130 protein-coding genes, 1 other RNA gene and 2 pseudogenes (2 of these 133 running past the window's edge) are annotated in these 115,343 nt (G+C 24.3%); 115 read left to right on the top strand and 18 right to left on the bottom strand.

Features of this window, described 5'->3' with window-relative positions; all coding sequences use genetic code 11:
* The 6 genes in view from era to NBW53_RS05675 are tightly spaced (at most 47 nt apart) and all read right to left on the bottom strand, a layout consistent with a single transcriptional unit that may run on beyond the window.
* Positions 1-712, bottom strand: partial view of a GTPase Era gene (era, locus tag NBW53_RS05700; RefSeq protein ID WP_250277295.1) — the 5' portion only. It extends 194 nt beyond the left edge of the window; only the first 712 of its 906 coding nucleotides appear in the window; the start codon lies at positions 710-712; its stop codon lies beyond the left edge, outside the window.
* Positions 713-714: 2 nt separating this feature from the next.
* On the bottom strand, positions 715-1,248 hold the full coding sequence (locus tag NBW53_RS05695) for a GNAT family N-acetyltransferase (RefSeq protein WP_250277294.1): 534 nt from the start codon (positions 1,246-1,248) through the stop codon (positions 715-717).
* Positions 1,249-1,251: 3 nt separating this feature from the next.
* On the bottom strand, positions 1,252-1,713 hold the full coding sequence (ybeY, locus tag NBW53_RS05690; RefSeq protein ID WP_250277293.1) for an rRNA maturation RNase YbeY: 462 nt from the start codon (positions 1,711-1,713) through the stop codon (positions 1,252-1,254).
* 47 nt (positions 1,714-1,760) lie between these two features.
* Positions 1,761-2,747, bottom strand: coding sequence for a PhoH family protein (locus NBW53_RS05685; RefSeq protein WP_250277292.1), 987 nt, complete (start codon positions 2,745-2,747; stop codon positions 1,761-1,763).
* Positions 2,716-3,972, bottom strand: a complete 1,257-nt coding sequence (yqfD, locus tag NBW53_RS05680) for a sporulation protein YqfD (RefSeq protein WP_250277291.1) — start codon at positions 3,970-3,972, stop codon at positions 2,716-2,718. The genes NBW53_RS05685 and yqfD overlap by 32 nt, the downstream gene beginning before the upstream one ends.
* Before the next feature lie 12 nt (positions 3,973-3,984).
* The gene (locus tag NBW53_RS05675) at positions 3,985-4,278 is read right to left on the bottom strand and encodes a YabP/YqfC family sporulation protein (RefSeq protein ID WP_250277290.1); all 294 of its coding nucleotides are present in this window, start codon (positions 4,276-4,278) and stop codon (positions 3,985-3,987) included.
* Between the two features lie 128 nt (positions 4,279-4,406).
* On the opposite strand from NBW53_RS05675, the gene NBW53_RS05670 reads away from it, so the two are divergent.
* Positions 4,407-5,828, top strand: a complete 1,422-nt coding sequence (locus NBW53_RS05670; protein WP_250277289.1) for a sensor histidine kinase — start codon at positions 4,407-4,409, stop codon at positions 5,826-5,828.
* Positions 5,829-6,090: 262 nt separating this feature from the next.
* On the opposite strand, the gene rpsI is transcribed toward NBW53_RS05670, so the two are convergent.
* Positions 6,091-6,483 (bottom strand): 30S ribosomal protein S9, encoded by a 393-nt coding sequence (gene rpsI, locus NBW53_RS05665; protein WP_250277288.1) that lies wholly within the window; start codon positions 6,481-6,483, stop codon positions 6,091-6,093.
* Positions 6,484-6,503: 20 nt separating this feature from the next.
* Positions 6,504-6,941 (bottom strand): 50S ribosomal protein L13, encoded by a 438-nt coding sequence (gene rplM, locus NBW53_RS05660; RefSeq protein WP_250277287.1) that lies wholly within the window; start codon positions 6,939-6,941, stop codon positions 6,504-6,506.
* 625 nt (positions 6,942-7,566) lie between these two features.
* On the opposite strand from rplM, the gene proS reads away from it, so the two are divergent.
* The 4 genes and pseudogenes from proS (at position 7,567) to NBW53_RS05640 (ending at position 12,227) form a co-directional block, all read left to right on the top strand.
* Complete coding sequence (gene proS, locus NBW53_RS05655; protein ID WP_330651594.1) at positions 7,567-9,000, top strand: proline--tRNA ligase; 1,434 nt, start codon at positions 7,567-7,569, stop codon at positions 8,998-9,000.
* A gap of 350 nt (positions 9,001-9,350) precedes the next feature.
* The gene (greA, locus tag NBW53_RS05650) at positions 9,351-9,824 is read left to right on the top strand and encodes a transcription elongation factor GreA (RefSeq protein WP_250277286.1); all 474 of its coding nucleotides are present in this window, start codon (positions 9,351-9,353) and stop codon (positions 9,822-9,824) included.
* Between the two features lie 11 nt (positions 9,825-9,835).
* A pseudogene (lysS, locus tag NBW53_RS05645) lies at positions 9,836-11,323 on the top strand (lysine--tRNA ligase); the annotation flags it as partial.
* A 109-nt stretch (positions 11,324-11,432) separates the two neighbouring features.
* Positions 11,433-12,227, top strand: coding sequence for a peptidylprolyl isomerase (locus tag NBW53_RS05640; RefSeq protein WP_284345806.1), 795 nt, complete (start codon positions 11,433-11,435; stop codon positions 12,225-12,227).
* Positions 12,228-12,598: 371 nt separating this feature from the next.
* Here the strand turns inward: NBW53_RS05640 and NBW53_RS05635 are convergent, their stop codons facing one another.
* Complete coding sequence (locus NBW53_RS05635) at positions 12,599-13,573, bottom strand: acyltransferase family protein (RefSeq protein WP_250277284.1); 975 nt, start codon at positions 13,571-13,573, stop codon at positions 12,599-12,601.
* 245 nt (positions 13,574-13,818) lie between these two features.
* Here NBW53_RS05635 and NBW53_RS05630 point away from each other — a divergent pair, with 245 nt between their 5' ends.
* The 33 genes from NBW53_RS05630 to ssrA all read left to right on the top strand — a co-directional run bounded on the left by NBW53_RS05630 (position 13,819) and on the right by ssrA (position 49,346).
* The gene (locus NBW53_RS05630) at positions 13,819-14,529 is read left to right on the top strand and encodes a DUF459 domain-containing protein (protein WP_250277283.1); all 711 of its coding nucleotides are present in this window, start codon (positions 13,819-13,821) and stop codon (positions 14,527-14,529) included.
* Between the two features lie 139 nt (positions 14,530-14,668).
* Positions 14,669-15,250 carry a polysaccharide deacetylase family protein gene (locus NBW53_RS05625; RefSeq protein WP_250277282.1) on the top strand — a complete coding sequence of 194 codons (582 nt, stop codon included), beginning with the start codon at positions 14,669-14,671 and terminating at the stop codon, positions 15,248-15,250.
* Positions 15,251-15,382: 132 nt separating this feature from the next.
* Positions 15,383-16,342: a CAP domain-containing protein gene (locus tag NBW53_RS05620; protein ID WP_250277281.1), complete on the top strand. Its 960-nt coding sequence runs from the start codon at positions 15,383-15,385 to the stop codon at positions 16,340-16,342.
* 414 nt (positions 16,343-16,756) lie between these two features.
* The gene (locus tag NBW53_RS05615) at positions 16,757-17,017 is read left to right on the top strand and encodes a polysaccharide deacetylase family protein (RefSeq protein ID WP_250277280.1); all 261 of its coding nucleotides are present in this window, start codon (positions 16,757-16,759) and stop codon (positions 17,015-17,017) included.
* A gap of 742 nt (positions 17,018-17,759) precedes the next feature.
* On the top strand, positions 17,760-19,595 hold the full coding sequence (locus NBW53_RS05610) for a hypothetical protein (RefSeq protein WP_250277279.1): 1,836 nt from the start codon (positions 17,760-17,762) through the stop codon (positions 19,593-19,595).
* A 1,181-nt stretch (positions 19,596-20,776) separates the two neighbouring features.
* Positions 20,777-21,901: an MrcB family domain-containing protein gene (locus tag NBW53_RS05605; RefSeq protein ID WP_250277278.1), complete on the top strand. Its 1,125-nt coding sequence runs from the start codon at positions 20,777-20,779 to the stop codon at positions 21,899-21,901.
* A 251-nt stretch (positions 21,902-22,152) separates the two neighbouring features.
* Positions 22,153-23,907 carry a vWA domain-containing protein gene (locus NBW53_RS05600; protein WP_250277277.1) on the top strand — a complete coding sequence of 585 codons (1,755 nt, stop codon included), beginning with the start codon at positions 22,153-22,155 and terminating at the stop codon, positions 23,905-23,907.
* Positions 23,908-23,945: 38 nt separating this feature from the next.
* Complete coding sequence (locus NBW53_RS05595; RefSeq protein ID WP_250277276.1) at positions 23,946-26,123, top strand: transcriptional regulator; 2,178 nt, start codon at positions 23,946-23,948, stop codon at positions 26,121-26,123.
* Between the two features lie 51 nt (positions 26,124-26,174).
* Positions 26,175-26,606 (top strand): hypothetical protein, encoded by a 432-nt coding sequence (locus tag NBW53_RS05590; protein WP_250277275.1) that lies wholly within the window; start codon positions 26,175-26,177, stop codon positions 26,604-26,606.
* Between the two features lie 25 nt (positions 26,607-26,631).
* Positions 26,632-27,072: a membrane-associated protease 1 gene (locus NBW53_RS05585; RefSeq protein WP_250277274.1), complete on the top strand. Its 441-nt coding sequence runs from the start codon at positions 26,632-26,634 to the stop codon at positions 27,070-27,072.
* A gap of 90 nt (positions 27,073-27,162) precedes the next feature.
* Complete coding sequence (locus NBW53_RS05580; RefSeq protein ID WP_250277273.1) at positions 27,163-27,597, top strand: J domain-containing protein; 435 nt, start codon at positions 27,163-27,165, stop codon at positions 27,595-27,597.
* Positions 27,598-27,610: 13 nt separating this feature from the next.
* A complete protein-coding gene (locus tag NBW53_RS05575; protein WP_250277272.1) occupies positions 27,611-28,201 on the top strand; it encodes an FHA domain-containing protein in 591 nt (196 codons plus the stop codon).
* A 21-nt stretch (positions 28,202-28,222) separates the two neighbouring features.
* On the top strand, positions 28,223-28,738 hold the full coding sequence (locus NBW53_RS05570) for an FHA domain-containing protein (protein ID WP_250277271.1): 516 nt from the start codon (positions 28,223-28,225) through the stop codon (positions 28,736-28,738).
* A gap of 12 nt (positions 28,739-28,750) precedes the next feature.
* Complete coding sequence (locus tag NBW53_RS05565) at positions 28,751-29,593, top strand: PP2C family protein-serine/threonine phosphatase (RefSeq protein WP_250277270.1); 843 nt, start codon at positions 28,751-28,753, stop codon at positions 29,591-29,593.
* Between the two features lie 20 nt (positions 29,594-29,613).
* Complete coding sequence (locus tag NBW53_RS05560) at positions 29,614-31,473, top strand: PP2C family protein-serine/threonine phosphatase (RefSeq protein ID WP_250277269.1); 1,860 nt, start codon at positions 29,614-29,616, stop codon at positions 31,471-31,473.
* A 27-nt stretch (positions 31,474-31,500) separates the two neighbouring features.
* On the top strand, positions 31,501-31,950 hold the full coding sequence (locus tag NBW53_RS05555) for a hypothetical protein (protein ID WP_250277268.1): 450 nt from the start codon (positions 31,501-31,503) through the stop codon (positions 31,948-31,950).
* Between the two features lie 450 nt (positions 31,951-32,400).
* The gene (locus tag NBW53_RS05550; protein WP_250277267.1) at positions 32,401-33,792 is read left to right on the top strand and encodes a hypothetical protein; all 1,392 of its coding nucleotides are present in this window, start codon (positions 32,401-32,403) and stop codon (positions 33,790-33,792) included.
* An 11-nt stretch (positions 33,793-33,803) separates the two neighbouring features.
* A complete protein-coding gene (locus NBW53_RS05545; RefSeq protein WP_250277266.1) occupies positions 33,804-34,496 on the top strand; it encodes a hypothetical protein in 693 nt (230 codons plus the stop codon).
* Positions 34,497-34,509: 13 nt separating this feature from the next.
* On the top strand, positions 34,510-37,107 hold the full coding sequence (locus NBW53_RS05540; RefSeq protein WP_250277265.1) for an acetate and sugar kinases/Hsc70/actin family protein: 2,598 nt from the start codon (positions 34,510-34,512) through the stop codon (positions 37,105-37,107).
* Positions 37,108-37,128: 21 nt separating this feature from the next.
* Complete coding sequence (locus NBW53_RS05535; RefSeq protein ID WP_250277264.1) at positions 37,129-37,905, top strand: hypothetical protein; 777 nt, start codon at positions 37,129-37,131, stop codon at positions 37,903-37,905.
* Positions 37,906-37,964: 59 nt separating this feature from the next.
* A complete protein-coding gene (locus tag NBW53_RS05530) occupies positions 37,965-38,660 on the top strand; it encodes a response regulator transcription factor (RefSeq protein WP_250277263.1) in 696 nt (231 codons plus the stop codon).
* Between the two features lie 10 nt (positions 38,661-38,670).
* Entirely contained in the window at positions 38,671-40,353 is a 1,683-nt protein-coding gene (locus NBW53_RS05525; RefSeq protein WP_250277262.1) for a sensor histidine kinase, read from the top strand.
* Between the two features lie 167 nt (positions 40,354-40,520).
* Complete coding sequence (locus NBW53_RS05520) at positions 40,521-41,045, top strand: dihydrofolate reductase family protein (RefSeq protein ID WP_250277261.1); 525 nt, start codon at positions 40,521-40,523, stop codon at positions 41,043-41,045.
* A gap of 146 nt (positions 41,046-41,191) precedes the next feature.
* Positions 41,192-42,349, top strand: a complete 1,158-nt coding sequence (locus NBW53_RS05515; RefSeq protein WP_250277260.1) for an S-layer homology domain-containing protein — start codon at positions 41,192-41,194, stop codon at positions 42,347-42,349.
* Positions 42,350-42,380: 31 nt separating this feature from the next.
* Positions 42,381-43,583: a type II secretion system F family protein gene (locus NBW53_RS05510; RefSeq protein ID WP_250277259.1), complete on the top strand. Its 1,203-nt coding sequence runs from the start codon at positions 42,381-42,383 to the stop codon at positions 43,581-43,583.
* Positions 43,584-43,604: 21 nt separating this feature from the next.
* Entirely contained in the window at positions 43,605-44,651 is a 1,047-nt protein-coding gene (pilM, locus tag NBW53_RS05505) for a pilus assembly protein PilM (RefSeq protein ID WP_250277258.1), read from the top strand.
* A gap of 4 nt (positions 44,652-44,655) precedes the next feature.
* Positions 44,656-45,204 (top strand): hypothetical protein, encoded by a 549-nt coding sequence (locus NBW53_RS05500; protein ID WP_250277257.1) that lies wholly within the window; start codon positions 44,656-44,658, stop codon positions 45,202-45,204.
* Between the two features lie 9 nt (positions 45,205-45,213).
* Positions 45,214-45,846: a hypothetical protein gene (locus tag NBW53_RS05495; RefSeq protein WP_250277256.1), complete on the top strand. Its 633-nt coding sequence runs from the start codon at positions 45,214-45,216 to the stop codon at positions 45,844-45,846.
* 22 nt (positions 45,847-45,868) lie between these two features.
* Complete coding sequence (locus tag NBW53_RS05490; RefSeq protein ID WP_250277255.1) at positions 45,869-46,252, top strand: hypothetical protein; 384 nt, start codon at positions 45,869-45,871, stop codon at positions 46,250-46,252.
* Between the two features lie 18 nt (positions 46,253-46,270).
* Complete coding sequence (locus NBW53_RS05485) at positions 46,271-46,627, top strand: prepilin-type N-terminal cleavage/methylation domain-containing protein (protein WP_250277254.1); 357 nt, start codon at positions 46,271-46,273, stop codon at positions 46,625-46,627.
* A gap of 1 nt (position 46,628) precedes the next feature.
* Positions 46,629-47,159, top strand: coding sequence for a prepilin-type N-terminal cleavage/methylation domain-containing protein (locus NBW53_RS05480; protein ID WP_250277253.1), 531 nt, complete (start codon positions 46,629-46,631; stop codon positions 47,157-47,159).
* A 21-nt stretch (positions 47,160-47,180) separates the two neighbouring features.
* Positions 47,181-48,905: a GspE/PulE family protein gene (locus NBW53_RS05475; RefSeq protein WP_250277252.1), complete on the top strand. Its 1,725-nt coding sequence runs from the start codon at positions 47,181-47,183 to the stop codon at positions 48,903-48,905.
* Positions 48,906-48,990: 85 nt separating this feature from the next.
* Positions 48,991-49,346: a transfer-messenger RNA gene (gene ssrA, locus NBW53_RS05470) on the top strand.
* A 114-nt stretch (positions 49,347-49,460) separates the two neighbouring features.
* On the opposite strand, the gene NBW53_RS05465 is transcribed toward ssrA, so the two are convergent.
* The 3 genes from NBW53_RS05465 to NBW53_RS05455 all read right to left on the bottom strand — a co-directional run bounded on the left by NBW53_RS05465 (position 49,461) and on the right by NBW53_RS05455 (position 52,298).
* On the bottom strand, positions 49,461-50,534 hold the full coding sequence (locus NBW53_RS05465; RefSeq protein WP_250277251.1) for a tyrosine-type recombinase/integrase: 1,074 nt from the start codon (positions 50,532-50,534) through the stop codon (positions 49,461-49,463).
* Between the two features lie 368 nt (positions 50,535-50,902).
* A complete protein-coding gene (locus NBW53_RS05460; RefSeq protein ID WP_250277250.1) occupies positions 50,903-51,952 on the bottom strand; it encodes an ImmA/IrrE family metallo-endopeptidase in 1,050 nt (349 codons plus the stop codon).
* Positions 51,939-52,298, bottom strand: coding sequence for a helix-turn-helix domain-containing protein (locus NBW53_RS05455; RefSeq protein WP_250277249.1), 360 nt, complete (start codon positions 52,296-52,298; stop codon positions 51,939-51,941). Before NBW53_RS05455 ends, NBW53_RS05460 begins: the two co-directional genes overlap by 14 nt.
* Before the next feature lie 153 nt (positions 52,299-52,451).
* Here NBW53_RS05455 and NBW53_RS05450 point away from each other — a divergent pair, with 153 nt between their 5' ends.
* The 3 genes from NBW53_RS05450 to NBW53_RS05440 are packed head-to-tail and all read left to right on the top strand — an operon-like array spanning position 52,452 to position 53,626.
* Positions 52,452-52,652, top strand: coding sequence for a helix-turn-helix transcriptional regulator (locus NBW53_RS05450; protein ID WP_250277248.1), 201 nt, complete (start codon positions 52,452-52,454; stop codon positions 52,650-52,652).
* A 30-nt stretch (positions 52,653-52,682) separates the two neighbouring features.
* Positions 52,683-53,420: an ORF6C domain-containing protein gene (locus tag NBW53_RS05445; protein WP_250277247.1), complete on the top strand. Its 738-nt coding sequence runs from the start codon at positions 52,683-52,685 to the stop codon at positions 53,418-53,420.
* A 32-nt stretch (positions 53,421-53,452) separates the two neighbouring features.
* Positions 53,453-53,626, top strand: a complete 174-nt coding sequence (locus NBW53_RS05440; protein WP_250277246.1) for a hypothetical protein — start codon at positions 53,453-53,455, stop codon at positions 53,624-53,626.
* On the opposite strand, the gene NBW53_RS05435 is transcribed toward NBW53_RS05440, so the two are convergent.
* Positions 53,623-53,859, bottom strand: a complete 237-nt coding sequence (locus tag NBW53_RS05435) for a YozE family protein (RefSeq protein WP_250277245.1) — start codon at positions 53,857-53,859, stop codon at positions 53,623-53,625. The two genes, NBW53_RS05440 and NBW53_RS05435, sit on opposite strands and share 4 nt — an antisense overlap.
* A 132-nt stretch (positions 53,860-53,991) precedes the next feature.
* Here NBW53_RS05435 and NBW53_RS05430 point away from each other — a divergent pair, with 132 nt between their 5' ends.
* Together NBW53_RS05430 and NBW53_RS05425 are read left to right on the top strand one after the other, a co-directional pair.
* On the top strand, positions 53,992-54,756 hold the full coding sequence (locus NBW53_RS05430) for a phage antirepressor KilAC domain-containing protein (protein ID WP_250277244.1): 765 nt from the start codon (positions 53,992-53,994) through the stop codon (positions 54,754-54,756).
* A 57-nt stretch (positions 54,757-54,813) separates the two neighbouring features.
* Positions 54,814-55,107 carry a hypothetical protein gene (locus tag NBW53_RS05425; protein ID WP_250277243.1) on the top strand — a complete coding sequence of 98 codons (294 nt, stop codon included), beginning with the start codon at positions 54,814-54,816 and terminating at the stop codon, positions 55,105-55,107.
* A gap of 120 nt (positions 55,108-55,227) precedes the next feature.
* On the opposite strand, the gene NBW53_RS05420 is transcribed toward NBW53_RS05425, so the two are convergent.
* Positions 55,228-56,064: a 3'-5' exonuclease gene (locus NBW53_RS05420; RefSeq protein WP_250277242.1), complete on the bottom strand. Its 837-nt coding sequence runs from the start codon at positions 56,062-56,064 to the stop codon at positions 55,228-55,230.
* A gap of 110 nt (positions 56,065-56,174) precedes the next feature.
* Between NBW53_RS05420 and NBW53_RS05415 the strand changes: the two genes are divergently transcribed.
* Positions 56,175-56,471, top strand: a complete 297-nt coding sequence (locus tag NBW53_RS05415) for a hypothetical protein (protein ID WP_250277241.1) — start codon at positions 56,175-56,177, stop codon at positions 56,469-56,471.
* 55 nt (positions 56,472-56,526) lie between these two features.
* Here the strand turns inward: NBW53_RS05415 and NBW53_RS05410 are convergent, their stop codons facing one another.
* Positions 56,527-56,787 (bottom strand): hypothetical protein, encoded by a 261-nt coding sequence (locus NBW53_RS05410; RefSeq protein WP_250277240.1) that lies wholly within the window; start codon positions 56,785-56,787, stop codon positions 56,527-56,529.
* A gap of 129 nt (positions 56,788-56,916) precedes the next feature.
* Between NBW53_RS05410 and NBW53_RS05405 the strand changes: the two genes are divergently transcribed.
* The 30 genes from NBW53_RS05405 (at position 56,917) to NBW53_RS05260 (ending at position 77,498) form a co-directional block, all read left to right on the top strand.
* A complete protein-coding gene (locus NBW53_RS05405) occupies positions 56,917-57,099 on the top strand; it encodes a hypothetical protein (RefSeq protein ID WP_250277239.1) in 183 nt (60 codons plus the stop codon).
* A gap of 5 nt (positions 57,100-57,104) precedes the next feature.
* Positions 57,105-57,356, top strand: coding sequence for a hypothetical protein (locus NBW53_RS05400; RefSeq protein WP_250277238.1), 252 nt, complete (start codon positions 57,105-57,107; stop codon positions 57,354-57,356).
* Between the two features lie 49 nt (positions 57,357-57,405).
* Positions 57,406-57,558: a hypothetical protein gene (locus tag NBW53_RS05395; RefSeq protein WP_250277237.1), complete on the top strand. Its 153-nt coding sequence runs from the start codon at positions 57,406-57,408 to the stop codon at positions 57,556-57,558.
* A gap of 8 nt (positions 57,559-57,566) precedes the next feature.
* The gene (locus NBW53_RS05390) at positions 57,567-57,743 is read left to right on the top strand and encodes a hypothetical protein (protein ID WP_250277236.1); all 177 of its coding nucleotides are present in this window, start codon (positions 57,567-57,569) and stop codon (positions 57,741-57,743) included.
* A 14-nt stretch (positions 57,744-57,757) separates the two neighbouring features.
* Positions 57,758-57,928 (top strand): hypothetical protein, encoded by a 171-nt coding sequence (locus NBW53_RS05385; RefSeq protein ID WP_250277235.1) that lies wholly within the window; start codon positions 57,758-57,760, stop codon positions 57,926-57,928.
* Between the two features lie 116 nt (positions 57,929-58,044).
* Positions 58,045-58,269, top strand: a complete 225-nt coding sequence (locus NBW53_RS05380; RefSeq protein WP_250277234.1) for a hypothetical protein — start codon at positions 58,045-58,047, stop codon at positions 58,267-58,269.
* Positions 58,270-58,355: 86 nt separating this feature from the next.
* Positions 58,356-58,874, top strand: coding sequence for a siphovirus Gp157 family protein (locus tag NBW53_RS05375; protein WP_250277233.1), 519 nt, complete (start codon positions 58,356-58,358; stop codon positions 58,872-58,874).
* Positions 58,875-58,884: 10 nt separating this feature from the next.
* Positions 58,885-59,559, top strand: coding sequence for an AAA family ATPase (locus tag NBW53_RS05370; RefSeq protein ID WP_250277232.1), 675 nt, complete (start codon positions 58,885-58,887; stop codon positions 59,557-59,559).
* A 14-nt stretch (positions 59,560-59,573) separates the two neighbouring features.
* The gene (locus NBW53_RS05365; protein ID WP_250277231.1) at positions 59,574-60,152 is read left to right on the top strand and encodes a hypothetical protein; all 579 of its coding nucleotides are present in this window, start codon (positions 59,574-59,576) and stop codon (positions 60,150-60,152) included.
* A 47-nt stretch (positions 60,153-60,199) separates the two neighbouring features.
* Positions 60,200-60,772: a CHC2 zinc finger domain-containing protein gene (locus NBW53_RS05360; RefSeq protein WP_250277230.1), complete on the top strand. Its 573-nt coding sequence runs from the start codon at positions 60,200-60,202 to the stop codon at positions 60,770-60,772.
* Positions 60,741-62,618, top strand: a complete 1,878-nt coding sequence (locus NBW53_RS05355; RefSeq protein ID WP_250277229.1) for a DUF927 domain-containing protein — start codon at positions 60,741-60,743, stop codon at positions 62,616-62,618. The genes NBW53_RS05360 and NBW53_RS05355 overlap by 32 nt, the downstream gene beginning before the upstream one ends.
* 238 nt (positions 62,619-62,856) lie before the next feature.
* Positions 62,857-63,252, top strand: coding sequence for a Holliday junction resolvase RecU (locus NBW53_RS05350; RefSeq protein WP_250277228.1), 396 nt, complete (start codon positions 62,857-62,859; stop codon positions 63,250-63,252).
* 137 nt (positions 63,253-63,389) lie between these two features.
* Positions 63,390-64,616, top strand: coding sequence for a DEAD/DEAH box helicase (locus NBW53_RS05345; protein ID WP_250277227.1), 1,227 nt, complete (start codon positions 63,390-63,392; stop codon positions 64,614-64,616).
* A complete protein-coding gene (locus tag NBW53_RS05340; RefSeq protein WP_250277226.1) occupies positions 64,609-64,920 on the top strand; it encodes a hypothetical protein in 312 nt (103 codons plus the stop codon). Before NBW53_RS05345 ends, NBW53_RS05340 begins: the two co-directional genes overlap by 8 nt.
* The gene (locus tag NBW53_RS05335; protein ID WP_250277225.1) at positions 64,917-65,339 is read left to right on the top strand and encodes a DUF1492 domain-containing protein; all 423 of its coding nucleotides are present in this window, start codon (positions 64,917-64,919) and stop codon (positions 65,337-65,339) included. Before NBW53_RS05340 ends, NBW53_RS05335 begins: the two co-directional genes overlap by 4 nt.
* A gap of 172 nt (positions 65,340-65,511) precedes the next feature.
* Positions 65,512-65,925, top strand: a complete 414-nt coding sequence (locus NBW53_RS05330) for an HNH endonuclease (protein WP_250277224.1) — start codon at positions 65,512-65,514, stop codon at positions 65,923-65,925.
* Positions 65,926-66,073: 148 nt separating this feature from the next.
* Complete coding sequence (locus NBW53_RS05325) at positions 66,074-66,535, top strand: phage terminase small subunit P27 family (RefSeq protein WP_250277223.1); 462 nt, start codon at positions 66,074-66,076, stop codon at positions 66,533-66,535.
* Entirely contained in the window at positions 66,513-68,261 is a 1,749-nt protein-coding gene (locus NBW53_RS05320) for a terminase large subunit (protein WP_250277222.1), read from the top strand. The genes NBW53_RS05325 and NBW53_RS05320 overlap by 23 nt, the downstream gene beginning before the upstream one ends.
* A gap of 251 nt (positions 68,262-68,512) precedes the next feature.
* Positions 68,513-69,604 (top strand): phage portal protein, encoded by a 1,092-nt coding sequence (locus NBW53_RS05315; protein WP_250277221.1) that lies wholly within the window; start codon positions 68,513-68,515, stop codon positions 69,602-69,604.
* Complete coding sequence (locus NBW53_RS05310; RefSeq protein WP_250277220.1) at positions 69,591-70,349, top strand: head maturation protease, ClpP-related; 759 nt, start codon at positions 69,591-69,593, stop codon at positions 70,347-70,349. The genes NBW53_RS05315 and NBW53_RS05310 overlap by 14 nt, the downstream gene beginning before the upstream one ends.
* 10 nt (positions 70,350-70,359) lie before the next feature.
* Positions 70,360-71,514 carry a phage major capsid protein gene (locus NBW53_RS05305; protein WP_250277219.1) on the top strand — a complete coding sequence of 385 codons (1,155 nt, stop codon included), beginning with the start codon at positions 70,360-70,362 and terminating at the stop codon, positions 71,512-71,514.
* A gap of 19 nt (positions 71,515-71,533) precedes the next feature.
* Positions 71,534-71,806 (top strand): head-tail connector protein, encoded by a 273-nt coding sequence (locus NBW53_RS05300; RefSeq protein ID WP_250277218.1) that lies wholly within the window; start codon positions 71,534-71,536, stop codon positions 71,804-71,806.
* Position 71,807: 1 nt separating this feature from the next.
* Complete coding sequence (locus NBW53_RS05295; RefSeq protein ID WP_250277217.1) at positions 71,808-72,017, top strand: phage head completion protein; 210 nt, start codon at positions 71,808-71,810, stop codon at positions 72,015-72,017.
* A gap of 451 nt (positions 72,018-72,468) precedes the next feature.
* Positions 72,469-73,128, top strand: coding sequence for a phage tail sheath C-terminal domain-containing protein (locus NBW53_RS05290; RefSeq protein ID WP_250277216.1), 660 nt, complete (start codon positions 72,469-72,471; stop codon positions 73,126-73,128).
* Between the two features lie 16 nt (positions 73,129-73,144).
* A complete protein-coding gene (locus tag NBW53_RS05285) occupies positions 73,145-73,573 on the top strand; it encodes a phage tail tube protein (RefSeq protein ID WP_250277215.1) in 429 nt (142 codons plus the stop codon).
* 10 nt (positions 73,574-73,583) lie between these two features.
* On the top strand, positions 73,584-73,982 hold the full coding sequence (locus tag NBW53_RS05280) for a hypothetical protein (RefSeq protein WP_250277214.1): 399 nt from the start codon (positions 73,584-73,586) through the stop codon (positions 73,980-73,982).
* A gap of 23 nt (positions 73,983-74,005) precedes the next feature.
* A complete protein-coding gene (locus NBW53_RS05275) occupies positions 74,006-74,146 on the top strand; it encodes a hypothetical protein (RefSeq protein WP_250277213.1) in 141 nt (46 codons plus the stop codon).
* 423 nt (positions 74,147-74,569) lie between these two features.
* Entirely contained in the window at positions 74,570-76,468 is a 1,899-nt protein-coding gene (locus NBW53_RS05270; protein ID WP_250277212.1) for a hypothetical protein, read from the top strand.
* Positions 76,469-76,759: 291 nt separating this feature from the next.
* Positions 76,760-77,044 carry a hypothetical protein gene (locus NBW53_RS05265; RefSeq protein WP_250277211.1) on the top strand — a complete coding sequence of 95 codons (285 nt, stop codon included), beginning with the start codon at positions 76,760-76,762 and terminating at the stop codon, positions 77,042-77,044.
* A 31-nt stretch (positions 77,045-77,075) separates the two neighbouring features.
* Complete coding sequence (locus NBW53_RS05260) at positions 77,076-77,498, top strand: phage portal protein (RefSeq protein WP_250277210.1); 423 nt, start codon at positions 77,076-77,078, stop codon at positions 77,496-77,498.
* Here NBW53_RS05260 and NBW53_RS05255 read toward each other — a convergent pair.
* On the bottom strand, positions 77,488-77,655 hold the full coding sequence (locus NBW53_RS05255) for a hypothetical protein (protein ID WP_250277209.1): 168 nt from the start codon (positions 77,653-77,655) through the stop codon (positions 77,488-77,490). The genes NBW53_RS05260 and NBW53_RS05255 overlap by 11 nt on opposite strands.
* Between NBW53_RS05255 and NBW53_RS10205 the strand changes: the two genes are divergently transcribed.
* The 14 genes from NBW53_RS10205 (at position 77,588) to NBW53_RS05185 (ending at position 86,569) form a co-directional block, all read left to right on the top strand.
* Positions 77,588-78,487, top strand: coding sequence for an XkdQ/YqbQ family protein (locus NBW53_RS10205; RefSeq protein ID WP_456300776.1), 900 nt, complete (start codon positions 77,588-77,590; stop codon positions 78,485-78,487). The two genes, NBW53_RS05255 and NBW53_RS10205, sit on opposite strands and share 68 nt — an antisense overlap.
* Position 78,488: 1 nt before the next feature.
* Positions 78,489-78,767 (top strand): hypothetical protein, encoded by a 279-nt coding sequence (locus NBW53_RS05245; RefSeq protein ID WP_250277207.1) that lies wholly within the window; start codon positions 78,489-78,491, stop codon positions 78,765-78,767.
* A gap of 4 nt (positions 78,768-78,771) precedes the next feature.
* Positions 78,772-79,224, top strand: coding sequence for a DUF2634 domain-containing protein (locus NBW53_RS05240; RefSeq protein ID WP_250277206.1), 453 nt, complete (start codon positions 78,772-78,774; stop codon positions 79,222-79,224).
* A complete protein-coding gene (locus NBW53_RS05235; RefSeq protein WP_250277205.1) occupies positions 79,214-80,281 on the top strand; it encodes a baseplate J/gp47 family protein in 1,068 nt (355 codons plus the stop codon). Before NBW53_RS05240 ends, NBW53_RS05235 begins: the two co-directional genes overlap by 11 nt.
* Positions 80,274-80,810 carry a putative phage tail protein gene (locus tag NBW53_RS05230; protein ID WP_250277204.1) on the top strand — a complete coding sequence of 179 codons (537 nt, stop codon included), beginning with the start codon at positions 80,274-80,276 and terminating at the stop codon, positions 80,808-80,810. The genes NBW53_RS05235 and NBW53_RS05230 overlap by 8 nt, the downstream gene beginning before the upstream one ends.
* Before the next feature lie 11 nt (positions 80,811-80,821).
* Positions 80,822-81,442 carry a hypothetical protein gene (locus NBW53_RS05225; RefSeq protein ID WP_250277203.1) on the top strand — a complete coding sequence of 207 codons (621 nt, stop codon included), beginning with the start codon at positions 80,822-80,824 and terminating at the stop codon, positions 81,440-81,442.
* Positions 81,443-81,458: 16 nt separating this feature from the next.
* Entirely contained in the window at positions 81,459-81,740 is a 282-nt protein-coding gene (locus NBW53_RS05220; RefSeq protein ID WP_250277202.1) for a hypothetical protein, read from the top strand.
* Positions 81,741-81,742: 2 nt separating this feature from the next.
* A complete protein-coding gene (locus NBW53_RS05215; protein WP_250277201.1) occupies positions 81,743-81,886 on the top strand; it encodes a hypothetical protein in 144 nt (47 codons plus the stop codon).
* Between the two features lie 14 nt (positions 81,887-81,900).
* Positions 81,901-82,140 carry a phage holin gene (locus NBW53_RS05210; RefSeq protein ID WP_250277200.1) on the top strand — a complete coding sequence of 80 codons (240 nt, stop codon included), beginning with the start codon at positions 81,901-81,903 and terminating at the stop codon, positions 82,138-82,140.
* 99 nt (positions 82,141-82,239) lie between these two features.
* The gene (locus NBW53_RS10135; protein ID WP_334302897.1) at positions 82,240-82,317 is read left to right on the top strand and encodes a putative holin-like toxin; all 78 of its coding nucleotides are present in this window, start codon (positions 82,240-82,242) and stop codon (positions 82,315-82,317) included.
* A gap of 160 nt (positions 82,318-82,477) precedes the next feature.
* Positions 82,478-83,278: a M15 family metallopeptidase gene (locus tag NBW53_RS05200; protein WP_250277199.1), complete on the top strand. Its 801-nt coding sequence runs from the start codon at positions 82,478-82,480 to the stop codon at positions 83,276-83,278.
* An 8-nt stretch (positions 83,279-83,286) separates the two neighbouring features.
* Positions 83,287-83,772, top strand: a complete 486-nt coding sequence (locus tag NBW53_RS05195) for a phage holin family protein (protein WP_250277198.1) — start codon at positions 83,287-83,289, stop codon at positions 83,770-83,772.
* Positions 83,773-84,038: 266 nt separating this feature from the next.
* Positions 84,039-85,646 carry an SIR2 family protein gene (locus tag NBW53_RS05190; RefSeq protein WP_250277197.1) on the top strand — a complete coding sequence of 536 codons (1,608 nt, stop codon included), beginning with the start codon at positions 84,039-84,041 and terminating at the stop codon, positions 85,644-85,646.
* Between the two features lie 590 nt (positions 85,647-86,236).
* Entirely contained in the window at positions 86,237-86,569 is a 333-nt protein-coding gene (locus NBW53_RS05185; protein ID WP_250277196.1) for a hypothetical protein, read from the top strand.
* A gap of 295 nt (positions 86,570-86,864) precedes the next feature.
* Here the strand turns inward: NBW53_RS05185 and NBW53_RS05180 are convergent, their stop codons facing one another.
* Positions 86,865-87,290 (bottom strand): Fur family transcriptional regulator, encoded by a 426-nt coding sequence (locus tag NBW53_RS05180; RefSeq protein ID WP_250277195.1) that lies wholly within the window; start codon positions 87,288-87,290, stop codon positions 86,865-86,867.
* A gap of 151 nt (positions 87,291-87,441) precedes the next feature.
* Positions 87,442-89,025 carry a peptide chain release factor 3 gene (locus NBW53_RS05175; protein ID WP_250277194.1) on the bottom strand — a complete coding sequence of 528 codons (1,584 nt, stop codon included), beginning with the start codon at positions 89,023-89,025 and terminating at the stop codon, positions 87,442-87,444.
* A gap of 203 nt (positions 89,026-89,228) precedes the next feature.
* Between NBW53_RS05175 and NBW53_RS05170 the strand changes: the two genes are divergently transcribed.
* From NBW53_RS05170 to NBW53_RS05040, 27 genes and pseudogenes are all read left to right on the top strand, one after another.
* Positions 89,229-89,642, top strand: a complete 414-nt coding sequence (locus tag NBW53_RS05170) for a Fur family transcriptional regulator (protein ID WP_250277193.1) — start codon at positions 89,229-89,231, stop codon at positions 89,640-89,642.
* Positions 89,624-89,944, top strand: coding sequence for a hypothetical protein (locus NBW53_RS05165; protein WP_250277192.1), 321 nt, complete (start codon positions 89,624-89,626; stop codon positions 89,942-89,944). Before NBW53_RS05170 ends, NBW53_RS05165 begins: the two co-directional genes overlap by 19 nt.
* 59 nt (positions 89,945-90,003) lie before the next feature.
* Positions 90,004-91,482 carry a metal ABC transporter solute-binding protein, Zn/Mn family gene (locus NBW53_RS05160; protein ID WP_250277191.1) on the top strand — a complete coding sequence of 493 codons (1,479 nt, stop codon included), beginning with the start codon at positions 90,004-90,006 and terminating at the stop codon, positions 91,480-91,482.
* Position 91,483: 1 nt separating this feature from the next.
* Positions 91,484-92,197: a metal ABC transporter ATP-binding protein gene (locus tag NBW53_RS05155; RefSeq protein ID WP_250277190.1), complete on the top strand. Its 714-nt coding sequence runs from the start codon at positions 91,484-91,486 to the stop codon at positions 92,195-92,197.
* Positions 92,190-93,011, top strand: coding sequence for a metal ABC transporter permease (locus tag NBW53_RS05150; RefSeq protein ID WP_250277189.1), 822 nt, complete (start codon positions 92,190-92,192; stop codon positions 93,009-93,011). Before NBW53_RS05155 ends, NBW53_RS05150 begins: the two co-directional genes overlap by 8 nt.
* Positions 93,012-93,016: 5 nt before the next feature.
* Positions 93,017-93,727 carry a TIGR03943 family putative permease subunit gene (locus NBW53_RS05145; RefSeq protein ID WP_250277188.1) on the top strand — a complete coding sequence of 237 codons (711 nt, stop codon included), beginning with the start codon at positions 93,017-93,019 and terminating at the stop codon, positions 93,725-93,727.
* A gap of 171 nt (positions 93,728-93,898) precedes the next feature.
* Positions 93,899-94,255 (top strand): stage V sporulation protein AE, encoded by a 357-nt coding sequence (spoVAE, locus tag NBW53_RS05140; protein WP_250277187.1) that lies wholly within the window; start codon positions 93,899-93,901, stop codon positions 94,253-94,255.
* 218 nt (positions 94,256-94,473) lie between these two features.
* A complete protein-coding gene (locus NBW53_RS05135; protein WP_250277186.1) occupies positions 94,474-95,055 on the top strand; it encodes a hypothetical protein in 582 nt (193 codons plus the stop codon).
* A gap of 33 nt (positions 95,056-95,088) precedes the next feature.
* On the top strand, positions 95,089-96,516 hold the full coding sequence (locus NBW53_RS05130; protein ID WP_250277185.1) for a type VI secretion system Vgr family protein: 1,428 nt from the start codon (positions 95,089-95,091) through the stop codon (positions 96,514-96,516).
* 25 nt (positions 96,517-96,541) lie between these two features.
* Complete coding sequence (locus tag NBW53_RS05125) at positions 96,542-97,087, top strand: hypothetical protein (protein ID WP_250277184.1); 546 nt, start codon at positions 96,542-96,544, stop codon at positions 97,085-97,087.
* Positions 97,088-97,102: 15 nt separating this feature from the next.
* Entirely contained in the window at positions 97,103-97,618 is a 516-nt protein-coding gene (locus tag NBW53_RS05120; protein WP_250277183.1) for a hypothetical protein, read from the top strand.
* A 13-nt stretch (positions 97,619-97,631) separates the two neighbouring features.
* Entirely contained in the window at positions 97,632-98,129 is a 498-nt protein-coding gene (locus tag NBW53_RS05115) for a PAAR-like protein (protein WP_250277182.1), read from the top strand.
* A gap of 143 nt (positions 98,130-98,272) precedes the next feature.
* Entirely contained in the window at positions 98,273-99,133 is an 861-nt protein-coding gene (locus NBW53_RS05110) for a polymorphic toxin type 44 domain-containing protein (protein WP_250277181.1), read from the top strand.
* 736 nt (positions 99,134-99,869) lie between these two features.
* Positions 99,870-100,499 (top strand): hypothetical protein, encoded by a 630-nt coding sequence (locus tag NBW53_RS05105; protein ID WP_250277180.1) that lies wholly within the window; start codon positions 99,870-99,872, stop codon positions 100,497-100,499.
* A 13-nt stretch (positions 100,500-100,512) separates the two neighbouring features.
* Entirely contained in the window at positions 100,513-100,857 is a 345-nt protein-coding gene (locus NBW53_RS05100; RefSeq protein ID WP_250277179.1) for a hypothetical protein, read from the top strand.
* Between the two features lie 77 nt (positions 100,858-100,934).
* Positions 100,935-101,135 (top strand): hypothetical protein, encoded by a 201-nt coding sequence (locus tag NBW53_RS05095; RefSeq protein WP_250277178.1) that lies wholly within the window; start codon positions 100,935-100,937, stop codon positions 101,133-101,135.
* A 315-nt stretch (positions 101,136-101,450) separates the two neighbouring features.
* Positions 101,451-101,666, top strand: a complete 216-nt coding sequence (locus tag NBW53_RS05090; RefSeq protein ID WP_284345840.1) for a PAAR-like protein — start codon at positions 101,451-101,453, stop codon at positions 101,664-101,666.
* A gap of 187 nt (positions 101,667-101,853) precedes the next feature.
* The gene (locus NBW53_RS05085; RefSeq protein WP_250277177.1) at positions 101,854-102,906 is read left to right on the top strand and encodes a hypothetical protein; all 1,053 of its coding nucleotides are present in this window, start codon (positions 101,854-101,856) and stop codon (positions 102,904-102,906) included.
* A gap of 1,783 nt (positions 102,907-104,689) precedes the next feature.
* On the top strand, positions 104,690-109,078 hold the full coding sequence (locus NBW53_RS05080) for a DUF6531 domain-containing protein (protein ID WP_250277176.1): 4,389 nt from the start codon (positions 104,690-104,692) through the stop codon (positions 109,076-109,078).
* A 100-nt stretch (positions 109,079-109,178) separates the two neighbouring features.
* A complete protein-coding gene (locus NBW53_RS05075; RefSeq protein ID WP_250277175.1) occupies positions 109,179-109,643 on the top strand; it encodes an RHS repeat domain-containing protein in 465 nt (154 codons plus the stop codon).
* Between the two features lie 94 nt (positions 109,644-109,737).
* On the top strand, positions 109,738-111,153 hold the full coding sequence (locus NBW53_RS05070; protein ID WP_250277174.1) for an RHS repeat domain-containing protein: 1,416 nt from the start codon (positions 109,738-109,740) through the stop codon (positions 111,151-111,153).
* A 55-nt stretch (positions 111,154-111,208) separates the two neighbouring features.
* A pseudogene (locus tag NBW53_RS10130) lies at positions 111,209-111,292 on the top strand (RHS repeat-associated core domain-containing protein); the annotation flags it as partial.
* Positions 111,293-111,430: 138 nt separating this feature from the next.
* On the top strand, positions 111,431-111,766 hold the full coding sequence (locus tag NBW53_RS05060) for a hypothetical protein (RefSeq protein WP_250277173.1): 336 nt from the start codon (positions 111,431-111,433) through the stop codon (positions 111,764-111,766).
* Positions 111,767-111,784: 18 nt separating this feature from the next.
* Complete coding sequence (locus NBW53_RS05055; RefSeq protein WP_250277172.1) at positions 111,785-112,108, top strand: hypothetical protein; 324 nt, start codon at positions 111,785-111,787, stop codon at positions 112,106-112,108.
* A 153-nt stretch (positions 112,109-112,261) separates the two neighbouring features.
* On the top strand, positions 112,262-112,402 hold the full coding sequence (locus NBW53_RS05050; protein ID WP_250277171.1) for a hypothetical protein: 141 nt from the start codon (positions 112,262-112,264) through the stop codon (positions 112,400-112,402).
* Between the two features lie 179 nt (positions 112,403-112,581).
* Entirely contained in the window at positions 112,582-112,932 is a 351-nt protein-coding gene (locus NBW53_RS05045) for a hypothetical protein (RefSeq protein WP_250277170.1), read from the top strand.
* Between the two features lie 71 nt (positions 112,933-113,003).
* Positions 113,004-115,343, top strand: the 5' portion of a protein-coding gene (locus tag NBW53_RS05040; protein WP_250277169.1) for an S-layer homology domain-containing protein. The gene runs 789 nt beyond the window's last position; only the first 2,340 of its 3,129 coding nucleotides appear in the window; it begins with the start codon at positions 113,004-113,006; its stop codon lies off the right edge, out of view.

Raw genomic sequence — 115,343 nt, 5'->3', positions numbered from 1 at the left:
TTTCACAATAAATAGTAGCTTGTATGTCTATAATATCTTTATCTTTTCTAGGTTTCATAGAGCTAACTTCAACTGCTATACCGTGAGGTATTTCATCTTGCAAAAGTTTTAGAGCTTTTTCTCTAATTATTTCAGAGACAATTTGTCTTTCTGGTTGGTCTGTTATCATATCTGAAGGGAAAAATAAAGGACCTTGTGGTAGATATTTTTTTATACATTTTAAAAGTTCATCTTTATTTTTATTTTTTAATGCAGATATAGGAATAATCTCTGAAAAATTATATATAGATTTATAACTATCAATAACCGATAAAATTTGTTCTTTAGATACAGTGTCTATTTTATTTATTATTAAAAATACAGGGGTAGAAACATTTTCTAATCTTTTTATGATAGATAAATCTGATTCTTTAATCTTTTCAAATGGTTCTATAAGATACAATATTATATCTACTTCATTTAAAGTTGTTTCTGCAGATTTTACCATATAGTTACCCAATTTAGATTTAGGTTTATGTATACCAGGTGTATCTATAAATATTGCCTGAAAATCATCTTCTGTTAATATAGATTGTATTTTATTTCTAGTAGTTTGAGGTTTACTAGAAATAATTGCTATTTTTTCTCCTATAAGACTATTCATAAGTGTTGATTTACCAACATTTGGTCTACCTATTAAAGATATAAATCCAGAACGAAAATTATTATTCATATTTAAATCCTTTCTTTTAAAAATTCATCTTTTGTTATACAATATACATAATGAGGCATATCTAGATTATAATAATGTTTTAATATTGTTATTGTTTTTTTCATATTATTTTTTTTAGCTACATTTTGAGAAGATATATTATTATCTCTAATTATAGAATAAATTTTATCTAAATTTAAAATATCAAAACCATAAGTTTTTAAGGCTTTAGCACATTCTATTGCATAACCTTTTTTCCAATATTCTTTTTTTAGTAAATATCCTATTTCATCTACCATATTTCCATTTAAATTTTGTTTAGTAATACTGGCTTGTCCTATAAAAGTATTATCTTCTTTTAAAAATACACCTAAAAGACCATAACCTTCTTCTTTATATCTTTCTAATTGAGTGCTAAACCAAGTTTCACATTCTTCATCGGAAAATATATGTTCATAAGCATACATAACTTTTTCATCTTGTAAAAGAGTTTTTAAGTTATTAAAATCATTAGTACATAAAGGTTTTAATACTAATCTTTTAGTTTCTATTAACATAAATTATCTCCTTATGTTTAAATTATCTAAAATAATATCTTGCTTTTCAAACATAGTTTTTTCTTCATCTTTTGTCATATGGTCATAGCCTAAAAGATGTAACATACTATGGACTACTAAAAAACAAAGTTCACGTTGTATGGAGTGTCCATATTCTTTAGATTGAGAAATAGCTTTGTCAATACTTATTATTATATCTCCTAATGGAATAGAGTGCAATACATTATTGTCTATATTATCAAAGCTATCTAATAATGGAAATGATAAAACATCTGTTTCTTTTTCTATATTTCTATATAGGGTATTAATTTCTTTTATTTCTTCATTATTAACAATTGAAAGGCTTATCTCTACATTATGTGTAAAATTTTCTATATTAAGGCACTCTTCTATACATTTTTGTATCAAATCAAAAGTATTTTCATCTATAATATAATTTGTATTATTATCAAATAAAATATTCATAAAAACTCCTTTTATATTAAGTAAAGATTGAAAAATAAATCATTTACTTAGTTTTTATTCTTTTGTTTTTCTTTTATTTTTTCTTTCTCTTTTTCTAATTTTTCATAGGCGCCTATTATTTTTTGTACAAGAGGGTGTCTAACAACGTCCTTATTGCTAAACTTACATATACCAATATCTTCTATATCTTTTAAGATTTTTATTGCATCAATAAGACCGGATTTTTTACCTGTTGGTAAGTCTACTTGTGTTAAATCTCCAGTAATAATTGCCTTAGAGCCAAACCCAATACGAGTTAAAAACATTTTCATTTGTTCTGGCGTTGTATTTTGTGCTTCGTCTAGTATAATAAAAGCATTATCTAATGTTCTACCACGCATATAGGCTAGGGGAGCAACCTCAATAGCACCTTTTTCCATATTTTTTTGGAAATTTTCAACCCCCATTATATCGTATAAAGCATCATATAATGGTCTTAAATATGGGTCAACTTTTTGTTGTAAATCACCAGGTAAAAATCCAAGATGTTCGCCTGCTTCTATCGCTGGTCTAGTTAAAATAATACGATTTACTTCGTTATTTTTAAAAGCAGTAATTGCCATAGCCATTGCTAAATATGTTTTACCAGTACCAGCAGGACCTATTCCAAATACAATAGTATTTTTTCTAATAGTATCTACATAAGTTTTTTGACCAATAGTTTTTGGCTTTACAGGACGACCAGCAATATTAACACATATAAAATCATCATTTATTTTTTCTATATCATCAAAGTTTTCGTCTTCAACTTGAGCTATAAGGTAATTTATAGATTGTTCTGTTATTTCTTCACCACGATTTGCTATTGATATAAGAGATTTTAATACCTTTTCAGCCTTTTTTAAAGAATATTTACTACCAGATATTATTATATCTTCTCCTCTATTTACTATGTTTACGGCAAAACTACGTTCAATTTTTTTTATATTTACATCATATTGTCCAAAAATATTTAAAATTTGACTATTGGCTATTTGAATTTTCATTTGTTCCATTTTCTAAATTACTCCCTTCATTGTGGTAGCTAATACTTATAGGTGCTTTTTCACATATATCTTGTATTAATGTTAGTTTAGCAGTAGCTATTAATTGATTTTTTTCTTCTTTATAAGTAATTTCTTTGCTTAATATATCAGAAGAAAAATCAATTTCTTTTGTTATTTTTTCTAATATAAGTTTATTAGCATATAGTTTAGCTTCATCTATAGAATATGTTTTTTTCTTAGGTATATACTCTTTATATTGTGTTTTTTTAATAATAAAAGGTAAATAAAAATTTTCAGAAAGTTTTAATTGATTTCTAGATATAACTGTATCATAATATGTATAATTAATATTTTTATTAAACAAATTTAAAGAAAAGTTTTTATTAAATGCTAATAAATTATAGGTAGTTTTTTTCTGTCCAGTATGTTCTTTTACATAATATTCAAATGGGACATTAACAGTTATTTCTTTTTCAACTTTAGCTCTTATATCAGCATCAGAATAAGTATTATAAGTACCTTTTATTTCATCACCGTCTTTTAAAAAAATTTCACCAGATACTAAAATTTCTCCTTTTTGTACAACATCTTTAGCTTTTACAAGAGGTCGTCCTGTTCTTGTAACAATATTTGTTATAACACCAGTTTCTTTAGCTATTATATCACAAGGTTCATTATTTTCAATAGTATTTTGGGTTTGTATATTTTCAGATAATTTAATTGTAGCTTTAGTACCCATAATTTGTATATTAACCCAAGATATAGAACTAAAATTATTTTTAATATCAGCCTCTATTAGCTTTGTATTAATTTTTCTTTTATATGAACCTAAATGAAGACCTTTTTCTTCACAAAAATTTAAAATTTGATTATTGTCAATTTTATCATTACCAACGACTTGTATTGTCCATATAAAAGATGAAAAATAGTATAATAAAAATACAAAAAATATAGCACCGATTAAAAACATTTTTCTTTTTCTATTTTTAAATATATAAAAAGGCATACCATATTTTAATATGATTTTATATTTACAACCAGTTTTTTTAGATATAGGTTTTAAATTTTTAAAATCTTTTATAGATACCATACACATAATACCGTCATTAGTTTCTTCTATTTTAGATAAAATTATATTTTTATTTAAACATAAATTTAAAAATCTTTCAATAGAAAACCCTGTAACTTTTATAATAACATATCCTTTAAAGTAATTCCATATAAATTTAAACATTATTTCACCAACCTACATAAATTCAAATTGTGTTAAAGTACCTTTTATAAGTATTTTATTTTTATTAAGTTCTTTTAAAAAAAGATTTTTGCCGGTTACTTTAAAAACTCCACAATTTGTGTTTATTTTTATTATCTCATTTGAATATTGAGATATATTTTTAAAATTCTCAATCAATATTTTAGAGCGACCAACAATAGTTATAAGTGGTATATTTAAGATTATTTCATTAGGTAATTCGACATTGTTTGTTAAATAATTTTTAATAGATTTTATAAAAACAGGCTTATATTTGTTTTTTTTCATATAAATCTACCTCCTCTAGCAATAGATTATATGTTAAATTTACGTTAATTAGAATATAAATCTATTTTCAATAAAAATATTTTATAGTATAATGTATATAAATTTATACTATAAAAAGGATGATTTTTATGAATACATTATTTAAAAAACAATTTTTTATGCAATCTTTTGTTCTTATGATAAGTTTTGCATTGTTAGGGGCAGGGCTTACTAAAGCTTTTAGTTCATTTTTTGTAGAACAAAAAACAGAATTACTTGTAGAACAAAGTAAAAAAATATCAAAAACATTTAAGCAAGCATATTTTTTAAATGGAAGATATGGTTTACTAGCACTTCAAAGTGAAATAGAAATATTAGAAGAATATTTAAATTCTAGTTTTATTTTCGTAGATAATGAAGATGTTATTAAAATAATATCTAATGATATAGATAAAAAATGGAATAATGAAAAAATAGATTTAGACAAAATTTTAAATGAGCCTAAAAATAATTCATATTATGAAATAAGAGGGACTATGAATGGTATATTTGATGAAACTATGCTTAGTATAGCAAGACCAATGGTAATAAATGAAAACTATATAGGGACAATATTTATAAATACGCCTGTAACAGATTTATTTTTAACAGTTGAAAAATCATATCAAATAATAATATTATTTACCGTATTTGCTATAATAGGAGCGTTTATTTTAGTTTATCTTTTTTCAAAAAAAATTAGTCTTCCACTTATAGAAATAAATAAAGCAGCAAAAATAATGGCTAGTGGAGATTTTAAAAAGCGTATATATATAGATAGTAAAGATGAAATAGGGCAGTTAGCAACAGTGTTAAATGACATGGCTCAAAATTTAGATGAGCAAGAAAAAAGAAGACGAGAGTTTATATCAAATATATCTCATGATATACGTTCTCCTTTAACATCTATGAGAGGATTTTTACAAGCTATTATAGACGGAACTATACCAGAAGAAAAAAAAGAAAAATATATTAACATAGTTTTAGAAGAAACTGAAAGGTTAACAGTTCTTGCAAATAATATACTAGATATAAATAAACTAGAAGATATTGATACAAAAGAAAAAAATATTATTTTTGATATAAATGAGCTTATAAGAAAAATTATAATAAGTTTTGAAGCTAGAGTAGTTAATAAAAATTTAGATATAAAAATATCTTTTGGGGAAAAAGAAACATTTGTATTTGCAGATATTCAAAAAATACAGAGAGTAATTTACAATCTTATAGATAACGCTATAAAATTTACTGAGGATAATAAATCTATTTTTATATCTACAAATATTAAAAATAACAAAGTTTTTGTGTCTATAAAAGATGAAGGCTATGGTATATCTATTGAAGATCAAAAAAGAATATTTGATAGATTTTATAAAGCAGATTATTCTAGAGGTAAAGATAAAAAAGGAAGTGGTTTAGGGCTTTCTATTGTAAAAGATTTTATATTATCTCAAGGTGAAAGTATAGAGCTTAAAAGTGAACCTAACAAGGGAAGTGAGTTTATATTTACTTTGACAAAGGCAAATATATAAGTATTGAAATATTAGAAATTTTTCTATTTTAAGTTGTATTTAAAAATGATAATTGGTTGTTTGTCAAAATTAGCGATAATTTTTTTAAATTTATAAATTAGGTTTTTTAGTAGTAATTTTCTATCTTTTATTTATAAAATATTTTTTAATTGTTTATATTTTTTATATCACTAAAAATGGTAAACAACCAAATATTTATATATTCATATAAAAAACCTCAGAAAACTTATTTTCTGAGGTTTTAAACAATTGATAGTAAAAACTAACGTTTTGAGAACTGTGGAGCACGACGAGCTGCTTTTAAGCCGTATTTTTTTCTTTCTTTCATTCTTGGGTCCCTTGTTAAGAAACCAGCTTTTTTAAGAGAAGATCTTAAATCGCTATCTGCTTGAATTAACGCTCTAGAAATACCGTGTCTTATAGCACCTGCTTGACCAGTAGTACCTCCACCTTTAACATTAACTAAAACATCAAACTTAGTAGTAGTGCTAGTTAATTCTAATGGTTGTCTAATAATAAGCTTTAAAGTATCAAGACCAAAATACTCATCTATATCTCTTTTATTTATAGTTATTTTTCCGTTACCTGGAACTAAATAAACTCTAGCAACAGAGCTTTTTCTTCTACCAGTACCATAATATCTAGCTGCTGACATTTTTTACCCTCCTATACACCTTAAAAATTAAATTCTAATACTTCTGGTTTTTGTGCTTCATGATTATGTTCTGCACCAGAATATACGTGAAGTTTTTTAAACATTTTTCTACCAAGAGCATTTTTAGGTAACATACCTTTAACAGCAAGTTTAAATACTTCTTCTGGCTTTTTATCCATCATAGCTCTTAAAGTAGTTTCTTTAAAACCACCAACGTAATCAGAATGTTTTCTGTATAATTTTTGGTCTAATTTTTTACCAGTTACTTTAACTTTATCTGCATTGATAACAATAACAAAATCACCTGTATCTAAAAAAGGTGTATAAATAGGTTTATTTTTACCTCTTAAAACACTAGCAACCTCTGAAGCAAGACGTCCTAAAGTTTTATCTGTTGCATCAACAACATACCATTTTCTTTCTATTTCAGCTGTTTTAGCTATAAATGTTGTTCTCATTTATGGTTCCTCCTTGATATCTATTAATACATATATTCGAAACCCGGGGCTAACGGATCTGAAAGTGGCACTAAAACATAAATATTATATATCATATTGTAAAATATGTCAACATTTAATTTAATATATTATTTATTTAGGTTTTATATATAAATAAACTTTATTGATATGTAAAATAAAGCATTTTTTTTATAATTTTTAAAGGTAGAATATATTTATATAGGGGCTTAGTTCAATCTGGAAAAAGTCATATTTTTAGTTAAGGTTAATTTAAACTTTTTGAAAAACTTATTTTTTAATAAAGTATATACATTTTTTATATATCCTTTAACTTAATACCTTTATATATAATATTCTTGACATACAATTAATTTTAGTATATATTTTTATTAAATATTATAAAATTAATTAAAAGGGTATTTATATATAAATTTTTTAAAATTGTTAACAATTTTATTAATATAATGAATATATAGATTACCTTTATAATTTTTATATGCATATACGAATAAATAATAGTAAAAAATTAATGTTTTACTTAAAAAAGGGGGGTACTACTATATTTATCCCTTAATTTTTTGTTGAGTTTTTATTTTATAGGTTTATATTAAAGGAGAAAAATATTATGTGTAAAGAAAAACTTGTTAAAGAAATTACATCTATGGAAGATGATTTTGCTCAATGGTATACAGATATTGTTAAAAAGGCAGACCTTATAGATTATTCTTCTGTTAGAGGTTGTATGATACTAAGACCTTATGGTTTTGCTATATGGGAGCTTATACAAAAAGAGCTTGATAAAAAATTTAAAGAAACTGGACATGAAAATGTTTGCATGCCTATGTTTATACCAGAGAGTTTATTACAAAAAGAAAAAGACCATATAGAAGGATTTGCACCAGAAGTAGCTTGGGTTACATATGGTGGAGCGGAAAAATTAACAGAGCGTCTTTGTGTTAGACCTACATCTGAAACTTTATTTTGCGACCACTATGCAAACATTGTACAATCTTATAGAGATTTACCAATGTTATATAACCAGTGGTGTTCTGTTGTAAGATGGGAAAAAACAACAAGACCATTTTTAAGAAGCGTTGAGTTTTTATGGCAAGAGGGACATACAGTACATGCTACTGAAGAAGAAGCAAAAGAAGAAACATTAAGAATGTTAAATATATATGCTGATTTTTGTAAAGACTTTTTAGCTATGCCAGTTATTAAAGGACAAAAAACAGAAAAAGAAAAATTTGCAGGAGCTAAAGAAACATACACAATAGAATCACTTATGCATGATGGAAAAGCACTTCAATCTGGAACATCTCATAATTTTGGTGATGGTTTTGCTAAAGCTTTTAATATACAATTTACAGACAAAGAAAATAAATTACAATATGCACATCAAACATCTTGGGGTATTTCTACTCGCTTAATAGGAGGACTTATAATGGTTCATAGTGATAATAATGGACTTGTTCTTCCTCCTAATGTAGCTCCTATACAAATTGTTATACTACCTATAAATATGAAAAAAGATGGTGTTGTAGAAAAAGCTACAGAATTAAAAGAATTACTTTCTAAAAAATATAGAGTAAAAATAGATTTAACAGATAAATCGGCTGGTTGGAAATATAGCGAGTATGAAATGAAAGGGGTTCCTTTAAGACTAGAAATAGGGCCACGTGATATAGAAAATAACCAATGTGTTTTAGTTCGTAGAGATAATAGGGAAAAGGTTTTTGTAAAATTAGATGATTTACAAGATGCAGTTGATAATATGTTAAAAGATTTACAACAAGATTTATTTAATAAAGCTTTAAATCATAGAAATGAAAATACATTTATAGTAAAAACTTTAGAAGAATTTGAAAATCAACTTAAAGAAAAACAAGGGTTCATAAAAGCTATGTGGTGTGAAGATAGAGAATGTGAAGAAAAAATTAAAGAAATAACAGGTGCAAGTTCTCGTTGTATTCCATTTGAACAAGAAAATATTACAGACACTTGTGTTTGTTGTGGCAAACCAGCTAAAAAAATGGTTTATTGGGCAAAAGCATATTAATTAATAAAAATTAAAGCAAAAGGACAAAGTCAAAAAAATTATTTAAGACTTTGTCTTTTTACCTTAATATATGTAATAAAACGTAAATAATATTATGTATAAGAATAGATTAAGAAAAATAAGAAATATTATAAAAACTAATAAAACAGTGATATTTAACTATTAAAACAAAATTGAAATATAAATATGAAAAATTATATACTATTATAGTAAATAATAAATTAGTATATTTTTAAGTAAATAGTTAAATTTGTTAAAATTCTTGACAATATTTTTTAGTTGTTTTATAATCTTAAAGATATACTAGGTTATTATATATTTATATAAATTTATTAAGGGGTGTCATTTAGATGAATGAAGGAAAAAAAATAATTTTAACTCACGAAGGTCTTGAAAATTTAGAACAAGAATTGCAAGAGTTAAAGGTTGTACGTAGAAAAGATGTTGCAGCTAAAATTAAAGAAGCTAGAGGGCAAGGAGACCTTTCTGAAAATGCAGAATATGACGCTGCCAAAGAGGAACAAGCAGAGATAGAAGCTAGAATTATAACAATAGAAAATATGCTTAGAAATGCTGAAGTTATCGATTCGGCTAATGTTACAGATACAGTAAGTATTGGAAATACAATTAAATTATTTGATAATGAGTTTCAGGAAGAATTAGAATATACTATTGTTGGTTCTGCCGAGGCTGACCCATTTAATGGTAAAATATCAAATGAATCACCTATTGGGGCTAGTATTATAGGACATAAAGTTGGTGATACTGTTGAAGTTGACACACCAGATGGAGTAATTAGCTTTAAAATTTTAGAAATACATTAGGAGAGTTTTATATGGAAAATACAAATGAAAATCAAACAACAGAAAATACACAACAATTAAATGAACTTTTACAAATAAGACATGATAAATTAAAAGAGCTAAGAGAAAAAGGGAAAGACCCATTTGAAATTGTAAAAGCAGAAGTTAAGCACCATAGTAAAGAAATTAAAGATAATTTTGAAGAATTTGACCAAAAAGAAGTATACGTAGCTGGGCGTATAATGAGCAAGCGTATAATGGGTAAAGCATCTTTTTGTGATATACAAGACAGAGACGGAAGAATTCAAAGTTACGTTAGTAAAAATGAAATTGGTGAAGAAGAATATTTAGAGTTTAAAAAATTTGATATAGGTGATATTGTAGCTATAAAAGGTATTGTGTTTAAAACTCAAAAAGATGAAATATCTATTAAAGCACACAGTGTTACATTACTTTCTAAAAGTTTACAAATTTTACCAGAGAAATTTCATGGGCTTAAAGACCAAGACCTTAGATATCGTCAACGTTATGTAGATTTGATAGTTAATCCTGAAGTTAAAGATGCATTTTTTAAGCGTTCTCAAATTATAAAAAGTATTAGAAACTATTTAGATAATAAAAATTTCTTAGAAGTAGAAACACCTATTTTACAAAGTATTTATGGTGGAGCTCACGCTAGACCATTTATAACACATCATAATAGTTTAGATTTAGACTTATATATGCGTATAGCGTTAGAGCTACCTTTAAAACGTCTTATTGTTGGTGGTTTTGAAAATGTATATGAAATAGGCCGTGTATTTAGAAACGAAGGTATGAGTGTTAAGCATAATCCAGAATTTACATTAATGGAGCTTTATCAAGCTTATGCAGATTATAATGACATGATGGAACTAACAGAAGGTTTAATTAAAGCTGTTGCACAAGATGTTTTAGGTACTTTAAAAATAACATATCAAGGAACAGAAGTAGACTTATCTAAACCATTTGAAAAAATATCTATGATAGATGCTGTTAAAAAATATGCTAATGTAGATTTTAGAGAAATAAATACTATTGAAGAAGCTAGAGAAGTAGCTAAAAAACATAATATACAATTTGAAAAACATCATCAAAAAGGTGATATTTTAAGTCTTTTCTTTGATGAGTTTGTTGAGCACAACCTTATACAACCTACATTTTTAACAGAGCATCCAGTAGATATATCTCCTCTTTCTAAAAGAAAGCCAAATGACCCAGAATATACTGAGAGATTTGAATTATTTATTGTAGGTAGAGAATTTGCTAATGCTTATTCTGAGCTTAATGACCCTATTGACCAAAGAGAAAGATTTGAAGCACAAGAAAAACTTCGTTCAGAAGGTAATGATGAAGCTACTATGCTAGATGATGATTTCTTATTAGCTTTAGAATATGGTATGCCTCCAACAGGAGGTTTAGGTATGGGGATAGACCGACTTGTTATGTTACTTACTGATTCTCCTTCTATTAGAGATGTACTTTTATTCCCTACTATGAAACCATTAAGTAATTAAATATAAAATAAAGTTATATAGTTAATATTTATATATAAATATATTAGTTATTTTATTTAAATTTAATATATAATATAAATTGGAGGTATAATTTATGAAAAAGAATTTTTTATTAGCTTTATTAGTAGGTGCTATGATGTTTAATGTTGCTTGCAGTAAAGAAGATTCTACAACAACTACTGAACAAACTAGTATTGAATCTACTAATTCTACAGAAAATCAAAGCGAACAAAATGAAAATATATCTAAAGAATTGTTACAATTTTCTAATATAAAACAAGGAGAAGAAGTGGCTATTTTAAAAACTAATTATGGAGATATAAAAATAAGATTTTTTAAAGATAAAGCACCTAAAGCAGTAGAAAATTTTATAACACATGCTAAAGAAGGATACTATAATGGACTTATTTTCCATAGAGTTATTGATGGATTTATGATACAAGGTGGAGACCCTACTGGAACGGGAGCTGGTGGTGAAAGTATTTATGGTGAACCTTTTGAAGATGAAATAAATATACCAGATTTAAGACATTTTAATGGTGCTTTAAGTATGGCTAATAGTGGAGCTAATACAAATGGAAGTCAATTTTTTATTGTTCAAAACAATAGTTTAGATAGTTCTGTAAAAGAAGAATTAGAATATTTTATAAATAATCAAGAAGAAGTACAAAATAATATTAAAGTAAAAGATATATATCCTACAAATATTTGTGAAAAATATATAGAAGTTGGTGGAACTCCTTGGCTTGATGGACATCATACTGTATTTGGACAAGTTTATGAAGGTATGGATATAGTTGATAAAATAGCTAAAGTTAAAGTAGATGATAATGATAAACCTGTAGAAGATGTTATTATTGAAAGCATTGTTATTGAAGAATATAAATAGTTAAAAAAGGTGTATACTATTTTTAGTGATAGAAAAAATATTACTAGAAAAAAATAGTATACAACTTTTTTTATTATCTTTTATAAATTAAGCCTAAAAGTTCAAAAATATTTTACCAAACGAGTATTGGTAATATTTTTCTTAATAACCAAGAAATATGCTTAACTACTGTTTTATACAATCGTGAAGAGTATTTTATTATAATAGAGAATATTTTAACTTATAGTTTTTAGTTAAAATTTATTTTATTAGATTTTAATTAAATATACTTTATTTTTTAAATTTTTTAATTTTATTATAATTTTTTGAAATTTCTATTTATTTAAAGCAGTATTTATTATAGAGTTAATATTAGTTTTTAAATTATAAATTTATACATTAATAATTTTAGATATTATATACTTAATAAATTTAGAAGTAGTATTATTCACAATATCAAGCGATAATATATAAGTTATTAATATTGAGCTTACAATAGCAATAAATAAACTTAATAAATTATTTTGTAAATTATTAGTAATACCAAAAATAATTCCAACTAAAAATATATGCAAAAGATACACAGATAAAGTATTTTTTCCTATTTTACTAAGAAAATATTTTTTAGTAGGTATAATGTTTATTAAGCAAAATATCATTAAAAATCCTAAAATGTAAAGTAATGTTCGTAGCATTAAGCCTAAGTTTTGAGGATATCCTAGAGCTATAAAAGACCTATCTAACCATAAAAACTCTATTGGAAATAAATTTGAAATTGAAAAATAAATAGAAATAAAAAAAATAAATAAAATACATAATATAAAAGGTAATTTTGGTTTACTTTTTAAAGTATCAATTAAATTTTCATTAAAAAAATATCCAGCCAAAAAATAAGGAAAAAATGTAATAGTTCTTGATATAGACATAAAAGCATTAAATTCAAGAAATAGACCAGAAAAAATACCTAAAATAATAGACATTTTAAATACATTTTTTACTTTTAATAAATATGGCAGTATTAATTTCCATACAAACATACTATATAAATACCACATAGCCCAAGCTGGTATAAAAAAAGAATATACATCTTTAACTCCTAAAAGTACTAATGCAGTATTCCAAGGCAAAGTTATTAATAGAAAAGGGATTAAAAACTTTTCAAATGCACTATCTCGAGATTTTTCTAAATTTTTTGAAAAATACCCAGAAATAAAAATAAATGTAGGCATATGAAAAATATATATAAATGTATATATTATTTTGGCAATTTCAGACTCATGCTTTAGAAATTCTAGACTATGGCCTAATACTACTAAAAATATTAATATACCTTTCATATTATCAAATAAAAGATTACGCTCTTTCATAGTTAATCTATAACCTCCAAATTTAAAGTAGTTTTTATTAAGTTATAAAGTTTTAAATTAGCTATTTAAAATATTATATATAATAATATTATTATGAATATAAATTTATAATTTAATTATAATAATAAATAAAATAACATATAAATGTTACATTTGTGTTACAAAATTAAAATATTTATAATATTGACAAAATAAATATAATTAATATAAAATAATATATTATTAGTTGGAGAGTGATAAAAAATATGAAAATAAAACAAAAAATAAAGTTTATATCAAAAGAAATAATAGGTATTTTGGTAATATTTTTAAGTATATGTTTTAAATTTTATAAAATATGTTATCCTAGTGTACAAAAAATAGGTAACGGTAATATCAAAATTGCTTGTATTGGCGATAGTATTACTTATGGGCTAGGGGTAGAATTTAGAAGAAGATTTAGTACATATCCTGCTAGATTATATAAAAATTTAGGTAAAGATTATAAAGTTTTAAATTATGGAGCAAGTAGTCGTACTCTTTTAAGTAGTGGCAATCATCCATATAGCAAAACAAAGTTTATAAAAAAGTGTTTAAAAGAAAATCCTAATATTATAATAATTATGTTAGGTTCTAATGATTCAAAATTAATAAATTGGAATGCAAAAAAATATAAACAAGAGTATTTAAAATTAATAAAAAAATATCAATCTATAAATAAAAACTTTAAAATATATATTATGACACCACCTAGGGCATTTGCTAAAATAAAAAATGAAAGTAGTATAAGAAATTATATTATAAAAAATGAAATATGCCCAATAATAAAATCTATATCTAAAGAAACAAACGTTAAGCTAATAGATTTATATAATTTAACGAAAGATAAACCACAATGGTTTTTTGATGGAATACACCCAAATAAAAAAGGTAATATAGAAATAGCTAAATATATTTCTAATATAATAAAATATTAAAAATTTTAATATAAAAAAGTTAAATTTATAATTTATAAGAGATTAATAAATACCTTATAATATATAATACTAATTAATAACATAAATTTAATTTAAATGTAATAAAATTATATATAAATTAAAATATAAGGAGTTTATTATGAAAAAAATAAAGAAATTATTAAATTTAATTAAAGCTGCAAATATAAAATATTTTATAATATTATCTATTTTATGTTTGTCTCTTGTTTCAGTTTTTAGGCCAATTGTTCAAAATAATATTAGTAGCATAACAGTATCTTCACAACCAGAGCCTTCTAAAAAAAACTTACCTATATATTGCGTAAATACAGATGAAAAAAAAGTTGCTATAAGTTTTGATGCAGCTTGGGGAGCAGATGACACAGAAGAGTTACTAACTATTTTAAGAAACAATGATGTTAAAGCTACATTTTTTTTATGTGGATATTGGATAGATAAATTTCCAGAAGAAGTAAAAAGGATATATGAAGAAGGACATGAAATAGCTAATCATAGTAATACACACCCTCATGGTAGTAAAATAAGTTTAGAAGAAAATAAAAAAGAAATAATGGAAGTACATAATAAAGTAAAAGATTTATTAGGCTATGAAATGAATTTATATAGACCACCTTTTGGTGAATATAATGATACAGTTTTAAAAGCAGCTGAAGAGGTTGGATATCATACTATACAATGGGATATTGATAGTTTAGATTGAGAATTAGATATAATAAGACTTAAATTTAATAAAAATTTATTCATTATAAAGTAAATATAAAAACGTATGTTGACTAAATAATATATATATGATAATCTTATTATAAATTTGGCATAATAAGGAGATTTTTTTATGAAAAAATTTATTAAATTATTAGCTAGTAGCATTATATTAACTAATGTATCATTAAATAGTACTTATACATTTGCAAATCAATGTGTTAAAATAAGTGTAAATAATAGAATAGCAAATGTTAATGGTTATGATCAAATATTAAATACTGAACCATATATACAAAAATCTAGTTATAGTATGATGATACCATTAAGAGTTGTATTGTTAGGTTTAGGAATAGATGAAAATAATATAGAGTATAATGCAAAAGATAAAACAATAATAATCACTAATGGAGATAAAACAGTAAAATTTATCTCAGGGACTAATAAAATGATTATTAATGGCAAAGTTTTTGAAATGGTTATTAAAAGTTTAGAAACAGGTAAAAATAATCCAGTATACACGGAAATAAAAAATGGTAGTGCATTTATACCATTACGTTCTCTAGAGTTATGCTTTGGAATAAAAACAGAATGGGAAGGTAGTACTAAAACAGCTACATTAATAAATGAAAATAATATATCTAATTTACCAGTAAATAAAGAAAAAACTATACCTAAGGATTTACAAGTTAATGAAGATATAAATAGTAAATATGAAGAAGAAGTTGTAAGACTTGTTAATAATGAAAGAACAAAATTAGGACTTAATTCATTAAAAATTGATGAAAATTTAATAAGACTTTCAAGACAAAAATCAAAAGATATGGCTATAAATAATTACTTTGAACATACATCACCAGTATTAGGTTCACCAGCAGATGTTATGCGTGAGAATAATTTAACTTTTAATTGGATGGGAGAAAATATAGCAGCTGGGCAAACAACACCTAAAGAAGTAGTTGATAGCTGGATGAATTCAAAATCACATCGTGAAAACATATTAAACCCAGAAGCAAAATATATTGGGGTAGGGTTTTACGAAGATAAAAATTCTAGCTATAATTATTATTGGACACAGCAATTTATTGGTTAAAAAATTTTTAAGTTTATTGTTATTGTAGCTATTATTTTTTATGGTAATAATTAATGGTATCAAATAAATTTATTAAATTTAATTTTAACTTAACAACATATTTATTTCATTAATTTTAAATATAAAATTAATGAAATAAATATGTTGTTTTAGCATAGTAAATGTTTTATATTATGCAAATTAGCTATATGCTTTACTATTAAGTAAATAAATCACCATATTTAGTTATTTTGATATATTAAATATAATTATATAATATATTTATAAAAAGGACTAATTTATTTTTATATTATAATTTATTATTGGTATAAATAAACCATAATATTTATTTTATTGGATATTGATATTTCATAATTTAAAATAAATTTAAGGACTAAATACTATTCACGTATAGATAAGATATTAAGCTTTAATTTGTCATTATACTGGAAAGAATATGGGGTAGAACATGAGGTTAATCAAGTTTTAAATCATAAGCATTTAAATAATGGTTCAATAATGTTATTTCATAATGATGCTAAATATACACCAGATGCTTTAGATAGTATATTGAAGGGGCTTAAAGAAAAAGGCTATGAGGTTGTACCTGTTGGAGAATTAATACATAAAGAAAATTATTATATGGACCATGAAGGTAGGCAGTTTGTAAATGAAAATATAGAAACTAGTAATTAATAAATTAAAAGGCTTATTAAGGTTTGATTACTTTAGTAAGTCTTTTTAAAATATAATAAAAATTATGATAATTTTAATAAAATAGATGTAAAATATTAAAATGTATTAAAATTTAAATAATATATTAAATATCTATATAATTTTTCTTTATTTATATATTAATTTACAAAGTTAAACTTAATATTATTAAATTAATATATTACATCATTATATTGAAAATATTTTTATAGATGATATAATGTTTGTTATATAATATAAATAAGTATATCATTTTTTTAGATTATATAATTGTTAAATTTAAAGTGAAAGTTTATAATTGAGGTAATAAATATGAAATAATGAATGTTATAGATATCATTTTAAAAAATAAAAAATTTAATAGTAGAAATATTATGATTATGTCTAGGTTCATATAACAAAATATGTATTAGTTTTAAAGTTTAATGGAATTTTATACAGTGCAAAACTAATTAAGAGCAGGATGACAATAATTAAATAGCTCTAAATTAACCCTCAATGAATTCAACTTTGATAAAGTTTTGAAAAATATTATAGTTTGAATAAAAAATCTAGAAATAAATTAAAAAAGTATTTTATATAAATAAATGATTATTTATGAGAAGAAAGTAAAATCACTTAAGAAAATAAAATAATTAGAAAAAAGGAAAGAAATGAAAAATAACCAAAGGTAAATTAAATTGGTACAAATGTTGAAATCATTAAAATAGGAGGTTAATGAAAAATGGGATTAGATAATAAAGCAATAGAGACTTTAGCAGTTAATGCTGTAAAAAATAGTATTGTAACATCAGAATTACTTGATCAGTTTATTAATGATAATGATAAAGAACCTTCATGGGACGGGTTTATCTATATTTATGGGGATAAATCGAAACAAAAAAGTACTCTTAAAGGAAGAATGCCTGTTCAAGTGAAAGGAAAGGAATACAATAATCATTTCAAAGAGATTATTTCATTTTCAATGTCAACGGTGGATTTGAAAAATTATCTTAATGATGGAGGGTGTATACTTTTTGTTGTGTATATTGGAAATAATGGTTTGACCAATAAAATTTATTATGAGGAACTTACACCAATTAAATTAAGACTATTATTAGACGAAGCAAAGGAGCAAGATAGTAAAACGATACGTTTGAAAGAGTTTCCATCAGATAATAATGAAAAGACTACAATTTTCCTTAATTGCTTGATGAATTGCCAAAGACAAGCAAGCTTCAAAGATGGAAAATTACTTACTTTAGATGAATTACAAAAACAGGGTGCTTTAGAAAATATATTTATTCCAGTTTCAGTAGTAGGAGAAACTGACCTTCAAATGGCATTAATAAAAAATGAGGTTTATCTTTATACAGAAATTAAGGGTAGTTCAATACCTCATCCGATTGATATGGTTATAAAAAATGTTCATACTGAAGAGGTTATAGATAATTTTGTTTCAATAGAAGATAGAGTTTTTTATACAAATTACAAAGTTATTAAAAGTATAAACGAAGTAACTATTTTTTTTGGTGAAAGTTTTACAATAAAATTCAGCGAAAAAAATAAGTTTTGTAAAATTAACTATAATTCATCTAATAAAATGCGTATTTTAGCAAAAGACCTTGATTTTATGCTTACATGCTTGGATAAAGGATATTTCAAGGTTAATGATATTAAATTTCCAATTGATTCTGAAGCAATAGATTATACAAACTTTAATATTGCTAAAGAAACAGAGCGTCTTAGTTTTATAAAAGATGTTGTTAAAGTTCTTGATATGTTGGGTTGCTCAGAAGATATTGATATCAATGATATGGTTGGTAAAGATTGGAGAAATCTTAATTATTTAGTTAAAGCATTTTTATACAAAGAGTTAATAAAGGGACTTAAAGATGATTTATCGCCAATTATTAGCCTTGAAGTTGCTAAACTGAGGTTTATCATTTATATAAAAAAGTGTGAAGAAAAAGGAACATATGAAATATATGATTTTTTCAAAACAGATTTTTTGGTATTATTTGAAGATGAAAATAATAATGGTAAGAACCTTCCAATTTCACAGTTTATTATTTTTCATGAAAATGACTTCTTAACATTAAGTAATATGAATTTTGATGTGTTGCTTCCATCTTTTCAAAATGTGGAAAAGCATTATGAAACTTTTAATATAGCAAACTCTTTTTTGCTTGAATTATTAAATGCTTATGATAAGGCAAAAAGCTTGAGAAAGGAAAAAATTTTAAAAACTTGTAAAGACTTTAGTAATTGGATTGCACAAGCACCAGAAGATGAACTTGATTATAATATTAAAACTTTGAATATACTTCAAACTATCAAGAGATGGCGAAATTTTAATAATGATGAAATTAGGACTTTGTATGCAATGGTTGAAAATAATGATACACCAGAAGATTGTATTGTTGGAGCATATTTGCTTTTAGATCAACAACAGGCAGCTGAAATTCATTTTTCAAAGTTAACTATGAAAGAGCAGGAAAATTTCAAAAAATATCCAATATATCGTTATTGGAAAATTGATCACAATAAAAATATAGAAATGCAAAATATAGACAACTAATAGGTTTGATAAAAAATTCAAGGGGCTAGTATCTATTTTTTTATATACTTAGTATAGGAATAGTTTACGAACTAATTGGGAAGTTTCATAAATTATTGATAGAAATATTCTCATATAGGAATCTTCTTGTAATGTTTATGATACTTGAAGACTTATGATCTAAGTTTATATTGTCAGATAAGAAAAATCTTTTATATTAGAAAATATATCAATTATAAAATATTGTGTACTTGTGTGGAAGAAAATGTTGTAAAGTACGATACACTTGTTGGATTTAATTTAAAAAATTTTTATATCAAGATGGATAATCTTGAACTGTTAAAACTTTTAATTAAAATATATTTATTTAAAATTTAGAGTACTTTTATAAATTTTAAGTCCTATATTGACAGAATTAGACCATGAATGTAGATAATTTATAAATAAAAATATAGAAACTAATAATTAAAATGAAAAGACGTATTAAAGTTTAAATGCTTTAATAAGTTTTTTAAAATGTAATGAAAATAAGATGATAAATATATGATATAATAAAAGTAATAAAAATGTATTTTAGAGAAAGTGAACATAATCAATCACATATACATGCAATATATAATGAATATGTTGGTTATAATAGATTCAAATACGTTTAAAATTCTAGAAGGAAATTTACATAATAAAGAATTAAAAATAGTGTAGAATGGACTAAAATTAATCAAATAGAACTGATAAAAATATGGAATACACAAGAATTTAAAAAATTACCAACATTAGTATAAATATTTATATAAAGATGTGTTTATATTTTTAAAGAGATAATACTTATTGAATCTAAAGAAGATTTTATAATTATTACAAAATTTGAAAGTGGGAAAATAAAAAAATATAATTTAAAACTACTATATTAATTGAATAAGTATATTTAAATATTTAAAAATATAGTTGGTTTATTTGAATAAGTTAAAGTTAATGTTGCAGGATATAGAGTAAGTTTGAATTATTATATAGATTTATCTTCTGATGAAATATATGATAAAGATGTAAATGTTTAAATTTTATAAAATTTTATTAGTGTTTTTAGCTTTAATAAATCTTTTTAGATATAAAAATAATTTATTAAACCATATTATAGAAGATATATTTATATAAATTTTAATAATTTTATGATAAAAATATTTTGAAAGGAGAAAATTTATAAAATGGAGTTAACAAATTTAATTATAAAATTTTTAGAAAATTTCAAATATGTGAATAAAGAAAACTTTGCTAATAATGATACTATAAAATTAATAAGTAAAGAAATACCAAGCAATTTATATCATAAATTAGAAAATAAAAATTTACTTAAAATAGAAGGTTCAGGGGGTAAAGGACAACCAGCTGAAATTCCATGGATATGTATATTTAGTAAAAAAATAAGAGATGATAATGATAAAGTTATATCTGCTCAAAAAGGTATATATATAGGAATTCTTATTAAAGCAGACTTTACAGGAATGTATTTAAGTATTAATCAAGGATTTACATATTTTAAAAATAAGTATGGAACTAAAGAAGCTAAAAATAAAATAAGATTAGCTAGTGAAATAATTAGAAAAAATTTTTATTTAGATATAAAAACTGAACTGAAAGATATAAACTTAAATTGTAAGAATTATTTAGGAAAAGGGTATGAGTATGGAAATATACTTGCAAAATATTATGATATAAAAGATATTATTAATGATGAAATAATAATATATAATATAAATGAATATTTATTGTTATATGATAGATTAATAAGAGCGATAGGTTTAAGAGGTATAGAATCATTTTATGATGAATTATTTTTAAAAATAGATGGTTATACATTAAAAGATGAAAATCAAAAAGATATAGATAAATATTTAACTAAAAATATTAAACTAATTAAAAATGAATTAGATTGTAAAAAGAAAATTAAAAATATAATTAATAATAAAGGAGTAAAGGTTTATCCAAGAGATATAAAAGTGGCAGCTAATGCACTTATATTAGCAAACTATAAATGTGAAATTGAAAATACCCATACTACATTTATCAGAAAATCTAATAATATGAATTATACAGAAGCACATCATTTGATACCTATAAGTAAGCAAGAAGAATTTGATTATAGTTTGGATATTGAAGCTAATATAGTAAGTCTTTGTAGTAATTGTCATAACTGTCTTCATTATGGTTTAGATAAAGAAAAAGCTATTTTATTAAAAAAGTTATTTGAAAATAGAATTGATAGATTAAATAAAGTTGGACTAAATATAACTTTTGATGAATTAAAAGGTTATTATAATATAGAAATTTAAAAATTTTAGAAAGACTTAAAGCATATGCCTAACATAAATATAGAATTAAATTATTATAAATAAGTAATAAATTATATAGTAATATAAAAATCATAGTTTATTTGGAATTATAATGGATATAAAAAATTAAACAGGTATTGACAAATTAACCAAATTTTTATAATATATTGTTGTAAAGTATTTATTTAAATTAATTATTCATTGCACATTGAAAATTGAATAGTTATAAATATAAAATGGAGAGAATTCTTATGAATACTATGAAAAGTATTTTTTTAAAATTATTTTTTGTAATTATTATTATTTTTTTATGTTATAATACTATATTAGGTAAAAATTTAGATAATAAAAAAGAAATTATATTTTTAATAGATGCAAGTAATTCAATGAAAAGTTTTGATACACAAAATTTAGTTTCAGATGAAGTAAAAAAAATGTCTAACTTTTTAACTTTAGATTATAAAGTTGGAATAGTTGTATATAATACTCAAATAGTTGATTACGCAAATGTTAGTAATGACTTAGTATATTTTAATAGTATTTTAGATAGAGTAAAATATACGGGATATACCAATGCAGGAGATGCTCTTGATTATGCAATAAATATGTTTTCTAAAGATGCTAGTTTTAAAAATATTATTATGATTTCAGATGGTGAAATAGCATTAAAAAATCAAGATTTAACTAATCAATCTACTAAAAAGTTTAAACAGGCTATAGAACTTTCTAGAGAAAAAAATATACTTATAGATATAATAGCACTTGGAGAACTTACACAAGAAGGTAAAAAATCTAATATATTTGAAGCTACTAAATTAACTGGTGGAGAAATATTTAGGTGTAATAGTATCTTTAAATTAAATGAGGTGTCAAATAAAATTTTATTTGATAAATTTGGTATTAAGCAAAGTCAAATTGGTGTAGGAAATGCTTTAAATGGAGAAATTAATGTAAATTTACCTGTAATAAATTTAGATAAAGTTAAAATTTTATTATCATCTACAGATAATATTAGTGATATAAACGTAAATTGTAAATCTGAAAGTGCTAATGTTATAGTAGGTAAAAACTTTTCAATAGTTGAGGTTATTAATCCTTATGAAAATATAATTAATTTAAAATATAGTTCTAATGGAAATGTAAAAGCTTATTTATTACAAGAATATATTGTAGATATAAATGGAGAAATTACAAATTATCGTTATGAAGATAATACAGTTAAAGCTACATTAAATATATTTTTGAAAAATAAAAAAGGAAATATTTTAGATAATAGTTATTACAATAATAAAACAGCAAAATTAAATATAAATGACAAAATATATGAAGGTAAAATAGAAAATAATAAAATTTATGTTAATCTAAATGTTTTGGATTTAAAACAAGATTTAGAGATTATTTTAAATTTAGAAGAATTTGAACAGAATTTTTTAAATTTAAAACAGTTAAATTTAAAACTAGATAAAACAAAAATTAATGAATTATTAGAAGCTAATAAAAATAATAATTATCTACCTTTATACATAATTTTAATACTTTTATTATTTTTAATTACTATTATATTAATAAAAGTAAATAATGGTGAAAAAGAAGAGCCAAAAAGAACAAGTACTATTTTTAAAAATCCATACGAATATTTTGGAAAATTAAACATATATGTGTTAAATACAAAAGATGGATGTGATATTGCTCCTCAAGTGTTTAACCTTCAAAGAAACCAAAATAATGATAAGATTACTTTAAAAGATATATTAGATGCTTGTAAATTAGACATTGGTGATGACAGTGCTTCTAAGATAGTTTTTGAACCAAGTATGAATAAAGCATTAAAATTAACAAATCATTCTTATTCAACTATAATAAAAGGTGGAAGTTTAATAACTTTTAATAAAAATATTAATATAAATTTTAATGAAAAAATAAATATTATGCTAGAAGATGAAGTTACAGAAATTGAAATTCATTATAAGAATTTGAAACCAAGTGAAGTAAAAACTTATATTTAAATACAGTTTACGATGTAATAAAGAATGGAGTTGGAAAAATGGCTAATATTAATCAAACAAATAGAACTATTTTAATGGAGGAAATAAATCCAGAAAAATTAGATTTGATAACGTTAGTTGGAGACACAAAAGGAATAGACAGCTTAAGTGATGAGAAGATTAAGGAAATTAACGAAAATTTATTAGTTAATAATTTCGATGAATTTCTTGAAAAATTTGATCCTGTTGTTTATTCCTTTTTTAATGCAAATAATCAAAAGGTTATATATACGCTTAAAAAACCGGAATCTATACCAGATGAAATGCTTACAGAAATTCATTTAAATACAAATAATGATTTTTTAAAAATGCTTATTACCTTGATAGACACAAAAAGAGTTCAAGGAATAATAAATGTAGATTTTAAATTTGAAAATTTAACAGATTTAATTTCACCTAAAAAAGTTATGGACGATATCCGCCAAAACAGAAAAGAACTTCAATATGTTTATGGGGAATATGTAGCACTTGAAGAAGGAGACCCTAAAAAGTTAGATATTGCCGATAAGTTAAACGTTATGTTTGAAGAAGCAAGTAAAAATTATAACAATGTAATGGCAATGTTACCACTTGCTATTGAAGACATTAAAACAAGACTTTTATTAGGTACAGGTCAAAGTGAAGATAAAACTCCTCTTGCTTTAGGTGTTTTGTCAATGGGAGAAGATGGAGAGCTTAAAATATTAGAAGCACCTAAAGCAGAAACAACTTCAATAGCTACTATTGATGATAATGTTAATAAAGGCTTGATACAAGCACTTGAGGAAGATTATGAAGCTATAAATGAAGATAGTAATGATTATGTAAAATCACTTGTGTCTAGAACATTTTGTCCACTTGCTTCTACAATGGTAACAGATATAGATGTTTCTAAAGAAGTTAAAAATTATAATTCATACCTTGAATTTTATAAAACTGCAAAAGATGATTTTATTAAAATAGCTAAACCTTTAATAGAAAAAATATTAGGTGTATGGGCATTTTTTGAACAATACCCTAAAAAATTAAAAGGAATGAGACCAAGCCTATTAATATCTAATACAACAAATGAAATGTTTGCAAAAAGTAATAACATACCTAAATTAATAACTTATTTAAATACAGTAAATGCCAAAAATGAATTTAAAAATACAATATGGTATGGTATTTTACCTAATATATCTTTAGACCAAAATTCTAAAATGAAGCTTACAAGAGAAAGATTTAAAGGTAATGAAGTTAAAGAAAAAACAGATGTAAACAGTGTGGAATCTTTAGCTAGAATATTAGATATATTTAAAGATTATGGAATACAAGGTTTCTTCTCTTATGAAACAAGCGATAAAACAACATTTAACTATATGGCAACAGAAGGCATAGAAAAATTTGAAGAAAGATGTTCAACTTTAATAGGAAAACCTTATAGTGAATACGCAATACCTTGTGTACCAAACTTTACAATAATTCCAAAAGACAAATCTGGAGTTGTGTTAGATTCTAAAATGTTAGTAACAGAAGATAACATTGCAGAACTATCTAAAGAAAAAGAAGACATTATGAAACTTTGGATAGAAGGTGTTTATATAGGGGCTTCATATATAGCAGCAGGATTAGTAGCTACATATCAATGTCCAGAATATTTAAAATCTGTATTTAAAAAGAATGTAGACTCTAGTCTTCCTGGAGTAAGATTTGATATAGAATCTGGAGATAACTCTTTAAAAGTATATACAAGTATGGCAAAAGAAATAACAGGTTTTACAAACACAATTAAAGATGATATAAACAGAAGAAGCTTTGGATTTGTCTTTTCATCTGAAAATGCAGTAATAGAAGGCAAAGAAGTTTCTAGAGTAATGGTTTATAAAGCTAGAAATTTACTTGTAAATGAAGAAAATATGTACGAACCTATATATAAAACACAAGTAACAACATATATAGAAAGAGTATTAAGACATGCAACAAGTGACTTTAAACAAGACAACATAGTAGGATTTTTCTCAAATAATCCTCAGTCACAAAAAAGTCTTTGGAATACAAAAAGAGAGTTTATCAATGCAATTGTAGGAAAAGGTGATGATATTAACTATTCAATTGATGAAAGTAGCAATATATGTACATTAGATATAACATTTAATGGAAATGTTAAAAATCTTGAAGTTGAAATAAATAAACTTAGTTCAGGAACAAGAGCATAAATTTATAACATAAATTTTAATATATTAATAAGTTTTTAAGGAGGAATAAATATGGGATTTAGACTTAAAGTAACAGGTGGCGGAGAAGAAATAAATTTTGATGAGAGAGCAATATTAGATGTAGATTTTGTATCTGATTCTCCAAATGATTCTAACGCGAGAGCAACAGATTTTGGAATTTCTGTAAAAATAAAAGGAAAAATGCTTTATAAATTAGGTGCAGAAAGTGATGACCACACAATAAAACTTGCAAAATGGTCACAAGTTCCATCAGAAATAGACCATTGTTATAGAAATGCTGAAATACAAGTAATAGCTGCAAGTAAAGTAGTAAGAAAATATATATTACCAGAAGCATTTATAATGGAATATACAGAAGAATTAGACGACGAAACAGGTGTAGGTACATTCTACATACATATGAAACAGAAAAAAGATGAAAATTCTAAAGTAGAAATAAATGGTGGATTTGATGGAGAATAATTAAAGAGAAGGGAGTTAGAAAATTATGTCATTTAGAGTAACAGTAAAAACAAACACAGGTGGAGAAACATTTGAAATTGCAAAAGAGTGTGTAAAAAGTGTAGTATTTAGTTCAGATATACCACAAGATAGTGATGCAAGAACAAAAGATGTAGGTTCTAGTATAACAATAAAAGGAAAAATATTAACAGCTGTTGAAGATAACTTATTTGATAGCACAAGAGGAATGGCAGAATGGTCAGTAGTACCAGCAGAAAAAGCAGATTGTTATAGAACACTTGAAATAGAGCATATAGCTGCAGGTGTAGTAGTAAGAAAATATACATTTCCTAATGCTTTTGTAGTAGACTATATAGAAGACTTTGGAGATAAAGAAGGTACAGGATTATTTACACTTTTAGTAAAACAAAAGAAAGATAAAATAGCAAACATAAAAATAGAAGGTGGATATCCAGCAGGTGTATAACAACCACCATTAACAAAAAGGGCATATCCATATATGTCCTTTTTGTTTTTTATAATATTAAAATTATTTATTACTTTATGGGAGAAGATTATGGAAAATTATTATAAAATATTAGGAGTATCACAAGAAGCAACAAATGATGAATTAAAAAAAGCATATAGAAAGCTTGCTAAAAAATACCATCCAGATGCTAATGTAGGAAATGCACAAGCAGATGAAATGTTTAAAAAAGTAAGCAAGGCCTATGAAGTTTTAAGTGATGAAACAAGTAGAAAAAAATATGATAGAGAACTTAATGGAAATTTTTATGAAACAGATACTAAAAAAAGTACAGCTAATAGTAGTGTGAATGAAGATATATTTAATAAATTTAATGGGTTTAATGTATTTGAACAAGCTTTTGGAATGAATAATGCCAAATCAGATATAAATCAAAATATAAAAGCTAGTAAAAATCCTATAGATTTTACAGATATGTTTGAAAATTTTATGGGGATAAAAAATATGAACATAAATAAGAAATAAAAGGAGAAGTAATTTGAATATAACAATGAAAACAATAAAAGCAATAGATTTAATATTATGCAGTATATCATTAGCTATAGTAAGTATTGCTTTTTTATATATAAATAATTTAACTCTAAAAATATTAATAATATCAATTAATATATTAATATTTTTAATATTTCTCTATTTAGCAATAGTTAAAGATAAAGAAGAAAATGAATATATAATAAAAAGTAATAAAATAATAAATAATTTTAATATTTTAAATAGTTTAACAAGAATAAGTCTTTTAAATGAGCAAGGGAATATAATAAAATCTTGGGATTTATATGGTAAAACTTCGTTAGTGATAGGAAAAGATAGAAAAAATCAATATAATGATGTTACGCTAGTAGATATAAATTTAAGTAATTGTGCTTATGCAACGTTAGTAGATGTAGAACATGCTGTCTTAAACTATTCAAATGGTTGTTGGTATATAGAAGATTTAGATTCTAAAAATGGAATAAGCATAAAAAAGAAAATGGAAAATAAAAAATATAAATTATCTCCAGATGAGCCATATAAGTTAGAAAAAGAAGATATTATATATTTAGGACTTACAGAATTACAAGTAGATTAATTTATAAGAGAGGATATAACAATGAGTAACTTAATACGTTGTCAAAATGGACATTTATTTTCTGGAAGAAGATATGGGACAATATGTCCATATTGTAATATAGAAACAAATACAAAAGAAAAGCAGGAAACAAAGCAAACAGACGAAGATATAGAAAAAATGTTATTTTTAGAAGAAGAAAATCCTGTTTGTGGTTGGATAGTTTGTATATCTGGAGCAAGAAGAGGAAAAGACTATAAAATAAGAGAAGGTAAAAACTTTATAGGCAGAGCAGATGATATGGATATTCAAATACTTGGAGATAATAAAATAGAAAGAAGAAACCACGCAATAATAGTATTTGATCCTAAAAATAAAGAAACTGTGTTGTTACCTGGAGATTCTAACGGTTTAGTATACTTAAATGAAAATGCAGTATATTCACCAGAAGTTTTGGGAGAAGATAGTGTAATAGAAATAGGAAATAGTAGATTTTTATTTGTACCTTTCTGTGGAGATAAATTTATGTGGACAGATGATGATAAAAATACTAATTAATAGGGAGAAAATATGCAAAGTATAAATTTAAACCAACCTATTTTAATAATAATATTATTACATTTTATATTATTATTACTTATACTAATAAGAATAAAAATACATATGAACAGAAAAATTAAAGAAAAATATGAAGTTGGAGTAAGTATGACCATAGGAAATAGGGAAATACAAGAAGATAACTACGACTTTATAGAAAGTAATAATGGATTTTTAGCTGTGTTAGCAGATGGAATGGGTAAAAATTTTGGAGGCAAAATATCAAGCCAAATAGCAGTAAATACATTTATAGATTTATTTGAACAATTTGATGCTTTTGATAATCCTAATTATTTTTTTCAAAAAGCATTCACATTAGCGAATAGAGAAATACTTAAAAGTTTAGATGATGATAAATGTGGAGCTTGTGTATCTTCAATATTAATAAGAAATAATATGCTTTTTTATTCACTTGTAGGAAATATAAAAATAGCAGTATTTAGAAATGGTGATTTAATACCAGTAAGTACAGGACATACAATAAATATGTTAGCGGAAAATAAATATAAAAGTGGAAAATTGACAAGAGAAAGTGCAATAACCTTATTAGAAGAAAAAAGACTTTACAATTATGTTGGACAAGATGGATTTAAAAATATAGAATTTTTTGATGAGCCAATAAACTTAAAATATGGAGATATAGTTGCATTAATGAGTGATGGTGTATATGAATTTTTAAGCTGGAAAGAAATAGAAGATGAATTAGAAAAAAATTTAGATATACAAAAAGTAGCATTTAATATAATAGAAAAAATAAATATAAGTCAAGACAAAAACAAAGATAATGCTAGTATACTATTAATAAAGATTAATTAATACTAAAAATGAGGGTTTATATGAGAAAAGAAAATAGCGAATTTAATACAAAGTTTATATCAGAAGCAGGAAGTGAATTAAAAAATAATGATTACTTTGCTTTCGTAGAATTAGATAAATATGCTTGTTATGTTATAGCAGATGGTATAGGGAATATGGCCAATATAAATGGAGCTAAACTTGCTATACAAAGTGTTATTTTAAAATTTCAAGAAACCCCATCAATAAGTAAAAATGCAATAAAATCATATTTGAAAGAAGCAAATAAAGAATTTTTTAAAGCAGATAGTAAATTTGCATTAAAAGCATCAATAACAGTAGTAGTATCTAATTATGAAAAAATAAGATATGGACATTTAGGAAATACAAGATTTAGATTATATCGTGGGGGACTATTAAAACAAGAAAGTATTGATATGTCATTTGCAAATGATATAATAAAAGAAGATGGACTTTCAAAAGATTTAATAGCAAAGCACGAAGAAAGAAATAATCTATATTCATATTTGGGAAAAGATAAAAATTTTAAACCATTTATATCTAAAAAAATAAAGCTAATGGATAGTGATATAATAGCATTATATACAAGAGGAATATGGGAAAATTTAGACCAAAGTGAAATAAATGAAGTATTTGAAGAAGCTACAAATGATGCAGAAGAAGTTCTTAACAATATAGAAGATTTAATATTATCAAAACAACCAAAACAACTAGAAAATTATACATTTGCAGTAATATTTGCAGATAAAATATTTAAAGATCCAGAAAGAAAAAGAAAAATTAAAAAGCTTATAAAAGTAAGTATAACAATAGTAGTTTTATTACTTATAATAAGCTTAATATTTTATATTTTTTATAGAAAAAGAGTAAAAAGAATAGAAACACTAAATTTAACATATCAAAATACAATAGAGTACATACAAGATAATAACTATATAAGAGCAAAAGAAGAATGTAATAAAGCGATAGAAGTAGCAGATAAATTAAATAATAAAGAAAAAGTTAAAGATTTAAACAATTATTTAAAATTGATAGAAACAACAATACTTGCAGACGAAGCTTTAAAGTCTGAGAATTACAAAGAGGCACAACAAAACTATATAAACGCAAAAGATAGAGCTAGATATGCAGACAATGTAAATGAAGAATATGTAGATAATAAGTTAAAAGAAACAAAAGATTATTTAAACGTATATGACTATATAAATTTGGGAGATAAATTAAAAGAAACAGGAGATTATGAAGGTGCTGAAAAAAAATACTTGGAAGCTAAAAATATAGCTAGTAATATATATTTTGATAAAGGGAAAGAAAAAGCAATACAATCTCTTGAAAAATTATACGAAGACTGGGGAAAAGCAAAAGAAGAAACAGATAAAGAACAAAAAGATAAAGCGGATAAACAAATAACAGCTTTAGAAATAGTAAAACAAGGAGATGAAAGTTTTAGAAATAGTGATTATGAAGGTGCAAGACTTTATTATACAAGTGCAATAGAAAAGTATAAGGAAATGGAAGATTTAGCACAAGTTGAAGTTTTAAATAATAAATTAACATCGATAGATGAAAAAATAGAAGAAAATAAGAAAAAAATAAAAATAGCAGAAGAGCATGAAAGATTAGCAATAGATTTAAAAGCAGAAAAAAATTTAATAGATGCTAAAAAACAATATTTATTTGCTAAAAAAATATATACAGAATTAAAAAAAGATGATAAAGTAAAAGAAATGGATTCATTAATTGAGCTATTAGATTTAGAAATAGAAGAAGAAAAGAAAAAGTTAGAAGAAGAGCTAAAAAAACAGGAAGAAACATTAAATGAAAAAATAACAGAGCCTATAAATGAAGCAACTTCTGAAACATCTGAAAGTAAGATTTAAATATATGAATAAGATAAAGGAGAAATCATGTATAATACAATTGAAATATATTGGAATGGAAATAAATCTAAGGTAAATATATATGAAAAAAATATTGAAAATATAAGTTATGAGATAAATAAAATTAAAACAATGACAGATTTTAAAGCAAAAAATGTTGTAAAAATAATATTAAGATTAGATGAAAATATAGAAAATATACAAAAAGAATTGAAAAACTGGGGATTATGTAAGTCTAAAGATATTCATAATTTTTATAGGAATATAAAAATTAGAGAAGTAATAAATGATGTTCAATATAGATTTTTAAGTTTTTATTATTTAGGAATAGAAAAATTTGAACAAAAAGAGAAAAATAAACAATTAATTTTAACATTAAGGCAAAGGGCAGATAAGTTAAATTGGATAGGCGTAAATGAAAAAGAAGATAAAATATTAAATGATGAATATAAGACTTTATACCATATAAAAAAATGATAAAAGATATATTTTAAAGTAATAAATTTATATATTTTTTTGAAAATAGTCTTAGATTATATTTATGTAAAAATTTCAATGATAATATTACAATAAATATTTATTATATAATTATAAACTATAATATAAATTATTTATATAGAATATATTTAAATTTTGTATAAATTTTTAATAATGAAGGTTTATAATACTTATAAAGTTTTATGACAAATTTGTTATTAAGAATAAGAAATATGTTTTTAATAAATTAAAATCCTAATATATTAATATTTTTTTATCAAATATATAAAATATAGATGATTAAAAAATAATAGTTAGAACTTTTTTTACTTTTTATAATTTATAAAATAAAAAGATAATTATTATGAATTAGATAGAATAAATAGTATTTGTGAATACAATTATTCTAATGAAGTTTAAAAAATATTTAAATAATTAAAGGAAATAGTTATGGAAGAAGAATATAAAAAACATATAAAACATCCAAGTTTTAAAAGTATAATAGAGTATGATTTTAACTTCGAAGAATATATGGAAAAAAGGCTAAAAGACATAGAAGATATAGAAGAAAGAAAATTTGCAAATAAATATGTAAGAGATATATTTCAAAAGGTAATAGAAGTTACAGAAAAAAAGTATGAAGTTTTAGAAAAAAGTATATATGATGAATTTAAATTATTAGATGAAAAATATGGAATAAATATGACATTAACTAAAAAAGAAAATTTTTCATATACAAATGATACATTATTTCCTATGTGTTATGAAGATTTAGAAGAAAAAGAAATTAATTTATCAAATCTAATTAACGATAAGGAATATATAAAAACAGTATTTTTTGAAGGTACTGAAAAAGATATGCAAAATTTTAAAAATAAAGTTATTGAAGGAAGATTATATACTTCTACAGGAGAATATAATTGCAAATTTAAAATATCAAGAGCTAAAAGATACTTTAAAAAAGTAGTAAATTTATATGAACTATTTAATTATAATTATATTCTTTGGACAACTATAAATATGGCTTTTGTTGATAGATTGTATGATATATATTTAGAAGAAATAAAAGAAGATATAAATATAGATTTAGAAAAAAGTATTGTAGAAAATGTAGATATAAATTTTAATAAATTAAAACTAGATAGTTTTACAAGTATAAAAGAAAATTTAATACCTATATGGAATGTAGAAGAAATAAAGTTAAACAGTGCAGAATTTATGAAGCCTTTTATAGATGAAAAATATTATGAACACAATATAGAATTAAAAGAATATGGGCTAGAAAATGGATATTTATTAGGAATAAATGATGATATATATTCATTAAAATTAGAAGAAGATAAAATAATAGTAAAATCTTCTGTAGAAGCATTTGAAAATTGGATAGCATATAAAATAGTAAATAAAGAACCAATAAAAAGTATTGGTTATGACTATGATATGTTAAATAATAAAAAGAAAGAAAATTTTACAAGAAGATATTTAAGTAATAATAAAATAACATTAAAAACAGAATTTGATTATATAAGAAGGATAAACGAATTATATATTGAAAAATACATAGAGTATGTAGGATATGAAATACTATCAAGTGATTATATTAATAAATTTAAAATATATGAAAATGATATGAATTTTTTTGAAAAAGAAAATGTATTTGCATATGATGATAGAAAAATATTATTATTTAAATTTAAAATATTAAACAATAAATGTTTTTTTACAGATTCTATAATAAGATTTGTAATATCACAAATACAATTAGAAGAAAGTGATTATAAATGCATAGGAGTTTCTTCTGAATATGAAGTAGAAAAAATAATAAAAGAGGAAATATACTAGAGGTAATAATTATGAATTATACTTGGGAAGTAGCTATAAAAGCAGATAAAAGTAACATAAAAAGAGAAAACTTAAATTATAAACCAACAAGATATGGAAGTCCATATATGGAAGTGGCTTTTGAAAATATAAATACAAGACAAATAGAAGAACATATAATAGAAGTAAATCCATTATATAGATTTCAAAATATATTTATGGAATTATTTGATATTAATCTAGAAAAATATAAAGATACAAGAGAATATTTTTTCGATATATTTATGCAATATATGATACAATTAGATTTAAGACAAGGATATAGTAAAAAAGAATATTATTATAAATTTATATTAAAAGAAATATTAAATAAATTTTATAGCAACCAAAACATAGAAGCAATAAAATGTTTTAATAAGGAAGAAGTATATATAATATTTTGTTTTGTAGTAAGGTTATATAATTGTGGAAGTTCTGTATTTTTATTTAAACAAATAATGAGAAAACTATATAAAAAATCAATAGTATACGCAAGTAATGACTATGTAGATGAATATTTAATATATATAGGTAGAAAAGAAACAGAAAAAGAAAGACAAAAAATAAAATTTATAGTAGGTATGTTTTTACCTATAAATTTTAAAATTCATTTATTTTGGGAAAATCATTTTGGTATAATAGACGTAGATGAAACAATGAAAATAGATGAAATATCAATATTTTAGAAAGGAAAAAATAATGGGAAAAGGTTATATATTTAATCCAAATATAGAGAATAAAGAGTTAAATAAGTATTATAAAGAAGATTTGGAATTAATGACATTATACAAATTAAGAGAAATATGTAAAAAAGAAAAAATAATAAGTGGTGTAATAAATCCTTTGGATAAAGAAGAGCTAATAAGGCTTATTTTAAGATATAGAGGAGGATATAAAGGGCTACTTATAAAAAATGAAAACGTAGAAGGTATAGAAAAATTAGAAACCTTAATAAAAAATACAAATCAATTTTATGAAAACAATTTATTAAATTATAATTCTAAAATAGTAGTGTATGAAAATTTAGCAACAAAATTTTATGATAATATAACTTTAAAATATAACCCATTATTTATAAATACAAATGCAATAGTAATAAGCGAAAATAAAATTTGTGGAATATTTAATGTAGAACAAAAAGGCAATGATAAAGACAAGCTATATTTAACAAAAAGTAATAAAATACAATGTAGAGAAAGTAAAACTAAAAACTATAAAATACTTTTTATGGGAAAAGATACTTCTGAAAAAGTATATAAAATATATAATGGTGAGTTAAGTGAAAAATTGCAAGTAAAATTTTATTGTATGCCTCTTTTAAGTTTTGAAGTAAAATCTCCATTAAAGGTAAGTATGCCCTTAGCAATAGATTTTGGTACTGTAAATACTACAATAGGGTTATATTTAAATGAAAATTATTTTGAAGAAAGAGAATGTAACCTAAATAAAAATAATGTAAATTATGTAAAATTTTATGATATTCAAAATAATTATAAAGAAATGCCTATCTATCCAACAATAATAGCAATAGATAGTTTAGAAGATGATAAGGTAAAATATTTATTTGGATTTGAGGCAGAAAAATTAGTCAATGCAAGTTATATAGATGAAAGTTTTTGTATATTTTATGACGTTAAAAGATGGATATCAGATTATGAAAAAGAAGAAGAAGTATATGATAAAAATGGAAAACGTTCATTTATAAAAAGAAAAGATATGTTAAAAGCATATTTTGAATATTTAATAGAAGAAGCAAAAAATTATTTTAAAATAGATATAGAAGAAATACATATTTCAAGCCCAGTTAAGCAAAAAAATTTATTTAATAAACTTTTTAAAGAAATATTAGATGAAAAAATATTATCTTCAGAAGAAAGTATAGATGAAGGTATGGCAGTATTATATAGTATTGTTTCAGAAATGATTAGACAAAACAAATATGAAGATTTAAAAGAATATAAAGCATTAATAATAGACTGTGGTGGTGGAACAACGGATATATGTAGTTGTAAATTTTCAATAGAAGATATAAAAGTATCATATAAAATAGATATAAAAACATCATATGAAAATGGAGACACAAATTTTGGTGGAAATAACTTAACTTATAGAATAATGCAAATATTAAAAATATGTATAGTAAATAGTCTAAATAGTAATGTATGTATGAATTTTTCAGATATTTTAAATTCATTTGATTTAGATATATTTAGGTTTGTAGATAAAAATGGAGTTAAAAAATTTTATGAATTAATTGAAATCGAATATGAAAAAGCAGAAAAAGTTTTACCTACAAAATTTAAAAATTTTGAAAATTTAAGCAAAGAAGAATATTATAAAGTAAGACATAATTTTTATTATTTATATACAGTAGCAGAGAGATTAAAAAAATTATTTTATAATAAAATAGGAACATTAAAAGTATTGGCTAGTTGTAATGAAAGTGAAATTATAGATAAAAATACAGAGCTTTTATTGTTAGAGAAATGGAAGCTATCAAAATTTACACAAAAAGGCTTAGAAACAATAAAAGAAATATCAAACATAAATTTTAATGTATTTGAGATAGAAGTAATATTAAAGGCTGATATTTACAATATAATAAGTAAATTTATGAATACTGTATTATCAAAAAATAAATTTACTGATTTTTCTGTAATAAAATTAACAGGGCAATCTTGTAAAATAGAACTTTTTAGAGATAGCTTAAAAGAATTTATACCGGGAAAATATATTCAATTTAAAAGGACAGATAGAGATTTAACTAACAATTTTGAATTAAAAATGACTTGTATAGATGGTTGTGTAAAATACTTATATGATAAAAGGTATGGGCTTGTAAAAATAAACATGGAAACAGAAGTACCTTCATTACCATATAAAATAACAGGATATACACATAAAAATGAAGAAATAACATTAATAAAAGCTTTTGATAAAGAATGTAATGTGGGTATGTTATCAAGAAATATAACAGATTTAACACTAAAATTATACTTAAAAGATATAGAAGATAATGAAAAATATAGCTATATAATACAATTTAAAAAACAAGACTTTAGATATATTCAAAAAGAAGATATAATAGAAGAAACAAAAGGTAAAATAACTCAAAGATTAACAGATGATATAATAGAATATGAAGTAAGATTTTTTGTATGGAGTATACCTGAAGATATAGGCTTTAAAGTGCTTCCTATATATAGAGAAAATGAAAATCTTTATATAGGCATTGAAAAATTTGTAAGTTATGAAAATGAAAATTGGATAAATAACTTTTTTGATGGATTAAAATAATTATAGAAAAGGATGAAGAAAGTGGAATTTTTATATCCTAATTTTGAAAGGCATAGTATATTAAAAAAAGAACTATTAAATTCTTTAAGAGATTATAGTATAGAATATTTACAAGTAAAATATGATAAATATACAAAAGGAATAATAACAGGATTTGATATAAAAATACTAGAGGATAAGTATATAGAAATATCAAAAGGGATAGCAAAATTTGAAAATTTTATATATATAGCAGATAAAAAAGCAAAAATAAAATATAGTGAAACAAATAAATTTAAAAGTTTAAAAATTATACTAGAAAAAGATACAAGAATAAAAGATTATGATAAATATATATTAAGCTATAAATTAGATGAAAATTTACAATTAAATGAAAATGAAATTGAAATATGTAGGTTTAAGCTAATGGAAGGATTTGATTTAAGAGATAAACATAAAAGTTTTGATGATATAGAAACAGAATTTGATACAATAAATTATTTAAATTCAACCTGGGCTGGAATAGAAAGAGAAAGTATAAATCCCTACATATTAAAAACATTTGCAAAAGAGGCAATGCAAAATAAATTAATAAATATTGAAGATATTGTATTTTGTTATACTTGTATTAATGAAGAAAAGGCATTAAATATAGAGTTAGTAGAATATTATTTAAAAAATAGACAAAGTTTAAAAAATAAAGAAAAGTTAACAAAAGTAGAAATATATAAATATTTACAGCTAACATTAAATGATATAAAAACAAAAAAAACTAATAAAGAAGATTATTTTGAAGATAATAAAATATTAATATTATAATTTCAATTATATTTTAATCTATTATTATAAGATATTAAAACACAAAAGAGAGGTATATTATGTCCTATTGTATATATATAATAGAAGATGACAAAAATATAGCAGAACTTTTAGAAATTGCTTTAAAAAGTTATGGTTATAATGTTCATTTATTTGATAATGCAGAAGATGCTATAGAAACATTAAATAAATATACTCCAGATTTAATAATATGTGATATTATGTTACCTGGTATAGATGGAATAAGTGCTATATCTATAATAAGAAACAATAAAAAGTTTAATACAACTCCTATAATTATGCTTACAGCTAAAGATAGTGAGCTTGATAAAATAAAAGGATTAGATAGTGGTGCAGATGATTATATAACAAAACCTTTTAGCGTTATGGAAGTAATGGCAAGAATAAGGGCTCAATTTAGAAAAGTTAATCAATTTAAAAATACTACGGAAAGTAATTTAAATGAAATAGTATTGGGTCATATAAAATTAAATAAATTATCAAGAGAAGTTTTTGTAAGTGATAATTTAGTAGAATTAACATTTAAGGAATATGAATTATTAAAATATCTTTTGGAAAATAAAAATAAACCTTTATCACGAGAAGAAATTTTAAATAATGTATGGGGATATGAATATTTGGGAGAAACAAGAACTGTAGATATTCATATTAAAACTATAAGAAGAAAATTGTTAGATGCTGAAGATTATATAAAAACTGTTAGAGGCATAGGTTATAAAATTAGCGAAAAATAGGTGATATTATTTGAAAAAATTTATTATAAGGATATATTTAATAATAACATTAATAATATTATTTTTATCTACATTTATTTTAGTCTTTTTTAATATTAGTGATTTAAAAAAAAATGAAAGAAATGATATATTAAAAACTTTAAATATTATTGAACATTTATATAATACAAAAAGTGAGTGTAATATTAATTATTTATTAGAAAGTTTTAACATTAAAATAAATATAATTGAAAAAAACGAAAATACTGTAAATTTAATTATTGACAAAATTTATAAGAATAAAACTAAAAATAATACATTAGATATAAATAATATTTATGAAAATTTTTTATATAATAATAAAAATTTATACTATATAAAAGAGTATGATAAAAATATAATAATTATATATAAAAAATTTGATATTATACCTATTATATTAAGGGATAGTATATTATGTAGTTTTATTACACTAATTTGTGCTATTTTTATATATATAATTTTAAAAAACTATGTGTATAAAAATATAATTTTACCTTTACAAGAAATATCACAAGAAATACCAAAGCTGAAAAATAAAAATGAAAATTTGAAATTTAAAACTTATAAATTTGAAGAAATAAACATTATATGTAAACAAATAAAATATATAGAAAATGATTTAAAAAGTATTGGAGATATGTTAAAGATTGAAAAAAATAAAGTAGATTATATTTTAGATAATATGTCAGAAGGCTTTGTTTTATTTGATAAAAATAAAAATGTATTTTCTATAAATAAAATGGCAAAAAAAATATTTAATTGTAACAAGAATAATTTAGGTGAAAATATATTATATTATACTCAAAATATAAAATTACTTGAAAATATAGAAAAAGTTTTATCTACAAATCAAAAAAATATATTTGATATAAAAACAGAAGATAATAAAACATATTCTATACATATGAGTAAAATACAAAAAGGTATATTTGAAAAAGGAAATAGTGGAGTAATAATGCTTATGATAGATGTTACTGCTGAGAGAGAAACTGAAAAATTAAAACAAGAATTTTTTTCTAACGTATCTCATGAATTAAAAACTCCTATAACATCTATACAAGGTTATGCAGAATTATTGTATAATGATTTTGCCATATCTAGAGAACAAGAAAAAGAATTTTTAAAAATAATACAAAAAGAAAGCATTAATATTACAAATCTTATAAACAATATTTTGACTATATCTAAATTAGAAAATAAAGAAATAGAAATAAATAAATCAGATATAAATATTAAAACTATTGTAGATGAAATAATTAATTCTACTAAGCCAATGTGTATAGAACAAAATATAACTATAAAAAATAATTGTGATAGTATAACAATGTTAGGAGATTATAAAAAAATTCATCAATTATTTAATAATCTTATAGTAAATGCTATAAAATACAATAAAAATAATGGTTATGTAGAAATAAATTGTTTTAAAGATGAAAAAAATATAAATATTATTATAAAAGATTCTGGTATAGGAATACCTCTTGTTGACAGAAATAGAATATTTGAAAGATTTTATCGTGTAGAAAAAGGTAGAAGTAAATCCTTAGGTGGAACTGGTTTAGGATTATCTATAGTAAAACATATAGTAAAATACTATAATGGAAAAATTAAAGTTAAAAGTACGGAAGGTTTTGGAAGTGAATTTATTATAAAAATACCTATAAATAAGTAATATTAAAAATCATTTCTAACTCATATAAAATATATCTATGATTTTAGAAGAAAATAGTGCTATTGTATAATTAAAAAGGAATATATAATAAAAATTTATTTATAAAAAGATATGGAATAAAAACATATCTTTTTTGCAATTTATTTATTAATAGGAGATGATTGTATATGAAAAGAAAAATTATTTTAAATTTAGCAATGAGTTTAGATGGTTATATAGCAGATATTAATGGAGGATTTGAATGGATTAATGGTTATGAAGATTGTAATTTAGATACTAAAAATAAATTTGATTTTAATGAATTTTTAAACCAAATAGATATTGTTGTTATGGGTAAAAAATGCTATGATCAAAACTTACATAAAGCTTATAAAGATAAAAAAGTTTATGTTGCTACATCAAGTGATTTAAAAAACTATGATAATATTCACTTTATAAAAGGGGATATTGTTAATATAATAAAAAAAGAAAAGGAAAAAGAAGGTAAACATATTTATTTGTTTGGAGGGGGAATAGTCTTAGATACTTTTATTAAAGAAAATATAATTGATGAATATATAATAGGAATTATTCCAACTATATTAGGAAGTGGGAAACCTTTATTTTTAGGAAAAAATGAAAAAATAAATTTAAAATTAGAAAATTATTTTATTGATAATGGAATTGTAATATTAAAATACTCTAAAAAATAGTAAAATAGATATAAAATAATAAACTGAATATATTAGGATAATGTTTATAGAGCATAATTTATTATTGAAATGTATAAAAATAATTGAAAAAAATATATATTTATAGTATAATTTGTTTATATATAAAAATAAAGGTGTTGTTATAGATGAATAAAAAACGATTGTTAGTTGTATTAAGTATGACTTTATTATTTAACATAAAAGTATATGCTAATGTTACAAAGATCCAAGATGAATATTTTAAAATACAAAAAAATAATGATGAAATAATTAGTGTAGAAAATATAGATATATTTGATATAAATAATAATAAAATAGGTGAAAAAAGTTGGAGTAGTGCTGTTATTTTAAATAATGGAAACTTGTTAGTTGGAGAATATAAACCTAATAAAACATATGATTATTATGAAGTTAATAAACAAGGGAATAAATCTTTTATTACAAACATTAAATATTATATAAAAGATATAAATAAACAAACAGGTAATTTTATAATAGTAAGTAATGAAAATAATAATTATTTTTTAGGTATATTAGATAAAGAATTTAACATTATATATGATACAATATTTGAATATAAAGAAAATGCTTTTACAGACTATAGTGATATATTAAAAACTAGAGATAAAAAATATGGAGTTTTTACTGTAGAAGGAACGGAAATAATAGAGCCTATTTTTGATAATATAAAAAAAATTGATAATGATTCTTTTGAATGTTTATATGACAATAAACTATATTTATTAAAAAATAATAATGGAATATATATAAATGAAACAGCTATTAATAATATTGATAGTTGGGCTAAAAGTAGTGTTGAAAAGGCTATTAAATTAAATTTTATTTCACAAAAATTACAAGTAAAATTAAATAATAATATAACAAGGGAAGAATTTTGTGAAATTATAATAAAACTTTATGAAGAAAAAACAGGATTTAAAATAAATACTAATATAAAAAATCCATTTATTGATACAAGTAATATATTTGTTTTAAAGGCCTATAATTTAGGTATTATATCTGGAAAAAGCAAAAATAAATTTGAACCTAATAGCTACATAACACGAGAAGAATCAGCAGTTATTTTAGCTAATTTAATAAAAAAAATGGAATATAGTATATCAAATAACAATTATAAATATAATGATGCTCAATTAATATCTAACTGGGCAAAAGATGCAGTACAAAATGTTTCAAATATAGGCATAATGACTGGTGATACAAAAAATAATTTTAATCCTAAAAATTATTATAAAGTAGTTGAAGCAATATCTAGTATTATGAGATTATATGATTTAAAATAAAAGCATAAAATGTATTAAAGGAGAATTTAAAATGCCTAAATATACTTATACAGCTATAAATCAAGATGGTAAAAAGATAAAAGGAGTTATAGAGGCAGATAGCATAGGAGAATTTCACCTTATTTTAAAAGGTAGAAGAGAATATTTAATAAGCATAAAAAGTTTTAAAGAAAAAAACATTTTTGAAAATAAATATAAAATATCAAAAAAAGAGCTATTTGTTTTATGCAGGCAATTTTCAGCTATGTTATCATCTGGTGTAAATTTAGTAAAATGTTTAGAAATTTTGTACAATCAAACTAAAAATAAAAAAGTAAAAATAGCTTTATATGAGGTTTATGAAAAATTACAAATAGGTCAAAGTTTGTCAGAAGCTATGCAGTCTTTAAATGGTGCTTTTCCAGAATTTATGATAAATATGATAAAAGCAGGTGAAATAAGTGGGTCTTTAGAAGAAGCTATTAAAAGGTTATCTATACAATATGAAAAAGATTTAAAAATACAAAATAAAATATTATCTGCAATGATTTATCCAGCATTTTTATTAGTTGCTAGCATTCTATCTGTTATTATAATGTTCGGGATTGTATTACCTAAAATAATGGATATAGTAGGAAATACTGAAAGTATGAATATATTTAGTCGTATTTTATTTCAAATAGCAAAAGGTTTTAAAGAAAATTGGCTTGCAATACTTATGGTAAGTTTAGTTTCATTAATAATTTTTTCTATACATGCTCAAACAGATAAATTTAAAAAAAGATTTGCAAAATTTAAAGTAAAAGCTCCTTTAATAGGAAAATTATATATAACAATGATAGCAGGTATTTTTACGAGAACATTAAGTACCTTATTTTTAAGTGGCACAACCCTTATAGATGCAATACATATGGCTGGAAAAGTTATTAATAATGCCTATATAAATGATATATTGGAAAATGTTATAAATGATATAACAAATGGTATGACTTTTTCAGATGCTTTAATAAAAGCCGATATATTTCCATATAATGTAACAGCTATGATAAGTGTAGGGGAAGAAACAGGGTCTTTAGAAGAAGTATTATCACAAACCTCAGATTATTATGATATGATAGCCGAAGATGCTATACAAAAAATGACTTCTATTATAGAGCCAATAATGATTATTATTTTTGGAGTAATTGTTCTTATTATATTAGCTGGAGCATTTGTACCTATTTATACAATGTATAACAATATTAACAGTATTTAAATTAAAGGAGACGATAAAAATATGCCTGTTTCAATAGACATTTCCGACAACTGTATAAAAATAATTGAAGGCGAGCAACAAGGAGATAAAATAAAAATAAGTAAATCAGTATTAAAGTATATAGATAACTCTTATATACATAATGCTTATGTTAATAATAAAATAGATTTAACATTACTTTTTACAGATATAGTTAATGAATATAACTTGAAGAACAAAGAGTGTTTTTTAGTCATAAATTCTACCGATATAATAGCCAAAGAAATTATTTTACCTAAAACTAAAAGTATTTATTTAGGAAGAGTTATAGATAATTTGATAAAAGAGCTTTTTGGAGATACGTCAAATTTATGTATAGATTATCAAATTTGTGAAGAATTTAAAAAAGATGAAAAAGTTTTTTATAAAATATTTGTTTATAGTATACCTTTAACAATAATGGAAGATTATAGAGAAATTTTGATAAATTGTGGGCTTATTCCAAAAGCTTTAGATATTAAAAGAAATGTTATAGGTAAACTTTTAAATTATAATATAAATAATAATATTATTAAAGATAATATAACACTATTTATAGATGTAACAGGAAATAATATGACTTTAACATTAATGTCTGGTAATGTAGCTTTATATAAAATGGATACCGATATATCAGAAGATATAAAAAGAGAAAAATTATTTTTAAATAAAGATGTAAATAAAGATATAAAGCAAGAAAGCAAACAAATTTTAAATAAAATAGACTCAAATAATTTAAAAGATAATGAAATAACATTTTTAGATGAACAAGATTATTATCAAGAAGAAGCTAGTTTTATATCACCTATTTTTTTAAAAGTTTATGAAGAAATACATAAAATAATACAATTTTCTATGTCTTTAAACAATACTATAGAAAGAGTTTATTTATATGGTGATAGAGATGATTTAGATGAAATAGCAGAATATATATCAAATAATATAACCTTATCAGCAGAAAAAATTAAAGAAATAGTAAATATAAAATGCAATGAACATATAGATATATCAAAATTTTTTATTGCTATTGGCAACATCTTAAGGAAGTGAAAATATGAAAAATAATAATTATAAAGATATTAACTTTTTTAAACCTAAAATAAATGTTAATATAGAAAATGACAAAATATTTACATATAAAAAATTATTAAAAAGAAGTTTAAAAATATATATTATAGTATTTTTTGTTATGATATTATATTTTTTAATTAGTAGTATTATAGTTAATATTAAATATAATTTAGTAGAACAAAATATTAAAAATATACAGGATAATACTAGTATTAGTGATAATTTTAAAAATGAAATTAAAGAAAGTAATATGCTTTCCGAAATTTTTAATATTTATCAACAAAATAATATAGTTTCATCAGATATTTTAAATAAGATAGAAAAAATAAAATTTGAACAAATACATATAAATGAAATAAACTGGTCTATTAATAATATAAAATTAAATTGTTATAGTGATTCTGAAAAAGATGCTATAATATTTGTTAATAAGTTAAGAGAAGAAGAAAAATTTAAAGATGTAGTTTATAATGGAGGGCTATTATCTACAATAGATAATAGTTTTAAATTTGAAATAAATATAATAATATAAGAGGTTTTTATGAATAAATTAAGCAAAAGAGAATTAATACTTATTGTTGTATTAATTAACCTATTAGCATATTATATTCTTTTTAATGTTATTGGGTTAGCTATATTTAATAAAAATAAAATAAAACTTGAAAAATATCAGGAGCTTAAGGCGCAACAAGATATATTAGAAATTGAAAATTTAAAAAATCAAATTAATGCAAATAATTTAGAAAGTTTATTACAAAAAAATATGGAGATGAAAAATAAAATATTTTCAAATACTAATAATGAAAATATTCATTATTTTATTAGTAATATTATAAAAAAAAGTAATTTATCTTTACAAAGCATAAATATAAAAAAATCTACATTAGAAGAAGATAATGAAAATCAAAATGAACTAGATAATGTTAATCAAGAAGAAAATATTAATATAGAAAATGAAGTTCCAAGTCATACTTTTTATAATGTAGAAATAGAAGTTATAGGTAATTATAAAGATAAAATTAACTTTATAAAAAATATAGAAAGTTGTGGTAAAACCATAGCTATAACAGATTTTTATAATACATTTGAAAGTAATAAAACAAAGTCAAAAATAAAAATGAATATATATACAATAAATAAAGAAAAAAAAGATAATGAATTTATTATAAAATAACCTAGAATAAAAGGTGATAATAATGTTAAAAAATAAAAAAGGATATATATTAATAGAAATATCTATTTTTATTATAATTATTAGTATGATGTGTATTTCACTAACTATGATTATAGGTAATAAAATTAATAATAACAAAATTGATAATATAAATACTAATTTATACTTAACAGCAAAATCTACAATAAATGTTTTAGAAGATTATTTTAAAGATAATAAAGAAATATTAGCTAAGTATAGTAGAAATAGAGAAGAGGGAGTTTTTTATATAAAAGAACGAGATGATATAGAAAGTATTAAAGTATTTTTTTCAGAAAATAATTCTTCAACAGCTTTAATAGAAGTAGTTGTTTTAGATAAATTAAAAAATGAATTAAAGCTATCTGTTAAAATACCTTATAAATAATTAAAGGAGGTATAAATAATGAACAAAAAAGGTTATAGCTTATTAGAAATTATAATATCTATTACAATATTTTCTATATTTATAGCAAGTATAACAACTGCATTTTTTACATATATAGATATTGATAAAAAAAATAATATTATTACAATAGAAAGAATAAATATAGTTTCAAATTTAGAGTTATTTTTATCTAGTAAAAGTTATAACGAAAAAAACATAAATAAAATAACTTTAATAAAAAAGGAAGGCCTTAAAGAATTTCCTAAAGAAATTATTTGTATTGAAAAAGAAGAAAAAAGTAGTAAAAGTAAAGAAAAATTTAAAGCTTTTATTAAATTAAAGGATAAAAATAAATATAATAATTTTGGTGAATAGTATGAAAAAACTCTTAAATAAAAAAGGTTACACCCTAATTGAAATAATACTTTCTATGTCAATATTCTCTATTATATTTGTTATTATAATTGGAGTTTTTATAAGTTTTACAAAAATTTATAGAAAGGTAGAATTTAATAATATAAATAATAGTAATATAATAAATGTATTAAATTATATAAAATATAATATAGATGAAACTGAATATTTAGAAATTGTTTCTAAAGATGAAATTAAAAATAATAAAAATAAATTACCTTATAAATATATTATGCTAGATGAAGGTAATATAGTATTAGGAGATTTAAATAACAAAAATGAATTTATTATTTTAAATAAAAATCAAATAAGTAGTAATTTTAATTTGCAATTTAAAAAAAGTAATAAATCTCCTAGTGATTTAATTATTGAAATAAATTCACAAGATATGAATGAGTCAATAATATCTTATATTAATATACAAAATATGCAATATAATAATTTAACTATACAAGGTAATAATGGAGAGGCTATAATATATAAAAGCGAATAAATTTTTAGGAAGTGAAATTAAATGGATATAAAAGACCAACAGGAGAATAAAAAAATAAATAAACAAAATAATAAAAATATACCTATTGGTGAAATACTCTTACAAAATAAGTTGATAACAGAAGAACAATTAGAATATGCTCTTAAAGTTCAAAAGTCTCGAGGAAAGAGATTAGGAGATATGATTATAGAGCTTGGATATGTAAAAGAAGATGAAATAGCTAAAGCACTTAGTAAAAGATTAAAAGTTGATTATGCTGACCTTTCAAAATTTAAAATAAAATTAAATGCCTTAGAGCTTTTAACAAAAAGTTATGCTAAAGAAAATAAAATTATACCAATAGAGTGTAATGATAGGATGATAGTAATAGCTACAAGTGACCCTATGAATTTTTATTTAATGGATGATATAAAAGTTAGAACAGGTCGTAATGTTAAATTTGTATTATCTACAAAAACAGATATAGAAAGGTCGATTGTACAATATTATGATGAAGAATCTTTAGAAGTTAGAGCAAATATTAATCAACAGTTTGAATTGGAAAAATTAAATGTTTTAGATTTAGAAGAACAACTTAAAGATGAAATAGAAAATGCACCTATAGTAAAATTTGTTAATACTTTAATTTTTAACGCTATAACAAGTAATGCTAGTGATATACATATAGAACCTAATAAAGATAATACTAAAATAAGAATGAGAATAGATGGTCAACTTATTGAAAAAATGCAGGTAAACATAGCAGCTCATAATAGCTTAGTTACCCGTATTAAAATTATGGCAAAAATGGATATATCTGAAAAAAGAATACCACAAGATGGTAGAATAGAAATTCAAGAAAAAGGAAAAAGCTTAGACTTACGTGTATCTAGTATTCCAACTGTTTTTGGAGAAAAAATAGTTATTAGAGTTTTAGGTGGTATGGGAAATTTATTAGGTATTAATAGCTTAGGACTAACACAAAAAAATAGTGTATTGTTTGATAAAATAATAAAATCACCTAATGGAATTATTCTTATTTGTGGACCTACAGGAAGTGGAAAAACAACAACTTTATATTCTATACTAAAAGAAGTAAATAAAAATACTGTAAATATTGTTACAATAGAAGACCCAGTAGAATATAGATTAGATGGAATATCTCAAATACAAGTAAATAATAAAGTAGGGCTTACATTTGCTAGTGGTCTTAGGTCTATCTTAAGACAAGACCCAGATATTATAATGCTTGGTGAAATTAGAGATACAGAAACAGCTGAAATAGCAGTAAAATCTGCTATAACAGGGCATTTAGTTTTATCAACTATACATACTAATAGTGCAGCATCTACAATACCAAGACTTATTGATATGAATATAGAACCATTTTTACTTTCATCAGCAATAGTTGGGATAATATCTCAAAGGCTTATAAAAAAATTATGTCCAAAATGTAAATTTGAATATACTTCTACTAAAGATGAAATGGATTATCTTGGTTTAGATAAGCCTATAAAAATATACAAAGCAACAGGTTGTGAAGAATGTGATAAAACAGGATATAAAGGGCGAATCGCCATTCATGAAGTTTTACCTATTACAACAGAAATAAAAAAAATGATAGGTAAAAATGCAAATGAATATGAAATACAAGAAGTTGCTATAAAACAAGGTATGGCTACACTTAAGCAAGATGGTATTGAGTATGTTATAAAAGGTATTATATCTATTGAAGACCTTATGAAAGCTACATATACTATAGAATAATATATTGTCGTAAAAAGTTAAAAATTACATAAAACAAATACTTGAAATATTATTTATTTTATGTTATAATTTTTTTAAATTGCATGGGGATGCAATGGTTTCGACAGGAGTTTTGAAGATAGGGATAGCCATTCGTAGTGAGGGCTACGTTAAAAACTCAAAAATTTTTAAAAAATAAACGACAAAGATAATTTTGCGTTTGCAGCTTAATTAAAAGCTGCCATCAGCCTTTAGTCGCTCACTGCTAAAGTTACTGGTGTCGAACAGGTGAGGAACTTTACTCTTTAAGCTTTGCCAGAGTAAAAGATTTTATGAAGCTACTTAAAATGATAGCTTGTTAGTTAGCAATTATTTTAAGGAATATTATTTAACTAACTGTAATGGGAGAAGTCTTTATTGACGGGCTTTTGGACAGGAGTTCGATTCTCCTCATCTCCATACTATATATTTTTAATACTTTAAACCCTTTTAAAACCTTGATTTTTCAAGGTTTTTTATTTTTTAATAACACAAATAAAAGTAAAAAAAGATAAATTCGGGGTAAACTTTTTATTATTAAAATGACAAATTTTGAATAGCTTTTTTCTTTTGTTCATCTGAAATATGTGTGTAAATATTTGCAGTCATTTTTATATCACTATGCCCCATTAATACACTTGCTGTTTTTATATCTACACCTTGTTCAGCTAACATGCTACAAAATGTATGTCTTAAATCATGAAATTTACAATCAACAATTCTTTTTAACATTTTTAACACATTATCAGGCTTATAATATCTACAAGTATTAGTAGCAAATAATGGTAAGCTATTACTAAATTTTATGCCTAAATTTTTATATTTTTTCTTTTCATTTTCTATATGTAACTTTAATATTTCTATTAAATTATTGTGTAATGGTACTTTTCTTATACTTGATGCTGTTTTTGTTTCATCTATTATAAATTCACAACCATTACCACGGTTCATATATCTCAAAGATTTGTTTACATTTACTATATTTTCTTTAAAATCTATATCTTTATGTGTTAGTGCTAAAACTTCTCCTATTCTTAATCCAGTATACATAGCAAATATAAATATTGTTTTATTGCTATTTATAATTTTTTCTCTTTCAATTATAGTTAATGCTCTAGATTGTCTTACTGGCTTAGGTGTTTCTAGTTTAATATTTTTTTGTGGATTTTTTGAAATAAAGTCAGCATTTATACAATATTCAAAAAATGAATTTAATAATTCTTTTAATCTTTTTGCTGTGTTTAAAGATTCTATGCTATTATAGAATTTTTGCAAATGTAAATGTTTTATTTCTTCAAGTTTTAAATCATTTAACAATGATGGCTTTATATGTGTTTTATAAAGACTTATATATCTTTGATAGCTAGACGGTTTTAGTCTAGGTTTTCTTACATTATCTATATACTCGGTAATTAATGTACCCAATGTAGCTTTACTATTTAATGATACAATATCATTTTTTCTAAATGCTAAAGCCTTTGCTTTACATTCTTTCATTGTTTTTGCTGTTATTTGTTTATACTTAACTGTTCCATCAGCATTTCTTCCAATAGGTATTTTCTCCTTATAATAGGTTATACCTTTAATTGTTACTTTTGTAATAATAATCACTCCTTTAATTTTATATAGACAAAATATAACAATTTATGATATAATGCAAAAAGATTAATACGAAATATAAGTGGTTAGCTTTACCCTCTATGAAAGGGGGTGAGGCTATGTCTAGCTATGAAATATTATCATTAATAATTTTATTATTAACATTAATTGAAATAGTTAGAAATAACAAAAAATAAACCACTTATATAAATATATAAGTGGATAATCTTTAAATAACAAAACTTTTTAAAGCTAACCACTAAAGTATTAATCAAAGGTTACTGTTGACGCAGTAGCCTTTTTTAGTGGTTAAGTATATTATTATTATAAACCTAAAATATTATACTGTCAATGTTTATTATAATACTAAACCACAAATTTTAAAATGGTAAGTTATCATCATTAATAGAATCAATACTAGTTAAATTCTGTTCTATTTCATATTGTTTTAATTCATCTGACCAATCATTTAATTTTCCATTTTCAAAGAAAGTAGATTTACTTCCACATAGATTACAAAATCTTGCATTGTAAGACAAAGATATATTATTATTTTTACAATCATCATTCATGCATAAATTTCTTAAATCTATTCCACAAATATGACAAAAGTTTGAATTTTCTATTATATTTTCATTATCACAGTTATCACATTTTACATATTCATAATTACTATATTGCATAATATTATTTTGTACCTCCATAAATTTTATATAGTCTAATGATGTATATGACCAATAATTTCCACAAATATCGCATATATTATAGCAGTTTATTTTAGAATTCCAACAAATATCACAATATTTATAACCTAATATTTTTATTATTTCTAAATTTCCATCATAGTTATATTTTCTATCGTAATTTATTAAATTTAATCTAATTTCAGATGCCTTTTTGCTTATTTTAAAAGTTTCACTGATAATTTGTACGTTAGTTGAATTACATTGAAAATCATTAATAACTTTTTTTAGCAATGGGTAAGGACATAATAAATTTCTAGCAAACATATCAGCTTCTTTTTCTAAAATAGAATATGACTTATTATCCAATCCATTTCTTTGAACTTCAGTTTCCTCAAAGTCCTTAAGATGATTTAAGTAAATATGACCTATTTCGTGTGCTAGTGTAAACCTTATTCTTTCATCTGTATTAACATTTAAATCATCGTTATATATTATAGAGTACATATATTTTTCGTTTTCTATAAAAAGATGTGTTCTGCCATCATTGCTTTGAAGAATTTTACCAACTATATCATTAGTATAATTATATTTATTTCCAAATTCAGAATATTTTGTTATACTCCATTTGTTTTGTTTAATTATACTTACAACATCTAATGGATAGTAGGATATATTATTATCTATTATAAATTCATAAACTTTTTCCATAACATATTTATATCTAGGTTTTTTAGGAATTTTCATCATATTCTTTTTTTGCCTTTTCTATTAAAATATCTATCATATTTTTTGCAAGTTTTTGGTCTTCTTCAGAAAGTTGTTTCATATTTCTAGCGACTGTACGAATTATAGGACTATCGTCATATACATTGTCCTTTAACCCTAGAAATTCAGTAACAGATAAATCTAGTCCTTTAGAAAGTATTTCTAATTTGTCAAGTGGAATATTAGCTATACTTCCTGTTTCATATCTTTGTAATGTTGATCTACTTAAACCAGTTTTATTTGCTAATGATTCTAAAGATAATCCTAATTCTTCTCTTCTAGATTTTAATCTAGAAGCTATTGAATTTAATTCTTTTTCATTCATTACATCCACCTCCTTAAACAAAGTATATCATATTTTTTTAATAATGCAACAAAAAAAATATAAAAAGTTGCATAAATGGGTTGACATTATAAAATTTAGATGTTATTATATTAATATCCCAAATATGCAACAACAAATGAGGAGGTGAGTTATTTGGTTGACACTAGAAAATTAAAAGGTTTGTTGATAGAAAATGGCTATACACAAGCAGATGTAGCTAAAAAACTAGGTATTAGCCTTAATTCATTCAGCAGAAAAATTAATAATAAGACTCAGTTTAATTTAACTGAAGCCTTTTTATTAAAAAACATTCTTAAAATATCAGATATGGAAAAAGTTTTTTTTACAAGTTAAATCTCATATATGCAACGAAGGAGAAATAAAATGAATAATATAATGATTTTTGAAAACAAAAAAGTAGAAGTATTTGAATTAAATGGACAAGTTTTATTTAATCCATATGATGTAGGTGATTGTTTAGATTTAACAGATAGTGCTGTAAGAAAAGCTATTGGAAATATGAATGAAAAACAAGTAATCAAATTAACTAATTCTATTGTGAAAGATATTCCCTTTAGAAAGTTACACAACACAGGAGAAAATTTTCTTACAGAAAGCGGAGTATATAAACTTATCTTCAAATCTAACAAAGAAGAGGCAGAAAAATTTCAAGACTGGGTAACAGATGAAGTGTTGCCAATCATAAGAAAAACTGGTGTATACACAATACAACCCAAAACACCAATGCAATTACTAGAACTTGAATTTCAAGCTATAAAGGAAGTTGATAATAAGGTAGAAGAAGTAAAACAAGATTTAGAAGAATTTAAACAAGATACGCCATTGCTTGCTTTGGAGATAGAAAAAATAACAAGAGCTAGAAATAGAACAGCAGTAAATGTTTTAGGTGGAAAAGATAGTAACGCATATAAAAATAGGTCTTTGAGAAGTAAAGTATATCAAGATATGTCAAGAGAAATAAAAAGACAATTCGGTGTTGAAACATATAAAGCTATAAAAAGAAATCAATGTGATAAAGTTATAGAAATTATAAATTTATATGTTCCACCAATGTATTTACTTCAAGAGATAGAAAATGAGAATTTACAACTTGCTATTTAAAGTACATTGAAAATTGAATAGGGGGTGATTTTATGGAAATTAAATTAATTGGAAATGAACAAGAAATATTAGAATTAATTAATTCTAGCCCAGAAGAATTTTACACAAAAGTTATAGGTGTTTTAGAAATAAAAGCAAGAAAACCTTATCAAAATAACTTTAAAAAGTGCAAAATAACTCTAGGACTAGAATATGAAGAAAATTAATTATTTGTTGATGACAAATAGTATACCCAAGTTAGATTAAAAGTTTTGATTATTTCATCAGATACATTTTTTTCTTGTAAATAGTTAAGTATATCAATAAAATAATCATCTTCGGGAAATTCTTCATCACATATAATATCTCTAGCTAAATCCCCAATAGGTAACAATGTAACATCTTTGAAATTTGATACCCATTTTTTGAAGTTCCAATACTTATCTTTATTAGTTGTCATATCTACACCTCCTTTTCTTACATATTTCTACACCTATATCTAGCACATATAAATGTAGATACTAAAATTATATAAGAAAAGGAAAAATATTACAATATTTATCTAAAAAATTTAATAAAAAGGAGGAATAAAATGAATGAATTATTAAAAATTGATTTAAACGAAAATCAAGAGCCTATTATAAGTGGTAGGGAATTACATCAAGTTTTAGGAGTTAAAACAAAATATATTGATTGGTTTAAAAGAATGTTAGAGTATGGCTTTAATCAAAATATAGATTATGTATTGGTTGCTCAAAAAAGAGAAACCAATAATCCTAAAAATCCATATACAGAGATAACAGACCACGCATTAAAATTAGATATGGCAAAAGAAATTGCTATGATACAGAGAAATGAAAAAGGAAAGCAAGTAAGACAGTATTTTATAGAAGTAGAAAAAGAATACAACTCTCCAGAAAAAATAATGGCTAGAGCATTAAACATTGCAAATAAACAATTAGAAACATTAACACTTGTAAACAAACAACAAGAACAACAAATAAAAAAATTGCAACCTAAAGCTACATACTATGATTTAATCTTACAATGTCCAGATTTATTATCTGTAACACAAATAGCTAAAGATTATGGAAAAGGTGGAGCATGGCTAAATAAAAAGTTAAATGAATTAGGTATTCAATATAAACATAGAGATACTTGGTTACTTTATTCTAAATATGCAGATAAAGGTTATACAAGTTCTACAACGCACGATTATGCAGATAGCAAAGGCGTTATCCATTCAAGATTACACACTTATTGGACACAAAAAGGTAGATTATTTATATATGAACAATTAAAAAGGGTTAATATCTTACCTTTAATTGAAAAAGAAAATATAAAAGACGCTATTTAACAAATATAAAACTTGTTGCAGTACATTGAAAATTGAATAAAAGGGGTTAAAATTTATATGAAAAAATTTGATATGGTTCAAGAAAGAATAAATAGTTATTTAGAAGAGACAAATAATTTTATGACATATATTGAAAAATATGAATTCTTAAAAGAAAAAAATAAAGAATTAGAAAAAGAAGAATTTGTGTTAAGAATGAAATTATTTAAGAAGACAAGTGAATTTAGAAATGAATGTAATTACAGAGAAGGTAAATTACAACATATTATTATAAATAAGGTGATTGAAAATTTAAAACCTATTTTAAATGAATACTTTTTAAAATCTATAAAAGAAGAAGCCTTAAATTAAAAAGTATATAAATTAAGCTATAAAAATATGAAATAAAATAAGTCAAGCAAAAATCGAAAATTTTGCTTGACTAGATATTTCCTTGTAATTTTTAAAATTGAATAAAGGATACTTTTCTTATTATTTGGATACTTCAACAAAAGATGAGGTTGAAAACATCATAAATGCAATAAACCATATAAGAATAATTATAACAATTTTTATGGGTTTACCACCATTTACATGTTTCCAAACTAAATAACTTAATGTTATAGGTGTAAAAAATATTAAACATAACCCCAAAATTAATATTTTAGAACAACTAGGAGGTTTATTTTCTTTTTGAAAATCTTCATAATTTATAGTTTGATTTTCAAATTCAGGCTCTAAAAATTCTTTTAGTTTTTCATAAATGTTATATGTAACCATACAATCGCCTTCTGCTCTATGTAGGTTAGTTGTGTCGATGTTAAAATATTTAGCTATCGTAGGAAGTTTATGATTTGATAATTTATCGGATAAAAATTCTCTTGAAATATATAATGTATCTATAAAGTCATTATTAATATTGGTATTTATATATTTACCAAGCTTATCTTTTAAAAAGTTTAAATCAAATTTAGCATTATGACAACAAATAGGTTTATCACCTATAAAATTTTTAAGATTTTGTAGTACATCTTCTACATAACCACCATCTTCTCTCATCATATCAAGTGTTATACCTGTTAATTCAGTTATTTTTTTAGGTAATGATTTCCTATCTGGATAGTCTATTAAAGAGCTATATTTGTCTACAACATTACCATCAATAATATGTAATGCACAAACTTCAATTATTTCAGATGAAGGTGTTAACCCTGTTGTTTCTATATCAACAACGACATATTCATTTAATGGTAACCTTAAACATTTGTTCAAATCATACTCTTCAAGACCTTTAAAATCATAGTATTTTTTATTTTGGTATGAACTCATAAAAATTTCCACCTTTATTTAATTTAATATAAATATATACAATTATTATACAAAAAAATGGGAAATATTACAATATTTATCTAAAAAATTTAATACAAAGGAGTGATAAAATGAAAACACTTGATGATTTCAAAGAGCCAGGAAAAGTACATCATATAACAGGGATTGTTTATAATTTAGATGATCAATATATTTATATTGTAGAAATACGTTTAGATACAAGATGGTTTCAAAGTTGTGGAGAAAGATATAAATTTAAGCATAATTTTACAAAAGATGAAATGGATAATATCAATATAGGTTCATATATACAGGTATTTATAAGAAGTTCTGTTAAAAATTTAGAATTTCAAAAAATTAAGATTAAAAGAGCAAAGCAAAGCCACGATTATATGCCTATATTATAAAATAAGAGGCTAATATATAAATAGAAGGTTAATTGTTACAACCTTCTAAATAAATTTAACTTAATTCATTTATAACTTTTATTCCTAATGGTGTTAGAGTAAATGATAATGGTTTATAGGGGTCATTAATTCCAACATTACTTATAGGATTTATTAAGTCTAATTTAAATAATTCTTCAGCATTTGAAATATTAATAAAAAATGTAGTAACTTCATTTCCGTTAGATGGAAAGTAAGAATAAGGAAACTTGTACGCATCTCTTAATAAATCTAATAGCTTATTATCAATTTCATCAATAATTTGGTGGATATCCATATGTACACCTCCTTTTCTTATATATTTCTACACTCATATCTAGCACATATAAATGTAGATACTAAAATTATATAAGAAAAGGAAAAAATTGACAATATTATTTAAAAATTATTAAAGGAGTTGGTTAAAATGTTAGAATTAAAATCAAAATTAGAAACACTAGAAAATATAGCTAAAAGTGATAATGTTTTAGCTACTGAGAAATTTTGCATCTTTTCTACTATACTACCTAAAGAGATAGAAAGAGATTTATTTAATCAATTTATAGGTATGGTAAATTTTGCAGAATCTTTAGTTAATAAGGAGGTATAAAAATTATGAAAGCTAAAGAACCTTATTTAAAAATATACTCTTTAGCAGAGTATTCTAAATTGCAAGGAAAATCTAAAGAAACAATATTAAAACTTGCTGACGAAGGTTTAATAAGGCATATAAAAAGTGATGACATAGGTGGTCATAGTTATATAGTAGAGCTATTACCAACAGATACAAAAGAGCTTATAGATAAAATAGAAAATATGGAAAACTTAATACAAGCTATTAGTAAACATTTTGGAATAAAAATTTAAGTAGTTTAACTTTATTATGTTGTATTAAATAAGCTAAGGAGAAAAACAAATGAAAAACTACACGATAACAATTAATAATAAAACTTACCCTTTAATTGCAAGAAATAACAATGAGGCTATTAAATTAGCTGGAAGTTTTGCTAAAAATATAGACAACGGTGCAGCTAGCCTCATTGATGAAAATGGAAATAGAATAATTTAGGAGGTAATATGACTAAAAGAGAAAGAAGAAAACTAGTAGCAATAGCTATTTATAAAAATAGCAAAATATTTAAAAAGCAAGATATATACTCAAATATACTTATATCTACTATGTTATTTATGTCAATGATAGGGTGTATTAGGATAAGTTATTTGTTATATAGGTTTATTATTTATTTAATTTAAAGGAGATAAATAGTATGAGAATACAAGAGAAAAAAGCATTAAGTGTAACTTTAAAAAATGGAGAAACTAAAAATTACATTTTTGAAACAGAAGAAAAAGCACTAAAATTTTACTTTAAGCATAGGAACCATAACCTTGTAGATACAATATCCTTAAATTGTACAAATACATTAAAAAGGGGTTAAATTATGAAAAAACTACTAGAGTTAATCCAAACTTAACTATACAAGAAGTAGCAGATAAATTAGGTGTTAGCATCTGTTTATAAAATAAATATTAATAGTTTGAAAGGATAATAAAAATGATATACACAAGAGAAATTATTAAAAACATAATTAAAAGTATGAAAAATGAACTACATAAAACAAGCATTATCATCGTGTTAAACGACAGAAATGAAATAGCAAGAGAGGGTAAGTTTATATCATTAAATAAAAGGTATATAAAAATAAGAAGTAGAAAACACGGTATACATAAAATAAATATAACTGATATAAAAAATATATCGGCAGTTGTTACAGAATAATAAAAAAGTGGCTTAAATAAGCCACACAAAAAAATAAATGCAATTAATTATACTATATATTTTACAAAAAGAAAAGGGGTAATTTTATGAAACAAACAATTTATGAAATAATGGGAGACTATAATACACTTTATGAAATGGCATCAGATGAAGAATTGTCAAAAGAGTTTGAGCAAATGCTGAAAGATACTAAAGAAAGTATAGATTATTCTCTAGAAGACAAAGCCTATAGTTATGCTAAAGTGTGTAAAAATTTAGCTTATAGTAGGTCATTATTAGAAGGACAAGAGAAATTTTTAAAAGAAGAGCTTGAAAGAGTACAGAGTAAAATTAAATCAAATAAAAATAACGAAAAACGTATAAAAGATACATTACTAGAAGCTATGCAACTTGCAGATATACCTAAATTTAAAAATGACACTTTTACTATATATCAAAGTAAAAGTATATCTGTAGAAGTTTTAGACTGTGAAAAAGCATTAAATCAAGATTTAGCTAGTATCGAGATTAAACCAGATAAAGACAAAATTAAAAGAAAGCTACAAGCTGGAGAAAATCTTGATTTTGCAAAATTAAAAGAAAGTAAGTTTTTAGTTATTAAGTAGGGGGTATATTATGGCAAAAGTAATAGGAATAATGGGAGAAAGTGGCAGTGGAAAAACTACAAGTATGCAAAATCTTGACCCTAAAACAACCTTTTATATAGATGCAGATAAAAAGGGTTTAAGTTGGAAACGTTGGAGAGAACAGTATAGTATAGAGAATTTAAATTATGCAAAATCAGATGATGCTAGATTAATACTTAATATCTTAAAACAGATTAATAAAGGTACAATGAAGCTAAAAGATGGTAGTTCAAAAGATATGAAACATATTAAAACAATAGTAGTTGATACATTAAATGGCATTATGGTTGCAGATGAAATGAGAAGATGTAAAGAAAAAGGTTATGATAAATGGCAAGATTTAGCACAGTCAGTGTGGGAAATAGTAGATATTCCTTTAGATTTTAGAGATGATTTAACAGTAATATTTATAGCCCACTCTCAAACAGATAGAGATGACAGTGGAGAGATAATGACTAGAATAAAAACAAATGGAAATAAACTAGGCAAAATATTATTAGAAAGTAAAATGACAACAGTATTATGGGCAATGCAGATAAATGGTAATTACATATTTAAAACTAGGGCAGATAAATCTACTTGTAAAACTCCTAAAGGAGCATTTGAAGTAGATGAAATAGAAAATGATATTACAAAAGTGTTAGAGGCATTAAAAGATTATTAGGAGGAAACATTATAATGAAAATACAAGGTATAAAAGGATACAATGATGAAAAAACAGCAGTAATGGGGGAGTCTGCAAAGCTAGAGTCAGGTAATTATTTATGCAAAATATTAAATGCTAAATGTGAAAATAGCAAAAGTGGTAATCCAATGCTAATATTACAGTTTGATATAGCAGAGGGAGACTTTAAAGACTATTATAGACAAAGTTTTGAAGCTAATAAAAAAGTTGATGCTAATGCAACTTTCAAGGGAGTATTTTATCAAAATATGACAGGAGCTTCTCTTAAATTTTACAAAGGGGTTTTAACATCTATTGAAAAATCTAACAATATAAAAATAGATGGTGAAAATGGATTTGACAGTGAAATATTAAAAGAAAAAGTATTTTTAGGTAGATTTGGAGAAGAAGAATACTTAGGGAATGATAATCAAGTTAAGTCTGTAACTAAATTAAGATTTATATCATCTACAGATAAAAAAGATTTACCTATTTTAGATAAAAAAGTTTTAAAAGATGCACCTAAAAAACAAGATGATGATAGTTTTTATAGTGTAGAAGAAAACGTAGATGAGGATAGGTTACCATTTTAATTATCATAGGGTAGGGTTTACCTATCCTTATTTTTTAAGAGGTATTTATGGATATATTTACAAAAGTAAAAGAAAATGTATCAATGTATAGTTTGATAAGTCATTTTAACTTTAAAACAAATAGGCAAAATTTTATGATATGTCCATTTCACAGAGAAGATACACCAAGCTTAAAAATATATGATAATAGTTTTTGTTGTTTTGGGTGTCATAAAGCAGGGACAGTAATAGATTTTACAATGTATTATTTAGATATGGACGTATTACAAGCTACAAAATATTTAGCTAAGATATTTAATATATGCACAGATGAAAGGTTAAGTATTAGAGAAAGATATACACAAGATATAGCTGAAAGAAATAGTGGCAAAGTAGCAAATAAAGTATTTGAACAGTGGTTAAAAAATACTTGGGATACTATATTAACTTATTACAGAATACTACACCAGAATAGTTTTAACTATGATTTAGAAAATAAACTTTATGTAGAGGCTATACACAATTTAACTAAGTTAGACTATTACATAGATTGGTTAAAAGAAGACCCTTTTGAATTTTATAAACTTAATAGGAAGTGGGTGGAAAAAATTGAAAAACGACTTATTACAATTAACGGGTGATGATTACATAGAACTTATCAATAAAGATGATGACTTGCCTAATGAATTATTTTTTACAATTATAGAAGAGCAAAATGAAGTATTTAAAATACAGTTATTAGAAAAAGCAAGAAGGAAAAGCAAATCTATGGGTAGGCTTAGAGAGTTTAATAATTTATTAAATGCTTGGACAACAAAATATTCTCAAGAAAAGAAACAAGCTTTATCAAATAAGACAAATTTTACAGGACAAGCATTAAGCCTTTATTGTGGAAAATACAAAACAAATGATATGGGTATAGAATATGAATATACAAGTAATAACAATAGTTATTGTGTTACAGTATGTCCACACCCATTACTACCAGTTGAAAGGCTTGTAAATATAGATACAAACAATGAAAAAATAAATCTAGCATTTTTTAAAGATGAAAGATGGCAAAATGTAGTAGCAGACTGTGTAACAGTATATAACAAAAGTAATATATGTTCTTTAGCAGATAGAGGTATATTGGTAACTTCTGAAAATGCAAGAGATATAGTTAAGTACATAACAGAAGTTATTTCTCAAAATATGAAAGAGATACCCCTTTATAAATCTATCAGTAGGCTAGGTTGGATAGAAGGTAATCAGTTTGCGCCTTATGTTGAAGATATAAAATATGATGGTGATGATGCTTTTGAAAATATTTATAAACACGTTAAAGAAAGTGGAGATTATGAAAAATGGCTTAAACATATAAAAATACTTAGGAAAAATATTTATATTAGATTATTAATGGCTACAAGCTTTGCAAGTCCTCTTATAGAGAAAGTAGGAGCATTGCCTTTTGTATTACACCTATGGGGTACAACAGGCTTTGGTAAAACTGTAACATTAATGGTTGGTATGAGTATTTGGGGTAATCCTGCTATGGGCTGTTTAACAAGAACTATGAATATGACACAAAACTCTATGGCCAGAACATCAGCCTTTTTATATAACATACCTTTTGCAGCAGATGAGCTACAACAAATAAAAACAAAGTGGGATAATTATGACAACTTAGTTATGTATTTATGCGAAGGTATAGACAGAGGTAGAGCAAAGGCAAGAGGTGGAGTTGAAGAAACAAAAGTATGGAAGAATTCTTTTATTTTTACAGGAGAAGAGCCAGTAACTAAAGCAGATAGTGGTGGCGGTGTAAAAAATAGAGTTATAGAAATAGAAGTAGATAAGCAGATTATAGAAGATGGTAACCTAACTGCTAATATTGTAAAAGATAATTATGGTTTTGCAGGTAAAAAATTTATTGAATATATACAGACACTAAATATTGAAGATTTAAAAAATGAATACAGAAACATATTTAAAGATATTTTAGAAAAAGTGGATACAACAGAGAAACAAGCAATGAGTATGGCGTTAATAATTTTAGGGGACAAGCTAGCTTGTGAATGTATATTTAAAGATGAACAACCATTAAAGCTAAATGATGTTAGAAAATATTTAACATCAAATAAAAGTGTTGATATTGGTAGAAGGTCTTACGATTTTGTACTAAATTGGATAGCAGAAAATCAAGTAAGGTTTACACCAGAAGATAACAATGGAGCCTTATGGGGTAAGATAGAAAAAGACTTTGTAATGGTTAATAAAAAGGTATTAGAAGAAAACTTACTCAAAAATAACTATGACTATACAGCGGTTACAAAGGCTTGGGATAAATATGGCTTAGTAGAAAAAAATTCTCAAGGAAAGTTTGTACATCAAAGAAAAGTTTTTGATATAAAAGCTAGTTATATAAAAATATTGTTAAAAGAAAATGAAATAGAAGATATAGCACAAGTAGAAATAGTTAATGAAGATGATAAATTGCCTTTTTAAAACTTACTTTTATTTTTTAGGTAAGTTTTAGGTAAGACCTATTAAACCCTTGATAGTAGCTTTATTTATATATATAAACTTACCTAACTTACTAAACTTACCTATTTTTATTATATTATATAGAAAAAAATTTTTTAGAAATATATTTAAAAATTCTATTTTAAAAAAAGATGTTATTGTTCTAAAAATGGTAAGTTAGGTAAGTTAATTAATACATTTAATAGCTGGAGGATAAACAATGAATAATAAAGTAATTGGAAATGAATTTGAGAAAGAATTTGCTTTATATTTGCAAAGTAAAGGTATGTTTGTATATAACCTACCTAACAAACATACAGGACAACCTTTTGATATAATAGCAGTTAAAGGATATATATTTTTTGCTTTTGAATGCAAACACTGTAAGGGGGATACATTTAGCCTTAGTAGAGTAGAAGATAACCAGATGCAAGCATTAAGAAAGTTAGAAAAGGCTAAGGCTAATAATTACTTTTTTGTTTTTAAGTTTGATGATGAAATAAGATTTTGTGAGGCTAGCTATATAAAAGATAAACTTAAAATAGGTAAGAAAGTACATAAAGATGAACTATCAAGTTTTAAAAGATTGGAGGAATTACTATCCATATTATCATAAGTAATGAAATAACATTTAAAGACTGTGTAGATGATATAAGAAAATATTGCAAAGATAATCTTTTTATAAATAATCCAGAATATCAAACATTAAAACAACTTGGTAAGTGGATAGGTAATATACCTAAATATTTATATATGTATAAAGAAAATGGAAAAGATTTAATAATACCTATAGGTTTGTTTTCTAAAATAAAAAGTAAGTTTGACTTATCTATGTATAAAAAGGAAATAAAACTAGCAGATGATAAAGTATTTACTTTTCAAAATAATATAAATTTATATGATTATCAACAAGTAGCAGTATATGAAATGATTAAAAAAGGTTATGGTATATTACTTGCACCAACAGGAAGTGGTAAAACACAAATGGGTATATCTTTAGCTTGTAAATTAGGCTATAAAACATTATGGATAACACATACAAAAGATTTGTTAAAACAGTCTTATGATAGAGCTAAACAGTATATAGACAATAAATATTTAGGAACTATTACAGAGGGAAAAATAGACATAAAAGATGGTATTACTTTTTCTACAATACAAACATTAAGTAAGCTAGATTTACAAAGTTTAAAATATGAATTTAACACAGTGATAGTAGATGAGTGCCACAGACTAGCAGGTACACCAACAAAGTTAAAACAATTTAGTAAGGTTGTAAATAGCCTAGCATCTAGACATAAATATGGTTTAACTGCTACATTACATAGAAGTGATAAACTAGAACAAACAACAATAGCTTATTTAGGGAATGTTGCTTATGAAGTAAAAAGGGAATTTGTAAAAGACAAAATAATAAATCCTAAAATAGTTAAAATAGATACAGGTATAGAGTTAACTGACGAATGTTTATCTACAGACGGTACAATAGATAACAATAAGCTATTAACCTATTTATCACAAAATATTGTTAGAAATTTAATTATAAGTAAATATATATTAAACAATAAAAATAATTATAACTTAATATTAAGTCATAGGATAGAACAATTAGAAAATATCTACAATATGTTACCAGATACAGAAAAAGAAAAAGCAGTTTTATTAAGTTCTAAACTAAATAAAAAAGCTAGAGAAAATGCTATAAAAGATATGCAACAAGGTTTAAAGAATTATATGTTTGCTACATATTCCTTAGCTAAAGAAGGACTAGATATACAAAGATTAGATAGGCTTTATTTAGTATCATCTTCTAAAGATAAAGCAGTAGTACAACAAAGTGTAGGTAGGGTTATGCGTGTATTTGAAAATAAAGATATACCTATTGTTTATGATTTTGTAGATGACTATATAAAGGCTAATAAAGATTTTACTAAGCGTAAAGGTTTTTATAAAAATTGTGGGTGTGATGTAAGTGGATAACATAGAAGATGTTAAAAAAAGAATAGAAAAGGCAGAAAGGTTGCCTAAAGAAATTAGGGAACAATTTTTATTTGATTATCTAAATTTAAAAAGTATAGATGCTAAAAATAATGATTTAGATTATGCTTTATGGAGTTTATTTGGTAGTATTGTTCGTTTTGCAGAAGATAAGAACATTATATCTAAAGATAATTTAATAAAATTTATAGAGCAATTTGAAAATGAATACAAAACAAAAAAGGAATTTAATTTAGAGATATTTATACGGTTTGTAGATTATGTTTTTAAAAAGGAGGAACTATGACAGACGAGCAAAAGAAAGATATAATAAGAGACTTAAATAGAGCCTTTAAACTTACAAAAATAAAACAAAGGTTAGAAAGGGAATATAAACAAAAGTTAAAAGAAATGGATAGTATAAGTGTATCTTGTGAAGAAATAAAAGCAAGTAGTATTGCATCTAAAGTTGAAAATAAAGCCTTAGATTTAGTTAGCCTTAAAAAAGATATAGATTTACATAATGTTAAAATTGAAGAAGTAAAAAGGGAAATAGCTTGTATTATAGATAAACTAGAAGATGATACATTAAAAAATTTATTAAGGCTTAGGTATTTAGAGTTTAGAAAATGGGAAGATATTATGTATATTTTAAACTATTCTAGAAGATATATATTTAAATTACATAATAAAGCTTTAAATCAAATATCAAAAAATTTAAAATAGGACACTGTAGGACACTATTTAATGTGATATTATGTTATTGTAGAAATTATGTAATTATAATTTTATTGGAGGTAGACTATAAATCACTTAGTTTGACCGTGTAAAATTTTATAGTCGCAAATTTAAAGCTAGATTTATTCTAGCTTTTTTTATGCAAAAAAGGAGATGGTGTATGATATATAAACGTTGTACTATATGTAGTGCTAGATTAGAATATAATACGATATGTAGTTGTAAAGCTAAGTATAAGACAAATAGTGATAACTATAAAAATGATAAAGAAAAAAAGTTTTATAAATCAAAAGATTGGCAAGATACAACTAATATTATAAAAAATAAATTTAACTATTTAGATATATACAGTTATTATGTTTTAGGTAAAATTGAGAAAGGACAGGTTGTACATCATATAGTAGCTTTAGATGAAGACTTTAGTAAAAGGTTATCTTTATCTAATTTAATTTATTTAACTGAGAAAAATCATAGAAAGATACATAATTTAATGAAAAAAGGGACTGAAGATAAGCAAAAGGTACAGCAATTATTATTTAATCTTATAAAAAGGTTTAATATGGATTTTAAATAGGATAGGGGGTATAAATAAAATATAAGGTAAAAATGGTAGACCGCACTCCCCCTTTTCTGTACGCAAAATTCCCAATACTCAAAAAAAAGTCGGTAAAAATATATAAAAGGAGGTTGGTTATATAGGTAGACCTAGAAAATTATCAAGTATGCAGGTTAAACATCTTACAAAAGAAGAAATTGAAGAAAAAGAAGAACAAGAAAATCTTATAATAGTTGGGCGAGAAGATTTAAAAAAGCCCCCTAGTTGGCTTATAGACAATATTGCAAAAAAAGAGTTTAAACGCATAATAAAAAATTTTAATAATTTAGAAGTAATAGGAAATCTTGATATTAATAATATAGCTGGATACTGTAATGCCTACTCTTTTTATATAAGAGCTACTCGTGAGATAGTTGAAAGTGGAGTTTTAACTATAAAAAAGCAACTTCCAAATGGTTCGTATACTATGGTAGAAAACCCACTTATAAAAATACAAAAACAATATGCAGACGAAATGAGAAGATTTGCAAGTTTATGTGGACTAACTATTGATAGTAGGCTTAAGTTAGCAGTTCAAAAAACAACTAAAGAAAGGCAATGTATAGATGAAGTGTTTGGAGATATCTAAAAAGAAACCTAAAAAAATACTTGATGAACTTATACAATATGCAAATGACTGTATTAATGGAGTTATAGTTAGTGGATATAAGCATAAATTAGCTTGTAAAAGATTTTTAAAAGATATTGATAGGATAGAAAGTGATGATACTTTCTTTTTTTATTGGGACGAAGAAGAGGAAGAGAAAATAGTTAAATGGTTTAGCTATTTAAGACACAGTAAAGGCATACTTTCGGGACAACCTATTGAGCTAACCGCATGGCAAAAATTTAATTTATGTCAAATATATGGTTGGAGAGATATAAAAACAGGATATAAACGCTTTAAAAATGCATTTATAATGGTTGGACGTAAAAATGCAAAGTCTCAAATGGAGGCAGGTTGTATACTATATGAAATGTCTACTCAAAGCACTAAAAATGAAGAGTTGTATGAATGCTACTGTGCAGGTGTTAAAAAAGAACAATCTAAAATTATATTTAATGAGTGTATTAATCTATTAAGAGGCAGTCCTTTAGCTACAAGGTTTAATATAACAAAAGCAGAGATAACACACAAAAAGACAGGTAGTTTTTTAAGAGCACTTAATAAAGAAGATGGTAAAAAAGGAGATGGAACAAATCCTGCTATACTTGTTATAGACGAATACCACCAACACCCTACAACAGAATTTTATGACTTGTTTTTAGGTTCCAATGTAAAAGAGGGTATTTGTATGATAATAACAACGGCAGGTGTAGATTTAAACTCTCCTTGTTATACGCAAGAGTTTAAATATTGTGTTGAAATACTTAATGGTATATCTCAAAATGATATGTATTTTGTTGATATTTTAGATATAGACATAGATGATGATATAACAGACCCTAAAATATGGGAAAAGGCAAACCCTATAAGATGTAGTTATCAAAAAGGAAGGGAAGATTTAGAGGCTTATTTTAAGGTAGCTAAAGATATACCAGAGAAAATGAACGTATTTAAAACAAAATGCCTTAATATGTGGGTACAAGCAGGTGAAAATAGATATATTGATATGGCTAAATGGAAAGCTTGTACAGTAGATTATATTAATATAGATATTAATAATAAACCTGTATATGTAGGGTTTGATATGTCGGCAAAAATAGATTTAACATCAGTTAGTTTTATTATACCTATAACTATTGATAAAATAAAAAAATATATACTTTTTAGCCACTCATTTATACCAAATGTAGAAAAATTAAGGGAAAGAATTATAAAAGACAAGCAACCTTACGATTTATGGGTAGAAAGAGGATACATTACCATTACTAATACACCTGTAGTTGACCAAAATGTTGTACTTAAGTATGTAGAAGATTTTTGTAACAAAAAAGGGTTAAATATAGAATGTTTTTGTTTTGATATACATAATGCATCTAAATTAATGCTTGAGTGTAGTGAAAAAGGCTACACAGTAGAAGAAGTATATCAAAGTCATAAATCATTAAACGAAAGTACAAGTGGCTTTAGAGAAGAGGTATACAGTGGTAATATTATTTGCGAATATAACCCTGTATTAAACTATGCAATGGCTAATGCTATTATAAAAACTAATAATGGTCTTATTAAAATAGACAAAGATAAAAGCACAAGTAGGGTTGACCCTGTGGACGCAACACTATGTGCATTTAAATTAGCTTATTATCATACAGACGACGGAGGAAATTACATAGATGATTATTTAGCTATAATAGATGATTTTTTGGAGTAAGGCATTTAACAAATTCTTTAAAAATAGATTAAACACAAGTGTTCAACAGTTAAACTTTTAGTTTGTGTGTAAAATTTTTTTGTTAAACTATTTGAAAGGGAGGTGAAACTATTTTAAAAAATGTATTTAATAAATTTATAAATATAAATTTTAAAAGAGATAGCCCAATCAATGATGATAATTGGCTTAAAATTTTTCACAGTGAAAAAGATTTATACAAAGAAGTTACATACTTTACTTGTTTAAAATTATTGTCTGAAACACTTGCTAAAATGCCTTTAAAATTATATCAAAAAACAGACAAGGGCATATTTATAGCAGATGATACAGATGTAAGTTTTAAACTAAGATATAAACCTAATAACCTTATGACACCTACTATGTTTTGGGCTACTATTGAAAACAATCGTAACCATTATGGCAATGCTTATGTATGGATAAGGCAAGAATATACACCTAAAAAATATGGTGGAGAAGTTAAAATTAAGGACTTTTGGATAATGGATAGCAACAGTGTTAACGTGTATGTTTTGGAAAATGGAACATTAATATACCAATATACCGACTGGATAACAAAGCAAGTATATTATTTTAATCAAGACGAGGTGTTACACTTTAAAACAAGTGCTACTTTTGATGGTATAACAGGAAAGCCTATAAGGGAAATTTTAAAAGATACAGTAAATACAAATTTATCAAGTCAAAAATTTTTAAATGAACTTAATGAAAATGGGGTATCGGCTAGATTATCTTTAACAGTAGACTCAGATATAGATGAAAAAGCTAAAAAACAACTTGTAAAAAGAATTACAGAATTTACAAGTGGTATAAAAAATGCAGGTAAGGTTATACCAATACCCGCAGGTATGAGGCTACAACCTTTAGATATTAAGCTTACCGATGCACAGTTTTTAGAAATAAGAAAATATACTGCCCTACAAATAGCTAGTGCTTTTGGAGTTAAGCCAGATATGATAAATGACTATTCAAAGTCTAGCTATAATAGTTCGGAGGCGCAACAAATTAGTTTTTATGTAGATACATTACAGTTTATTTTAAAACAATATGAAGATGAAATAAACTATAAATTATTGCTAAATAGAGAGCTTAAAGAGGGTTATTTCTTTAAATTTAACGAAAAGGTGCTTTTAAGAACAGACAGTTCTACACAAGCAGAAATGTTGTCTAAACTTGTAAATAATGGAATATATACACCAAATGAGGCAAGACGTAAGCTAGATTTAAACGGTTTAGAACACGGAGACAAGCTTATGATGAATGGTAATTATATACCAATAGAACAAGTAGGTCAGCAATATAAAAAAGGTGGTGATACAAATTAAAAAGTTTAATTTTAAAAATGAAAATAACAATATTGTAGGTTCTTTAGAACTAGAAAATAATAAGCTATACATATATGGAGACATATTAATGGATAGCTTTTTTAAATGTGAAGAAGAAACAGAAGATATTTGTCCTAAAGACATTGTAAATTTTTTGAAAGATTTAGAAAATAGTGAAAATATAGAAATACACATTAATAGTGGTGGTGGCTCTGTTTTTGGTGGGCTTGCTATATATAATCTTTTAAAAACTTATAAGGGTAGAAAAAATGTATATATAGATGGTTTAGCAGGTAGCATAGCTAGTGTTATAGCTTTAGTAGGAGATGACGTTTATGTTTATGAAAATAGTATGATGATGATACATAACCCTTTAGCTGTTATGTGTGGCTATTATAATGCTAAAGACTTGCAAGAGCAAATAGATACTTTAGAAAAATGTAAAAAGTCTATTTTAAATGTTTATATGGCAAATATTAATATGGCTAAAATGATATCTGAAGAAGAAATTTCAAAACTAATGGATAATGAAACTTGGCTTGTAGGCGAAGAAATAACAGAATATTTTAAAGGATATATTTTAGAAGATAAAAAGGATATAGTAGCTTGTACATCAAGTTATTTTGATAGCTACAAAAACACACCTAAAAACATTAAAAATATAGAAAATAAGCCTATAATCAATAGTTTAGAAGAAGAAAAAGAAAAAATATTAAATGATTTAGAAAAAATAAGCATATTTTAGGAGGTAATTTATGAATAAAAAAATTAAAGAATTATTAGATAGTATTAAGATAAAAAAACAAGAGGTAGAAAATCTTGTTAATGATGATAGGCTAGAAGAGGCTAAAAAATCAAAAGAAGAGCTTGTGATGTTACAAGATAAATTAGATATTTTATATGATTTAGAAGAGGATAAAGAAGATATTAAAAACAGTGTAATAAATAAAGAGCCTATACAAAACAATGAAAAAATAACAGAAGAGCAAGCCTTTTTAAGTGCTATTAAAAATACTGCTTTAAAAAGGGAAGTACCTAGCAATATTTTAAATGCACTTAAAACAACAGAAGATGAAGGAGTGCTTGTACCTCAAGATATTTCTACAAAAGTAAGAGAGTTAAGAAGAGAAACTAAGTCTTTAGAAAATCTTGTAAATGTAGAAAAGGTAGATAAAACAGAAGGTAGTAGAGTTATAGAAAAAAATGCAGATACAGTAGGCTTTGAGGCGGTAGATGAAGAAGCAGTATTTCCAGATATGCCAAAGCCAGAATTTGTGAAAATATCATATAAACTAAAAAAATTAGGGGGTATTTTAAAAGCTACAAAAGAGTTTTATCAAGCTACATTTTCATCTATTAAAGGTTATATTACTAAATGGATAGCTAAAAAAGGTATCACAACAAGAAATAATCTTATTTTAAAAGCTATTGATGATAAAAAAGATGGTTCAAAGGTAGCTATTACTAATATAGATAGCCTAAAAGATATAATTAATACTAAACTAGACCCTGCTATTTTAAATGGTACACAAATAATAACTAATCAAGACGGTTTTAATTGGTTAGACAAATTAAAAGATGAAAGAGGACAATATATTTTACAACCAGATATTACACAAAAATTTGACTATTTATTGTTTGGTAAATACCCTGTTATTGTTTTTTCTAACAAACAAATAAAAACTAATGCAAATAAAGTGCCTTTTTATGTTGGTAACTTAAAAGAATTTATTACACTTTTTGATTATGAAAAACTATTTATTGAAATGTCAAGCGAAGCTGGTGAGCTTTGGGAGAAAGATATGATTGGTATTAAGGTTAGAGAAAGACTTGATGTACAAGTAATAGATGAAGATGCATTAGTAAAAGGTGAAGTTGACATATCTAAAGCATCTAAAAAACAAGATTAAAAAAGGTAGATGATTATATATGCAAGAGGAATTAGAAGAAATTAAAAATTACTTGAGAATAGATTTTGATGATGATGATTCTTTGTTAAATACAATAATACTAGCTGGCAAAGAATATATTAAAAATGCTATTGGCTATATTGATATGGATAAGCCTAGCTTTAAAGTTTTACTATATACTATATGTGCAGATTTATATGAAAGAAGAAGTTATTTAATAGATAAGGCTATACATACAAATAAGATAATAAATGGATTGATTTTACAATTACAACTATTAAAGGAAGATTAATATGTTAGTAGAAAAGTTAGATAAAAAAGTAGAAGTATACAAAAAGCAAAAAGTTATTAATGACTTAGGTCAAACAGAGTATAAATATGCTTTGTTTAAAAGTGTATGGGTAAATATTATGCCTACATCTACTAAAGTAGATAATTATGTAGCAGAAACAGACAGGGCAGAATATACTTTTAAATTCACATTAATTTCAAGGTCTTGCTAATACTGCTGTTGTAAGAAGTAGCAGAGGAGTTGCTTGTCTTATTATAAAGGATAATACAAGCCTAAAAACTAAATCAAAAAAAGAAAAATCTAGAGAAGAGGAAACAGAATTATTACCTGATGTAGAAGAAACAGAAGAAAGTAAAATAATAAAAGAATATAATGGTTTTATAGAAGTTAATAAAGAAGAATATACAGATAAAAATTACAAAATAATAGAAGATGTATTTATAACAAATATAAAAAAATTATTTGTTATAAAAATAACTAATGGAAAAACATTTGATGATATAAAGCCTTTTATAAATAAAGAGATAAACTGGATAGCTTATATAGGTGAAACGAAAGAAGAGCAAAAAAAATTAGCTGATTTTGTAAAATTAGAAAATAAAACAAGGACTAAAAGGTTAAAGGCTATTTGTTATGATTTAGAAAAGGCAGAAGCCGATGATATGCATATTGTAAATTTTGCTAATAAAAGTGTAACAAAAACAGATGGTACAATTGTTGTAGGTTATGAATATTTAGGAAGACTTTTAGGTGTATTGGCAGGTTGTAGAATGGATATGTCTGTTACATACACTGTTTTAACTGATTTAAAAAATGTACAAGAAATAGGAGATACAGACAAAATAAACGAGGCTATTGGAAAAGGTAAGCTAGTGCTTATTAATGATGATGATGGTGTTAGAATATCACGAGGTGTAAACTCTTTACAAACAAATGATAAAAATCATACTGAAGATATGAAATATATTGCTATTGTTGAGGCTATGGACTTGATTTATGAAGATATAATAAACACATTTAAAAAAGTGTATTTAGGTAGGTTTAAAAACTCTTATGATAATCAAGTTTTATTTATAAGTGCAGTTAATTCATATTTTAGAGATTTAGCTAGGGAAGAAATATTAGACCCTAACTATAACAACTCAACCTTTGTAGATATAGAGAAGCAAAGGGAAATATGGATAAGCAATGGCAAGATAGAGGCTCAAAACTGGAGCGATATAGAAGTTAAAAACAACACTTTTAGAACAAATGTTTATTTACAGGCTAATGTTAAGTTTTTAAATGCTATGGAAGATTTATTATTTGTTGTTAATATGTAGAAAGGAGATAAAATAGATGGCAAAATTACGTTCACAAAATGTTATAGCAGGTACTTTTGGTTCTGTATGGGTAAATGATGAAGAATGGTTGCACGTTACAAAGTTTGAGGCAAAGGTAACAGGCGAATTTGAAGATATAAATATGGCTGGTAGGTATGGTGTTGGTAAAAAATATATGGGTTGGACAGGCGAAGGTACAATAACTGTTAATAAAGTTAATAGTACCGTTACAAAAATGCTTGCAGATGCTTTTAAAAAAGGTATTATGCCTGAAATAAAGATTGTTGCTAAACTTGCAGACCCTCAAGCACTAGGTGCAGAAAGGATTGAAATTTTAGAAGTAACATTTAGCGAATTTATGTTACTAAATTTTGAATTAAAGGCTAAAATGGAAGAAGAAGTACCATTTACATTTGAAGATTATAATTTAATAGATACTATTTAGGAGGTATAATATGGGAAAATTAAAAAAATTAACACTTGAAAATTTATTAGATAGAAAGGGCAAACAAGACAAAATGGGGCTATCTACACTAGATGTAGATAGCCTTGATAGTAGCATAGAAATAGTTAAGATAAAAACTAGAAAAGTATTTGAAATAATGGACAAATATGATGTTAAACAAGGCGGTATAACATCAAACTATGATATGATGTGTGAACTTATTTATAAAAGTGTTCCTATATTACAAAAAGAAGATTTAAAAAGTCAGTTAAATGTGCCTACACCTTATGAGGTTGTTGGAGAATTGTTTTCATTTGATGAAATAGAAAAAATAGCAACTCATATTATGGAATTACACGGTATGACAGATGAAAATCAAACACCTGTTAATGATGAAATAAAAAACTAATAAAAACTGATGGCGAATTTGCAATGTACAGTTATTTTATTGCTAGAGGCCATCAGTTAGATTATTTGTTAAATTTATCTTACACAGAAAAAATCTTTTTTCAAGAAACTATGGCAAGAGAACTTGAGCTTGAGGCTCAAAAATGGGGTGCAGATAAAACATAATATATTATGGCAGGAATAGTGGGGTTCACATTAGGGTGCAACTCCACATTGCACGGCTTAAAGCCAAAGGCTTTAACGCGGGTTCAAATAGGGGTTCTTGCTCTAAATTAGTGATTAAAATTTGCACCCCAAAAAAATAATATAAGAAAGGGGGTATTTTATGGCTAAAAGCAAGGTTATACAAACAGTTTTAAGATTAAAAGATAACTTTTCTAAACCTTTAAATGACGCAAAAAAACTGTTGTAAAATTTACTCAAGGTACTAAAAAGAAACAAGAACAATTTGCTAAAATAGTTAAAAAGACTGAAAACAGTATAGCTAAAGATTTAAAACGAATTAAAAATAACTTTAAACAGTTAGCAAGAGATATAACAAAATCTTTAGCTAGCATATCTTATCGTGGTTTACAAAAAGGTATGGATATGTTAAAAAAGTTTAGCTTTTTGGGTGGTACTTTGGGTGTGGCTAGCTTAGGTGCAGGTATCTTTGAAGGTATGGACTATGAAACCTACAAAGTACAGTTAATTACTGCTACAAAAGACACGCAAAAAGCTAGCCAGCTAATGCGTGATGCAATTTCTTTTGCCAATAAAACACCATTTGAGACAGGACAGATAATAGAGGCTACTGCTAAATTTGAAAGTATAGGCTTATCGGCTCAAAAATGGCTTTCTATAACGGCAGATATGGCAGGGGCTACATCTAAAGATATGATACAGGCAGTTGAGGCAGTTATTGATGCAGTAGCTAGTGGAGAGTTTGAAAGGCTAAAAGAATTTGGACTATCTAAAAAGACTTTAGAAGATTTAGATACATCTGGGAAAGTCTTTAATAATCAAGGTCAAGTAATAGACCAACTTGCTCTAACAGAGCTTTTATTTACCGAAATGGAAAAACGATACAAAGGTGGAGCAGAAAGCCTTTCTAAAACTACAAAGGGTATGTGGTCTACTGTTACAGGAGTATTTAAAAACTCCATGGCTAAAATAGTTGGTGTAACCGATGACGGTATGGTTCGTTCTGGTTCGTTGCTTGATAGTTTTAGGGGGATAATAGAAAAAGTCGCCAATAAAATGGTAGAGTGGCAACAAGACGGTACTATTGAAAAAATATCGGCTAAATTTGATAGCTTTTTAGCTAGGGCAAAAGGTGTTTTTGAATATGTTGGGGGTTTAATAGATATTATCAAACAAAAATTTGCAGAGTGGAACGCAGATGGTACTATTGACAATTTAAAAGAAAAGCTAGGCAATATATTTAAAAATGTAATAGATTTTGTCCCAACTGCTATCAACCTTGTTTTAGGCTTTATAGATAATCTAAAGTGGATATTACCTATTATTGCTGGTGTAATAGCAGGGGTTAAAACTTGGGGCATAGTATCTAATATAACAGAAATAGCAGTAAGCTTGTTAGCTAAAAAACAAGTTATATTAAATACTGTTGCTAAAATTTTTAATAAAACTGCTTGGACTAACCCTTGGGTACTTGTTATAGGACTTATTGTAGGCGCTATTGTTCTACTTATTTTACATTTTGATAAAATAAAAGCTAAATGTTTAGAATGGTGGAATATAATTAAACAAAAATATCCTAATGTAGCAAATATGCTTATTTTTATAGGAGAAACTACAAAAAAGGTATTTAGTACAGTTTATGAAGTTATAAAAATATTAGTATCAGCTATAATAACAGCTATAAAAAGTATTTTAGATAAAATTAAAACAATTATAAGTGCTGTATTTGATATTATCGTTGGCTTTATAGATATGACATTAAATAGAATTAACACCGTTGTAGAAGGTATTAAGTCCATTTTTGGTGGTATTATAGACTTTTTTACAGGTGTTTTTACAGGTAATTGGGAGCAAGCTCTTAATGGTTTAAAAAGCATAGCAGAAGGTGTATTTGACACAATAAAAGGTATATTTTTAGCACCATTTAATTTTTTTGCAAAAGGAATAAACTGGGTTATAGAAAAAGTTAATAGTTTGAAAATAAATGTACCTGACTGGGTGCCGATTATAGGAGGTAATACATATAGCTTTAATATACCTACTATACCTGTTAATATGCCAAACTATGCAACGGGTACAAGTTATCATAGAGGCGGACCTGCTATGATTAATGAAGGTGGGAGAGGAGAAATCGTTAACCTTCCTAATGGTAGTAAGGTTATACCTGCTGATAAATCTCAAAAACTATTGGATAAAACTAACAATAATATAAATATTACGGTAAATGTATATAATCCTAATAATGTTGATGAGATTATAAGTGCTTTTTCACATAAATTAAAATTAGCTATTGAAAATATTTAAATATTTATGATAGAATTATTTTGACACTTTGTGTCGGAGTAACTGTAGTAGGTTGTTGCCTCTTAAATATGCAATTATTTATAATTGTCATAACATAAGGGGGTGATGCTATGAAAATAATTAGAGTTTTACTTTTTATTAGTATAATAGCATTACTTGTTATAAATAATACAGTAGTAGTATATTAATAACAAAAAAACAACCTAAAAAAGTTGGCAGACCTTTAGGTTGTTCTATTTTTTATACTGTCAATATTATTAAATTAAAATAATTTATAAGGAGATTTAATTTATGGCTATACCTATAGAAGAAGCAATAGATGTAGAAAAGCGTGAAAAAGTTAAAGGTTCAAAGTTTAAATGTTGGAATAGAAATATGTTTAGAAGTTGTAAATCTTGTTATTCTGTACATTCAATTTGTGAACGAGAAAAAATTATGGGTTTTAGGCCTATAGAAAGAAGAAGAAGATGTTCAATATGTTATTATAAAAGAGAAACAGATATTTGTGAAAACTGTTCAGAAAAAGATAATAAAAAATTTTATATTTCATACATAAACAAAAAAAGTACACTTTAATGTGTACTTTTTTATTGGAAAGGTTGGTTTTATGGATATTATATTTAGTGCAAACAATAATGAACAAGTATTAACATTGCCTATAATACCTGAGAATATGCCAGAACTATCACAAAGTTATAAAAACTCTACATTTGAAAGCATTAATGGAGAATTAAATTTAATAGGCATTAAAGCACTTAGAACAGTGTCTTTTTCTTGTTTTTTCCCTACTAAAAAATATAGGTTTATTAGGCCTAAAGCAAAAGAAGACGGTTGGATATATGTAGCATTTTTTAATAAGTATGCTAGTAATAAAATGCCTATACGTATGATATTACTTGATAATGACAACATAGAAATATCAAATATGGCTTATACTGTAGAAAGTTTTAATTGTTATGTAGATAAAGTAGGAGATATACAGTATTCTTTAGATTTAAAAGAATATAGATTTCCTAAAATTAAAAAGTAGGTGGTATTATTTTTACATTTTTTATATTAAAAAATAGTGAAAAAATAAATATATCTGACTTTGTAGGTAATATAACTTGGTGTGATAGTATTGACACTTTAGGTGTACAATTAGATTTTTCTATACCTAAAGACAATGCATATATTAAATTTTTCATAGACTGTGGAGATAAAATTTTATTATGTAAAAATGGTAAAACATTATTTCAAGGCATTATTACTGATAAAAATATTAATGGCATATTTGAAGAAAGTTTTACCGCTTTTGACTTTGCTTTTTATCTTAATAAATCAAAGGTAATAAAACAATTTAATAATATAAATGGTAGAATAGCTATATCTAGTATATGTAGTGAACAAGGTATAAATGTAGGAGAAATTCCTACTTTAAATACTAATATAAATCATATTTATTTTGAAAATACAATAGCAGAAATAATAGATGATATACTACAACAATGTAGTAAAGAAACAGGAAAAATATATTATAAAGAAGTTTTAAAAGATAAGCTATATATATTTGAAAGAGGTACAAAAATTATAAACCCAACTTATAAAATGGCAGTAAATGTAGCAAGTATAAAGGTATTAGATGAAATAGGACAAAACTTTTCTAAAGGTTATAGCATAGCAAATTTAAAAAATAAAGTAACTATAATTACTCAAAATGAAAAAGAGGCAAGAGTTATAGCTACAAAAGAGGATAATAAAAATATAGAAAAATATGGGCTATTACATCATATTGAAAGTGTGGACCAAAAAGATAAAAATCAAGCTACAAATATAGCTAATAACAGGTTAAAAGAGCTAAATAAAATTAAAGAAACCTTATCTTTAGAGCTTTTAGGAGATATAACTATAAAAGCAGGTAGAGTATTAAATATTAATAATAAAGAGATAAATATTAATGGTAAATTTAATATTATATCAAGTAATCATACTATTGAAAGTGGTATACATAAAACAAATATTGAACTAGAAAGGCTTTAATATGAGTGATATTAACTACATAGCAAATTTATTTAAAGAACGTAATAATCCTAGTAAAATAGGTGTAGTTATAGGTGAAATAGTTGAAGTTATAGAAGAAAAAGACTATGTAAAAGTTAGTATATTAGATGGTACTATACAAAAAGACAAGTTTTATTCTTTAATACAAAAGTTTACTATAGAAGATATAGGTAAAAAAGTAATAGTTACTATGACAGAAAATAATCAAGAACTTATTATACTTGGATATTTTAAAGAATTTTTACCTTTAAAGGAGTGATTATATGTTTCCTAAAATAAATTATAATATTATGGAAATAGAAGATAGTAAGCCTATTACTTTAGGTAAATGCTTTAAATTTGACTTTCAAAAAGGAAGACATATTATTATAGACGGAAAATTTGTAGAGTGTGATTTTCAAGAAAATATAAGGCAATTTATACAAGTCATTTTAAGGACAAAAATAAATACTTTTAAAGTATATACAATAGATGATGATGAAAACTTTGGGTTATCTATACATAATTATATTGGAAATAAAGTTTATCATAAAGGGTTTATATTGTCTGAAACTAAAAGGGAGATAACAGAACAACTTTTAAACCACCCTTTTATAAAAGATGTAGATAATTTTAAATTTGAGTTTGAAAATACATTTTTAAATATAACTTTTACTTGTTTTTTACATAATCATGAAATTTTAAATATTAATGAGGTGGTAGAACTTGAATTTTAATAAAAAATCTAATGAAATTTTAGAAGAGATTTTACAGGGAATACCAGATACTTATGAAAAAAGAAAAGGATATTTTTTGTGGGATATTCTAAAAGCTATATCCATTAGAATGTGTGATACTTTAAAAAGTTTAACTATTGTATCTAGTAAGTTAGATATAAATAACTTAACAGGTACAGAGCTTGAAAGGTTTATTACACAACGTACAGGTATAGAAAGAAAAAAGGCTACATATTCTCAAGGTGTTGTTACTGTAAAAGGTAATGGGACTATTAATATTGGAGATATATTTGAAACAGAAGGGCTTATTCGTTTTGAGGCAATAGAACAAAAAAACATAATAGATATGGGTAATGTTAATATAAGATGTGTTACAGCTGGTAAAATAGGTAATGTTCCTATTAATAGTATTAAAAAAATGCCTGTTACAATTGCAGGTATTAACTCTTGTAATAACGAAACAGAAACAGAGGGAGGTTATGATGAGGAAATAGACATAGATTTAAAAAATAGATATTTTGAAAGATTAAGAGAGCCTGCTACAAGTGGCAACATATATCACTATAAAAGGTGGGCTAAAGAGGTTGAAGGTGTAGGAGATGCTAAAGTAATACCACTTTGGAATGGACATACTACTGTTAAAGTTATTATTGTAGATAATGATAGGTTACCTGCCGATGAAAATCTTGTGAAAAAGGTACAAGAATATATAGACCCTAACATAACAGGAGAAGGAAGAGGGCAAGCACCTATTGGAGCATTTTGTACAGTAGTTAGTGCCACTCCTAAAACTATATCTATATCAGTTAAAGCTGTATTTAGCAGAAACTATGATAAAGAACAATTAAAGAAAAGAATAATCGAAAATATAACTTTATATTTAAAAGAAATAGCATTTAAAAAAGATGTATTAAGTTATGCTATTGTAGGGTCTAAAATTTTAGATGTAGAAGGTGTTATTGACTATACAGATTTAAAAATAAATAATCAAACATCTAATATAGAATGTAATCAAGAAGAGGTTTTTACATTAGAAAGAGTTGATTTTATTGAATAATAGAGTTATTAATTTTATAAATAAAATATTTATAAATGATGATATTACAAAGCATATAGCTAGAATAAGCCAAACAGAAATAGAAAATATAGAAATAAAAATAGATGATATAAAAAGCAATATATTTTTGGATACATCTACTTGGGGCCTAAATATATTTGAAAAAGAATTGAATATAGAATATGTAGAAGATAAGTTAATTGAAGAAAGAAAAGCTATAATAAGTGCTAAATGGAGAGGAGCAGGTAAACTAACTTTAGAGCTTATACAAGATACTGTTAAGGCTTATACAGACAATCTTGTAAAAGTACGATTTAACGGAACTATAATAATAGATTTTACTAATAAAATAGGCAAACCTAAGGATATAGGTAGTTTAATAAAAAGTATTGAAGATATTAAACCAGCACATTTAGGAGTTGATTATATTTTTAAGTATAGAACTTGGGGAGATTTAAGCTCTTTAACTTGGAAAAGTATATCAAGTAAAACTTGGAAAGAGGTACGAGAAAGTGAAAAATTAATATAGGAGGTAAGCAAATGAGTGATAACAAATTTACAAATTTAGATAAACTCGAATATCCATTAGAAGACGATTCTATAGATATTAAAGTATTAAATAATAATACAAGGCTTTTAGATGAAAAAAAAGCAAATATATCAAGCCTTGAAAATGTTGCTCGCGAAAGTAGCCCTATGGATATTGAAAATAATATAAAGTCTGTATCTAGTAAAGTTGATGCAATATCAGATAGAGTAAACAGGCTACCAGGTGCAATTAATAACAACACAACAAACTTACAGAAGCTTAACACTAGTACACAAGACTTACAAAATAAAGTAACAGAAATATCAACACAAGTTGGTAATTTAGGAAAAAAGTTAAATAATTTAAGTAGCGTTAAAAAAGTTCAAGTATTTAACGGTAGTTTTTCTAATAGAAGAGATATGGACTCTAAATCAATAACCATTAATTCTGTTGATGTTAATAAAACATTAGTATTAACCAACTGTTTGTCAAATGATACAACAAATAATGATAATACAGAAATAATTGCATATTTGTATAATGCAAGTACATTAAGATTTAATTGTCTTTATGGTTGGGGTAATGACTTTACACCTACTAAATATTTCGTTCAAGTCATCGAATTTAATTAAATAAGGAGGATTGAATATGTATTACGCATATTTAGATGAAGATAATTTTTGTTACACAATAGGTAGTTTATCGGAAGAATTAGAAGAAAATTCAAGAATAATAAAGATTAACAATTATGACCCTAATTTAATCAATAGAAAATATGATATTCATCAAAAAAAATGGCTAGATATTTTTAAAGAATTAAACACTAAAACTCAAATATCTTCACAAGCACAAACAAACGCACAAATTTTAAATGAGTTAAATTATTTAACTTGTTTACAAGAAATAAACTCAATGAAAGGCGGTAACTAATAATGAGTACATATGAAAGTTCAAAAATAATAATTCAATCTGGTAAATATGAAAAAGAAGATATGCTAAAAAGACTTGATTTGTTTTTAAATTTTAAAAGAATAACTTTAGAACAATATACAGAACTTGTAAATTTGATGAATTAAAAGGAGAAATTTATATGAGTAAAATTAATTGGAAAAAACGCTTTAAAAATCCTATATTTTGGGTAAATACATTATTAGCTATTGCTACACCTATACTTGCATATTTTGGTATGAATGGACAAGATTTAACAACTTGGGAAAGCCTATTTAATTTAGTATTAAATGCTTTAAAAAATCCTTATGTTTTAGGACTTGTCTTAGTATATTTATGGAATAATATTATTAATCCAGTAACTAAAGGGATAACAGATTAATAATTGACATATAACAACAAAAAATATATAATTGAAAAGAGCTAATCTTAATAAGGGTTGTTAGCCTACTAACTCTAACAAGAGTTAGGGGGTGGTATTATGAGTACATATGAAACAATATCATTAATGATAAGTTTTGCTACTCTAATCATTTTGATAATAAATACAAAAAAATAACAGCCCTGTGTTCGCCAAAACTGTGGCTGTTAATTGAATAAAAACAATTAATAGTAGGCTAACAATTAAGATTAGCTTTTCTTATATTCATTATAGCATATAGTTGGTTTAAAGGCAAGTAATACTTGCTTTTTTTTATGCAAAAAATAAGGAGATATTTATGAGTAGAGATATAACATTACTACACCCCGAAGTGCAAGCTATAATACCTAAATTTTTAGAAGAATGTAAAAAAAATGGGTTGATAGTTGGAATTAGTCAAACTTTTAGGACAGAAAAAGAGCAAAATGACTTATATGAACAAGGTAGAACAAAGCCAGGTAATATAGTAACAAATGCTAAATATCCATATAGTAATCATAACTGGGGTATGGCTTTTGATATTTACAGAAATGACGGAAAAGGTATATATAATGATACAGACAATTGGTTTGCAAAGGTAGGAAGTATAGCTGTTAAATTAGGGTTTGAATGGGGTGGAAATTGGAAAGGCTTCCCCGACAAACCACATATAGAATTTACTAAATATGGAAATACAACAACCCTTGCTAAAAAATATGGCACGCCCGAAAATTTCAAAAAAACTTGGAAGGAAGTTGATAAATATATGTTTGTAACTAGAAATTATAGTTATAATGGTAAAACAAAAGCATTTACTGTAATAAATGAAAAAGGCGAAAACTTTATAAAAATAAGAGACTTAGCCGAACTTTTAAATAAAAATATTAAATATGATGCTAATACTAAAATAACAAATTTAGAAGATATTCTAGAAAATATAAATGTAGAAGCTAACAACAAAAAAGTCACTGTTAAAGCTATAACTAGTGGTGGATTTAACTTTGTAAAAGTTAGAGACTTAGCAGAGTTTTTAGGCTTTGAAACAGGATATAATGAAACTAATAACAGTATATTTTTTAAACTAAAACAATCTATTTTAGATAAAATATTTAAAAAGTAGGTGTTAGTATGAATATTTTTGAAACTAAAGTAAATTATATAATATCTACAATAACAGGTATATTATCAGCTATTCTAGGTGATTTTTGGTTTTTATTTGTATTTTTACTAGGCTTAAATATAATAGACTACACAACTGGAGTAATGAAAGCTAGATACCTAAAAAAAGAAAGCTCAAGACAAGCAATGAAAGGCTTTATTAAAAAGTTTTTAATATGGTGCTTAATAGCTATGGGCTTTGGCCTTGGTATTGTATTTAAACAAATAGGTCAAATAATAGGATTAAATTTACATATAATGTTGTCTATTGGTTGGTTTATACTTGCCCATTGTATAATAAATGAATTTAGAAGTATTTTAGAAAATATGGTAGAGCTTGATAAGGGGCATCTTGTTCCTAAATGGTTAATAAAAGGTCTTGAGGTTGCTAATAAAATTATTGATAAAAATGTTAATGAAGTAATTAATAATTTAGAAGAAAAAGAGAGTGAATAGACACTCTCTTTTTATAAATATGCAAAATTTATAATTTATATATAATTTTAGGACACAAATTTTAGTTGCTTACAATGATAATAGTAAAAACTATTATAGTATATCCGAATTAGCAGAAGTTTTGGGTAAAAAAGTTATTTATGATGTTAATACTAAAGTTACTAAAATAGTTTAAAAAATAATTTTATAAGGGAGCTTTTGCTCTCTTTATTTTTTTTGTGTTCTATGTTATTATTAAAATAAATACAAATAATTTATTTTAAGGAGTGGTTATTATTAAAGAATTTGAAGAAATAGTACAAAACTTTGAAACAACACCAATTTTATTTATTGGTTCAGGATTTTCTAGGAGATATTTATCAGCTCCTGATTGGGAAGGTTTGCTAAAAGTATTTTCAAATAGAATAAGAAATGATAGCTTTTCATATAGTTATTATAAAAATAGAGTTATTAATATGAAAAATAAAACAGGATTACTACCTAAATTAGCAGAAGTTTTAGAAATAGACTTTAATGAAAAATGGTTATGTAATGAAAAATTTAGAGGAGAAAACTTACAAAAATATTATAATGAAATAGCAAATAATGGATTAAGTCCATTTAAAGCAGAAATAGGTTATTTTTTTGAAAAACTATTAGATGAAAATTTTATGATTAATGATGAATTGAATTCCTTTATATCTATGTGTGAAAGTAGTGTAACAAGTATAATAACAACAAACTATGATTGTCTTATAGAAAAATTAATAAGTGATTTTAAATCTTATATAGGGCAAGAAGAATTAATTTTCTCAAACATACAAGGAATAGCAGAGATATATAAAATACATGGTTGTGCAACTAAACCAAGTAGTATAGTTATTAATGAAAGAGATTATGTAGATTTTATAGAAAAAAACCAGTACCTTTCATCTAAATTAATTACATTATTTATGGAATATCCTATAATTTTTATTGGATACTCTATAAACGATTATAATATTAAGCTTATCTTAGAAAATATGACAAAATATTTATCTAATGAAAATTTGATAAAATTGAAAAATAGACTTGTTTTTATTGAAAGAGAAGAAAATAGAAATGATATTGAAGTTTCTAAACATACAATGTATTTAAATGATAAAGAAATACATATGACTAAATTAAGTACAGATAATTATAAAAAAATATTTGATATAATATCTAATAAAAAGAAGAAAATACCAGCAAAAGTTCTTAGAATGCTTAAAGAGGAATTATATCAGTTTATAATTTCTAATGAACCAACATCAAAATTAAGAGTTGGAGAAATAAATAACCCTAATTTATCAGATAGTGATTTAATTCTTGCAATAGGAAAAGCCAGTGAGTTTGCATTAAAAGGTCTAACAGGATTAACTACAAATGAATGGTATATAAATTTAATAAATGAAAATTTAGAATTTACATATGATGAGATGCTTAAAAATACAAATAATGTAATGAATTCAAGTAACAAATTGCCTCTGAATAAATATTTATATAAAGCTAAAGAAAATTATTCAGATATATATAATAAATGTATGGAATTTAATAAAACAATTTATTCATCTACAATTGTTAAAAATAGAAATAGATTTCCATTAAAAAGTATAAGCTCAATAATTACAGATGATAATTTGACATTATCAAAAAAAATAGATTGTATTTGCCATTTAACTGAAAGTGAAACAAATGTAGAATTACTAGAAGAATTTATAAAAAATGAATTACAACAAGATTTTTTTAAAAATTATAAATCAAATAAAAATATGACTTCAAGTATGAGAAGATTAATAAGGGTATATGATTATTTAAAATATAGTGATTTAGTTAAAAGAAAATATTCACAAAATCAAACGAGCGAGAAAATATAATAAGTGCAATACATTATTACACAAACAATATTACTCGCTCAAAATTAAATATTATAACGAACCACTATGTGATTCTATTTAATTTATTATATTATATATAAGATATGTAATAAATATACCACTAATATATTAAAAAGTCAATATCAAATTTATAAAATAATTAAGGCTATAGCATAATAGTATTAAAAAATTATAGAGAACAAATTAACAATTAATCTTTTAAGGATTAAAGCCTTTTACATCTATAGTAAATTTGAAAAAGGTAAACTAGGGATAAACTAAGCATAAAACCATATAAATATATGTACAAAAAGCTTAATTATACAAGGGTTATAGGAGATAGAGGGGAGAGGCTCTCCTCATCTCCATACTATATATTTTTAATACTTTAAACCCTTTTAAAACCTTGATTTTTCAAGGTTTTTTATTTTTTTATTTTATAAATACTTGTACTAAATAATTAAAAATCTACTGTAAATATTAATTATTTAAAAACTATACAGTTTGGTAATAAATTGTATATATTAACGTAAAAATTAGTTTAAATACAAGTTATTTTAATTTAATTATAATTAAAAGGAGTACAATTTATGAAACAAGAAAAAAATATAAATAATAAAATTTGGTTTAAAGAGAACAATTTAAAAATTAAATTTAAAATGTTAGATGAAAATGACATTTTATTTTGGGTTACAATTAACAATAAAAATATTGGGTTTATTATGTTAATGAATGATTTTATTGATTGGTGCTATAATGAGTTAGAAATTAATATAGAAACAGATATAAGTTGGAATAATCATATAGGATTTAAAACAAATAAAATAAATTTAAAAATGCTATTACAGGAAGTTAAAAGGTTTATTTTAGAATTTGATATAAAACCATTAGAAAATTTATATAAATTTAGTTTAAATGAATAGTATGATTAAAAATATTATTTAGTAATAAAATAAAAAAATTTTATAAAAGTAATAAATAATATATTCAAAAATTATTATTTATAAAATAAAAAATTAAGGTATAAAATAATTTAAAGTTTAAATTACTTTATCAACACAATATAATAATAAATTTATAACAAAAAATTTGTTAATTTAAAATTATTTTATATTTAATCAAAAAAATAAAGATAAGATTAATTAACCTATATCTTATCTTTATTAAGAAAATTATTTAAGTATTATAGTGTTTTAATAATTTAATAAAACTATAATATTATTTTTGTTTTTTGAAACAATCTTCACAAATTCCATAAAAATACATTTGATTGTAATCTAATTGAAATTTAGTTTCTTTAGCAACTTTATTTTGAATATTAAATATAAAATCATCTTCAGGAAAATAATCTATAACATTATTACAATGTGTACAAATTATATGAGAATGAGGTTTAATTTGTATATCATATCTAAAACTATCTTCACCTATATTAATTTCTTGTATAAGCCCTGAATCTTTTAAAGATTTTAATGTTTTATATACAGTAGCAAGGCTTATTGTTGGATTTTGTTCTTTAATATTATTGTATATTGTTTCTGCACTAGGATGTATATGATTATGGTATAAATAATTATATATAGTCAACCTTTGTGGAGTAACTTTTAAGTTGTTGTTTTTAAGATTTTTGATTAGAATCTCCATAAAGCACCTCCTTAATAATAATTATTCTTATATGATACTATAAATTAAGAAAAAAATCAATAAAAATATTAAATAAAATTAATAAATAATTTTTATTTAAATAAAGTGTATTGTAATAGATAATAATTATCTAATACAATACACTTTTAAATTATAATTCAGTTTGTATATTTAACGCATCTACAAGTGTTAAGTTAGGGTTTCTTTCTATGAAAGTATCTAATGTATATTGATTAGCAAAAAGTAAAATTGGTCTATCAAAATGGTCAAAAACTAACAAGCATCTAGAATTTTGAAAATCTTTTAATTTTTCTATATCATTAGATTTTACCCATCTAGCAACAGTAAAGCTAATAGGCTCCATTCTTATATCTGAATTATATTCATTTTTTATTCTATGCTCAAAAACCTCAAACTGTAATTGTCCAACAGCTCCTAAAATAACTTCGTTAAATTCATTTTTATAAACCTGTATAGCACCTTCTTGAGCTAATTGGTCAACACCTTTTTGAAAATGCTTTGCTTTCATAGTATTTATTGGTCTAACTTTCATAAAAAGCTCTGGAGGAAAGGTTGGTAATGGTTCAAAAAATATTTTTTCATTACTATTCGTAAGTGTATCTCCCACTTGATAATTACCAGAATCATATATACCTATAACATCTCCAGCACAAGCTATATCTATAGTTTCTCGCTCATTTGCCATAAGTTGAGTAGATTGATTTAATTTAATTTGTTTACCAGTTCTTGATAAAGTAACAGACATACCTCGTTCGAATGTACCAGAGCATATTCTTAAAAAAGCTAATCTATCTCTATGAGCTGGATTCATATTAGCTTGAATTTTAAATATAAATCCACTAAAAAATTCATCTGTTGGGCTTACAGTTCCTGTTGTTGTTTTTCTAATAGATGGGGCAGGAGATATTTTTAAAAAGTGTTCTAAAAATACAGTAACACCAAAATCGGATAAAGCAGTTCCAAAAAAAACTGGAGAAAGTTTTCCTTTTAATATTAAATCTAAATCAAACACATTACCAGCACCATCTAATAATTCTATATCCATTCTAAGATTTTCTAAATTTTCTTTTAATAAAATATCATCTAATTTTTTATCAAATACACCTTCTTCAGATAATTCAATAGTTTCTCTAGTTTTAAAAAGATGTATTTTATTTTCCATTCTATCATATATACCTTCAAATATAGACCCACTTCCAATAGGCCAAGTTATAGCAACAGAAGGTAAGCCTAAAGCCTCTTCTAAAGATTCTAGAAGGTCTAGAGGAGGGTTTGCTTCTCTATCAAGTTTATTTATAAATGTAAAAATAGGTATTTCTCTCATACTACATACTTTAAAAAGCTTTTTAGTTTGAGCTTCTACACCTTTTGCAGCATCTATAACCATAACGGCGCTATCTACAGATGTTAATATACGATAAGTATCTTCACCAAAATCATTATGACCAGGTGTATCCATTATAGATATTTTTTTATCTTTATATTCAAATTGCATAACAGAGGAAGTAACAGATATACCTCTTTGTTTTTCTATTTCCATCCAGTCAGATTTTGCAGAGCGTCCACGTCTAGCTTTAACAGCTCCAGCTTCTCTTATAGCCCCCCCATGTAATAATAATTTTTCTGTTAAAGTTGTTTTACCAGCATCTGGATGAGATATTATACCAAAAATTCTTCTTTTATTTATTTCTTCTATGTTATTAATATTAGACATAATTTAAACCTTTCTAAAATTCCTTTTAATTTTCTAAAAAATTATATCATCTAATATGCTATTAATCAATATATTTTATCATACATTTTTATATAATTTGAAAATTAGAGTTAAAAATATATTGACAATAAAAATTTAAAATGTTAAAATATTGAAAAACTTAAATTAAGAATGATTATCAAATTAGTTGGGGTGATGTAACAATGCCAAGGTTACCATATAATACAAAACAAAAACAAATTATTTTAGATTTTTTAAAACTTAATAGTAATAAACATATTACAGTATTTGAAATAGAAGAACATTTAAAAGAAATTAACTTACCTGTTGGTGTATCAACTATATATCGCAATTTAGAAATGTTTGTAAAGCAAGGGATTGTAAAAAAATATGCCATGGAAGGTAATTCTAGTGCATATTTTGAATATATAGATAATACAAAAAATTCGATAGAGCAATTTCACTTTAGATGTAAAGATTGTGGTAAATTGCAACATTTTGAAAGTAAAGAATTACAAACATTAACAGATATTTTTAAAAGTAATACACCAATTAAGATTGATTTAGAAGATACGGTATTTTGTGGAGTGTGTAATAAATGTCATCAAAATATTTAAATAAAAAAAATCAGGTAAATAAAATAAAAATGTATATAATTTGTATTTTTTGTATTTTATTTTTTATCGTTAATAGTATTTATGAAATTAAAAATTATAATCATATATGTGTGGGAGATAAATGTCCTATTTGTACAAATGTTAAAAAAATTGAAATTTTAATAAAACAATTTTTTATAACACCAATAAGTATAAGTATTATAGTATTACTTTTAATGAATTTTCTTATTAAAAATATAACGTATATAAATAATCAAATAGTTTTAACACCTATTAAATTAAAAGTAAGAATGAATAATTAAAATTATATCTTACAAATTTATAGTAAAAATAAATACTTTTTAATTTTTAGGAGGAATTTATGAAGAAAAAATTATCTTTATTCATAGCAGGGCTTATGGTAATTAGTGCATTAACAGGTTGTGATAAGGAAGAAACAAAATCTGTTGATGCAGATAAAAAATTAAATATAGTTACAACTATTTTTCCAGAATATGACTTTGCAAGACAAATTGCTGGAGATAATGCAAATATAACTATGCTAATAAAACCAGGTGCTGAAAGTCATTCTTTTGAACCTACACCACAAGATATAAAAAATATTCAAAATGCTGACCTTTTTATTTATACTGGAGGAGAAAATGATGTATGGGTTGATGACATCTTGTCTTCAATGGGTGAAAACAAACCAGAAACTCTAAAATTAATGGATTGTGTAGATACCATAGAAGAAGAAATAGTAGAAGGTATGGAACACGAACATGACCATAATGATGGAGAATTTGAAGATTCACAAGTAAAAGACCGTGAATTAAGCGACTGGGAAGGTGACTGGCAATCTGTATATCCATATTTACAAGATGGTTCTTTAGATGAAGTATTTCATCATAAAGCAGAAGAAAATCAAGATAAAACAGAAAAAGAATATAAAGAATATTATACTAAAGGATATAAAACAGATGTAGAACGTATTAAAATTGATGATGGAAAAATTACTTTTTATAAAGATGGAAAACCATCAACTTCAGAATATACATATAAAGGATTTGAAATTTTAACATATGAATCTGGTAAAAAAGGTGTTCGTTATCAATTTGAATCAGTTGATAAAAATAGTGGAGCTCCTAAATATATCCAATTTAGCGACCATTTAATTGAACCAACTGAAGATTTAGACCATTTCCATTTATATTTTGGTGATGAAGGATTTGACAAATTATTAGAAGAATTAGAAAATTGGCCTACATATTATCCAAATGGTATGACTGGAAAAGAAATAGCTGAAGAGATGATAGAACATAACCATTCACACGAATTAGATGAACATGTATGGACTTCACCTAAAAATGTAATAAAAATTGCAGAAATATTAGAAGAAGTTATAGCTGAAAAAGACCCTGAAAATGTAGTAGAATATGCTGATAATAAAGTAAAATTTATAAAAGAATTATATACTTTAGATGAAGAATTACAAAATGTTGTAAATTCTGCAAAAAGAAAAACAATAGTTTTTGGAGACCGTTTTCCATTTGCTTATTTAGCTAAAGATTATGGTTTAAATTATTTTGCAGCATTTAGTGGTTGTTCTACAGAAACAGAGGCAAGCCCAGCTACCGTGGCATTTTTAGCGGACAAAGTAAAAGAAGAACAAATACCTATAGTATTTACAATAGAATTTTCTAATGGAAAAATTGCAGATTCTATCTGTGATACAACAAATTCAAAAAAATTAACACTTCATTCTTGTCATAATGTATCTGCCGATGACTTTAAAAATGGAGTAACTTATGTGTCTCTTATGCAAAAAAATATAGAGAGTCTTCGTGAGGCTTTGAACTAATATGGCATTGATTACAACACAAAATTTAAGTTTTGCTTATGATGGTAAAATTGCAGTACAAGATTTAAATTTTTCAGTTGAAAGTGGAGATTATTTTTGTATTGTAGGAGAAAATGGTGCCGGAAAGAGTACTTTAATAAAAGGACTTTTACAATTAAAAAGTCCTTCAAAAGGCAAAATTATTATGGGAGATGATTTAAAGGCAGATGAAATAGGATATCTTCCACAACAAACTCAAATACAAAGAGATTTTCCGGCAGATGTATTTGAAATTGTACTTTCTGGGTGTTTAAATAAGTTAAAATGGAGACCATTTTATGGCAAGGCAGAAAAGAATTTAGCTGAAGAAAAGTTAGAGCAACTTGGGATTACACATTTAAAAAATCGTTGTTACCGTGAATTATCTGGAGGACAACAACAAAGAGTTTTATTAGCTCGAGCTTTATGTGCAACAAAAAAGATACTTCTTTTAGATGAACCTTCTGCAGGACTTGACCCTATTGTTACAGAAGACTTATATGATTTGATTTATAAAATAAATAAAGAACAAAATTTAACAATTATTATGGTATCTCATGATATACAAAATGTATTAAAATATTCAAATAAAGTATTACATTTAGAGACAAAACAATTATTTTTTGGAACAGTAGAAGAATATTTATCATCACCACTTGGTATGAAATACTCTATAGGAGGTGCTTCTAATGATTAATTTAATACAAGAAATGTTATCATATCCTTTTATGGTACGTGCTTTTATTGTAGGGATTCTTGTATCTTTATGTGCCTCATTATTAGGTGTTAGTATGGTGTTAAAAAGATATTCTATGATTGGTGATGGGCTTTCTCATGTTGGGTTTGGAGCATTAGCCATAGCCACAGCACTTAATGTAGCACCGCTTGTTATCTCTTTACCAATAGTGGTAATAGCAGCATTTTTGTTATTACGTCTCAAAGAAAATAGTAAGATAAAAGGAGATGCAGCTATTGCTATTGTTTCGACAGGCTCGTTAGCAATTGGTATAATGGTAGTATCTATGACTACAGGTATGAACACAGATGTATGTAATTATTTATTTGGTTCTATACTAGGTGTAAGACAAAACGAGGTTTTATTAACAATAGTACTTTCTATAACTGTTTTAATAATTTTTATATTATTTTATAATAGAATTTTTGCAGTTACATTTGATGAAACTTTTTCAAGAGCTACTGGAACAAAAGCAGATTTTTATAATATGTTAATAGCTCTTTTAACAGCCTTTACAATTGTATTAGGTATGCGTACTATGGGTGCATTATTAATATCTAGTTTAATAATATTTCCAGCATTAACAGCAATGCGTATATTTAAACAATTTAAAAAAGTAATAATATGTTCGGCTATAATATCTGTATTTTGTTTTATACTAGGATTAACTATTTCATATGTATATGCTACACCTACTGGAGCTAGTGTTGCAATTTTAAATATTTGCTTTTTTATAATATTTTCAATACTTGATTGGGCTCGAGGGAAGAGGTGATAATAGTGAGGTATATTAAAACTTTAATACCCGTGTTTTTTATAACTTTACTATTAAGTGGTTGTATTTTTAACAAAGCTAAAGATGAAAATAAACCTAAAGAAGATATTACAACTATTGAAACTTCATCAATAGAAACAAGTGAAAGCACTTATACAGAAAGCTCTACACAAGAGGCTACTAATACACTGAGTAATGAAACTAAAACACAAGCAGAAACTAAACAAGAAACAACTACTAAAAGTCAAGCTAAAGAAAAAACAAAAGAAGAAACGACAACTAGTAGTTTATCACCTAATATTCCACCTATTGTTATAGACGATAATAAAACAGAAGATAAAACAAATGATAAAAACGAAGATATACTTGTAATAGGTGAAAAACTTTTTTTAACACAAATTAATGAAATTTATTTTAATTTTGATAGTTATAAAGATAAAACTATTGTAGTTGAAGGTATGTACACATTATTTTACAATCAAGAAGGAATTCAAAATATTCCAGTAGTTTATAGAAAAGGTCCTGGTTGTTGTGGAAATGATGGCTGGGGAGGTTTTTTCTTAAAATATGATGGTGAGTTTCCTAAAGACAACGACTGGGTAAAAGTTACAGGAACACCTGAATTAGTTGATAACAATGGCTTTATTGAGTTACATTTAAATGTAAGTAAACTAGAAGTGTTGGAAGAAAGAGGAGCAGAATTTGTTGAACAATAGTTTATTTATATATTAAAATAATATAATATTTTTTATAATAAAGGTAGATAATTATTTAATAAATGTTATTTACCTTTAAATAGTTTTAATGAATATTGTTAAAAATATGTATAAAATTATTTTTGTTGAAAAAAATAAATAATATGATTTTTAATGATAGGAGAATAAAATATGGATTATTTTAAAGCATTCATAGTAGGTGGATTAATATGTATTATAGGTCAAATATTAATTGATAAAACTAAACTTACATCGGCTAGAATATTAGTTTTATTTGTTATATCTGGCTGTATCTTACAAGGATTTGGCTTATATGAGAAATTAGTAAAATTTGCAGGAGCAGGAGCTACAGTTCCATTACCTGGCTTTGGATATGCACTTGCAAAAGGTGTTATGAGAGAGGTAGATGAAATAGGTATTTTAGGAGTTTTGACAGGAGGAATTAAGGCAACAGCTGGAGGTATAACTTGTGCTATAGTTTTTGCCTTTATTATGGCTTTAATATTTAATCCTAAAGAGAAAAAATAAATAATAAGTAAAAAAAAGATAATCTTATGAAGTTTTATTACTTCATAAGATTATCTTTTTTTATAAAAGTTATAAAATTATTATTATTTTAATTTAAAATTTTTAAAAGCTAGATTATAATCATATTAGTAAAAAATATGTAAAATGTATTGACAAAATAATACAAAGTATATGAAAATATATATATAAATATATTTAATAAATGAGAGGTTTTTTAAATGAGTGAAAATAATTATTTAGATGAAACAATACTTGAAATGAAAAGACAAAAATATAAAGAAGAAAATAAAAATATAAAAGAAGGGGTGTATATAAAAAATGAATATGTAGAGTTTGAAAAAGTAAAATTATTTAATAATGCTATGAGCATTTTATTATCTAAAAATTTTATAGATTTACCAGAAAATATGAAAAAAATAAAATACCCATCAGAAGATAGACCTCAAATAATAAAGACAAGTTTGGATACATCAGTAAATTTTGGATTTAGTTTGATGCCATTACCAATAAAAAATGAACAAACAAAAGATGCAATAACACAGTTTAAAATTTTATTAAAAAAGGTTAATCCAGCTTATATATTTTATGATTTAAAAAGTGAAAAAATAGGAGAAAAAACAATTAGTTGGTTTGATTTTAAAAGCTATGGATTAGATTTTCCAATGTATAACATAATGTATATATTACCAATAAGAAATAAAGTGATGCATGGAATATTTAATTGTTTATATGAAGATGTAAATGAGTGGAAAGAATATGCGTTTCAAGTGATAAAGACTATAGAAGAAAACTTTGAATAAAATAAAAAGTAAGTATTAAATATAGGTGAGAATATGAGAGAACAAAATATAAAAATAAAACCGTTTGAATTTACAAATTTATTAAATATAGAAAGTAAGGTAGAAGAAAATAAACATGGTGAATTAAAAGCCTCTATGTATATACAAAAAGAAGATGCAGAAAAATATTTAAAATTAGGATTAAAAGACTTGTGGGTAGAAGTAGTATTGCTAGAAGAAAATAAAAAAGAAGAAACATTATTTTATGGAATTTTATCTGAGCTAAATATATATTATGAAAATACACTATGTAAAATGGATATAGAGCTAAAAACAGGAAGCTATTTAATGGATTTACAAATACACACAAGAACATTTCAAAGTGGTAGTTTATTATATAAAAATTTATTAGAAGTATGTAAAGAAAATTATGACAATAGTAACTTTATAATGACAGTGGGAAATGAAAAAAGTATAAACAAATTTATATTACAATATAAAGAAACAGACTGGAATTTTATAAAAAGGTTAGCAAGTCATTTTGAAAGTGTTTTATTTCCAGAATATAAAGTTAGTGGTAGTAGATATTATTTTGGTATACCTAATTATTCAAAAGAGCTAAACTTTGAAGAAAATACATATTCTATAATGAAAGATTTTAAAGAATATGGAGAAAAAACTGGAAAAGGACTAAAAGGTGTATCTGAAAAAGACTATACATATTATATATTTAAATCAAGAGAGTTATACAGATTAGCAGATATATTTAAAGTAGAAGGAAACAAACTTTATATAAGTAAGATAGAAACTATATTTGACGGAAGTGAACTATATCATATGTATTATATGAAATCTAAAAATGGATTTAAAGTTCCAAAAGAATATAGCATAAGTTTATTAGGTTCATCACTAGAGGCTAATATAACAAATGTAAAAAGTGATGTAGTACAAATAGAAATATTAGAAGACGAAAATAAAGGAAGATGTGGTGCTAGATGGTTTCCATATTCAACAGTATATTCTACACCAGATGGAACAGGTTGGTATTCAATGCCAGAAATAAACGATAGAGTAAGAATATATATGCCAACAGAAGATGAAGCAGAAGCATATGTAATAAGCTCAACTCATTTAGAAGTAAAAGAAGAAAATAAAAATAAAGATATAGGGGATAATAGAAGAGTAAATCCAGATTATAAATCTATTATGAACAAACAAGGAAAAGAAGTATTGTTTACACCAAATACATTACTTATAACAAATAATAAAGGAATGTCAATAGAGATAATAGATGAGGAAGGTATAAAAATAATAAGTGATAAGTCAATAAATATAAAAGCTGAAGAAGATATAACAATAGCAAGTGCAACTAAAGAGATAACTTTAATTTCTCCAGATACTATATCAGCAGTACAAGGAGAAACCGTTGAACAATTAAAAGATAATGCATATACAAATGGTAATCAAATATTTTTAAATTAAATTTATAAAATGGGAGAGTTGTTACTTGGATAGAATAAGTGAAATTTTAGAATATATAAGTCCTGAATTTAAAGAAAAAGTTTTAGAAAATAAAAAGACAATAGATAAACAATTTTTTGAAAATAAAGAAGAAGTAAAAAATCAATTTGTAATTAAACTTAACAAAATAGTAAAAGCTAAAAATAATTTAGAGAAAATTTACATAATAATATCTCCTTTAAAAAGTTCATTAATAACTAAAAAATATGAAGTTATTTTAGCAGGATATAACGAAGAGTTATATTTAGATAATGAAGCAGTATATGAATATTTTAGTATTAAATGTTTATTTGAAAATATAGAAAAAGATATTGACTATATAAAAAAGGAAATAAATAAAAAATTTACAAGACTTTTAGAGTTTGAGTTAAGAGAAGTAATAATAAAATATGAAGCTCAATATATGGAAATGTATTTAGAATATATAACAAAACTCTTAAATGAAGTTGACAGTTTAGAAAGTGAAAGAAAAATAATTATACTATATGGTGAATATATGGAAAAATCAACGATAATAAAAGAAATTAATTAAAATGGAGTATTTTATATGAAATATTTTATAATAGAAAAAGATAAAAAATTTTATTCATCACCACAATTTAAAAGCTGGCATCAAGACATAAATTTTTTGCCGGAAAGTAGACATTATAGTTTAGAAAAAAGAAAAGCATTTTTTATAAAAGACAGTGAATTTTTATTTTGGACAGATATAATAAGTAGCCCTGTATTTTTAATAAGTGAAAAAGTAAAAGAAGTAGTAAAATTATATGACAATAAGTTAAAAATGAAACAAATAATATTAATAGAGCCTAAAATAGCAGAGATGGGAGTATATTATTTACCAATATTTGAAGAAATTTATTGTTTAGCAGGAAAAGATGATATTGATAGCAAAGAAATAGCCGAAAAAATAATATTGAAAAGAGAAAAAATTAAAGATAAGCCAATATTTAAAATAGGCGGATTTAATAAACGATATATAGTAGCTAGAATGGATTTAGTAGAAAGTATACTTAAAAGAGAAGTTAAAGGTATAAATTTAATAGAAATGAAAGTTTTATAAGGGGGGAGTAATAGTGAAAAAATATGAAGAGTCTTGGATTGATAGTTTAGCTAAAAGTAATAAATTATCAACAGATGATATACCTAAACTTAGCGAAGAAGAAATTAATAGTATAGAAAAAGAAATAAAAATACAAAAAAAAGAAAGCCTAAAAGAAACAGCAAAATATTTAAATAAAGACAGCAACAACCAACAAACAGAGGAAGATACAGAAAAAATAGAGGCAGAATTAGCAGAAAAGCTAGAAGAAATGTTATCAAATGAATATTTAGTAAGAGGGGCATTATTAAAATGTAGATGTGGTAGCCACGAAAGGAAATTAAATATATTAAAAGACCACGGAGTGTACGTAGAAGAAAAACCATTAGCACATAAATTAGATAAATTAGAATTTGAAAATATAATGAGTTTTGGAGTGTGTAGCTCGGATAGCAAATATCTAAAATCGGAACGTGTGTTATTAGAAAAAGAAATAACAGATGAAAATGGAAAAGTAAAGAAAAAAATATAAAAGGAAAGGCTTGTGTACCTTGTATATTAGAAACATGGCTAGATACTAAGAAAAAAGTAAGAATTGTTGATAATGGAGAAAAAGATGCAAGCGATAAAGAAAAAGATGGAAATGACCTTTCAAAAGGATATGAAATATTAACAATGAATTCATTTTTAGTATGTAGACATGGGGGGATAATAGAGCCAATAGATTCGGGACAAGATTTAACTTATGAAGAAGAACCTGTTATGGAAAAATTGGAAATTGAAGAAGTACTAAGTACAAATCCTGAAGATATAAATACACTAGAAGATATAGATAAATTTTTAAATGATTTTGAAGGAGCTTTTATAAATGACAATAAGGAATTATTTGATGCTTATAAAAAAATACTCCAAAAAAATGATAATAATAGGGATAAAGCAAGAAAAGAATTTAGAGAATATATGTTAAATAATGATATAGATATACCCAATTTATATGATTATACAATTAAAATATGTGATATTATAAGTAAAAGTATTTTTATACAAGACAACAAAGTTCATATAGCATTTTTAAAAGATGAGTTTTCTATTGATAATTTAAAAGGTACATTATTTGAAACTAATATTAAACATTTTGCTATTATAGGATATAATTTTATAAATTTAGTTAATACTAATAAACCTTTGGATTTAAAAAATAGAATAGATAAAGAATACAATGATTCAATATGGGCAATGCCTTTTGATTTTAAAGGAGAATGTGTTAATCCAGAAATTATAAAAAATGGATTAAGACCAGATTATATTGGGAACTTTATGTTCGGATATGTAGGAGATGAAATTTTTGGTTATGATTGGTTTATAAAATTTGGAGCAGGAGGTGCTCAAATATTTAGTGATATTTCGAATTATGGTTTTGAAAAATATTTTGATAAGTTGAAAAATAATGAGTACACATTTTATTTTGATAATAAAGGTGATTCTGAAACTATACAAGATGGAATTAATGCTAAAACGTTACACAATAAAAAATAAATTAAATGTATAATTATATGGAGAAAAATAATGAAAAGTGAAATAAAATTATTAATTTTAGGTATTATAATAAATTTATTATTGGTTTTGTTATTTGTATATAAAATGACTACAATAGAAATTTTTATAAATACTACAGTAGATATTAAAATTATATCTATATTTATATATATAATATATTATATGTTTTTACTTAATTGTAATAATAATAATTTTAATAAAAAATTTATTAATATAAATACCGTAAATTGTTTTATTAAAATTATTATAGCTTTAGGTTGCTTTAATTTATGCATAATGCCAACCTCTCTTTCTAGTATTAGATATGCATTGACTTTAATATTTATAATAGTTGTTTCATTTGGATTATTTTTACTATATTTAATACTATTAGCAATAGATAATAATTATATATTAGGGATATTTCAACTAATGTTTATAGTAATATTATCAATAAGTGATATAATTATCTTTATATTTTTATTAATTATTATAACTAATATTTATAAAAAAGAGAAAATGGAAAAAATATTAAGTATTATTTACTTTCCAGCAATATATTATATGCTACTAAGTGGAGTAGAGTTTATAAAAAATATTTTTTTTAATTGAAATAATATTAAAAAATTTATTATGTTTACAATATAAATTTAATAATAAAATAAGAAGATAATAAAAAATAAAAATAATTTTTATAGGATAAAATGTAAAAGGAAAGGCTTGTGCACCTTGTATATTGGAAAAGTGGTTAGATACTAAGAAAAAAGTAAGAATTGTTGATAATGGAGAAAAAGATGCAAGTGATAAAGAAAAAGATGGAAATGGCCCTTCAAAGGTATATGAAATATTAACAATGAATTCATTTTTAGTATGTAGACATGGAGGGTTAATAGAACCATTAGATTTGGGACAAGATTTAACTTATGAAAAAGAATCTGTTATTGAAAACATAAATGAAATAGATAAAAATAAAGAAGTTTTGGATAAAATATTAAATAAAGAAGGTTTAGGAATAGATTTTGTAAATGACACACAAAACTATATGAATACTTTAAACAATGAATTTATAAAATCAACTGATAAAGAAGAAAACAAACAGTTGTTATATAAAGTCATGTCAGATGTATATAGAGCATATAAAGATGATGAATTAAAAAATTTAGAATTAAATACGAATGAATTTGCTAAAATTATAAATGAGCTTGTTAAAAATTCAAAAATGGATGAAAGCATACATTATTTTAGAAATATTATGAATGAATTTGGAAATATTCCTGATAATCTTGATGATATGTTAGAATTAGTAAATAATAATGAATGGGAGTGTCTATCAATTGAAAAATCTGTTTACCATGCATGGGAATAATGGAGAGTATAATTTGAAATTTGTATCTAGTGATGGTATTTTTGAAGCTGTTTATGATAATGAAGGAAGATTATTAAATAGAAATAATGACCCAATAAATATGAGGACTTATAACTATGCATTTCCTAATGAACAATTAGGAATTTATCATGTCATATATGATGTAATACCATATGAGCAGGATATGCTAGAAAACTATATAGATAAATTTTTAGAAGAATATTTCAATATATCTATAAATACACAATTTGGTAATGGTTTAGGTAATATAGGTGAAAATATTTTACCACCAGTATCATTAAATGATGAAACTATAGAGCAAGTAAAAGAATACAGAAAAGGACTAGGTTTAGAATAATGAAAACTATAATAAAAAGTTTATTATGTATATATATATATTTATTTATTGTAATAAAAGAATTATTTAGTTATAAAATGTTTTTTGAAAAAGTAGCCCCAACATTTATAGATATATTTACTGTTATATTTTTTAGTATTATGTTCTTATTAATGCCACTTATAACAATATTATATAAAAATAATAAAATTTATATGATTTTTGTTTGGATTATTACATTACTTTTAGTATTAAAATATATTTTAATAGTTTGGAATAATATTGTATTTATTACATAAAACTCAGGAAAAATGTAATGGGTCAAATATTTAAGAGATAATATGAAAATTTATAATACATACAATTAAAAAATATATATAATAAATAAAGTTAATGATATTAAAAGTATTAGGAGATGGTTTATATTGAAAAAAATATGAAGAATCTTGGATTTATAATTTAGCAAAAGGTTATAAAGATGAATATAATCAATAAATAAAAAATAAGATTTTAATAAATTAGAGTAAAATTTATGAAAACAAAGAGAAGAAAATGATAAAGATAAAACAGAAGAAGAAAAAAATAAATGAAGACATAGAAAAGTTTGAGAAAAAATTTTATCAAATGAATATTTAGTAAGAGGGGCATTATTAAAATGTAGATGTGGTAGCCACGAAAGGAAATTAAATATATTAAAAGACCACGGAGTGTACGTAGAAGAAAAACCATTAGCACATAAATTAGATAAATTAGAATTTGAAAATATAATGAGTTTTGGAGTGTGTAGCTCGGATAGCAAATATCTAAAATCAGAATGTGTATTATTATAGAAAGAAATAGCAGATGAAAAGGGAAAAATAAAGAAAAAATATAAAAGAAAAGGCTTGTGTACCTTGTATATTAGAAACGTGGTTAGATACTAAGAAAAAAGTAAGAATTGTTGATAATGGAGAAAAAGATGCAAGCGATAAAGAAAAAGATGGAAATGACCCTTCAAAGGGATATGAAATATTAACAATGAACTCATTTTTAGTATTTAGACACGGGGGACTAATAGAACCATTAGATTCAGGACAATATTTAACTTATGAAGAAGAATCTGTTATGAGTGAAAAAAATTTTAACTTAGATAGTAATATTGAAACAGATGATATTGTAGATCCAAATAAAGATAATGAAGTTTTAAAAAATTTAATTAATAGAGAAGGTACAGGAATAAATTTATCTAAAGAACCAGAAAAATTTGTTAAACATATGCAAAGTGTAATTGATAACTCATTTGAAATGGGGGTAAGTAAAGTAGATGAAATGACAGGTGATGCTCCATTAGGGTTTTTAATTAAAGGAGAACTTTATAATAAAATGCCAAAGATAATAATACAAGAGGAGTTTAAAAAAATAATGGCAGATTTATATAGAGCTCAGAAAGATAATGAGTTAGATATATTTAGTTATGAGCAAGCTAGAGAAATTGCTAAGATAATGAATCAAGCTATAAATTCTAATGGAATATTTTGTATACCAGCAGAAGAACAACATTATTTTAGAAATGTAATGAATGATTTAAGTAGAGCTCCACAAAATTTAGAAGATATGTTAAAAGAAGTTAAAGAAGGTAAATGGAAACTATTACCAGTAGGGGCATCTGTTTATCATAAGCAAGGGGAAGGAAATAATATATATAATTTAAAATTTGTATCAGTTGATTATGATGAAAATGGAAAAGAACTTGATTATGGATATTTTGAGGCTGTTTATAGTTTAGAAAATCCAAATGAAAAATATACAAAAGAAAATCTACCAAAAGGAATTTTGCTTGATAGGGATACAGATTTTATTAATATGGGTACATATAATTATGGTAATGATGGAATTTCACATACTTTTAAAGATGTATTTCCATATAACAGTATTAATGGTATGGGTAATGTTGGAGAGGATACTTTATTTTTGATACCTAATGATTATGAACTTTTTATTAAAGATAAACTTAATAACTTAATACCATTAGATGATATACAAAAAGTTTATAATATTCAAGAAAAAATAATAAATTTTATTAAAGGATGAATTAAATGAAAAATTATTTAAATTTAAAAACAAATCTATTTGTTATATTAATGACTATTTTTTATTTCTTTATTTTGATGATTATATTTTTATTTGTTTTATTTGAAGTGAAATTATTAGGTATATTTCTTATGTTTTTTGTTTATTACAGTATATTATTTATAACATTTAGATATATTGTTTTAATTAGGAATTTACTTAGTATACTTTTACAAAATAATAATAAAAAAGATAAAAAGTTTATATTTTATGGGAATATATTTAGTATATTATTTTATTTATATGCTGTTATTACAGGGTTAAATTTACTTCCAGGTCTTAATTTATTATTAATTTATTTTGAAATATTTATAACACAAATATTTAATATACCAACACTCTATTTAATATTAAATAGAACAGAGAGTATTAAATATTTAAAAAATATTATAAACGTGATATTAATACTAATATCAATATTTAATATTTGCTTAATATTTAATGGGGAGTATATTTATAAAGTAATACTATTACCGTAAAAAGAAAATAATAGTATATAATAGAAATTAAATAAAAAGATGATATTATAAAGATGTAAAATAATATAAAAAACTTTATACAAGGAGTTAATAATGAGTAATATTAAAATCTTTAATATAATTGATTTAATATATATATTATTTTTATTAATAAGAAGTATTTTTTTTAAAGATGATGTAATATATTCAAATTTATTTGATGAAATAGGTTATATATATTTTTTTATTATAAGATATTTTATAGGTATTTATTATGTATTTAATATAAAAAAACTTTTTTACTTTAATATTATATTTAAAATTATAACAGATTTTATTATATATATTTTTTTAATAGTTTTTCAAAGAGCATACATATATGGGTTATTATTATCTCTTTTAGTAGTAATATTAGAAGTTTTTTATAACATTTTAGTAATTATACCATTAAGTTTTATTGCTATTTTTAAGTGTAAGAATTTAATAAATATAAAAATTATAATAATATTATTACTAATATTAATTATATTTTTGATTTTTAATATTTGTATTATATTTAGTGGATTTAATATTCTAAATAATGCTATATTATTACCATAAAAATAAGAAATTGGAGTATTGTGGTAGTTCTATTAGAATGGGGTTCCTGGTGTATATGATGTATTTTCAGAAAGTTATTGGTTATTTAATGTCTGATATTTAGTTAAATAATTATTGTAATGAAGCTAAATCTTTAGAAAGGCTTTTAGCTTATAAATATTAAAATTTTTATAAAAATTTAGGAGTGAAAAATTAATGAAAAGTAAAATAAAACTAATATTTTTTATAATTAGTGGTATCATTATAAGTTATTTTTCAATAATAAATTTCTTTTTAATTCAATTTTTTTTATTTGGACATGATCATATAAAATATTTAACTCTTCCTAAAATACTATCTATTTTTATATACATTATATATTATGTATTTTTAATTATTTATAATGGGAACAATATAACTAAAAAAGTTTTTGATATAGTCAACAATTTTGTTAAAGCTATTTTAATAATAGGATTTATTTTATATATTTTCTTTATACCAAATATGATTATTTATATGTTTATATTTTTTCTTATTCAAAATATAAGTACAAAAAATAAAACATATAAAATATTAAGTATAATATATTCTCCTTCAATATATTGTATGTTATTTAACTCATTATATTTTATAATAAAGATACTAAGTAGATAAAATAAATTTGTAAAAAAGTTAAGTTAATTATTTTAAGTATATGGGGGGATAAAATGGAATATTTATCAGCACATAAGATAAAAATAACAGGAAAATTTACAATACAAACAATAAGAGATATAAAAATAGTTATAAAAACAAATGAACACCCAACTATATATGTAAAAGGTATAATACCAGCAAGTATAGGAATGGAACAAATAAAAGAAAAATGTTTTGGAGAGCCTATAAAAGTAGTAGAATTTGATGAAAATGGACAAGAAAAAGAATATGGAATATTTGAAGGAATAATATTAAATACTACAATAAGAAAAGAAGGAAACTACTATGAAATAGAAATAAATGGTATAAGTTCATCTTATTTATTCGATATAGAAAAGAAAAGTAAATCTTTCCAAAATGTAAATATGACTTATGCAGAAGTAATAAAAGACGTAATAGGAGAAAATAAAGTTATATGTACAATAGGAAAAGATAGAAAAATAGGGAAACCATTAATACAATATAAAGAAACAGACTGGGAATTTACAAGAAGACTTGCAAGTCATTTTAACAAACCTATACAGTCGGATATATTAACAGGAAATCCTCGTATATGGTTTGGAGTACGATTTGGAGATAAAAAAGACAAAGAGTATGAACGTTTATTTGATACAAAAACATATAAGGTAACAATAGATAAGAAGTATTATGAAGTAGGTAAAAAATTAGGATTAAGTAAATCATACTACATAGCATATTATATAAAAGACGGAAGAAATTTTCAATTAGGGGATAGAGTATTATTTGATGATAAAAAATTAATCATATGTGAAAAACAAGTAGTTTTTGAAAAAGGTGAAATAATATTTTATTATAAACTTGCAAAAGAAAACTATATAAATATAGTAGAATATTATAACAACTTGTTTACAGGGTTAACATTATTAGGTGAAGTAACAAAAACATCTAATGAAAAAGTATGGTTGAAGTTAGATATAGATGGAAAAAATGGAGAATATGATTATAAATGGACTCCAACATCTGGAAGCTTAATGTATTGTATGCCTAAAGTTGGTACGAAAGTGTCTTTATATTTTCAAAGTGCAGACGAAAGAAGTGGAATAGCTACAAATAGTCCAAGAACAAATGGTGGTAATGATGAAAAAAGTGATTTAGATTTTGAAGGCTTTAGCAATGTTCAAAACAGAGGAATGGTAACAGAGCATAACAAAAGAATGGATATGTATCCAAGTATATTAAGGTTTAAAGGGACAAGTAATGATTTAAACTTACCATTAGAAATATTGTTTGATGATGAAACAGGAATAAAGTTTGAAAGCCATAAAATAATAGATATTGTAGCACTTGAAAACATAACAATAGAAAGTGGAAAAAATCAAATAATACAATCTTTATTACAAAATTTATTTATAAGAACAAATTGCTTAATAGAAAATGTATTAGAACAAATAGTATCAAAAGGTACATATTCAATGACTAAGCAATTAAATGAGAAAAAACAATTAGTAGAATTGCCTGTTTTAAGCAATGATACAATGATTGTTATGAACAATAGATTTGATATAATATCCCACGAAAATATAGTATATCAAGGTAGAGTATATATGGAATTTCCACCATTTGATGATGCTCCAAAAGAAGGAAAATTTGATTGGAAAGGATTAGCAGCAGGTATAGCAATAGGAGCAGTATGTATATTAGCTGTAAGTGTACTAGTAGCAGGAATAGCAGCTGGTGTGGGGGGATTGGCTATTGCAGCTGTTGCAGTAAATAGTGTTGTAAGGACAGGTGTAACTATTTTAGCTTTTAAAGCTATTTGTGATGTCGTAAGTTCTAATGTTTCAAGTCCAAAAGATTATGCTTTTGCTGGATTAGGTTCTGTTTTAGCCGCAGCATCAGGAGCAGGTGTGGCAAAATTATTTGGAAAAATTGCAATATTAAAAAATGGTGCTAGTTGTGCAAAAAAAATACAAAATGTAGCAATTACTGTTGGTGGTTCTGCATTATCAGAAGCTACAGAGGGTATAGTTTCAAGAACAGTAGATGTAGCTATTGATGACAAATTGACATTTAAAGATAATACCTTTGATTATATACTATCACCAGCAGAAATGGCACTTGATTTTATGTTATCAGGTAATGGTAGTTTACCAGAAGCAAAAAGAATTTTAAAAATAAGTGAGCCCGTAGATGCAATAACAGGAAGTTTTTTGATAGAGCAATGTGACTTAATAATAAATGACATATTAGAAGATGTTGCAATAGAAAGAAACTATCAATCAATACATAATAGAGTGTCATTAGTAGGCAAAGGCTGGAACTTAAGTATATTTAGTAGTCTTGAATTTGAAAAAGGATATATAAAGCTATATACATTTGAAAATAAAAAAGAAATATTTTATACTAATGAAGAAAAAGAAATAAAAAGCATAAGAAATGAAGAAGAAGTATTTTCATTGATTAAACTTGAAAATGGGTATAAAGCATATAATATACTTACAAAACAAACACTTATATATAAAGAAAATGGTTTATTATTGTATGTTATAGATACAAATGGAAACAAAAGAGAGTATATATATGAAGATGATATACTAAAACGAATAAATTTTGCAAGTGGTCAATATTTTGAGTTTGAAATAAAAGAAACAAAAATAAAAAGTATAACAGATAATATGAACCGTAAGATAAAATATGAATATGACGGAGATTATTTAATAAGTGTAGAAATACCTAACAAGGGGATAGAAAGATATAGCTACAATGAACAGGGAGTAATAGAAAGTGTAACTAATACTGAAGGTGTAACATTTGTAAATAATAAATATGACGAGAAAAACAGGGTAATATATCAAACGGTAGCAACAGGGCAAGAATATAAATTTATATATGATGATGACAATAGGGTAAATACGTATATATTGCCAAAAATGAATAGAGAAGTAAAATATTATTATGATAGTAAAAATGAACCAATAAAAACAGTATATCAAGACGGAACATATGAAGAAATAAAATGTGACATATGGCAAAATGTTATATATGAAAGAGATAGGCTTGGAAATGAAAAAAGATATGCGTATAATAAAAAAGGGCTAAAGCTAGAGGAACATTTGCCAAATGGTTTGACAACTTATTATGAGTATGATGAAAACAATAATTTAATAAAAGAATGGGACAACGCAGGTAAAGAATTTAGTTATATATATGACCAAAAAGGAAATGTTATAAAAAGTGTAGGTAAAATAGATGATGAAAGAGAACTTATAGTATTATATGAATATGACCAGTATGGAAGAATTATAAAAGAAATAGACCCAGAAGGAAGAGAAAAAATATTTGAATATAACTTTAAGGAAGGACAGTTTAATAAACCTACAAAATATGTAACAGAAGAAAATGAGTATAAATATACATATGATAAGGCTGGAAGATGCCAAAGTGTAGATAATGGATATGGAATAAGAGCCTTTGAATATGACCCAATGGATATAATGACAAAAGAGATAGACCAAATGGGGAATACAACAATATATGAGTATGACCAGATGTTTAATCTAAAAAAAGTTATATTGCCAAATAACATAGAAAAAGAAATATGGACAAGCTATGAATATGACCCATTTCATAAGGTATTAAAAACAGAAGATGCAGAAGGTAACATATATGCAACACCTAGAGATTATGAGGGTAATTTATTAAAAGAAATAAACCCAAATAGCTATGATGTTAAAGCAAATGACGGTGAAGGGATAACATATGTATATGACGAATATGACAATAAGATAAAAACAATATATCCAGACGGTAGCATAGAACGTATAAAATATGATGCAAACGGAAACATAATAAAGAAAATAGCCCCAGAACAATATGACAAAGAAAAAGATGACGGTGCAGGATATGTTTATGAATACGACTGTATGAATAGGCTAGTACAAATAACAGACCCTAGACATAATGTATTAAAAAGATATGTTTATGATTTATCGGGAAATGTTATAAAAGAAATTAATTCATATGGATATAAAAAAGGAGAAAATGATGAAAATAGGATAGGTATTTTATATAAATATAACCATATGAATTGGCTTATAGAAAAAAGAGAGCCTTTTAATACATATGAATATAGGCTTACAACATATGAGTATGACTTATCGGGAAATGTTGTAAAAGAAAATAGATATGTAGAGCATCAAACAAAAGATAGCTATGTTGGAGAAGTACATACAATAAGTTTTAGTTATGATAAAGATAACAGAAGAACAAAAGTAAGTGATTGTACAGGAGCAGTGCAAGAATATAGCTATAACATATTTAATAAAATAGCAAAAGAAAGAAGAAAGATAAATCATAAACTATGGCAAGAAATAGTGTATAATTATGATAAATCGGGAAGGCTTATAGAAGAATATAGAAGAAAAAAGACTTGTAGATAATGCTATAACAAAGTATGAGTATGACAAAAACGGAAATATAACTAAAATAAGAACGCCTAATGGATATGAAATAATAAGAGAATACGACAGTATAGACCGATTGGTAAAAGAAAGACATATTGAAAAAGGTGGAATAGATAATACAACTAAATTTAAATATGACAAAGCTAGCAATCTTGTTGAAATAACAGACAATCAAGGAAGAAAAACAACTATTGAATATGACTTATTAAATAGAGAAATACGCAGGATAGAAAAAGACGGAAGTATAACAAGAAAATATTATAATGAAAATGGACTTTTAAGTAAAGAAATAAGACCAGAGCAATACAATAGGGAAAAAGACGACGGATTAGGCTATCAATATAATTATAACCCAATGGGGCAGTTAGTAACGGTAGTAGCACCAAATGGAAAAGTTATACAAAGTAATACTTATGATGCAGAAGGCAACTTATTAACTAGACTAGACGGAGAAGAAAACAAAGTTAGTTTCGAATATGACTTTATGAATAATCGTACAATGTCAAGTACTTTTAGAAATAAATTTCTAAAAGCCTGCTGATGCAGTCCGTATATCTTTACGGTACTTAATAAGGAGCAAAGGAGAGCTAAAACAACGTTTTGAATATGACGCTAGAGGAAATATTATTGAAATAATGGACGGGGAGAAAAACAAAACTCATTATATACTAGATAAATGGGGTAGAATAACAGGTATAGAAAAGGCAGATGGAAGTATAGAAAAATATACATATGATTTTGCTGGAAATATAACAAGTTCTACTGACGGAGAAAATAACACAACAGAGTATGTATATAATAGTTCTAGCCAAATAACAGAGATAATAGACCCTAGTGGAGCAAAAGAGAAATATTTTTATGACCTTGAAAATAGGCTAAAAGAAAAGGTTGATAGAAATGGTAGTATAACACAGTATAACTACAATATGTATGCAAATCTACTTTATAGAAAAACAAAAGATAATAGCCTACAAGAAATATACACATATTCAAAAGATGGATATTTAGAAAGTGCAATATCTAATGGAATGAGATATAATTATACATATGATATAATGGGAAGAATAGCAAGTAAGAGTGCTAGTGGACGTACTTTAATATCATATGAATATGACAAAAATGGTAACAAAATAAAAGAAATAGATGTTACAGGAAAAACAACACAGTTTGAATATGATGAGCTTGATTTATTAAAAAATGTGTTATATAATGAAAATAACATAGCAGAGTATAATTATTATAACAACGGGCTAATAAAAAACCTTAAAAATGGAAGCCTAGAACAAGAATATAGCTATGATGAAGACTTAAATTTAAGTAGCTTAAATATAAAACATAATGATAATTTAATAGTATCAAACAGATATAAATATGACGCAAATGGAAATAGAAAAAGTAAACAAATGTTTGATAGCTTAACAAGGTATTTTTATACAGAAATAGGTCAGTTAAGAAAAGTTAAATCTGAAAGTTATGAAGAAGAGTTGTTTTATGACAAGGCAAACAATAGGACAAGAAGAATTGTAAATGGAGTAGAAGAGATATATGCTTATGACGGTAGAAATAGACTTACTAAATTTACAAAAGATAATAAAACAACAAACTTTAAATGGGACAATGCAGGTAACTTACTACAAGATGATAAAGCTAACTATACATACAACGATTTTAACCAAACAACAAAGGTAGAAACATTTGACGGTAATACACAAATAAATCGTTATGATGCAGAAGGCTTGCGTTATGAAATGGAAGAAAACGGGCAACTTGTACAATTTATTTTCAACACAGAACGAGAAGTAATAGCAGAAAAAGAAAATGAATGGACAGTATATATAAGAGGTTCGGAGCTTTTAGCAAGTAGTGGTAACCACGCAAGGACTTACTATCATTATGCAAATGATGAAATGGGAAGTTGTACTCATATAGTAGATGAAAATAATATAGTAAATGAGTATGAATATGACGCTTGGGGAAATATTGTAAGCCAAAAAGAAACTATAAAAAATAGGTTTAAATTTAATGGGCAACTTTCACTGGCAAAGATATGACAGTCAAATGCAAAGCATTTGAGTTTTGCAAAGCAAAACCTGATGATTAGACCCAATAACTCAGCAATATTACCTAAGAGCAAGGTTTTATAACCCTGTAATAGCAAGATTTACACAGGAAGATACATATAGGGGAGATGGACTAAACCTTTATAGCTATTGTGCTAATAACCCTGTTTATTATGTTGACCCTAGTGGGAATTCTTGTAAGCCCCCTAAAGATATTTATGAACAATCAAGAAAAAAAGTACTTACAATTAATAAAACAATTTGGGATATGCCAGAAGGTGGAGGAATTATAAATGGTATAGAATATTCTCAACATGCTTTAGAAAGAATGGCACCAAATAGTCCTTCTGTAATTGCAGAACTATCTAGAAGAGCTGAGAAAATTGCAGAACAAAAGGGCTATAAATTAGGAACTTATGAATATATTAAATTTTTTAATAAATATGTAGACCCTAGAGGAATTCCACCAATGGTAGTTGAAGATACTTTAAAAAATGGAATAAAAGGCTACGGTAATAAAGTTGGAACTTTTACTTATACAACAAATGATGTTGTAGTTATTACAAATGATTTAAATAAAGTAATAACTGTTATTCCAAAATAATTATGGAGGATATACAATATGAATTTTATTGAATTTTATGATGATGAATTAATAGATTTTTTTATAAATGAACCAATTTTTATTGGTGAATATGAAGGTGGAGAACTAATTTTTTATGATACAGACAAAGTTGGAATTAAATTATGCTTAACTATTGATACATACTCTAAATATATAAATTTAAGTATGAGTTATAATGAAATATCTATATTTGAAGGAGATATTCATAAAGTAGATAAAATTGTTAAAAAATCAGATATTATATATATATACATAGAAAATAAAAAAATAATAAAAATAAGCAGAATTAATAATTTATTTCGTATATTTTTAGAAATATAATTTATTATTAATCTAACTTAAGTCTTCAATGTGTGGATATTTTTAAACTAAGTGCTATACAATTAATAAATTCTCTAGGTACTGTTATAGGAGGGAATAATTTAAAATTTAGTTGAAAGTGTAATTAATTGTAATGAGGAAGAGATTGATGATATGATACTAAAATTAGAAAAAATTTTAAATTACCTAGAAGTGCCTGATTTAATATTTTATAATGAAAAAACACCAGAAGAAATAATTGATATAGCATTATCATATAAACCAATTATTTTGAAGGGTGATATAATCAAATAATCATTTTATAAAGTGTGATGAAATAATATTAAAATAAATTTAATAATCAAGACCGACCGTTTAATGGGTGGTCTTGATTTAATATCCAATTTTAAAAAGATTTAAATATAATTTTTTATGGATATAAAAAAGGAGAAAATGACGAAAATAGGATAGGTATTTTATATAAATATAACCATATGAATTGGCTTATAGAAAAAAGAGAGCCTTTTAATACATATGAATATAGGCTTACAACATATGAGCATGACTTATCGGGAAATGTTGTAAAAGAAAATAGATATGTAGAGCATCAAACAAAAGATAGCTATGTTGGAGAAGTACATACAATAAGTTTTAGTTATGACAAAGATAACAGAAGAACAAAAGTAAGTGATTGTACAGGAGCAGTGCAAGAATATAGCTATAACATATTTAATAAAATAGCAAAAGAAAGAAGAAAGATAAATCATAAACTATGGCAAGAAATAGTGTATAATTATGATAAATCGGGAAGGCTTATAGAAAAAGAATTTAATGTAATTTATTGACGAATCTTATTTAATGTAGTATGATAAAAAATATATACAAGTATATATTTTCTTAAATGGAGGAATTAAAAATGAAGAGAAATTTATATAGTCATATAAATAAAGCTATGTCAATTGGTATGGCAGTAGTTATTGGAAGTGCTACTGCCATTAGTGGTGTTGTTACAGGTACTGTTGTAAATACTTATGCAGATGTAAGCGAAATACATGCATTAAACGTAAAACCTGGAACTGATATTAAAATTAAAAATTTAAATCCAGAAGATGCAACTATTAAAGCTGGAGCTTACTACCAAACAAAAGAAGGTTTAAGATTTAAAGGTTTAAGTGATAAAAGTTTAGCATTCATAGGTAAATACACTTATACAGATATTCCTGAAGGAGAATTATTTACAGGTGAAGAAAATAAACCTTATTTAGTATCATATAATGATGGTGTAGTTACACTTAGTAAAGGAGAAGATACTCCTTCATTACCAGAAAAAATTGAAAAGGCTGTAAAAGTAAAAGCTGAAAATGGTTATGATTTAATATTTAAAGTTAAAGAAGATGCTATTTTAGAAAGAGTTTCTAAAATAAAAGATAGTGTATCTAGAAATATTTCTGAAGAAAATATAGGAACGTTAAAAGATGGCATTGTAACTGTTAATAATGAAAAATATAATTTTACTACAATAGGTGATGGAATAAATCCTTTAGATAAAGATTTTGATGCTACTACTGTTTTAAAAGACAATCTTATTAATGTAACTACTATTAGTCCAAAAGCATTTCAAAATAATGTTGCTACAACTGAACTAAATTTACCATCTTTAAAATATATAGGAGAAAATGCATTTTATAGTGCGACTAACTTAACAAAAGTTAATTTAAGTGATAAAGAAGTTGAAATTGGAAGTAATGCATTTGAAGGTACAGATAATAATTTAAAGGTAACTAGTAATAACCAAGCAACTATTGATAATATTATAAATTCAAGTGCAAGTATGAATGATAATAATATACAGACTGAAAAAGTTTATGTTAAAACGGCTATCGTAGAAAAAAGAACTGAAAATAAAATTAAATTAGGATTAAGTAAAAATCTTGACGAAAAATTAAGTAATGATGAGAAAAATAACTTTAGCATTTCAGTATACACTGAAGACCAAAAGGAAATATATCAAATTAATGAAGTAGAAGGTGGAGATAATGGAGAAGTTATAATTACCTTAGATAAACCTATTAAATATGGTCAAAATATAAGCTTGACTTATACTGGTAATAAATTTTTAACTTTTAGAGATAAAGAAGTTGAAAATAGTTTACCAAATCCAAATGATAGACAAACAATAACAATAAGTAGTGCTACTGTTAATGAAGATGGAAGTAAAATTACTATTAATGTTGAAAAGGATTATGAGTTAAAAAGTGGAAATGTTACACCAACAGAATTTACAGTTAATGCTGGTGAACAAATATATAAAGTTAGAGAAGCAATTGCTAATGCATCATCTATTACATTAACTTTAGAAAATAAATTAAATTCTGAGCTTACAAATGTAAAAGTATCTTATGAAGGAGATAGTTTACTTCTTAAAAATGAAATAACAAAAGTTACTTTTGAAGAAAAAGAAGTTAATAATGTAACGAATATAAAAGATCATAATAAAAAGGTTACTGCCAAAGTAGATGAAGGAGGTACATCAATAACAATAACAGCAAATGAAACAACATTTGATACTTCAGATGGAAATTGTAATGATTTTAAGTTGAGTATTGAAACTCAAGATGGGAAACAAAAAACAGCTACAATTAGTAATTTAACTGAAAAAGCTTTGGATCAAGAAAGCTTTAAAATAGAATTTAGAGTAATTAATGGTGATAGTATTTCACCTGGAGCTATTGAAGCAGGTGATAAAGTTAAATTATCTTATAAAGGAACATCAGAATTTATACAAATTATGAAAGATGAATATACTGGTGAACGTTTTATACTAACAGATAAAGTAGTAGACAATGGATTTGTAGAACATAATAATTTAGAGGCTAGAACAGATGCTCCTGTGGTATTGAGATTTAGACCTATTGCTAATAGTACAACTGCTTCTGTCAATTCAGCTACTAATAATATAGAAGTAGTAAAAAATGTAAAAGAAACTTTAGTAAAAGGCGATGTAACAGTAATTGAAATGGCTACAAGTGCAGACCCAGTAGATTTACAAAAAATGTTAACTTCTAAAGTTACTCAAATTAAAAAAATTGTATTGGACAAAGATACAACATTAGATTTTAAAAACATAGATATTTCAAAAGTTCAAATAAATGACAACTTTATAACAGGGAATGGAAAATTAAATTTTATAGGTTTAAGTACTTCAGCAGAAAAGACTTTAGCAGAAAAACTTAAATCGAATAATAATGTTACAATC

The sequence above is a fragment of the [Clostridium] colinum genome (genome assembly GCF_940677205.1).
In the GTDB taxonomy this organism is placed as follows: Bacteria; Bacillota; Clostridia; order Lachnospirales; family CAG-274; genus Tyzzerella; species Tyzzerella colina.
Note: the sequence above shows the minus strand (reverse complement) of the source record. Positions and strands in the feature narration are given on the sequence as shown.

What these genes read in the sequence shown, in the direction of transcription:
- NBW53_RS10135 (WP_334302897.1), top strand. Translation starts at nt 82,240, where the DNA reads ATGAGTACATATGAAACAATATCATTAATGATAAGTTTTGCTACTCTA.
- NBW53_RS05225 (WP_250277203.1), top strand. Translation starts at nt 80,822, where the DNA reads ATGAGTGATAACAAATTTACAAATTTAGATAAACTCGAATATCCATTA.
- NBW53_RS05445 (WP_250277247.1), top strand. Translation starts at nt 52,683, where the DNA reads ATGAATAATATAATGATTTTTGAAAACAAAAAAGTAGAAGTATTTGAA.
- NBW53_RS05215 (WP_250277201.1), top strand. Translation starts at nt 81,743, where the DNA reads ATGAGTACATATGAAAGTTCAAAAATAATAATTCAATCTGGTAAATAT.
- NBW53_RS05395 (WP_250277237.1), top strand. Translation starts at nt 57,406, where the DNA reads ATGAAAAACTACACGATAACAATTAATAATAAAACTTACCCTTTAATT.
- NBW53_RS05570 (WP_250277271.1), top strand. Translation starts at nt 28,223, where the DNA reads ATGAGTAACTTAATACGTTGTCAAAATGGACATTTATTTTCTGGAAGA.
- NBW53_RS05455 (WP_250277249.1), bottom strand. Translation starts at nt 52,298, where the DNA reads ATGAATGAAAAAGAATTAAATTCAATAGCTTCTAGATTAAAATCTAGA.
- NBW53_RS05555 (WP_250277268.1), top strand. Translation starts at nt 31,501, where the DNA reads ATGTATAATACAATTGAAATATATTGGAATGGAAATAAATCTAAGGTA.
- rpsI (WP_250277288.1), bottom strand. Translation starts at nt 6,483, where the DNA reads ATGTCAGCAGCTAGATATTATGGTACTGGTAGAAGAAAAAGCTCTGTT.
- NBW53_RS05280 (WP_250277214.1), top strand. Translation starts at nt 73,584, where the DNA reads ATGGGAAAATTAAAAAAATTAACACTTGAAAATTTATTAGATAGAAAG.
- NBW53_RS05305 (WP_250277219.1), top strand. Translation starts at nt 70,360, where the DNA reads ATGAATAAAAAAATTAAAGAATTATTAGATAGTATTAAGATAAAAAAA.
- NBW53_RS05475 (WP_250277252.1), top strand. Translation starts at nt 47,181, where the DNA reads ATGGATATAAAAGACCAACAGGAGAATAAAAAAATAAATAAACAAAAT.
- NBW53_RS05195 (WP_250277198.1), top strand. Translation starts at nt 83,287, where the DNA reads ATGAATATTTTTGAAACTAAAGTAAATTATATAATATCTACAATAACA.
- NBW53_RS05380 (WP_250277234.1), top strand. Translation starts at nt 58,045, where the DNA reads ATGATATACACAAGAGAAATTATTAAAAACATAATTAAAAGTATGAAA.
- NBW53_RS05155 (WP_250277190.1), top strand. Translation starts at nt 91,484, where the DNA reads ATGGCATTGATTACAACACAAAATTTAAGTTTTGCTTATGATGGTAAA.
- NBW53_RS05695 (WP_250277294.1), bottom strand. Translation starts at nt 1,248, where the DNA reads ATGTTAATAGAAACTAAAAGATTAGTATTAAAACCTTTATGTACTAAT.
- NBW53_RS05675 (WP_250277290.1), bottom strand. Translation starts at nt 4,278, where the DNA reads ATGAAAAAAAACAAATATAAGCCTGTTTTTATAAAATCTATTAAAAAT.
- NBW53_RS05175 (WP_250277194.1), bottom strand. Translation starts at nt 89,025, where the DNA reads ATGTCTAATATTAATAACATAGAAGAAATAAATAAAAGAAGAATTTTT.
- NBW53_RS05495 (WP_250277256.1), top strand. Translation starts at nt 45,214, where the DNA reads ATGAATAAATTAAGCAAAAGAGAATTAATACTTATTGTTGTATTAATT.
- NBW53_RS05685 (WP_250277292.1), bottom strand. Translation starts at nt 2,747, where the DNA reads ATGGAACAAATGAAAATTCAAATAGCCAATAGTCAAATTTTAAATATT.
- NBW53_RS05180 (WP_250277195.1), bottom strand. Translation starts at nt 87,290, where the DNA reads ATGGAGATTCTAATCAAAAATCTTAAAAACAACAACTTAAAAGTTACT.
- NBW53_RS05595 (WP_250277276.1), top strand. Translation starts at nt 23,946, where the DNA reads ATGGCTAATATTAATCAAACAAATAGAACTATTTTAATGGAGGAAATA.
- NBW53_RS05440 (WP_250277246.1), top strand. Translation starts at nt 53,453, where the DNA reads ATGGAAATTAAATTAATTGGAAATGAACAAGAAATATTAGAATTAATT.
- NBW53_RS05565 (WP_250277270.1), top strand. Translation starts at nt 28,751, where the DNA reads ATGCAAAGTATAAATTTAAACCAACCTATTTTAATAATAATATTATTA.
- NBW53_RS05245 (WP_250277207.1), top strand. Translation starts at nt 78,489, where the DNA reads ATGAGTGATATTAACTACATAGCAAATTTATTTAAAGAACGTAATAAT.
- NBW53_RS05335 (WP_250277225.1), top strand. Translation starts at nt 64,917, where the DNA reads ATGACAGACGAGCAAAAGAAAGATATAATAAGAGACTTAAATAGAGCC.
- NBW53_RS05045 (WP_250277170.1), top strand. Translation starts at nt 112,582, where the DNA reads ATGAATTGGCTTATAGAAAAAAGAGAGCCTTTTAATACATATGAATAT.
- NBW53_RS05085 (WP_250277177.1), top strand. Translation starts at nt 101,854, where the DNA reads ATGAACTCATTTTTAGTATTTAGACACGGGGGACTAATAGAACCATTA.
- NBW53_RS05200 (WP_250277199.1), top strand. Translation starts at nt 82,478, where the DNA reads ATGAGTAGAGATATAACATTACTACACCCCGAAGTGCAAGCTATAATA.
- NBW53_RS05050 (WP_250277171.1), top strand. Translation starts at nt 112,262, where the DNA reads ATGATACTAAAATTAGAAAAAATTTTAAATTACCTAGAAGTGCCTGAT.
- NBW53_RS05290 (WP_250277216.1), top strand. Translation starts at nt 72,469, where the DNA reads ATGCATATTGTAAATTTTGCTAATAAAAGTGTAACAAAAACAGATGGT.
- NBW53_RS05405 (WP_250277239.1), top strand. Translation starts at nt 56,917, where the DNA reads ATGTTAGAATTAAAATCAAAATTAGAAACACTAGAAAATATAGCTAAA.
- NBW53_RS05370 (WP_250277232.1), top strand. Translation starts at nt 58,885, where the DNA reads ATGGCAAAAGTAATAGGAATAATGGGAGAAAGTGGCAGTGGAAAAACT.
- NBW53_RS05070 (WP_250277174.1), top strand. Translation starts at nt 109,738, where the DNA reads ATGGACGGGGAGAAAAACAAAACTCATTATATACTAGATAAATGGGGT.
- NBW53_RS05600 (WP_250277277.1), top strand. Translation starts at nt 22,153, where the DNA reads ATGAATACTATGAAAAGTATTTTTTTAAAATTATTTTTTGTAATTATT.
- NBW53_RS05500 (WP_250277257.1), top strand. Translation starts at nt 44,656, where the DNA reads ATGAAAAATAATAATTATAAAGATATTAACTTTTTTAAACCTAAAATA.
- NBW53_RS05385 (WP_250277235.1), top strand. Translation starts at nt 57,758, where the DNA reads ATGAGAATACAAGAGAAAAAAGCATTAAGTGTAACTTTAAAAAATGGA.
- NBW53_RS05130 (WP_250277185.1), top strand. Translation starts at nt 95,089, where the DNA reads ATGAGAGAACAAAATATAAAAATAAAACCGTTTGAATTTACAAATTTA.
- NBW53_RS05540 (WP_250277265.1), top strand. Translation starts at nt 34,510, where the DNA reads ATGGGAAAAGGTTATATATTTAATCCAAATATAGAGAATAAAGAGTTA.
- NBW53_RS05080 (WP_250277176.1), top strand. Translation starts at nt 104,690, where the DNA reads ATGGAATATTTATCAGCACATAAGATAAAAATAACAGGAAAATTTACA.
- yqfD (WP_250277291.1), bottom strand. Translation starts at nt 3,972, where the DNA reads ATGTTTAAATTTATATGGAATTACTTTAAAGGATATGTTATTATAAAA.
- NBW53_RS05415 (WP_250277241.1), top strand. Translation starts at nt 56,175, where the DNA reads ATGAAAACACTTGATGATTTCAAAGAGCCAGGAAAAGTACATCATATA.
- NBW53_RS05590 (WP_250277275.1), top strand. Translation starts at nt 26,175, where the DNA reads ATGGGATTTAGACTTAAAGTAACAGGTGGCGGAGAAGAAATAAATTTT.
- NBW53_RS05520 (WP_250277261.1), top strand. Translation starts at nt 40,521, where the DNA reads ATGAAAAGAAAAATTATTTTAAATTTAGCAATGAGTTTAGATGGTTAT.
- NBW53_RS05120 (WP_250277183.1), top strand. Translation starts at nt 97,103, where the DNA reads ATGAAATATTTTATAATAGAAAAAGATAAAAAATTTTATTCATCACCA.
- NBW53_RS05150 (WP_250277189.1), top strand. Translation starts at nt 92,190, where the DNA reads ATGATTAATTTAATACAAGAAATGTTATCATATCCTTTTATGGTACGT.
- NBW53_RS05260 (WP_250277210.1), top strand. Translation starts at nt 77,076, where the DNA reads ATGGATATTATATTTAGTGCAAACAATAATGAACAAGTATTAACATTG.
- NBW53_RS05135 (WP_250277186.1), top strand. Translation starts at nt 94,474, where the DNA reads ATGAGTGAAAATAATTATTTAGATGAAACAATACTTGAAATGAAAAGA.
- NBW53_RS05545 (WP_250277266.1), top strand. Translation starts at nt 33,804, where the DNA reads ATGAATTATACTTGGGAAGTAGCTATAAAAGCAGATAAAAGTAACATA.
- NBW53_RS05620 (WP_250277281.1), top strand. Translation starts at nt 15,383, where the DNA reads ATGAAAAAATTTATTAAATTATTAGCTAGTAGCATTATATTAACTAAT.
- spoVAE (WP_250277187.1), top strand. Translation starts at nt 93,899, where the DNA reads ATGGATTATTTTAAAGCATTCATAGTAGGTGGATTAATATGTATTATA.
- greA (WP_250277286.1), top strand. Translation starts at nt 9,351, where the DNA reads ATGAATGAAGGAAAAAAAATAATTTTAACTCACGAAGGTCTTGAAAAT.
- NBW53_RS05605 (WP_250277278.1), top strand. Translation starts at nt 20,777, where the DNA reads ATGGAGTTAACAAATTTAATTATAAAATTTTTAGAAAATTTCAAATAT.
- NBW53_RS05630 (WP_250277283.1), top strand. Translation starts at nt 13,819, where the DNA reads ATGAAAATAAAACAAAAAATAAAGTTTATATCAAAAGAAATAATAGGT.
- NBW53_RS05320 (WP_250277222.1), top strand. Translation starts at nt 66,513, where the DNA reads ATGAAGTGTTTGGAGATATCTAAAAAGAAACCTAAAAAAATACTTGAT.
- NBW53_RS05110 (WP_250277181.1), top strand. Translation starts at nt 98,273, where the DNA reads ATGAATTCATTTTTAGTATGTAGACATGGGGGGATAATAGAGCCAATA.
- NBW53_RS05510 (WP_250277259.1), top strand. Translation starts at nt 42,381, where the DNA reads ATGCCTAAATATACTTATACAGCTATAAATCAAGATGGTAAAAAGATA.
- NBW53_RS05220 (WP_250277202.1), top strand. Translation starts at nt 81,459, where the DNA reads ATGTATTACGCATATTTAGATGAAGATAATTTTTGTTACACAATAGGT.
- NBW53_RS05515 (WP_250277260.1), top strand. Translation starts at nt 41,192, where the DNA reads ATGAATAAAAAACGATTGTTAGTTGTATTAAGTATGACTTTATTATTT.
- NBW53_RS05485 (WP_250277254.1), top strand. Translation starts at nt 46,271, where the DNA reads ATGAACAAAAAAGGTTATAGCTTATTAGAAATTATAATATCTATTACA.
- NBW53_RS05210 (WP_250277200.1), top strand. Translation starts at nt 81,901, where the DNA reads ATGAGTAAAATTAATTGGAAAAAACGCTTTAAAAATCCTATATTTTGG.
- ybeY (WP_250277293.1), bottom strand. Translation starts at nt 1,713, where the DNA reads ATGAATATTTTATTTGATAATAATACAAATTATATTATAGATGAAAAT.
- NBW53_RS05295 (WP_250277217.1), top strand. Translation starts at nt 71,808, where the DNA reads ATGTTAGTAGAAAAGTTAGATAAAAAAGTAGAAGTATACAAAAAGCAA.
- NBW53_RS05410 (WP_250277240.1), bottom strand. Translation starts at nt 56,787, where the DNA reads ATGGATATCCACCAAATTATTGATGAAATTGATAATAAGCTATTAGAT.
- NBW53_RS05585 (WP_250277274.1), top strand. Translation starts at nt 26,632, where the DNA reads ATGTCATTTAGAGTAACAGTAAAAACAAACACAGGTGGAGAAACATTT.
- NBW53_RS05480 (WP_250277253.1), top strand. Translation starts at nt 46,629, where the DNA reads ATGAAAAAACTCTTAAATAAAAAAGGTTACACCCTAATTGAAATAATA.
- NBW53_RS05460 (WP_250277250.1), bottom strand. Translation starts at nt 51,952, where the DNA reads ATGAAAATTCCTAAAAAACCTAGATATAAATATGTTATGGAAAAAGTT.
- NBW53_RS05400 (WP_250277238.1), top strand. Translation starts at nt 57,105, where the DNA reads ATGAAAGCTAAAGAACCTTATTTAAAAATATACTCTTTAGCAGAGTAT.
- NBW53_RS05170 (WP_250277193.1), top strand. Translation starts at nt 89,229, where the DNA reads ATGCCAAGGTTACCATATAATACAAAACAAAAACAAATTATTTTAGAT.
- NBW53_RS05345 (WP_250277227.1), top strand. Translation starts at nt 63,390, where the DNA reads ATGTATAAAGAAAATGGAAAAGATTTAATAATACCTATAGGTTTGTTT.
- NBW53_RS05185 (WP_250277196.1), top strand. Translation starts at nt 86,237, where the DNA reads ATGAAACAAGAAAAAAATATAAATAATAAAATTTGGTTTAAAGAGAAC.
- NBW53_RS05390 (WP_250277236.1), top strand. Translation starts at nt 57,567, where the DNA reads ATGACTAAAAGAGAAAGAAGAAAACTAGTAGCAATAGCTATTTATAAA.
- NBW53_RS05095 (WP_250277178.1), top strand. Translation starts at nt 100,935, where the DNA reads ATGTTTTTTGAAAAAGTAGCCCCAACATTTATAGATATATTTACTGTT.
- NBW53_RS05670 (WP_250277289.1), top strand. Translation starts at nt 4,407, where the DNA reads ATGAATACATTATTTAAAAAACAATTTTTTATGCAATCTTTTGTTCTT.
- NBW53_RS05240 (WP_250277206.1), top strand. Translation starts at nt 78,772, where the DNA reads ATGTTTCCTAAAATAAATTATAATATTATGGAAATAGAAGATAGTAAG.
- NBW53_RS05165 (WP_250277192.1), top strand. Translation starts at nt 89,624, where the DNA reads ATGTCATCAAAATATTTAAATAAAAAAAATCAGGTAAATAAAATAAAA.
- NBW53_RS05300 (WP_250277218.1), top strand. Translation starts at nt 71,534, where the DNA reads ATGCAAGAGGAATTAGAAGAAATTAAAAATTACTTGAGAATAGATTTT.
- NBW53_RS05435 (WP_250277245.1), bottom strand. Translation starts at nt 53,859, where the DNA reads ATGACAACTAATAAAGATAAGTATTGGAACTTCAAAAAATGGGTATCA.
- proS (WP_330651594.1), top strand. Translation starts at nt 7,567, where the DNA reads ATGTGTAAAGAAAAACTTGTTAAAGAAATTACATCTATGGAAGATGAT.
- NBW53_RS05160 (WP_250277191.1), top strand. Translation starts at nt 90,004, where the DNA reads ATGAAGAAAAAATTATCTTTATTCATAGCAGGGCTTATGGTAATTAGT.
- NBW53_RS05425 (WP_250277243.1), top strand. Translation starts at nt 54,814, where the DNA reads ATGAAAAAATTTGATATGGTTCAAGAAAGAATAAATAGTTATTTAGAA.
- NBW53_RS05375 (WP_250277233.1), top strand. Translation starts at nt 58,356, where the DNA reads ATGAAACAAACAATTTATGAAATAATGGGAGACTATAATACACTTTAT.
- NBW53_RS05560 (WP_250277269.1), top strand. Translation starts at nt 29,614, where the DNA reads ATGAGAAAAGAAAATAGCGAATTTAATACAAAGTTTATATCAGAAGCA.
- NBW53_RS05640 (WP_284345806.1), top strand. Translation starts at nt 11,433, where the DNA reads ATGAAAAAGAATTTTTTATTAGCTTTATTAGTAGGTGCTATGATGTTT.
- NBW53_RS05275 (WP_250277213.1), top strand. Translation starts at nt 74,006, where the DNA reads ATGTACAGTTATTTTATTGCTAGAGGCCATCAGTTAGATTATTTGTTA.
- NBW53_RS05530 (WP_250277263.1), top strand. Translation starts at nt 37,965, where the DNA reads ATGTCCTATTGTATATATATAATAGAAGATGACAAAAATATAGCAGAA.
- NBW53_RS05635 (WP_250277284.1), bottom strand. Translation starts at nt 13,573, where the DNA reads ATGAAAGAGCGTAATCTTTTATTTGATAATATGAAAGGTATATTAATA.
- NBW53_RS05580 (WP_250277273.1), top strand. Translation starts at nt 27,163, where the DNA reads ATGGAAAATTATTATAAAATATTAGGAGTATCACAAGAAGCAACAAAT.
- NBW53_RS05430 (WP_250277244.1), top strand. Translation starts at nt 53,992, where the DNA reads ATGAATGAATTATTAAAAATTGATTTAAACGAAAATCAAGAGCCTATT.
- pilM (WP_250277258.1), top strand. Translation starts at nt 43,605, where the DNA reads ATGCCTGTTTCAATAGACATTTCCGACAACTGTATAAAAATAATTGAA.
- NBW53_RS05265 (WP_250277211.1), top strand. Translation starts at nt 76,760, where the DNA reads ATGGCTATACCTATAGAAGAAGCAATAGATGTAGAAAAGCGTGAAAAA.
- NBW53_RS05365 (WP_250277231.1), top strand. Translation starts at nt 59,574, where the DNA reads ATGAAAATACAAGGTATAAAAGGATACAATGATGAAAAAACAGCAGTA.
- NBW53_RS05270 (WP_250277212.1), top strand. Translation starts at nt 74,570, where the DNA reads ATGTTAAAAAAGTTTAGCTTTTTGGGTGGTACTTTGGGTGTGGCTAGC.
- NBW53_RS05255 (WP_250277209.1), bottom strand. Translation starts at nt 77,655, where the DNA reads ATGAAAAATTTAATATATGCATTGTCTTTAGGTATAGAAAAATCTAAT.
- NBW53_RS05420 (WP_250277242.1), bottom strand. Translation starts at nt 56,064, where the DNA reads ATGAGTTCATACCAAAATAAAAAATACTATGATTTTAAAGGTCTTGAA.
- NBW53_RS05330 (WP_250277224.1), top strand. Translation starts at nt 65,512, where the DNA reads ATGATATATAAACGTTGTACTATATGTAGTGCTAGATTAGAATATAAT.
- NBW53_RS05325 (WP_250277223.1), top strand. Translation starts at nt 66,074, where the DNA reads ATGCAGGTTAAACATCTTACAAAAGAAGAAATTGAAGAAAAAGAAGAA.
- NBW53_RS05625 (WP_250277282.1), top strand. Translation starts at nt 14,669, where the DNA reads ATGAAAAAAATAAAGAAATTATTAAATTTAATTAAAGCTGCAAATATA.
- NBW53_RS05490 (WP_250277255.1), top strand. Translation starts at nt 45,869, where the DNA reads ATGTTAAAAAATAAAAAAGGATATATATTAATAGAAATATCTATTTTT.
- NBW53_RS05285 (WP_250277215.1), top strand. Translation starts at nt 73,145, where the DNA reads ATGGCAAAATTACGTTCACAAAATGTTATAGCAGGTACTTTTGGTTCT.
- rplM (WP_250277287.1), bottom strand. Translation starts at nt 6,941, where the DNA reads ATGAGAACAACATTTATAGCTAAAACAGCTGAAATAGAAAGAAAATGG.
- NBW53_RS05360 (WP_250277230.1), top strand. Translation starts at nt 60,200, where the DNA reads ATGGATATATTTACAAAAGTAAAAGAAAATGTATCAATGTATAGTTTG.
- NBW53_RS05550 (WP_250277267.1), top strand. Translation starts at nt 32,401, where the DNA reads ATGGAAGAAGAATATAAAAAACATATAAAACATCCAAGTTTTAAAAGT.
- NBW53_RS05350 (WP_250277228.1), top strand. Translation starts at nt 62,857, where the DNA reads ATGAATAATAAAGTAATTGGAAATGAATTTGAGAAAGAATTTGCTTTA.
- NBW53_RS05610 (WP_250277279.1), top strand. Translation starts at nt 17,760, where the DNA reads ATGGGATTAGATAATAAAGCAATAGAGACTTTAGCAGTTAATGCTGTA.
- NBW53_RS05055 (WP_250277172.1), top strand. Translation starts at nt 111,785, where the DNA reads ATGAATTTTATTGAATTTTATGATGATGAATTAATAGATTTTTTTATA.
- NBW53_RS05060 (WP_250277173.1), top strand. Translation starts at nt 111,431, where the DNA reads ATGCCAGAAGGTGGAGGAATTATAAATGGTATAGAATATTCTCAACAT.